Source organism: Sphaerospermopsis sp. LEGE 00249, assembly GCF_014299995.1.
Classification (GTDB): domain Bacteria; phylum Cyanobacteriota; class Cyanobacteriia; order Cyanobacteriales; family Nostocaceae; genus Sphaerospermopsis; species Sphaerospermopsis kisseleviana.
The window spans coordinates 1-93,394 of record NZ_JACJUZ010000010.1 but is presented as its reverse complement, the minus strand read 5'-3'; the positions used below and the strand labels follow the sequence as shown (position 1 = coordinate 93,394).

Here is a 93,394-nt window from a genome sequence, read left to right as displayed (position 1 = left end):
GGTGACTGGTGACTGGTGACTGGTGACTGGTGACTGGGGACTGGTGACTGGTGACTGGGGACTGGTGACTGGGGACTGGTGACTGGGGACTGGTGACTGGTGACTGGGGACTGGGGACTGGTGACTGGGGACTGGGGACTGGTGACTGGGTAATCAATTTTATTTTTACCAATTACCTATTACCTATTACCAATTACCTATTACCAATTACCTATTACCCATTACCCATTACCAATTACCCATTACCATTGATCATGATTCCTATTAGTGATAACTTTTATAGTTGGAAAAAACCAATTATTACTTATTGGTTGATTGGCATTAATTTGGGGATATTTTGTTGGGAATTACAACTAGATGTAAGTGGGAAATTAGGTAACTTTGTCAGCAATTGGGGGATTGTTCCTGAACAAACTAACACTGCTTTAACTAATGCTATTTTTTATAATTCGGCGGCTTGGATAGTTGTAATTTGGCGGTTAATTGCCTTACCACTTTCGTTGTTTGTGCATGGTAGTTTTAGTCAAATTTTGGGTAATATTTTATTTCTGTGGGTTTTTGGTAAGACTGTAGAAAGAAATTTAGGACATCAAAGATATTTATTGCTGTATTTAGCTGCTGGTGTGTTTGGGGGGATGATGCAAATTTTTATGCTTCCTAAGTTAAGTGTACCTGTGATTGGTGCAAATGGGGCGATCGCTGCTATTTTAGGTGCTTATGTTATCAAGTTTCCGAAGGTGAAAATAGATTCGATTTTACCTTTAATTATTATCTTTATTCCTGTGGAAATTCCTGCTTTTTGGTATTTATTTTGGTGGTTTATTCAACAGTCATTTTATGGAATTGGTAGTTTAAATATTGCCGATGGTTTTACTAATCCTGGTTATTGGGGACAGTTTGCCGGATTAGTTACAGGTGCGGCTTTTATCAAAATGATAAAAAGGTGATTGGTGATTGGTGATTGGGGGTTGGCGGGCAAGATACCCACCCCACAATATTTAAGCATTTTAGGATAAGCTGTTGTGAATTTAATTTGTATAAGTGGAACAGGCATCTTGCCTGTTCTGCAAGAGTTCAGAATATTAGGATTATACAATTTAGCTGTGTAACAGCTTAGTGAGAAAATTAATAATTTCATCTAAGAGTAATTGCGGTTCATCAACACGAATTAAATGACCGCTATTTTCAAATATTTTTAAATGGGCGTTAGGAATAGCTTCGGCAATTTCTTCCGAAAATTCTGGGGGACAGATCCAGTCATGTCGTCCGGCAATTATCAGTGTTGGTGAGGTAATTTTATATAATTCGTTGAGGATATTATAGTTTCTTAAAAAGCCACTAAAGGCAATATTAATAGCATCAACTGAGAGGATAGTTTGCTTTGAGTCTGGGGAATTTGTTTTGCGGTTATTGCTTTGGCAATACATTGGATTCATGATTTTAAAAAATTCCCGTAGCTGTTCTTCGTTTTCAAAATCACCTGCCCAAAGTTTAGAGGCGATCGCTTTTTGTTCTGGGTTTCCTCTTTGTGCTAAAATTTCTTGAGCGCGTTGTAAAAAACGAGAACTGGCAGTTGTGGCAATTACTATTAAATGAGAAACATTTTGCGGATATTTGATAGCATAGGAAAGGGCAACCATACCCCCATAGGAAGAACCAATTAAAATGATTTTTTCTAACCCCAAATATTGGCGTAATGCTTCCATATCCTCAACATTATTTTCTAGGGTATAGGTTTCTTTTGATCCACGTGCTGACCTTCCCTGACCCCGATGATCAAAATAGACCATTTGTAGGTGATGACTGAGGGGAGAAAAACAAGGTTTATAACTCGTGTGGTCTACTCCAGGTCCGCCATGAATGATGAAAGCAACTGGTTTTTTACGTATTCCCTGTTCTTCAACTGCTAACCCACAACCGTCAATATCAAAATAGATTTCTGTATCTCTGATTTTTGCTTTCACTATTAATTTACTCCTCAAAATAAACAAGATTAAATTTAATATTTAATATTTAATATTTAATATTTAATATTTAATATTTAATCTTTTTTGGCGATCGCTAATTTAATATAATTCACATATTGGAAAAAGCGATCGCTAATTTCACCAAATACATAATCATGTTTAAATATTGCTCTGGTTATCTTTCAGCGCCCGTGGTGCTAATTTAACATAAGTTTTAACTGTGGTGTATGGTATTTCTAAATCTTGAGCTATGATTTGTAATGATTCTCTCATTTCGCTTCTTGCTAATATTGTTGCCCAAGTTGTAGCTATTTTTTCCGTGCGATCGCCTCCTGTGTTTTATATGTTTCAGTCCCCTTGCGGGGATTAGGTAATTAGAAACTATTTAAAGAATATTAAGGCTATCCATGAAGAATTTGTTTCAGTCCCCTTGCGGGGATTAGGTAATTAGAAACAAACAAATAAGGATCACTGTTATCCTCTTGATAATTGTTTCAGTCCCCTTGCGGGGATTAGGTAATTAGAAACCCATACCTAACAACGATTCTAGGTAACGGTGTTTGTTTCAGTCCCCTTGCGGGGATTAGGTAATTAGAAACTTTGGCGTGCTAAATAAGTCGGACTCAAGACGGTTTTCTATGTTTCAGTCCCCTTGCGGGGATTAGGTAATTAGAAACAGGGATTTAGTAAACATGAAATTACCAATGTTTACAGGTACTGTTTCAGTCCCCTTGCGGGGATTAGGTAATTAGAAACTTTTGAAGGGCGCACCCTCTCCGAGATGCTTGGCTTGTTTCAGTCCCCTTGCGGGGATTAGGTAATTAGAAACCTTTCAGAATTAATGCGGAATGAAGCGAGCTTGTCCAATTTGTTTCAGTCCCCTTGCGGGGATTAGGTAATTAGAAACACAAATCACAAATACTAATATAAAAATCTATAATTCTGTTTCAGTCCCCTTGCGGGGATTAGGTAATTAGAAACAAGAGTTTTTTTTCAACTACCCTATCGGAGTAAGTGTTTCAGTCCCCTTGCGGGGATTAGGTAATTAGAAACTTATTAATTCAGGGTTGGACGACGACCTAAAAAACGTTTCAGTCCCCTTGCGGGGATTAGGTAATTAGAAACAGTCTTGACTAACCACGGTAACCCTGCTGTAACTCAGTTTCAGTCCCCTTGCGGGGATTAGGTAATTAGAAACTACAGGGTTCTTTTGCGTCTTTAAATTATGATAAATGTTTCAGTCCCCTTGCGGGGATTAGGTAATTAGAAACATAAATTACAATTAGTTACTAAACAATGGGAACTGATGTTTCAGTCCCCTTGCGGGGATTAGGTAATTAGAAACTTTGGTAAACATGAAATACCAATGTTTACAAACACTGTTTCAGTCCCCTTGCGGGGATTAGGTAATTAGAAACATAATATTTCTGAAAAGTGTAGTAATGTTTCCCAGTGTTTCAGTCCCCTTGCGGGGATTAGGTAATTAGAAACTAGGTTGGGGATTGATCGTATCAGGTGCAACAGGATTATGTTTCAGTCCCCTTGCGGGGATTAGGTAATTAGAAACTGAGATGAACTACCGTATACCCATACAGATGGAAGTTTCAGTCCCCTTGCGGGGATTAGGTAATTAGAAACTTTCCCTTTTTGTGGCTATTCAGTATCCTCTCATTTGTTTCAGTCCCCTTGCGGGGATTAGGTAATTAGAAACTACTACGCCTCCACACAGAACTATTGACAAAGAAGCTTGGTTTCAGTCCCCTTGCGGGGATTAGGTAATTAGAAACTTAGGTTTTAAGTCATTTAAATCAATTCCTGATTAACGTTTCAGTCCCCTTGCGGGGATTAGGTAATTAGAAACCTAACAAATGTGCCTTTTTTACCAGAATTTTTGTTTCAGTCCCCTTGCGGGGATTAGGTAATTAGAAACCTTTTTATGGGTGGGTGGCTGACAAACTAATTATTGTTTCAGTCCCCTTGCGGGGATTAGGTAATTAGAAACCTCTGTAAGCTATCCCTGCTTTAATACTGTTTACGTTTCGTTTCAGTCCCCTTGCGGGGATTAGGTAATTAGAAACAAAAAGAGTTCTATCTGCGTGAAATTCTTCTTTGGTGTTTCAGTCCCCTTGCGGGGATTAGGTAATTAGAAACCTAAAGATAAAGATGTAGCGTTAGCTAAAAGAGTTCTAGGTTTCAGTCCCCTTGCGGGGATTAGGTAATTAGAAACACTCCATTGTCTTTGTTTTTGAACCATCGCCAAAAGTTTCAGTCCCCTTGCGGGGATTAGGTAATTAGAAACTTGGGTTTTTTATTAAAAGGGGAGGCAGCCTGATTGACGTTTCAGTCCCCTTGCGGGGATTAGGTAATTAGAAACGAGCTTGTTAATCTTGTGGTAGATGATTTTGGTGTGTTTCAGTCCCCTTGCGGGGATTAGGTAATTAGAAACCCTGTATTGACAACTGACTCAATATAACCTACTAACAAAGGTTTCAGTCCCCTTGCGGGGATTAGGTAATTAGAAACCTTTGAGGATTGGTTAAATGGAAAAACGGATAGCCAAGTTTCAGTCCCCTTGCGGGGATTAGGTAATTAGAAACAAAGATTTCTATGTCGATTGATGAACAGCCATATATGTTTCAGTCCCCTTGCGGGGATTAGGTAATTAGAAACGCATCTCTGCGACTAAATGGTAGCAGTGGCGGTGTAGTTTCAGTCCCCTTGCGGGGATTAGGTAATTAGAAACAGCACGGCTATAAATTTGGCAGTGGTGAAGGTAGTGGAGTTTCAGTCCCCTTGCGGGGATTAGGTAATTAGAAACCTACGGGGAATTGCATTGTTAAGCAGCTTCATTAACGTTTCAGTCCCCTTGCGGGGATTAGGTAATTAGAAACCAAGATGCCCATAAAACTATGACCGATATCCAATATTGGAAGTTTCAGTCCCCTTGCGGGGATTAGGTAATTAGAAACCAGTTTTGTTTTCTGAATCTCTTGAATTTCTAAAATGTTTCAGTCCCCTTGCGGGGATTAGGTAATTAGAAACTTGACATGAAATATTCCTAGCTAAACTCCTAGTATTGTTTCAGTCCCCTTGCGGGGATTAGGTAATTAGAAACCATGGTATTCATGTTGATGAGTTGCAGTTTGGGTTAGTTTCAGTCCCCTTGCGGGGATTAGGTAATTAGAAACCATTGCGTATCCGGCATTGATAATGTCCAGTTGCTGTTTCAGTCCCCTTGCGGGGATTAGGTAATTAGAAACCCCGCCCTCTGAAACATAGTCTGGGAGCAGACTGTAGGGGGGAATTTGGCGGACCTCTGAAAAAACCTCATTTCAGGCTTCGGGTTAACCGCCAACTGAAACTGATGAAACGCTGGAACTATTCAATTATCAAGGTTCTGGCGATTTGGCGGACCCCCCAGGGTTTTTGCCCCCGCTCTAGGTCTGCCAAAAATTCAAGCTGATATATCAATTATATGATTATCGCTTGCTCTTGTCTAGGGGTTTCCGAACCATAAGTGATAGTTTTTTTCACACTCCCAGCATCTAGTACATAAATTCTAATCGAATCCTCTTCAGATTTAATCAATCGTTCTATCTTGGTTTGCAGTGTCGCAAACTGCACCGCAGTCAAAAAACATTCAAACACACTATATTGAGTCCATTTTCCGTAACCACCCAACATTTTATGTAATCTTGTCCTGCGTTTGTTAGCAGCTTTGCTATCTGGTAAGTCGTAAATTATGAGATAAAAATGTGTTGTCATCTTAATGATAATGGTTTGTAGGGTACACCTTCTTGTAAATGACGACTCAATAACCGTGCTTGTAATTCTATTCCTCGTCTGTAGGTACAACGATAATCAAACACCGGATGTTTAAATTCATCATTCATCTTTTTATCAAAGGCTTGCAGGAATGTTTTTTTAGCATTATCCTTTAAACGATAAGCACCTAAACTTTCATTAAAATCATTAGGTTTAATTTCTTGCTTGTTTAAAATAGACAACACCAAATTATCAGCTATCAATGCTCTAAATTCCTCCATTAAATCCAACACCATCGCTGGTTGTCCATGATGGACTTCATGTAAATAACCGATATAAGGATCTAAACCTGCCACATTTACTGCTGCCATTACTTGACTTTGTAATAAAGCATAAGCAAAACTCAACAATGAATTTACCGGATCAGTTGGTGGACGACGATTTCTACCATTAAATGTCCATTGTTTACCTACCATATTCTGCCAACAGGCGAAATATTCCCTAGCTGCTAAACCTTCCACACCCCGAACTTGGTCTAAAGTTTGTTGATTTTTAACTAAACTTTTGCGTTCTTTGAGGGGATTATCTTTTTCATTATGTCGGTACAATACATGATATTGATTATGAATTTTTGCAGTGACAATGGTTTTCACTAATTCCAATCTTTTCACAGGATCGGAATAAACTTGATATTGTGCTAATCGCAGTTGACCATTACGAGAAGATTTAGGTAAAGCTGAACCCAAGTATTTACCAAAACAGGAAAGATAATGTATGGGCATTCCTAATTCTAAAGCATAGGTAAAGGCATCACCAGTTACTTGAGGATTACCCATTAAGACAATTTCATTCACAGTTTGAGCAGCGACTTTATGTTTTTTCCAAGTACCATCTTCTTGTTTTAAAGTTACTACAAAAGCCTCATAATCTTTGCTAAGAATAGCATCAGGTTGAATTACATACAGAGTAGTCATAATTTTAGAACTCCTGAGATTTTAATTGTTTGACTTCAAAAGGTAAACAAATCCGTTGTAAACTACAGGATTGACATTTTTTGGTATGATCAATAGGTGCTGGCATTTGGTTTTGACTAGCAACTTGAGCTAATGCTATAGCCTGTTCAGTCATTTGTCGTAATTGGGGAGTAAAAACCACAGTTTGTCTACGACGATTGGCATGATAAAATATTTCACCATAGGTAATCTTTCTACCAGTCCGTTCTTCCAAACATAAAGCCGCAGCACATAATTGAAAATGGTCATTTAGATGTTGTGCCATCTTACCTTTTTTGTATTCCACCGGCACAAGTTGACCATCACATTCTTCCACCGCATCAATAACACCGGAAACCTTGAGACGTTCAGACCATACCCATTGTTGTTGATGAATTAAAGTTTCACCATCTTGAAAAGTCCCATCTTCATTAATATTGCGGTGGATATGACGACCTAAAATAATGTGTTCGTTGTCTTCCATTTCACCTAACACATATTCCAAGTAAAAACGCCGGGGGCAATATTCCCAAGCATTGAGATAAGCTAGGGGTAAATAATCTTCATTCATTGTATTAGGTAATTGGTAATTGGTAATTGGTAATTGGTAATTGGTAATTGGTAATTGGTAATTGTTTAATACTTACATCAAATATCTCTGAAATTTCCAAGTTACGTGACCTCTGTGCCTCTGTATTTTGTTATTGACAATTGCTTTATTTAAGTTTTAAAACCTCCGCTTGAAAAAAAAATTAATTATCAATTATCAATTGTCAATTGTCAATTGTCAATTATCAATTGTTACCACCTGTCCCATGCCCATAGTTGTTTTTCTCCCCACACCAGAAAAGACAGCAAAGTGAGATAAAATAGTAGCAATTCTCGCTTGTTCAGAATCTAAAAAACGATATTTCACCCAGCCTATAGCACCAATTTCTGCACCCGCTTCCATTTTTAAAGCATGGGTTTTGAGGTTAAAAGCAGAAACCAAACCTTGCCATTTAATTTCAGGAAAGTGTAAATCTGAAGGTGCAAAATGATTCCAACGACGTAACAAACTATTAAATACTAACTCCGTTAAAGGGAAAGGTTGGATATTTTGATGTTGCTTGAAACTCGTGGGTGATACAAAATTTAGCACAATTTCAGAATTGAAATCATTGGTATTTGCTAAAATACAATAATCAGAAACATTCACTAAAGAATGAGAACCAGGAAAAGTAGAAATACCACGAATTACAAAAGGAAAATTACCAAGATAAAGAGACTGATTTTGAGAGAGTTCTATACCCTGTAGAAGTGGATCAATTAAATTATCATCTAACAGAGAAATACGAATGATAAAATTATCACCTAATCTTGTACCATGTAGACGACGATAACCAATTAATCCTGATAAACTAAAAGGAGATTCCTGACTATCATGAACTGATTTAGCTATGTGTGGATTTCCTAAACTTAACCATGCCATAAATTGAGAATGAATCGCCCTATTTAATGTAGCTGGAATAGGCTTTTCACTAGCAGCACCTAATTCAATAACTAAACTGTGTAAATTCATTTGATATTAGCCCCATAAGCAACTCCTAAAGGCAAACAAGTTTGATCAGAAAGTTCATAATATTCTCCTGATAATTGAGCTTGACTAACTAAACTCGAAGGAGGCATAACAATACGATTGTAAAGTGATAATCTAGTTGTTGTAGATAGGTCTAGGGGATTTAAAGGATGTCTGGTTATATATTCTCCAGATTTTTGTTTAACATCTGTTATTATTTTGGTATCAACCTTAATTTTTGCTGACCATTTACCTAATCGAATCCAATGGGGAATGATGATATTTTTATTAGCCAAGATATAGGTTTGGAAATGACTACCTATAGCTAATTCTTTAGCACGACCATAGTTAACAGGGTAATTTTTTCTTGCACCTTCACCACCGAATTGTGCTGATTTTCCATAATAAGGAACTTGGGCAGCCTTGAAGGTATTGACTTGATATGACCAAGTAATAGGTAAAGCTGGAAAAACATAAATTCCTGCTTTATTTAGATGTAAAAGACTTTGTTCTTGATTAACTTCTAAATAAGTAGGTTTTTGGGCTGCTTCACCTTGAAGTCTATAAGGTCTAGGAATATAAGCAGTTTCAAAAAACGCAAAACTCAAAGCCCAATTATGTAGATATTTCTCAGTTTCATAGAGAATACCCATTTCACGACTGGCAAAGAATACATTATCATGTAGGGTTAAATCACATTGGTAAATAATCATATCATTCCTAAATTTGAAGATAGATAATACTGGAGGAAAGACCCCCAGTGATGTTTTTACAGTGGACTATTTTTTACTCTTTTTAGCAGCAGCACCATAGGTTTCAGCATAGGTTTTTGTTTGCTGATATAGTGTTGTTATGGTACTTTGTAACAAAGTTTCATCTTGATAAATAGCGGAAACCTCAGTTAATAAATCCGTTAATTGAGAACCCATAATTACCTGATTTTTACGCACTGGTTCTTGATTCAATAAATTAGTAGTCACCTCTGTTGCTTTGGTAATGATATCTGCAATTGGGGCATTAATATCTGGTTTGAGAGCATCATATAATGCTTGGGTGAGGTGAAGATTACTAAAAATTTCCCCATCACAAAGGACAATACCAATAATATGATTAGTCATTGTGCCTGTACGTGATTCCTGTGCGCCATAACGCCGGGTTCTGAGGAGATTTCCTAAGACATATAAAAAGCCTTCAAATGTTGGATCTCTGAGAGTTTCTACAGTGGGAAATGTGACTTCTGGGAGAACATGATCTAATTCATTAATTGCACTTCTCATCACTCCTTTTTCGCTCATTGTTCCACCTTCAAATGGTGCATTAAAGGTAAAACTCCGGTGAGATTGTTCATAAGAACTAAGTGAAAATGCAGAATCAGAATAAACCTTAGAACGCTCTGAACCACTATCACCAATGGCAAAACCATAAATAATACAATCAGGACATTTTTTACAAGAACCCTCACCATTATATTCACAGAATTTTTCTCTATCTGTGGAGTCAGCACTGGTTAAATTTAAAGAACGTAATAACTCCCTTCCTGCTAATCTTTCTGGGGTGATTTGTTTACGTTTAAACATTACTAACCGACTGATAGAATCGGGGGTTTTTAACCCTGCTTGAGTACGTGCAGTATTGAGAACACTATCAGTTTGAAACACGGGAAAAGACTGACTGTGACGTAACATTAAAAAGTGGACATATTTACCAGATGCTAACCGGGGGAAAGCAGTATGAAATTCAGGTTTCAGGGTTTTTAAGTTCATGTTTTTAATTCCTTATGATTCAGATTTTTAAGTGTTTTGTTCAGTGTTTTTTGATGGCAAAGATAACCAACGATAGGCAAATTCAGCACCGGATTTGATGCGATTGCGGTTTTCTTGGAGTAGTGCGCGATCGCCTTTATAAAGTCCCAGAAATAAATCATTAACACAGGTAGTCATAAACTGACGAATTGCCATTAATTCTTGATTTTTACGTTCAGAATACTCCACAGTTTTATTCATCAACAATGGGCGTTTAAATGCTTCCTGTCTTTCCAAAGCATCGTATAATTGACCGGCACCTTGTAAGATGATATCATCGGTTTCCAGGTGATTAGGAACAGTCAAAATTACCTCTAGAGCTTTAGAAATTGGCAACAGAATTGAGTGACTAGATTCACCAACATTCACTTGATAAAATTGACGATATTCTTGAACAATACGCTCAATTAATTTCAGTTTTTCTTGCATTTGTTTGTCTCCTTTTACCCAGGTTTGGGCATAATTCCAAATTCTTTTAACATCATTGTTTCCTGGTTCTTTTTTACTATTACGAAATCCTTGATCAGAAATAGCAAAGATATTTAAAACATCTGTGACTAAATCTCTCACAGTTCCGGTTAATGCTTGCCATCTAGCATCGGGTTTTTTACTCCTATTATCTAAATGTAAACTGTAGGTAATTAATAACCTATTTAAAGCAGGTGATAACTCCTGGATTCTGACATTTGATGATGTATTGAGTAACTGCCAAAAACCCGCCGCACCATCTACAACTGCTGATTGTAAAAACTCTTGATCACTTGCATAAAGCGGATCGGGACTAGCAGTAGCCACAACTTTTACACCTAATAAAAGCGGTAAAGATAATGCTAAAAAAATCGGTTCTACCCACGCATCTGTAACTGTTTTACCTCTAGTTGTGGTATAAGTCATCGCCATAAAAGGTAAGTCTGTAACTGAATAATTTTTAGATTTGGCAAATCTTCCCTCTTCTACATCATCATTTTCTCTCCAAGGTAAATTTTGTAATCCTTGATATTGCATTTCTGCATCTAACCAATGTTTACGCACCTCCCACAAATTAACTCTTTTAAATTCCTTCACTAATAACCTCACAGCTTTAGCTACTTGGGGAGAATAAACATAAGCTGGAAAAATATAAAGAAATACTGGTTGTTGTTCCTCTAACTTTCCTGCGGGTGCGCCTAAAAATGCTTGACGCAATAACATTTCTAAAGACCAAATTTTTGATATTCCTCGTTTAATTCTCCCTCCTCCCAAGGCGTTTTTATTACTATATTGTTGAGGTTTAAACAAAACTACAGTATCTAACTGTTCCTCAGCTAATGCTTCTCCACTACTGAAAGAACACAGTGGTTTATTAGTGATTTTAGCTTGGGTATAAGCTGTTAATTCTTGAGTAAAATCACTATTTTTATCTCCAGTGGTAAATATTTCCAAATATTCAGACAAATAATCAATAAATGCTTGATATGTAGGACTGCTATTTTCTGCCAACAATTTATTTTCTTCAGCCCAATTTGCTAATTTATTCGCCAAATCTTGCAAATATTTTCTAACTTGATTTTCGTCTAAAGTGGGATTTTTAGCAATATAATTAGCCGCCACTTGATACCAACCATAATTAACTCCTCCTGACTGTTTTTGTGTAGCTTCTGGGGATATTTCCGCAGCTAATTCTAAAGTATTAAGTATCCAATTGATATAATCTGAAGAATTAGCAAAAAATTCTTTTTGAGCTAATATGATAAACTCCGCTAACCTATCAGCGCGAATATCAGCACCAGTATTTAAAAACTGTATTTCTGTTGGGTTTAAATCTAACTTTTCTAACCTTTTTGGTGTTGCAGGTGATTTAGTATTAGCAACTTTCACCTGTACAACTTCAGGAAGTTGGCAAATTAAATCTTGAGGTGTGAATAATTCTGAGGTTTGGGGAGCAATTTTTAAACCTTTACCATCACGAACATAACCCACATCACCACTTTGAAAATACTCTGCTAGTCCTTTTTGATTTCTTTCTTCATTACCATTAATTAAATTATCCCAAACAGCAGTTTGTACATCTGTAAATTGTGGTTTTGTGACATCATTAGGAGCTAAATAAACTACACCCTGAGCAAAACAGAGCATTTCTTCCCATCCTAATTCATGGGCAAAATTAACTACTGCATTATGAATTTGATTGGTAATTAATCCCCGACAATCTCGTAAACGATGGTAAACTAATTTCTTGGAAATATTTAACCAATATAAGTGATCTCGTAATCTATCACCTTTTGTAGTTGTGATAATTTCCGCAGGATCAGATATATGTACTGCAATATCTCCAAAGGCTAATAAATGCCGTAAAATATCAGTTAATCTTTTATCCTTAATAGTGAATTGTCGCTGCTCATTTTCCCACAGAGAAATAATAGAACTACTATCTACATTAAACTGGGTATTTTGTGCTAAAAATGCTATTTCTAACAAATAATCTGGCCACTCTGTCCAAAATTCTGTAAAGTTTAATTTTGTCCCCAATTCCCTACATAAATTAATAATTTCCTCAATTTCATGGGCTTTTGGTGGTGCTTGTTCTTCCCCTTGTGCTTTCACATATTTATTATAGTCATGTAAGGCAATTCCTAAACATAATAATCTCTTTTCCTCATCTTTTAATTGCTGACGTGGTGATAAATGCAGACTCAAATTCCACGCAATTAATAACCCATTTAAAACATGAACTAATAAACTTTGATCAGGTTTATTTGCCCAACGTTGAGCGTTTTCCTGGGCGTGTTGATCACCCAATTTCACCAAATTATGATAATGTACTATTTCTGAACCTCCCATAGCAGGAATAAGGGCAAATTCCCTTTCCATTGCCGGCAAAATAGTGTTAACAAATAAAGTTAAAATCGGATCTGTGTCTGCTGGTAAAGTTTCAATCAGTAAGGCTTGTAATAATGTAGGCATAGTTGTAAAATCACTTTATTTGTGGTTTTTATTTGTGTTTTTTATTTGTGGTTTTTATTTGTGGTTGTTAAAAAATGTAAGATTTACTTCTTTCACATCGTCTAATTTTCCATTTTACAGCTTCTAATAACAAAGCATCTTGATGAAAAGCACAACCATAAAATTGTCCATCACTATCTTTAAGTCTATAAAGTCCAAAGGTAGGACTTAAATACAAAGTCTGACTAATTTGCCAATGACTATTATTAGGAGTACGGTTAACCGGAACTAAAAAACCTAATAATTTCTGTCTTTTTAAACAACGATTAACTTCTGTTTGTGGATGTCCAACAATACTTAATTTATCCACAAAAGTAAGGATACATTGTTGAATTTCATCACTAGAGCGATCGCATTCTAACTCAATATTATATCTTTGATCTGACCACTTTTGAACTTTCAGATAAACTTGAATATATTTCTCTGGAAATTCTGTATGGGAATGATCAGCATTTACCGCAGCTTTTAAAAACTCCTCCCTCTCAATTATTTCTACTTCTGCATAAGCTAATAACCTCAATAAATCATAAGTGTAAAAACGTCCTTCATCCCACACCGCAGCTTGTAAATCAGAACCACCTCTAAACCTTAATAACTCCTGTTGTACTGCTTTTCCTACTCCTTTTTCATCCTTACCTAAAGCAAACCAATGTCCACGTTTTTTATCTAGTTGTTCACCGTAAACTAAGCGTAAATCTTCCGATATTTTATCTTTTAATTGTTCAATAACTCCTGCTTTTTTACTACCCATACTAAATAACATTCCTTGCGCTTGTAAAGCACCCCAATATTTAGGATATTCTGTAAAAACTGTAGGTGCGTTAAACACTTCTGTAATAATTTCTTGAAACTGATCACGATCATATTCTGAGTTAGTTAGTTTCTCTTCTAATCTTGATTTTATCCAAGGAGTACGACCAGATAAAAGTACAAAACTCTGATAATGATTAAATCCAGAATGACGACCCAAACGCCCCAAACGCTGAATAAATGTAGCAGAATCACTCGCTTCAAAAATTAATAAATGTATCCTAAAATCAACACCCACATCAACCGCAGAAGTTCCCACAATTAACACAGGTTGCTCAGAGTTTTCTAAATCATTATGTATTTTTTCTCTCTCTTGTTTATCAATTCTACCACTAATTTCTAGGACTTTCACATCAGGAGACATTAGTTTGTTTAATTCTCTCACAGTTCTACTCACTAAAGCCACAGAATTAAGAATAATTCCCCCTCTACCTTTACCTTCTTGGTGGAGAATATTTCTAATTTGTTCATGTTCTTGAATTAACCAGTTGAAAGCGTCGCTTTCTCTGTCTAATTGTACAAATTCTAAATCAATAGGTTGACAAATTTGCCGATATCCAGCAGTAGGTTTACTTTCATATTCTCCCTTAATTGATGTTACCTTAAAATCAGCAGTTTTAAGGAGTTTAACAAAATTGTCCTTGGGAGTTGCGGAAGTAAATAAAACTCGCAGCGGTCGTTTTTTAGGACGATTATGGCGAATTAGTAATAAACTATTGAGAATGGCAGCTTCTTGATGTGAACCAAAAATATGAAATTCATCTGCTATATATAAATCAGGATTTCTACCTAAAGTAATCGCTAATTCTGCGCGACTATAAGCAGGATTTTGATAACGAGAATGGGTAGCTAAATGGAAAATATCAGGGTTAGTCAAAATCACAGATTTATGTTTGATTATTCTCAATAATTCTTTAAATTTATTAGTTTTTTCTCCCTGTTCTACTAATTCTGCTAACTTTGCACCATAAAGACTTTCTATCTCATCAATTTCTGCAAGATTGAATTTTTGATAATAATTGATAATCTGTCTTTTTTGATCTGCAACTAATTCAATGGTGGGATAAAGTGATATTACCTGAAAATCACTATTTAATAAACTTGCTAAATAAGCAGCTAAGGATTTACCATCACCTGTAGCAGAGGTATTAAATATAATTTCTGCATCGCTGTTAATAATGGCGTGATAAGTTTCTGCTTGGTGGGAAGATAAAGGACAATTGTTACCTTCTCCAAAGTTGGGTGCTTGTTGTTTGACTTTGCAAGTTTGTAGACACCCCAAAGCACAAGCCCCCACACCCCTATTCAATTTGGAGTATAATGGCAGTAAAGAAATTTTCACTGTAGTTCAGTATTTGTTGGATGTGACTAATTTATTACTTCTGGAAACAGAGATGTTATCAAAAAATGACTATATCTCAAAATTTTTGGGTAGATTTGAGCAATATTATTATACTCGAATTAGCGTAAATAGAGTTCTATAAGCAATTATCAGCAAATAACACCATAAAAAGATTTAGGATTATACCCATATTTTAAGGGTTTAACCTTGCTGAATCCCTAAGAGATACATAGTTTTATATTTGTATTCATATTCTCATTTCCAAACCTCAGTTAAATCCAAAATAAACCCAGGTAAAATATCTTCCCCAGACAAACTCGTAGGATGTTCTAAAATTTCCACATCTTTACCTGGACGATAAATTTCTACTCGTTGATTTTTTTGATCAATTAACCAACCTAAACTAGCACCATTTTCTATATATTCCCTCATTTTAGATTGCAATTTTTCTAAAGAATCAGTTTTAGAACGTAGTTCTAGAACAAAATCAGGACAAATAGGTGCAAAAGTTTCTTTTTGTTCTAAACTGAGAGTATCCCATTTTTCTTGTTTTACCCAAGCTGCATCAGGAGAGCGATCGCTACCATTAGGAAGATGAAAACCAGTGGAAGAATCAAACGCTTCTCCTGATTTAGTTTGACGATTCCAAAACCATAATTGTCCAGCAATATCAAAGTTTCTTTTTCCAGTATAACTTCCAGTAGGAGGCATAATAATTAATTCTCCCGTAGCATTTCTTTCTAATTGTAAATCTCTGTTAGCAAGCACCAAATCTAAAAACTGCTCATGGGAAATTTTCAATGTTATTGTAGTAGGAATATTGACCATAACTGTTGGATAAATATTATTTTTTACATTAGTTTGTGCCATCATTCCCTCCTAATTCTTTTTGTATTAGTTTCAGATTAACATTGAAGCTACTAGCAGAAGAAACCTTGAAAATACAGAATTAATCCTAATTAATCCTAATTCATCCTAATTCATCCTACGGTTAGGCGATCGCTTGCAGATTCCCAAACATAGATATATTATACCAGTTAAAATGTCATCTATAAATGATAAATCTAATCAATTAATATTTGCATTAGAAATATTAAAACTACTAGCGGAACAACCATTAAAAAAAGATATATTAATGGTAAAATTGAGCGATCGCGGTTTTGAAGCTGGTGATTTATCACAGAAAATTACTCGTGCCATTGGTAAACTCCGAGACTGTGGTTTTGAAATTAAAGCTGCACCCAACCGCCCTTATGAGTTAGTGACATCAGTGTTTCCGGTGATTTTATCTGAAGAACAAAGACAAGCACTATCAATGGCCTCTGAGTTATTGACGAGTCTGGGGTTTTCCGCAGAAGCAGGACACATTTACCAGATTGGTAACTTTAATAAAAAACTCAAGTCCCCTAATCTGATAACAGACTTTCATCCACCCACAGACTACAGTGAAGATAAAATCAATGAAATTGTACGTCATTTACAGCAACGGTTTCAGCAAAAACGCCGCTTTGTAGTTTGGTATCGCAGCAAACAAGGTAAAGAAACATTCTGGGATTTAGATAAGTCAGAACTGAGATTACATAACGGTGTACTCTATTTGTTTGCTTTAGTTCCAGACTTTCGGAGTTATCACTTAGAAACCCGACCCAATGCTGAACAAAACATTACTTTGAGAGTGGACCGCATCACCAGAGTTGGTGGAGTTTCCCAGACTCCCTGGACTTATAGTAAATTTCCTACTTTAGATATTAAATACCGTCTGACAGGAGATTTAGCGAGTTATAGACCCCGCAGACCCCATGAAACAGTTATTTCCTCACTGGAAACTACAGAATATGTTGATATTTTAACTCAAGAAGACTGTATATTTTGGTTTCGTCAAAGAATACTCCAGTACGGTGCTAATGCTAGGGTTTTAAGTCCTGATTGGGTGGCAAAGCAAGTCAAGGATGCTTTGAAAAAAGCTTATGATAATTACATTGATTAAACATGAAAATTGTATTAATTGAGCGATCGCACCACATTATATAATCCTGTAGGGGTGAAGCATTCGCATGATAAAAATAGACAACAAACAGATAACCTATATTAGCGAATGCTTCACCCTGTTCCACTATGGGGTTTAACAGAAGAGGGCAAAGCATTGGCAATTTTACATTATTGAAATCAATAAAGATGTTTGAGCCAATGCTTTGCCCCTACAAATGGGACGATGAAAATTGTATTAATTGAGCGATCGCACCACATTATATAATCCTGTAGGGGTGAAGCATTCGCATGGTAAAAATAGACAACAAACAGACAGTTTAACAGAAGAGGGCAAAGCATTGGCAATTTTACATTATCGAAATAAATAAAGATGTTTGAGCCAATGCTTTGCCCCTACAAATAGGACAATGAAAATTGTATTAATTGAGCGATCGCACCACATTATATAATCCTGTATGGGTGAATCATTCCCATGGTAAAAATAGACAACAAACAGACAGTTTCACAGAAGAGGGCAAAGCATTGGCAATTTTACATTATCGAAATAAATAAAGATGTTTGAGCCAATGCTTTGCCCCTACAAATAGGACAATGAAAATTGTATTGATTGAGCGATCGCACCACATTATATAATCCTGTATGGGTGAATCATTCCCATGGTAAAAATAGACAACAAACAGACAGTTTCACAGAAGAGGGCAAAGCATTGGCAATTTTACATTATCGAAATAAATAAAGATGTTTGAGCCAATGCTTTGCCCCTACAAATAGGACAATGAAAATTGTATTGATTGAGCGATCGCACCACATTATATAATCCTGTATGGGTGAATCATTCCCATGGTAAAAATAGACAACAAACAGACAGTTTCACAGAAGAGGGCAAAGCATTGGCAATTTTACATTATCGAAATAAATAAAGATGTTTGAGCCAATGCTTTGCCCCTACAAATAGGACAATGAAAATTGTATTGATTGAGCGATCGCACCACATTATATAATCCTGTATGGGTGAATCATTCCCATGGTAAAAATAGACAATAAACAGACAGTTTAACAGAAGAGGGCAAAGCATTGGCAATTTTACATTATCGAAATCAATAAAGATGTTTGAGCCAATGCTTTGCCCCTACAAATAGGACAATGAAAATTGTATTGATTGAGCGATCGCACCACATTATATAATCCTGTATGGGTGAATCATTCCCGTGGTAAAAATAGACAACAAACAGACAGTTTAACAGAAGAGGGCAAAGCATTGGCAATTTTACATTATCGAAATCAATAAAGATGTTTGAGCCAATGCTTTGCCCCTACAAATAGGACAATGAAAATTGTATTGATTGAGCGATCGCACCACATTATATAATCCTGTAGGGGTGAAGCATTCCCATGGTAAAAATAGACAACAAACAGACAGTTTCACAGAAGAGGGCAAAGCATTGGCAATTTTACATTATCGAAATCAATAAAGATGTTTGAGCCAATGCTTTGCCCCTACAAATGGGACGATGAAAATTGTATTAATTGAGCGATCGCACCACATTATATAATCCTGTATGGGTGAAGCATTCCCATGGTAAAAATAGACAACAAACAGACAGTTTAACAGAAGAGGGCAAAGCATTGGCAATTTTACATTATCGAAATCAATAAAGATGTTTGAGCCAATGCTTTGCCCCTACAAATGGGACAATGAAAATTGTATTGATTGAGCGATCGCACCACATTATATAATCCTGTAGGGGTGAAGCATTCGCATGGTAAAAATAGACAACAAACAGACAACCTATATTAGCGAATGCTTCACCCTTCCCCATAACCATGACGCTATTAACAGGAATTTAATTTATGCCTTATAATCCCGAAATTCACCACCGTCGTTCCATCCGATTAAAAGGATATGACTATTCTCAAATAGGAGCATATTTTGTCACTATTTGCACCCATCACCGTAATTGTTTATTTGGTGAAATTGTCGATGGTGAAATGAAATTAAATACAAATGGTGAGGTAGCAAGGGGTTGTTGGTTATCTATTCCTCGGCATTTTCAAAGTGTAGAGTTAGATGAATTTCTGATCATGCCCAATCATGTACATGGAATTATTATCATAGTTAACAGTGAAGCAAAGCAAGATTTTTCACAATCGTTTTCTGATGGGAAGGGCGAAGCATTGGCAAAGCAAGATTTTTCACAATCGTTTTCTGATGGGAAGGGCGAAGCATTGGCAAATTTCAATTATCAACAACAACAAAATTTATCGAGCCAATGCTTCGCCCCTACAGTCCCTGGAATTAAACAGGTGAAAATTAATGGCACAAAACCACAATCTTTGGCAGCAATAATTCAAAATTATAAATCTGTTTCTACAAGGCGGGTGAATCGCATCAATAAAGCTCAAGGAAATGTGATTTGGCAACGTAATTTTCATGAACATATTATTCGTAATGAGGAAGAATTAAAAAATATTCGTCAGTACATTGTCAACAATCCAATAAATTGGGCAGAAGATGAGGAAAATCCTGTAAATGTTAATTAGCGATCGCCTTCATTATTGAATTATTAATCAAAAAAACCCCGCTGTTGGGAGGCTAAAGACAACTTATCAATTGATAATTGATAGTTGATAATTGATAATTGTTTTATTCAAGGCTTCCGCCGTGAGCGTCAGTGGTCAGTGAGTCTGTCGAACTGCCGAACGGTTTCAAACCTCCCCTTTCAAGTAAAAAAAGCAGAAAATTTAGCTTTTTTAATCCTCGGATTTTCAGGTACAGGTAATTGTCCATTATTGAAAAACCTAAACCAGCACAACAGCAATTGATCCGCCTAAAGCCGCAGAAATACCAGAAACAACTGCCGTCGCAAACAACCACCAAGCAGCATTAGCAGCAGCTTTGCGGGTTTCTTCTGCTTGACGTTGTGCTTGATGTTTTAACTGTTCTAGCCGATGTTGTGCTTCATGTTGTAGCTGTTCTGCTCGTTGTAAAACCATATTCCGAGCGTGTTCTATTCTGTCAATAATACGGTTAACATCTGCCTCAGAAATATCTTCACGGGAACTGAAAATAGCTACTAAAGTTTCACGATTGAAATGAGACAAGCGATCGCGCAATGCTTCAAACCCAGCTTGAGGATCTTCAAACAATTGACGGATATCATGCTGTATTCCTTCATAATTCAATTCCGGTCGTTCTAGAGAATTAAGATAATTACGAATCCTGGCAAAAATGCCTTCAATTGCATCTTGAATCCTTCTTTGAATACCCCGCACCTGTTCTACAAATTGGTCACGCACTGAGATCATATTATCAGCAATTCTCGCTGCTTCTTCATCTGTAATATCTTCCCGAATTTTCAACAAAGCGATAATTGTTTCTCTATCGAAATGGGAAAGGCGATCGCTGAAACTTTCCATCCCCACTCTGGGATCATGCAACAATAAATGCAAATCTCTCTTAATTCCTTCCGGGTGCAATTCTGCTTTACCAGTATGTCGTAAATACTCCTGTAAATAAGTTTGAAAATTTTGGATTATTTGTTGTGTTCTTGTTGCTAACCGACGGGGCGCACGGACTATATTTCTAATGGATGTTTGTACATTATCAATGATTTGATTAACTTGTTCCTCACTCAAGTCTTGACGTTGACTTAACAATTTCACCAAAGTATCTCTATCAATCCGTGATAACCGGCGACGCAATACCATAACACCCTCTCTAGGGTTTTCAAACAACCTTGTGAAATCTCGTTGAATACCTTCAGGATTCAATTCTTCCTTACCGGTATTTCGCAGATAATCTGCAATAGTCGCGGTGACAGAATCATATTGTTCCCGTGCTTTTTCCCCCACAAATTGCGGTATGTGGCGGATGTTATGCCATGATTCTTCTACTACATCAATCATTTGATGAACTTGTGCTTCTGTTAAATCTTGACGTTGACTTAATAATTGCACCAAAGTATCTCTATCAAAGCGAGATAACCGCGTCCGAATGGCTAAAATTCCCGCTTGGGGGTCTTCTAAAAGTCGTTTTAAATCAGCGCGAATAGCATCAGGGTTTAATTGTTCTTTGCCTGTATTTCGCAGATATGATTCCACATTTAACCAGAGAGTTTCCGCTTGATGTTGTGCCTGTTGTGCCAGTCCTAAAGATTCTACCAACACGCGATCGCGCTGCATTTCCAATTCATCTAAAATCGGATCTAAATCTCGTTCTTGAATATCATTGCGTGCTAACAGAATCTCAGCCATTTCTTCCCGTTCAACTTGTGCTAGTCGTCGGGATAAAGTTTGATAATCTGCTTCTGGATCTGCCAACAGCGGTTTAAAATTATTCTCAATTCCTGCTGATGTTAAATCTGCTTTCGGAGTCACCAGTAAATAACTTTCCACTCGTCTTTGCAAATCTTGGACAATTTCTCTTTCTTCCTGCGCTGTTACTATTACCAAAACCTCATCCCGCACCATTACCAATTGATCAGCAATTTGGTAAATTTGTGCTTGAGCTAATAATCCCTTAGCTTGCAAAATCTTGATAAAATCTTGACGGTTAATTTGCTCTAATTCCCTACGTATTACCCCAGGATCAGCCGCAGGATCATAAATCACATCTCGAAATTCTTGGGCAATTCTTTCTTGACTGAGTTGCCAAGGATAAGAGTTAAGTAAGTAGTTGTCAATATCTGCACGAATGGGATTATAAGGTTGTTCTGTAACTTGTTCTATGACTTTTTCTCTAGCAGTATTTAAGGAACGCCAAATTTTTTCTACATCCAAATCAGACAAATCTGCCCTACCTAACACTACCCCAGTCAGTGCTGATATTGCTTGTTGCATCATTCCTGGTTTTTGTTCTGTTTCTTTGGTAGAGTGAATTTCAGCAATTAATTGGTCAAGTTTGGCGTTAAGTTCATCGGTTTTGGTTTGTCCCGGAGGAAGGGATTTCAGATAGTTTACCAACTCACCTAAACTTTCTTTCGTAGGTTTTTGTTGACTCACTACTTGTTCCCAAACATTTTGTAAAGCGTCAGCAATGCGGTTAACTTCTCGTTGGGATAAATCGGTGCGACTGTTAACTAAATCAACAAACTGTTGACGGTCGATTTTTCCCAAGTCTGGACTGGTGGCGATCGCTTTAAATTGTGGTTCATTAAGTAAGCTTTTAAACTCATCCCGAATCTGCGATATATCAAGTTCTGGGGGACGTAGTTTTTCTATGTAATATTCTACGTTTTGGCGAATACTTGCGGGGGGAATGGCGCTTCCTAATTCCCGACGCACCGCCGAGGCAGCCGCTTCCGCAGTAGCTACCACTTGCTGATTTACAGACCTAGCGCCTAATGCAGCTGTAGCTGTACCCATAATCGCCTGAAAACTGGCAGTAGCCGTATTCACAACTGAACCTATTAAAGAACCAACTGTAGTTGAACTTACCCACATTAGTAATAGAAAATACGCTCCCCAAATGACTAAACCTAAAATTGCTCCTAATCCCGGATCTAAAATTAATAAACTCAATTTTACAGCTAAGAAACAAGCGATGAATAAAGCAATTGTGACTGTAACTAATGTCCAAATTCCCAACCTCGTGCCAATTTTGCGAATTGTGCCACCAAAACTTTCAATTTCCTGAGATTCTGAAGGATGTCCTAAATAGGAAATACCCGCAGCAATTGAGAGATTAGTTAACACTAATTGAAAGGCAAAGGCGAGAATTACTCCAGAAATTAAAGCCACAAAAAAGCGCGGACCAGATGTGAGAATCGAAGCCTGTGCTGGTGTGACGTTGGGAGTAGTTACAGGTACTTGTGCTATCCACAATAAGTGTTTGTATAGTTCCTGCATCATTTCTATTTCCTACCTCTAAGTTTAATTTTAAGTTTAATTTAAATTTGCACTGCCAAGTTAGTGTTTTACTCCTGACTCCTGTACGGGCGAAGTAGGGGCGAAGCATTCGAGCGATTAATGATCGGTATTTCCCAAAGGATATTTTCCGAATGCTTCGCCCCTACGACTCCTGACTCCTGCTATAATTACAAAGCTATGCAACATAAGGGTTTGACTGCCTCACTAATGACCACTGCTGGATGTAAATATTCAACTTGTCCAACCTTCAGAATCCAAGAAATTAGGGGATCTTAGCATCCATCTCAAGTGGGAAAGCCTTATATAACGTTAGATAGAAGTTGATGATTTTATTATTGTAAATTTATATAAATTCTAGCTGATTTATTAATATCAATACTGCTATTCTTTAGGTGAACATTTTTTTGCTTGGATTGTAGTAATTCAATTTTTGATAGCTGGTTTACATTGATTTAAATTAAAATTTTTTTTCACCATCTCAGGGTAGATTTATCTGGGTAAATAGCTTTTAAATTATCGTCCCTAAGAAATGCCTATAGTTTGTACCTATAGGCATAAAACAACTGTGTGTGTAAAAGCTACATTAAAGTTAAGCATAAAAAAAGTGAACAAAAGATTCAAAACATTAAACTTGAAACTTGTGAAACTTGTGAAACTTGTGAAACTTGTGAAACTTGTGAAACTTGTGAAACTTGTTGAAATTTGGAGGTAAAAAATGGAAACTCGCTCATCTACTGATATACCACCCGTTGCTAAAGCTTATAATGGTGTAGATCGTAATGCCTTTATTTTTGGTTGGAATCCTCAAGCAGAATTGTGGAATGGACGCTTGGCAATGATTGGATTTTTAGCTTATCTACTTTGGGATTTAGCTGGTTATAGCGTTCTTCGTGACATTTTACACATCTTGAGATATTAACGTCAGAAAGGAGATCCAGGAGTCAGGAGTCAGGAGTTATTTATTTTGGATTTTGGATTGTTTTTGTCATCTCCAATCTAAAATCTAAAATTTTCCTCCCCATCTCCCCTATCTTGTAACACCTAAATCCCTGACTTCTCAAAGAAGTTAGGGATCTATCTTTTGAGCATTTTATGTTGAAAGTAAAAAATTAAAGTAAAAAACGCACCAGCACATACAAAGCTGAAGTTATCAGCTGCAATAAGGTAACAGGAATACCATAATGTAGAAAAGTCTTAAAAGAAATGCGTTTTCCATGTTGTTCAGCAATACCAGCAGCCACAATATTAGAAGATGCTCCCACCAAGGTGCCATTTCCCCCCAAAGTTGCGCCAAACATCATGGCATAAAACAGTGGTAAAACTTCTGGGGGAAACTGTCCTTGAAAATCTGGTGATAAAACTTCTGCTGGTGCTAATCCCACATTCACAAGATATTGTTTCAACAAAGGAACCATTGCCACAACTAAAGGAATATTCGGTACAACACTTGATAAGATTCCTACTACAAATAACAAAAGTACAGAACCTAGCAAAATATTTTTACCTAAAATCAGCCCTAAAACACCTGATAAACTCTTAATCACACCTGTTTTATCCAGTCCTCCGATCAGGACAAAAATGCTCATGAAAAAAATTAAGGTACTCCAATCTACATCTCGCAAAATATTATGAACTGAATCAATTCTGCTTTTGTGTGCCAGTAATAAAGCTAAAGCAGCACCTAACAAAGCCACTGCCGCAGGGGAAATCGGTATTGGTAAAGATTCACCAATTACAAAAAATGTTAACACAAAAGCTACTATCACTCCCCCTACTATTAAAACTCGTGGATGATTGATTTGGGGATGGGGTAATTCTGCTAAATCATCTAAGTTTTTATGCCAAATTTTTCTAAATAAAATTGGTAGTGTTACTACAACAGTCAAAACAGCAATTACTCCTCCTAAACTTAATTTCCCTAAATAATCTATGAAGCTAATATTTACAGCATCACCTACAATAAATGTGGCTGGATCTCCTACTAATGTTAATAATCCGGCACTATTAGCAACAAACACCATCAAAATTAATAAAGGGACAAAATTAACTCCTATTTCTTGTGCCATTGGCGGAATTAATGGAGCTAATAACATGACTGTAGTAGCATTAGGTAAAACAGCACAAATTGGCGTAACTAATGCCACAATACCTAATAGTAATTTTTTGCCACTTCCTTGAGCAAGAATGACTATTTGTGTAGCTATATAACTAAAGATATTAGTCGGTTCAAATGCTCTTACTAATACCATCACACCAAAAAATAAACCCAAAGTTCCATGACTTTTACCAATATAGCTAACGGCTTCTGGTAAAGTCATGATATTAGCAAAGACTAATATTAATGCTCCCAAAAAAGCAGCTACCATTAGATCAATCCATTCCGTCATGATTACCACAATGACGGTGATAAATGTGATAACGCTGAAAACAGCTTGCCAGTTTTCCATATCATCTTCCCTGATAATGTGATTGTTTTTTATTGTGTGAAAAAGAGCGAAAAAGCCACCTATATGTAACTATAGGCGACTTAATAGTTGATTATTGGTGCATGGGCATTAAAAATGTATTAAGTAATTATTAGGTGATTAATCAAGACACCGAGGAATACCCAAAACAGCACAGGGAAAATGAGGATCTAAACTTTCAATCACAGGATGATTGATAGATTGACAACCTAAAACTAGAGCATCAGCAGTTTCTAATTCTACAACTTTTTTCAGTTCAGTAGATAAGTTACCAAATCGTAGATGAGATTTAAAATCACTCTGCCATTCTTGGGCTAAATTTTTGGCTTGCCAAAGAATTTTATCTGCTTTTTCCGGTGCTGAAGTGGTAAGTAACTGAGGTTTTGATGGCGTTAACACCATTGTTGTTGATTGGCTTAACTCAAAATATTGATGTGTCAAACCAGCCCAATTTGGTGGATAATTGAATTTATGATAATCAGAAATACTTGCCTGTTCTTCTAACACATAAACAGCCTGAACATTGACTTGAATATTGCTTGCTAAATGGGTTTGATGTGCAATACAAAAAGCAATATCTAAGGCTGTATGACTATTAGGAGAACCATCATAACCAACAATTAACTTGATGGATTTTACCAGTGAATTTTTCTCACTCAGGCATTTTTTTGGAGCAGGTAGTAATACCATTTGCTCAATCAGGTCATGGCGACCAATAGCACCTTGTAAACGTGCTAACAATGGCTTGATTGTCACAGCTTTAACTTCTCTCCCTTGAAACGAATGATGAATGAGAAGCAGGGATGCCAATTTTAGATTTTAGATTTTAGATTTTGGATTCATAAGTAAGTATTCCGCTATCAGTAATCAGCTTTTTTAAACGCACCATGAAAAACGACCATTTTATCACCAAATGATTAAGCAAGCATTCTGATTTCTGACTCGTTAATTCTTACATTCCTAGTTCATCCAAAATCATTGACTAAAATCGCAGATTGATTAAGGAAAACCCAAGAACAACTGGTATTACAGCCAAGGTTTTGGGAGTTCCTTCCATTGCCGACGGAGTTAGCTGACGGGCTAAGACTGGAAGGTGTCTTTCAATTAAGATTCGCCCCAATTATTTGGTTCCTCCGCTTCAAATCCAGCTTTCATGAATTTGAATTAGGCTACCCACAGGTAAGCATTCAGCGATCAGTAATCAGCAGTCAGCTTTTTAATGGTTACGCCCAAAATCTGTATTTGATCATCTACCGATTTATCAAATATTCTGAAATACTGATGCCTCAATCCTGAATACTGATTGAATTGTAGCTTATATTTCTGAATTTGTATACCCAGGAAATAATAATTTATTTTACTCCTCTGAAGTAAAGTAACGGTCTAAAAAATTCAAGGCGTGGTTGCGTAATTCAAAGTATTCTTTAGAATTGCGGATCGCACTGCGATCGCGTGGACGTTTAAACGGAACTTTGAGAATTTCTCCGATAGTGGCGCATGGTCCATTGGTCATTAGAACAATGCGATCGGACATATAAATTGCCTCATCTACATCATGGGTAATCATCATGACTGCTTGACGATGATTTTCCCAGATATCTAATACCTGACGCTGCAATTTACCACGAGTTAAAGCATCTAAAGCCCCAAATGGTTCATCCATTAATAACATTTTCGGACGAATTGCTAAAGCTCTAGCAATACCCACCCTTTGTTTCATACCTCCAGAAATTTCATCGGGATATTTATCTGCGGCTGCCGTTAAGTTTACCATTGCCAAGTGTTCATTCACAATGCTAATTTTTTCGGCACGATTTGCACTTTTTAGCACTTCATCCACAGCTAAACGGATATTTTCCCGCACAGTTAACCACGGTAACAAGGAATAATTTTGAAAAACCATCATTCTATCTGCACCTGGTTTGCGGATTTCTTTACCATCTAAGCGAACTGAACCTGATGTAGCTCTTTCAAAACCGCCAATACTTTTTAGTAATGTTGATTTACCACAACCAGAATGACCAATTACAGAAATAAATTCATCTTCACCAATTGTCAAATTAACGCCATCTAAAACAACAAACTCTCCTTTATCTGCTGTGGGATAAGACTTCACTAAATTTTCAATTTCTAAAAATCCGTGACGGGGCTGAACTTGTTGAAAATTATCATTTTCTAAGGAAGTATATCTCATGATTAAATTCTCCTGAATTAGTTAATAGTTTGTCGTGAAAATTAAGACATGAAGAAACGAATGGGAGCATTTGCTTTGATAGCAAAACTATTGAGATAGCCGACGGGATCACCGGGATCAAAGCCTTTTTTATCTATGAATACTTCTGGGGGTTCAACTTTATAATCATCCTTGGGACATGGAATCCCCATTTCTGTGGCTATCTCTCGATATAAATCTGTTCTCCAACCTTTTTCGGCTACTTGTTCAGCGTTTTTAGGGATTTCTTTAATTTGTCCCCAGCGTGCTGCTTGAGTCATTAACCAAATACTCCGAGAACGCCATAAAAAGGTGGAATGTTCTCCTGGTTCTTGAGGAACGTTATCAGGCAGATCATAAAAAATTGTGGTATCTTCAGCTTTGATTGTGCGGTCTTTACCATCAAAACCACCATAGTTGTAATTACCAATAATTCCTGGAGCAGTCAATTTACTAATGGGCGCATCTTGCTTTTTTGGTTTTGCACCAGTAAAAGAACGATCTGTTAATAATTCGGCTACTTCTTGGTGGTTTTCGGGTTTACTGCAATACTGACAAGCTTCTATCATTGCCTTTACCAAAGAGCGGTAAGTTTTGGGATAATTGACTATAAAAGATTCCATTACTCCTAATAGTCTGTCTGGGTGTCCGTACCAAATTTCTTTACCTTGAGCGAATGTAAAACCAATACCTTCGTTACCTGTAATTGCTCTAGTGTTCCAAGGTTCGGCGACCATATATGCTTGCATTGCCCCAATTCTCATATTTGTCACCATTTGCGGTGGGGGAGTAATAATGATGCGAAATTCTTTAAATGGGTCAACACCAGCAGCAGCAGCAAGATAGCGAGCAAAGTATTCATAAATAGCAGAACTCAGAACTACTGCCCAAACCTTCTTTTCTGGGGGTTGTTGGTGAAAATAACCTCGAAAATCTCGCCCAAATGCTTCTAATGCCCCATCACCGTATTGTTGCTGATATTCATACCAAGGACGTATACCAAAGTCCCACATATCTTTATTCATGGTCATGGCGTTACCATGTCGGTGTATGGTCATAGCTGCACATAGGGGGGCATGACGCGCACCTTCTGCACCTATTCGAGCGTTAGTGACTGCACCAGAGACGACGGGGGAAGCGTCGAGACGACCAAATATTAACCCGTCGCGGGAGTTTGCCCAACTAGCTTCGCGGTTGAGTTTGACATTTAAGCCATATTTGCGGAAGAAACCTTTTTTCCAGGCGATCGCAAATGGCGCACAATCATTAACAGGAACATAACCAATAATAAGATCAGGTTTTTCTAATTCTTGAGGTTTAACTACTGGTTCTACAGCTAAAGCTTCTGCTGTCAGTCCTTTAGCAGACCTATCTCCAGAAACAGCACAGGATGACAACGCTATTCCCGCAGTCGTTAAACCTATTCCCTTGATAAAATCTCTGCGAGTCCAATTATTTTCACTCATAATTGTCTACAATTTTGAATTTTAGATTTTAGATGATGAAAAATTCAATGGATAAGCTTTGTCAGCTTCCATCTTTTGACATCATTTTGCAAATTGGTATCAGTTTTATCTCTCAATGTGGAACAGGCATCTTGCCTGTCATAGCTGTAACTAAATTGTTGACGTTTTCCCTGTTTACTTCACACTTCCTGGACGATGGGTAACAAATTCTTGAAGTTTACCCACCGCGTAATCTAAAACTAAACCAGTTAAACCAATTACAAACACCGCCAAAAATACAGAACTGAGATTTAAACGACTCCATTCGTCCCAAACAAAAAACCCAATTCCAATACCACCTGTTAACATTTCTACAGCCACAATTACCAGCCAAGCAATACCTAAACTAATCCTTAAACCTGTGAAAATATAAGGCAAACTGGCAGGCCAAATAATTTTAATAATCTGCCGCCAACGTGGCATTTCTAACACCTGTGCCACATCTATATAATCTTTGGGTACGCTAGAAACTCCCAAGGCAGTATTAATCATAGTCGGCCAAAGGGAAGTAATGAAAATCACAAAAATAGCTGAAGGATCTGCCAAATTGAAAATAGCTAAGGAGATAGGCAACCAAGCTAGGGGTGAAACAGGTTTAAATATCTGAATGATGGGATTAAAAGCCAGCATTGCTGGTCTAGACATCCCTATTAAAAACCCACAGGGAATTGCTACTAATGCACCTAAACCAAAACCTAATATTACCCGGCGTAAACTTGCTAATAGTAACCAACCAATTCCTAAATTACCGGGTCCTCGTTCATAAAAGGGATTTAAAATGTAGTCAAGATTGGCAATTAAAGCTTCAGGTGGTGTAGGCATTAATTCATGATTAGCAAATGCTATTACCCACCAGAGTAAAATTATTCCTGAAAAACCCACAACGGGCAATAAGAACTCATCACGAAAAATGACAGGTTTTGCTTTTTTCCACGCCAATTGTCCAGCCACAGCAAAAATTGCAGCTAAATTCAGTTGTAAAATCATATTGTAACCTCAACAGAGTTCAGTACAGATACACTGAATCTGAGCAGTACCAGCCTTGGACACTGATGAGATCAAAACATTATCAAATGCTGTCTCTTCAGTCCCCTCTCAATGCCTACGAAGTTAGCTGACGGACTAGGGTTGAGAGATACCCCTTTTTGGGCAATTTTGGCTGATTTCCTAACATTAACTTAGGAATTTATTAACCAATCGCCACAAAAATACGCCCCAAAACTTGGTTCCTCCGTTCCAACGCTGTTGACTCTGGTGCGTTGGATTAGGCTGACTTACTCATAATTAATAGTAACAGCAAAAATTTAGCATTGATATACAGTAATAACATCAGTATCTAAACTAAAAATTAGTTACTTAACTACTGAGATCAAGCGATTAAATTGATTTTGCACAGTACATTAAATATAGATTGTCAGATTAGCAAGAAAACATTATCATTCCTAAATTCTTACAATAAATCTCGTTTTTTCAATTTAGCTAACGCATCCTCAGCCGCAGCTTTTTCTGCTTCTTTTTTACTCTTACCTCTTCCTTCTCCCAACTCTTTACCATCTACAAATACTTTAGAAATAAATTCCGGTGCATGATCTGGACCTCCAGCTTTTTCTGTGACATATTTAGGAGGTTCTTGGATACCTTGAGCTTGGGTTAACTCTTGCAATCTATTTTTTGAATCTACATTTGATCTCGGTTCTACCACATCTTCTGATACAGAATCAAATAATGGTTCAAGAATGACTTTGAGTGGTTCAACATTACAATCATTATCTAAATAATATGCACCAATTACAGCTTCAAAGGTGCTACTTAAAAGGTTAGGATTTTGAAGACCTCCATCTCTAATTGTACCTTTTCCTAATCGCATTCTAAAATCTAAACCAACTTCTAAAGCAAATTTTGCTAGTTGTTTTTCTTCGACTAATGCAGAACGAAGACGGGTTAATTCATCTTCTCCTTTTTCGGGGTGACGACGGTACAAATATTCTCCACTGAGAAAGTTTAAAATTGCATCTCCGAGAAATTCTAAGCGTTCGTTGTGTTCTCCTTCTCCTGGGTTTTCGTTCACATAAGAACGATGGGTTAATGCTTGACGCAAGAGTTTTTCGTTATGAAATGTGAGAAGTTTGTGCATTTTATCTTTTATTTTTGCTGTTGTAGCGAATGTGAAAAATGAGAAAACCGCAAGGTGCGGTTATCATGAACCAGTTATTTCTATAAACTGGTATTATCAATCAAGACAAATTCAGGCTGCTATTTGGTTTAATTCCATCAAAAATAAGTGCTGATTTTGTCTTTTGACTTTACCTTCTTTGACAACCATATCAATAAATTGTCCAAAACTTTTAAATTTCTTCCCATCAGGTGTAGATATGGTAGCAACTCCTTGATAATTAGGCCAAATTTGACGCATTAATTCATTAAGATAGCTGTAATTGGTGGGTTTATTTTGGCTGAGTGCTTTATTTACAGCTTTAACTAAAGATTCTACAGCTTCATTGTAGCTAATTTGAGCATGGATGACATTTACTTGAGGTTGATTTGTTCTCTCAACTAATGCAGGTAAGTCATCTATAAAGCGGAAATTTTCAGCATCAACTAGGTTGATTAAGCTGTTGTGCAGCTAGATTGTATAATAGGGAATTAAGTAACTAAGCGATCGCTTCTGAATTATGCCAGCAAAAAACCATCTGTCTCAAGAACAGAGAGAAAAGCTATTAAAACACCTAAAAGAGCAAGATAATCCTTATGTAAGAGAGAAAATACTAATATTATTGTTGATGAATGATGGGAAAACTTACCAGGAAATAAGTGATTTTTTAAACATAGCATATACAACTGTAGCATATTGGGCAGTGCATGGAGCACCGGATAACATAGACAGTTTTTTAGATGGAAGAAGAGAAGGTAACTTCCGTAAAGTAACCAAAGAATATGAGAATTTGTTGTTAGAAGTAATTGAGAAGAACCCTGATGAATGTGGATATGAATTTGGCAGATGGACATCAGCAAGATTAGCGACATATCTAGAAATAGAGACAGGAATAAAGTTAAGTAGTTCGCAAGTAAGGAGAATTTTAGAGAGAAAAAAGTACGTTTACCTTTGGGCAAAGTATAGCCTAGAGGATAAACAAAGTCCAGAGAAGCGTAAGTTATTTAAAGAAAAATTAGCTGAATATTTAAAAATAACAAAATCATCACCAGAGCGTTTACAGGTATGGTTTTGGGACGAGAGTGGATTTAGTTTAAGAGTGATAAGAAGAAAAACATGGGGAAAGAAAGGCAAGAGAAAAGAGGTAACAGGACAAAGAAGAAGGGGAAGAGTGAATATTATGGGAGGATTGCGTTATCATGACAAGAAAAGAATAAATTTTGTGATTAAACAGGGAAATGCAGATGTGTTTTATGAACAGTTGAAATCTCTCAACTATTTTTTAAAACAGGAATGGATAGAAGCAGGAAATAAGCCTGAAGACTTTAATGATAATTCAGCTAAAATAGTGATTATTCTTGATAATGCTAGTTACCATAAAAGAAAAGATATTTTGGCTCGTATTGAAGCAGAAATGCCAAATATTATTCTGGAATTTTTACCACCTTATAGTCCAGATTATAATTTAATTGAACTGGTATGGCATTCAGCGAAAGAATATATAGCCCACAGATTATTTGAATCAGTAGAACAGTTAGAAGAATTATTAAATAAATTGCTAAACGAAGGAGGTCTTATTATTAAATGGGAGCGCAAAGTTAAAAATAAAGGTAATGCTGTTTATTCGATTTAGCTGCACAACAGCTTATTCAGCTTTGAATGTCCAGCACCAGATCCCCGAATTATTTGATAAGTAGGGGATCTGAATTTTTCAAGTTATTAAATTGTATTGATATCAATCCCTTTAGCTTGCAATTTAGCTAATAAGTCTTGATATTTTTGTTGTTCCTTTTCCGCACGTTCATATTCCTGTTCTGCACGTTGTTTTTCCTGTTCTAATTGTTGATGTAGTTCAACAGAGGTGAGAAACTTCCTACCATCAGGATAATAAATTTCTAAATTATCTGATATTAACTCAAAACGGATACCCAAACGAGGACTTACCCAATTATTAATTTCTTCAATTTCTTCTAACCATTCTTGATTTTTCAAATATCCTACTAACTCAATAGTATCAGGATCATAAACATAATATTCTTCTACACCATATCTTTGATAAAATAGCATTTTTTCCGCCATTTCTTTAGTCCGATTTCCGGGAGAAAGAATTTCAAAAACCACCTGGGGAGCAATATTATTTTCTGAGCATTGTTTATAAGAACCCCGATCCCCTTTAGGTCTACCAAATACTACCATAACATCGGGTGCTTGTCTGGTTTTGACACTTCCCTCCGCAGGATACCATAACAAATCACCTGCAATAAATACATCAGGATTTTCAGCAAAAATAATTTCTAAATTTTCTTTAATTTTAACGATCCATTGATATTGTTTAGTATTGTCAAACATGGGTTTTCCGTCACTATCTGGGTAGATGATTTCTGGTTTTGTTTCTGGTGTCAGTTGTTGTACCATATCTATAATCTCCATTTTACCAAAGGTAAATAATTGTTTTCTTTGACAGTGGTACTCTACTAAAAATATAATCTTTGAGCATACCTCTAAGAGTATGAGAAGAATCTATAATAACAACTTTTGTTCTCATAACACTTTACCTGGAAATAAACAAAATAACTGAAATACACAAAACATTATAATAAAAAAACCCTTACCTTCTTCTCTTTGCGTCTTTGCGTCTTTGCGTGAGACATAAAAATGCTATCCTAAAAAATATAATAACCAATAAAAACAAAATGCCAGCGCCTACGATAACCCCAACAACAACAGCTTTTCCATTGACTGCTGTAGTCGGTCAAGAAGCGATTAAAATAGCATTACTGTTAACAGCAGTAGATCCCGGTTTGGGGGGTGTGGTAATTGCTGGTCGTCGAGGTACGGCTAAATCTGTGATGGCGCGTGCCATTCACGCCTTGTTACCACCTATAGAAGTTGTGAAAGATTCCATTAGCAACTGTGATCCAAACCACCCGGAAGAATGGGATGATAAACTGTTAGCGGAACAAAGACAGGAAATAGAAACAGAAGTAAAACCCGTTCCTTTTGTGCAAATACCCTTGGGTGTCACCGAAGATCGACTTTTAGGTTCTGTGGATGTGGAACAGTCGGTAAAACAGGGTGATACAGTTTTTCAACCAGGGTTACTGGCCACCTGTAACAGAGGTGTGTTATATGTGGATGAAATCAATTTATTAGATGACCAAATTAGTAATCAACTGTTAGCGGTATTATCTGAGGGACGCAACCAGATAGAACGGGAAGGTATCAGTTTTCAACATCCCTGTAAACCGTTGTTTATTGCAACTTACAACCCAGAGGAAGGCGCTTTAAGGGAGCATTTACTTGATAGAATTGCGATCGCCCTTTCTGCTGATGGTGTTCTGGGTTTAGATCAAAGAGTGCAAGCAGTAGAACAGGCCATTGCTTACTCCCGTTCTCCCCAAGAATTTCTACAACAGTACAGTGAAGACATAGACTCCCTGAAAACCCAAATACTTCTCGCACGGGAATGGTTAAAAGAAGTCAGCATTTCTTTAGAACAGATCACATACCTTGTTAATGAATGTATCCGCGCTGGAGTAGAAGGACATCGAGCAGAACTATTTGCTGTCAGAGTTGCCAAAGCAGCAGCAGCTTTAGAAGGACGTAATACCGTTAATGCTGAAGACTTGCGACGTGCGGTAGAGTTGGTGATCGTTCCCCGTACCACCGTTATTCAAACTCCACCCCCAGATCAACCACCTCCACCACCCCCACCACCACAAAGTCAAGACGACTCGGAAGAACAAGAGGAAGAGGAAGAACAGGAAGACAAAGAAGAACAACAGGAAGAACAGGAACAACAAGAACCCCCAGATATTCCTGAAGAGTTTGTATTTGACCCAGAAGGGGTAATTCTGGATTCTGATGTATTATATTTTGCTCAGATGTCCCAACGGCAAGGTAAATCTGGAAGTCGTAGTTTAATCTTCTCAGAAGACCGGGGACGTTACATCAAGCCAATGTTACCCAAAGGTAAAGTAAAACGCATAGCCGTAGATGCCACATTGCGAGCCGCAGCCCCGTATCAAAAAGCACGCCGCACCAGACAGCCGAATAAAAAGGTAATAGTGGAACAGGGCGATATGCGGACAAAGCGGTTAGTTAGGAAAGCGGGCGCTTTAGTTGTATTTGTGGTTGATGCTTCTGGTTCAATGGCATTAAACCGGATGCAATCTGCCAAGGGTGCAGTAATGCAGCTTTTAACCGAATCCTATCAAAACCGTGATCAAATTGCTTTGATTCCTTTCCGGGGTGAACAAGCGGAAGTGTTGTTACCTCCTACCCGTTCTATTGCGTTAGCAAAAAACAGGTTAGAAAAATTACCTTGTGGTGGTGGTTCACCTTTAGCACATGGGTTAACTCAAGCCGTGAGAATTGGTGTTAATGCTCAAATGGGCGGAGATATCGGTCAGGTTGTGATTGTGGCAATTACGGATGGTCGTGGTAATATTCCTTTATCTCGTTCTTTAGGTGAACCCCAAGAACCAGGGGAAAAACCGGATATCAAAGCGGAATTGCTAGATATTGCAGCGAGAATTAGAGCATCTGGGATGCAATTACTGGTAATTGATACAGAAAGTAAGTTTGTTTCTACTGGTTTTGCCAAAGAGTTAGCGAAAACTGCGGGAGGTAAATACTATCAGTTACCGAAAGCGACAGATAAGGCGATCGCATCTATGGCTAGAGGAGCGATCGCTGATATAAAATCTAAATAGGTCAGAATCAGGATTTTCAGGATTTAAGGATTTACAGGATGTGAAGGTGAAAATCAATTCTGTTTATTGTCTAATCTTGTCAATCCTGATTTTGATTATGGAAATGAGAAATTTCTCACATATTCCCGAAAAACAGAAGATAATGAAAACATCACTTTATCTTCTTTCAGTTTACTTACTAAATGCCGTTGTTGTAAAGATTGTAAACCGTTATTAAAATCAACTGAGGATAAATTTAAGGTTTCTATTAACGTTTGTCTTAATTCTTCTCTAGAAATAGGGTTTTCAAATCTACTCAAATATAATACTATTTGTTTTTCTATAGGTGATAAACGGTTAAATGTCTCTTGAAAATGAGACTGCATTTGCTGGGTAATATGTAATGTATTTTCTGCTAAAAATTCAACAACTTCACCATCATAATTTTTAGCGATTAAGACGGTAATAGTTTTTAAAAACATTAAATTACCTGCATATAATTTAATTAAATCTAACCAACTATCCTGATTTTTTAATCCTGTGTTTTGGAGAATATTGGAATGATATAAACCTGAGAGTTCTAAAGATTTGATGGGATATAATTCTGGATCTAAAGATTCCATTTCTGGACATTGTTCTTGACTAATTAAGATAATATTACTTTGATGTTGGGTTTCTGTAACAAGTTTGAATAAGGGTTGATAATCTTGATATTCTGGTTGATATTTTCCCGCAAGTTCACCAGGTGTAAAGATATTTTGGATATCATCAAGGATGATTAAACATTTTTGTGTAGAGAGAATATTAAATAGTTGTTTGATTTTATCATCTAGATTTTTTTCAGGTTGTTGTTTACAGACTTGCAATAAATCATCAATGAGTGAATTTAGAGATTTGGGATATTTTAAACTTTTCCAAATTATGACTTCAAATTTATCTAAGTTGAAATCTACAAATCTTTTAACTAGAGTAGTTTTACCAATTCCTGATAAACCTAAAATGGAGATTAAAGGGGTGTTTTGATTGAGAATACAATTAGATAAATATTCTAATTCTTTTTCTCTTCCATAAAATCTAATAATTCTCGGTGATAAAGTTAAATCATGGTAAGAAGATTTTTGTATTTCTGTTTCTTGGGAATTTTTAATATTATTTGATTGATAATTTATTGAATTTTTATTATTAGAGCAAAGATTTATGTTATTATTTAAAGAATTAACAATTTTTGAATTTATAACTCTTTCCAGTGTCCAAGCAAAATTAGATTTATTAATATTTTCTCCCAACTTATCCGATAATGTTTTAAATAACTTTCTACTTTCATCACCAATATAACCTTCATCATAATTATAAAGTTCAGCAATTTGTTTATAAGTTTTACCCTTAAATAATTCTTCAATAATTCTTTTTTGCAGATCATCTAAATGTTGATCTGTTTCTGTGAAAATTAAATTATCTACAAATTGCAAAATTTCTGTAATAGTCATAAAAACTAGATGTTATAAATTGATATTATCAGTTACTTAGAAAAAGCAAAAACATCAATCTCAATTTTTTTATGAGATTTTTTATTACTATTCAGCAGTGAGCGAATATTTTCCGCAGTTTCACTACTAAAAGTGATTTCTCCACAACGAGAACAAACTTTAGCGGGAATACCCTCAACTAAAATTAGTTTACCGTTAATTTCAAAAGTTTCATTTACTAACTCTTGAGTAAAATTTTCTGAACCACAAATATGACAACTCAACATTATGACCTCCTCTGACAATAATTAATCCATTCTTTTGGATCAGGCTCATATAAAGTAATAATAGTCAATATATCAGATTCTCGCCTTGATACCTGTAAATGTAAGGGACGATTATTAATTGTTAATCCCAAAAGTAAACAACTAGGAGAATATTTATCATCTGGATAATCTTCTATGATAATTGCATTCTCTCCTGTTTCCATAATTTCTGAACGACTAATATTTCTTTCAACTAAACGTTTTAAACCATGACGGGTAAACTCAAAATTTCCTGCTTGCAGTTGTTGACGAATTTCATCTATGGATTTCATTGATTAGTTGTAGGGTGCATCAGATATCAAGAATCTGCTTATTTACAGGATTGATGCAGTCTGACGCACCTTACCAGATTTTATAAGCCGTTCAAGTATTATAACTTATATTGCTTCCAAACAATCAGGTATTTTCAGGTATTTTTTTGATATTTCTTCATTAAACATCAAGTAATATCAGCATTGTTAAACCCATATAAAAATAATGGTTTTCCTATAGCTAGACGTAAGCCAGAAAAATAATGTATAATAATCATAGAATTAATTATAAAAATATGCAACAATTAATCATTCAAGTTGCTGATAAAGAAAAAGCCGAGATGCTACTAAAAATTATTTCTGCTTTAGATTTTGTCAAATCTGTAGAAGTAGTAGAAGATAACAATAATATAGCTGATAGTGAACAAGAATTTTTTGATTTAGCCGGAATTTGGGAAAATAGAGATATTAGCACTCAATCCATTCGTCAAGAAGCATGGAGAACAGAAAATAAATGATTTTATGTGATACAAATATTATCATAGAATTTTATAAAAACAATTCTCAAGTTATCTCTGAACTGCGGTTTCAGGGAATTAATCAATTAGCTATTAGTTCTATTACTCAAGCTGAATTATATTATGGTGCTATTAATAATTTGGAGTTGAAAAAAATTAAAACCCATTTACAATTACTCCATATTTTTCCTATTGATGTCATGATATCTACTCAGTTTATTACACTAATGGAAAATTACTCTCTTAGTCATAAATTAAGTATACCTGATGCTTTAATTGCTGCAACAGCATTAGTTAATCAGATTGATTTATATACATTAAATGTTAAAGATTTTCGTTTTATTAAAGGCTTAAATTTACATCAACCTTCTATTAATTAGTTGTAAGATGTGTCAGATATCAAGAATCCGCTTATTTACAGGATTGATGCAGTCTAACGCACCCTACCAGATTTTATAAGCTGTTCAAGTATTATAACTTAGACTGATTCCAAAAAATCAGGTATTTTCAGGTATTTTTGTAATATTTCTTAATTATACATCAAGGAATATCAGGGATTTTCTGAGGTGACAAAAAAGTAACAATCTATAAAAATGATTAATCAAGGTGTATTCAATTACAATGCTTTGAGGAAGACTATGGTTAATCAACTTTATTATGGAGACAATTTAGAAGTTTTAAGAAAGTATATTAAAGATGAATCAGTAGACTTATGTTATATTGATCCTCCTTTTAATTCTAAGCGGAATTATAATCAAATTTATAATAACATTGGTTCAGAAGATAAAGCACAAGCACAAGCATTTATTGATACTTGGGAATGGGATGATCACGCTATTAAAGGATTAAGTGAAATCACCAGTAATTATCATGGTTTATTTACTCAACAATGTATTGCTTTAATTACAGGTTTAAGTAATGTTTTAGGAACAGGTAGTTTACTTGCTTATTTAGTGAGTATGACTTTAAGAATAACAGAAATTCATCGAGTTTTAAAACCTACAGGTAGTTTTTATTTACATTGCGATCCTACTGCTAGTCATTATTTAAAGTTAGTTTTAGATGCTGTTTTTTGTTCTCAAGGTGGAGATTTTTTAAATGAAATAACATGGAAAAGAAATTTTACCAAAAAAGGATCACAATATAAGATGCTTCGTTATGCAAATAATTGTGACATTATATTTTTTTATAGCAAATCAAGCAAGTATTTTTTTCAAACACCTAAAACTAAATTATCAAATCAAGATGATATTGAAAAAATATATAATAAAGTTGATGAACAAGGTCGAAGATATAAGTCAGAGCCAATTGAATTACCTGCAATGATGGCGCGAGAAAATTTACGTTACGAATATAAAGGTTATTTACCTAATTATGGTTGGATGATGAATCGAGAAAAACTTGAAGAATTAGATAAACAAGGAAAGTTATTTTTTACTAAAAATGGAAAGCCTAGAAGAAAGAATTTTATGGAAGGTTATTCAGGAGCAGAAGTAGATAATCTGTGGATAGATGTGATACCATTAGGTCAAAAACAATCAGAATCTTTAGGATATCCAACACAAAAACCAGAAGCATTATTAGAAAGAATAATAAAAGCCAGTTCCAACGAAAATGATATAGTATTAGATGCTTACTGTGGATGTGGTACAACTGTTGCAGTGTCTCAAAAATTAGACAGACAATGGATAGGAATAGACATCACTTATCAAAGTATAAGTTTAGTTTTAAAAAGATTAGAAGACAGCTTTGGTAAAGGAGTTTTAGACACCATTAAATTACATGGTATACCCAAAGATATCGAAAGCGCAATAGCATTAGCAAATAAAAAAGACGATCGCACCCGTAAAGAATTTGAAAAATGGGCAATTTTAACCTATACAAATAACCGAGGAATAATTAACACCAAAAAAGGATCAGATCAAGGAGTAGACGGAATCGTTTATTTTTACGGTGATAAAGGAGAACAAGAAAAAATCATTTTACAAGTTAAATCTGGGAAGGTAAAATCAGGAGATATCCGCGATTTATTAGGAACAATGACCTTAGAAAATGCCAGAATTGCCATATTTATCACCTTAGAAGATCCTACCAAAGATATGTTAAAAACTGCCAAATCTGCTGGTTTTTATCAAAATAAACTCATGCCTCATAGTTGTGATAAAATTCAAATTGTTACTGTGCAAGATATTATTGAAAATAAACAAAGACTAACTATGACATTAGCTTATGAAGTTTTAAAAAGTGCAGAAAAACAAAAAGAAATAAAAGCAAGTCAAATTGAGTTAGATATTTAATAATATCTGGTAGGTTGGGTTGAGGAAACGAAACCCAACACATATATTAACTTTTAATAAATTTTCATAAGTTAACCTATTTCATCAGAACATGGGTAGGGGTTTAGCATTGTTAAACCCCTACAAAGATATCGCTTTTTGTAAATAAATTGCAGATGTAAATAATTCAATATTTTTAATTTATCAATGATGGGCGATTTAGTGATACTTTGGAAATGCGTTAGCGGTAACTCCCTGAAGCGATCGCTATACTACCCATAATTTACCTTACCTCCACCAAAATAAAATAATTAAAAAATAATAAAAATAATTATTAATACATCAGTATTAAAATACAATTAACCAGCAAATAAAAAACTAAAAAACCTAAACATGAACCAAATAACAGCCAATTATGATCAAGCATGGAAAGGAGCAATAGAAAAATACTTTCCAGAATTTATCAACTTCTTTTATCCCCAAATTTACCAACAAATAGACTGGAGTAAAACACCAATTTCCCTAGATAAAGAACTAGAACAAATTACAGCTACATCTAACACAGAAAAACGCTATGCTGATAAATTATATCAAGTGTGGTTACTAGATAACACAGAAATTTGGATATTAATTCACATCGAAGTACAAAGTCAATACGATGAAGAATTTTCCCAAAGAATGTATATCTATAACTACCGTTCCTTTGATTTATACCATAAACCAGTAGTTAGTTTAGCCATATTAGGAGATGAAAGCAAAACATGGCGACCTAATAGTTATCAATACGGTTTAGGTAAGAGTGAGGTTGTGTGTAAGTTTGATACAGTCAAACTCATAGACTACAAATGGGAAGAACTAGAGCAAAGCAGCAATCTATTTGCTATATTAGTAATGGCACATTTAAAAACCAAAACTACTACCAACAAACTCGCAGATAGGGAGCAGTGGAAATGGACATTAATTAGAAGTTTATATGAGCGAGGTTTAAACAGATATGACATTGAAAACCTGTTTAGATTTATTGACAAAATGATGTCATTAAGTCAGGAATTACAACAAAAATTGCTCACGAAAATAACCGAGTATGAAAAGGAGAGAGAAATGCCTTTTTTAACACCCACTGAAGAAATTTTCCTAGAAAGAGGCGAAAAAAAAGGTCGCAAACAAGATATCATTAAACTTCTGCAAGTCAAGTTTGGTGATGTCCCCGAAATACTGAGCAAAAATATTCAGAACGTTGATGATATCACTGCTTTAGAAGAACTACTGATATCAACAATGACGATTACTTCTTTGGCAGAATTTACCAATTTAGTCAATTCTAAATTACCAAGGTCAGAAGATTAGAAAAACCCAGGGGTAGAGAAATATTGAATTAACTTTAATCATCTTGAATGATAGTAAATTTATTTCTCTACTTCCTTTGAATGATTGCCTGATAGCGATCGCCGATATAAAATCTAGGTAATAGGTGATTGGAAAAAATAAAATTTATTTCCCAGTCACCAGTCCCCAGTCACCAGTCACCAGTCACCAGTCCCCAGTCCCCAGTCCCTAGTCCCTAGTCCCTAGTCACCAGTTACCAAAACTAAGCACTCATTACATCTGTCTGCTATATAAAACCTAGACAAAACTAGACTTTACTTTCTACTTCAACGGGAGCATGGGAGCAGTTATCCCTCAGTAGACTTTCACGCCTTAGCCAGACGCGATTGTGTTCCAATTAAGTTTCTGAAAAAGACTACCACCATCATTGCTTGGTTTTCGCGTCGGCAATAGTCTCAATTCAATACTTGATATCACCGTATTATATATCAAGTAGTTGATTTTTTCCTAAAAATATATTGATTTTTGTCAATATAAGTATAGTTTTGTCTATGAAATTGTCAACTTAGGACTTGCTCACTTGATGGTGGTGCGCTGGGCAACTCTAGACAGTATCCTGCACCATAAACCGTCTTAATGTAGCAGGGATGGCGAGGATCTGGTTCGAGTTTAGTTCTCAAGTGGCGAATATGCACCCGAATAGTTTCAATGTCATCATCAGGGTCATAACCCCAAACTTCTCGGAGAATTTCACTGGGAGAAACTGTTTGTCCATGACGCTGAAGCAAGCAATGAAGCAACTCAAATTCTAAATGAGTCAGTTTTACAGTTTCACCAAACCAAATGGCCTCAAATCTTTCTGGAACGAGGGTAAGAGAACCATAGTTAAGAATTTCACTGTGTTTTGCGGCTTGGGGAATGCGGTCAGTACGTCGTAACAAAGCCCGCACTCGTGCCAGCATTTCTTCTACTTCAAAAGGTTTGGTCAAGTAGTCATCTGCGCCAGCATTGAAACCCTCAACTTTATATTGAGTTTGGTTTAATGCTGTCAGCATTAAAACCGGAATTTCAGATGTGCGATCATCCCGACGTAAACGCTGGCAAATGGTAAAACCGTCTACTTTGGGCAACATCAGATCAAGCATGATCAAGTCGGGTTGTAACTGGAGCGCCAGCGCCTGACCTTTGATGCCATCTTCAGCTTGACTAACATCGTAGCCAGCCATTTCCAAGTTGACGGCAACAAGTTCTGAAATCGCTGGGTCATCATCTATGACAAGAATCCTGGGCATTATTAAAAAATTATGACTACTTTATTTAAGGATAAATTAAGAACCTTTGAGAGATACAAAGATTACTTTTTCGATTGTAAAAAAAGATTTAAAATCCAACATAAATATTAAAATTAGAGATTGTGAAAACAATACTAATTTACACGAAAATTAATATATGGTGTGTAACTCTACCTACAGTCCGCCCTATTTCTTGCGAAATGGTGCTGCCATGACTGCTTACACTGCTTTATGGGCAGGACGTGATTGGGAAAGTACAACTCCACATCCAGAACCACTGTACCAGCAGGTCGTATTTACGGGAGGGCAGGATGTACCAATTTTCGGTTGGGTTGCCATACCCGAAAATGCCCACAGCACAATTATTGGCACTTATGGTATTACAGGAGAGTTAGAACAACAATGGTTTTTAAGATTGTTGGGACGTAAAGCATACTCTCAAGGTTATGCTGTGGTTCTCTTTGATTGGCGGGCGCATGGTAAAACGGCAGAATTATCCCCAACTTTAACTTCTGATGGGTTGTATGAAGGGGAAGATTTTGTCAGAATTGCCCAGCAAACGGTAGCAATGGGTTGTCCTCCAAAATGCTGGTTTACAGGGTATTCTCTAGGGGGACAATTGGCGCTGTGGGGAATCAAAGCAGCACAAGATTTTAAATTACAAGATATAGACATTGCTGGAGGAGCAGTGATTTGTCCTAGTTTAGATTCGTTGCGATCGCTCACTTATTTAGTCACTCACCCTTTTGGTAAGTATGTTGAATCCCGCATTGCTGGAGAATTGAAAAAACTAGCCTGGAAATTACATTATACTCATGATAATTCTTTTGATTCGGCAGCAATAGAAAGAGCAAATAGCATTTGGGGATTTGATGAAGAACTTGTCATTGGCCGCTTGGGTTTTAGTTCTGTGGAAGAATATTATCAGACCAGCAGTGGTTTACATCTGTTACCTCTGTTGCAAAAACCAACTTTAATTATTTATGCTGCTGATGATCCCTTATTTCATCCCGATCTTGTTGATGATTTAAAAGTTGCCAGTGCCAAAAATCCTGCTATAGATTTGTTACTTACATCCTACGGTGGTCATGCAGGTTATATAAGTAGTAAAAAGTGTCAAATTCAATCCCAAGATCCTGATCAATGGTGGGCTTGGAATCGTATTTTAGAATGGATAGGAATTAATGAAGGCAGGAGGTAGAAGGCAGAAGACAGGAGTCTGTTATTTATTATAAGGGGTATTTATCATAAATCTCCCAAAAATTTTCGCTTTCAAAGGCGGAGTTTTAGACCCTATTCTTTCATCAATGTAGTGCTTAGATTTATCAGGTAGTATTGATCAAACATACCTGATTTTTTGAAGAATTAATTATCTAGAACCCAAACTTTTTAGTTGTGAATTAGTTGTGAATAACTTTCTCTCAAACTGGCTACCTGCACCTAAAAAATTAGTATTGTTATCTGATGATGTGCATATCTGGAAAATAAACTTACAGCAGTCTGAATCACAGATACAATCTTTCAGAGAAACTTTATCTAGTGATGAAGTTGCTCGTGCAGAAAGGTTTTATTTTCCTGAACATCGACAGCGTTTTATTGTTGGGCGTGGTAGTCTGCGGACTATTTTAGGAAGTTATTTAGGTGTAGAACCGTCTCAAGTAGAATTTGATTATCAACAACGGGGCAAACCAATTTTAGCAGCTAAGTTTGCTGATTCAGGAATATTTTTTAATTTGTCACATTCGCAAGATTTGGGTTTGTGTGGCGTAAGTTATCAAAGATTAATTGGGGTAGATTTAGAATTTATTCGCCCAATGTCTGATTTAGAAAATCTTGCTCGACGTTTCTTTTTACCCCAAGAATATGCAGTAATTAAATTACTTACACCTGAACAAAAACAACAAGTATTTTTTCGTTACTGGACTTGTAAAGAAGCTTATTTAAAAGCCACGGGAGATGGTTTAATTCAATTAGAACAAATCGGAATTGAATTAACACCTACAAAACCTGCTCAATTAAAAGTTTCAGGAAATTGGCAATTGAAAGAATTACTACCAGCAGATAATTTTGTTGCTGCGGTTGTTGTAGATAATCATAGCAATAATTTCCAATTTTGGCAATTATAGGTAGATCAACATAATGGGGGAGCTATATTTTGTGGGGTGGGCATCTTGCCTGCCCTATTTACAGCAGTTTTCATGTCTTTAGACCATAGTAAGGGCGAAGCATTCGGATGATAGTCTTAGGTAAAAACCGATAATTAATTGTCCGAATGCTGATGCTTCCAGCACGCTTCGCGAACGCCCCTACATTGTTGATGCGAAACCTAAATCAAAATGTGGTTTATTTACCTGAAAATAGCTGTAATGAATTTGGTGTCTATAAATTCTTTAATGAATTTGGTGTCTATAAATTAAATCTATCAAAAAAAGCCGAGCTTGTTCTAACGATATATGTCTAGGTTTTCCTTGATAAACAATTTGGTATTCATTCATATTTTGCCCATCTCCATATCCTGAAATTAACTTGCGGTGAAATGCTTCCTCAGCCAATTCTCTAACTTCATTTCTGAGAGCAGAATGTGTGTTATTCATAACTAAGATATCTTCTGAATTACCTGTTTTTCTTTTATTGAAAAAGCAACTTTATTAAATCTATCCCCAGTATTATTTTTATCTTGATTCTCTTAAGCGTGATTTCAGAAACTTTAATTAAATGGAAATTATGCCCTGAGATAGCTGAATCTTATTCATAATAGGAGTAAGTTGAACTTGGCTAAATAACCTCAAAAATTGTCAATAAATCGAAAATCAATGGTTCAAGAGCAAAGTACCGATGTCATCCGCATCAATGCTAGAAGAACTGATGTATTTGATATTTTTAACTTCAAGTATTATATTGGACCCAACCCTTATTTAGATACAGGGGCGCTAGTATTTGATTTTGCCTTGACTGAATTTCAAGATCCTCTACCGATAGAGGATTATATTGATGTTATCAGTGATTTTTATCCGCACTTAGCGGAGCAAACATATCAATTATATGCTGATTTATTTGCCCATATTGTTTCCGAAGTGAGCAAATTAGATATAGGTTTATACCTGAATCTTTGGAGTATCACAGCATATCATTCCTATGTAAGAATTGCCATTCAAGCACTACATGAAGGCACAGCAAGAGCAGTAGTGTACTTGGTTTGGGATTGGTTGGAAAGTATTACTAAAGATGAGTATTTCCACTTTGAGGAACGGTTAATTAAATTGCAAAATAAGTTCCGAGAATCTGTTTATGGTGGACCAACAGTTTATGCTTTATGGCAAGCTGCATATCAACAAGGTATTCCTACTTGCTATTTATGGGAAGAAGGATTAATGCAATATGGTTATGGTAAAAAACAAGTGCGAGGAGTAGCAACAACTTTTGATATTGATAGTCATCTAGATTCTGAATTTACTACCCGCAAAGATGATTGTAAAGAATTTTTAGAAAGATTGGGTTTTCCCGTGCCAAAGGGTGATATTGTAACTTCAGAAACAGAAGCGTTAGATATAGCTAGAAAAATCGGTTATCCAGTGGCAATTAAACCTGTAGTGGGTCATAAAGGAATCGGTGTAACTCCTAATATCAATGATTCTAGAAAATTGAAATCTGCTTATAATTTTGCAGTATTAGCAATTCCCGAAGATGAATCAATTAGAATTATTGTGGAGCAAAGTATATCAGGAAGGGATTTTCGTTTATTGTGTGTCAATGGTAAATTTGTCGCTGCTACAGAACGTAGGCCACCATCGGTTGTGGGTAATGGATATTCAACAATTAGAGAATTAATTAAAAAAGAAAATCGCAAACCAGAACGGAGAGATACACCCACATCATCCATGAGTAAGATAGTCATTGATGATGCTATGGAAAGATATTTATATGAACAAAGATTAGATGTGGATAGTATAATTGAACGCGATCGCATTATTTATCTTGCCAAAGTTGCTAATATCTCATCCGGTGGTATCAGCATTAATGCTACCAATAAAATTCATCCTGATAATATTATCTTAGCAGAAGAGATTGCCCAACATTTTCGCCTTACTTGTTTAGGCATTGATGTGATTACTAAAAATATTTCCCACTCTTGGAAGAATGGTAATTTTGCCATCTTAGAAATTAACGCTGCACCAGGTATTTTTATGCACCTTAACCCCGCTATTGGTGCAAGTGTTGATATTCCTGCCCATATTTTATCAACCTTTTTTCCATCTGCCCAAGATGCCAGAATACCAATTATTACGTTTAATAAAATTACTAGCTTTGAATTACAAGCAATAATTGATCAGATTCTTTTACAACATCCACAAATGAAAATAGGTGCTGTGTGTCGTGAGGGAATATTTATCAATCGTTGCCAAAAATTTTGGAGTCAAGAATACAATCGCAATATACAAACTTTGTTGCGTCATCCTCAGCTTGATTTATTAATTGCTGAATACGCAGAAGATACTCTAGAATCAGAAGGAATGGTTTACAAAGGTAGTAATATTGTGGTGTTGGATAATCCTACAGAAACAGAAATGATATTATTAAGAGATGCCATAGATGGTTCGATTGTGATCATTAAGAAAGACAACAATGTTTCTATTCGACATAAAGGAGCAAGCGAAGATTTAATTTTAGACGTAGAAACAGATTTTTTCAATGTTTATCTACCAGCAATTGAACAAACAATTACTATAGCAGGTGATTGGTGATTGGGGATACAATTTTGGATTTTGGATTTTGGATTTTGGATTGTATTTCATTAATCCAATCTAAAATCTAAAATCTAAAATCTAAAATCTAAAATTCTCCTGCCTCCTAACTTTACGTGAGTTTGGCATGAGCAGCCAAAATAATTCTTTCTGTTTCTTCCCAACTAATACATTTGTCAGTTACTGAAACACCATATTGTAATTCTTCCCGTTTTCCTGTAATTGGTTGATTACCTTCATATAAATTTGATTCCAGCATCATTCCCAAAATTGAATTATTACCAGCAACTATTTGCTGAATTATATTTTCTAACACCGCAGATTGCAATCTATAATCTTTATTGGTGTTACCATGACTGCAATCAATGACTATTCTTGGTGGTAAACCTGCGGCTTTTAATTGTTCCTCTACCAATTTCACATTTTCCGGATCATAATTAGGCTGACTTCCACCCCGCAAAATTACATGACCATGAGAATTACCTCTTGTTTGAAATACACTCACCTGTCCCTTTTGGTTAATTCCTAAAAAATTATGTGGAGTTTGCGCTGATTTGAGAGCATTCAAAGCCACATTAATATTACCATCTGTACCATTTTTAAAACCCACCGGCATGGAAAGACCACTGGCCATTTCGCGGTGAGTTTGTGATTCAGTTGTCCTCGCTCCAATTGCTGACCAACAAACCAATTCACTGATATATTGAGGAATAATCGGATCAAGTGCTTCCGTTGCTGTTGGTAATCCTAATTCTGCCAATTTTAATAATAAACTCCGAGCAATTAAAATCCCTCTTTCTACATGAAAAGAATCATCCATATCGGGATCGTTAATTAATCCTTTCCAACCTACAGTAGTTCTAGGTTTTTCAAAATAAACCCGCATGATCAGCAACAATTTATCATGCACTTTATCAGCTAGAACTTTCAACTTCTCAGCATATTCTATCGCCGCTTTAGGATCATGTATAGAACAAGGACCAACTACAATGAATTTTCTGCTATCTTTAAAATCAAGAATATGTTCTATTTCCTGTCTGAATTGCAAAATTGTATGTTCAGCAGATTTAGTTAAAGGCAATTTTTCTTTAACTTGATTAGGAGTTAATAAAACGTGCGAACTCTTAATATTAGTGTTAATTAATTTGTTGATCATGGTGTAAAACTCTAAACTTGTGTAATCCGCTTGATTGTGTAAAGGAATACTATACACATTTTTCAGGAAAAATACAAGATACATCAGGAGTCAGGAGTCAGGAGTCAGTAGTGGCAACCCCCCGTGGTTGCCCGTACAGGAGTCAGGAGTAAAACGCTCTTTCGGGCTATGTTTTAATTGAGATGCTGTATCTATAATAGAGAAGTCAGGATATCTAGTATTCAGAATATCCAGTATTGAGAAAAATAGTAATTAGTTCTCAGAAAAATGAAAACCTGAAAAATTAGTTAGATTTGATGAGACTTGACTAATCACTAATTACCATTAAGTAATTACGTGCATTATTGTGATCTAGTTCAACAATACATAAAAATCAAAAAACATGAATCTATAAAAAAGCAGATTTTTAGGAAAAAATCTATGTTTATGTATGTCGATTCAGTAATGTCAGGTAATCTGTTTTCATCTTGTAGGGGCGAAGCATTCGGGTGATAACCTATCGTTGAAACAATTGATATTCTTTCCGAATGCTATGCATTCGGCACACTGCGCGAACGCCCTTACGATTAATGAATCGGTGTTCTAGGAAATTTTATTAAAAATCAATTATATCAAAATCAGCTTTTGGTAACTGGTTGCTTTTTCCCAATCACCAATCACCAATCACCAATCACCAAATATTATATTATTCAATTTTACCAGTAGTGATCATCATATAACTTAATAACCAACCTGCCATAGTTGCCCTGCGAGTTTGCCGAGGACCAAATTCTCCGATTTTGTAACCTTTAAAACCTAGTTTTTGTTTGAGCAGTTGTTTATTCTCTTGGGGAATAGAACGAGTTAATTTCATTGTTGCTGGGCGAGACTCAATAAAATTACCAGGTTCTGGATATTCAGCCACCCATTCTGGTGCTACTTGGCTAGTATCCCATTTTTCAGTGTTAGCATCATAACGATAACCCAAGTGATACCATACCAATTGGTTAACAGTAGTATCATCAATTTTATCGTTGATAATATCCCAAATTGTTTCTTTATTGAGTGGTGGCAAGTTAGACATAAGTAATTTTAATTTTGTCCGTGTTTTGTTGTCAGTTGTCAGTTGTCAGTTGTAAACTCAGTCAGTAACCTAGAAGATTTTAGCGTTTTAGGGGTGAAATTAAAGATTTATCAGTGACAACCGAGAAACCCAACTGTACCAACAAAGTTGCAGATTAAAAAGTAAACCTGAAATCGTAAAATACTAGAAACTGTTAATTTCTGCTTACTGTCTCCTGAAACCAGACTTTTTTATGCAATCTACAACACCACTACCAAAACTAATCCGCGCTCATGTCTTCATTACTGGCAGAGTTCAAGGTGTGGGGTATCGTTACGCCACTGTAGATACTGCTACCCAGTTGGGGTTAACTGGTTGGGTGCGAAATCTCCCAGATAGTGGAGTGGAAGCAGTTTTTGAGGGTGCTAAAGAAATTGTAGAGGAAATGGTGCGTTGGTGTCATGCAGGACCACCTGCGGCAATGGTAAAGGAAGTTACAGTTGAGTATGAACACCCAAAAGGTTTGCGGGGCTTTGAAGTCAGGCGTTAGCTGCTATTATTAACAGCACCTACATAACCCAGCTTTGCTAAATGCTCAGTTCTTTGTTTAGCATAGGACTGCAAACCATTCCATTCATGAACCACCAACACACCTGGACGCTTCTTCTTGAGCGATTCATTATAAGCCAAATAACCTTTTAAAACTGTCTTTCCTTGTTTGTATCCAATTTTTTTGGTTTTAATTGCTGCTAATGCATCCATACAAGTCAGCAATACAACCACAGGTGTAAAGAAAACAGAAAGCAGAATTTTTATGACTTTGTAAATACTAAAACACTGATTATGGTAAATTATCCCTGTAAAATCATGAAAAAACCTATTTATGCCTTATCTATATACTGGGAAAATTTTGCTTCTCCTTTCTGGCTGATTTTGAGAAATTTATAAGAATGCCATTCTAGCAAGGCTAAATTGTGTAGTTACGTTACATTATTAGTTATATAAATAAAAGTCATTGTTGTTCTGCCTATTGATCGGCTACTAACATAAAACCATGAGTGCAACTGCTATTTTTTCTCAAAACCCCCTAATCCAAGGCAGAGGTTTACCGCCATTTGCAGATATTACACCAGAGCAAGTAGAACCTGCTTTTAAACATCTGTTAACAGAATTGCAACAACAACTAGCTATATTAGAAACTAATGTAGAGCCTACATGGACTGGTTTAGTAGAACCTCTAGAAAAGTTAACAGAAAAGCTGTACTGGAGTTGGGGTATACTCAACCATTTAATGGGTGTCAAAAATAGCCCTGATTTACGTATAGCATATCAAAAGGTTCAGCCACAAGTAGTACAATTTATTAACACCCTTGGACAAAGCAAACCGATTTACAAGGCTTTTAAAGCCCTCCGTGCCAGTGATACCTGGGAAACCTTAGAATCTGCCCAGCAACGCATTGTAGAAGCAGCGATTCGAGATGCAAAATTATCTGGTGTGGGTTTGGAAGGAGAAGCACGAGAGCGTTTTAATGTGATTCAAATGCAATTAGCAGAACTGGCTACAGATTTTGCTAATAATCTTTTGGATGCTACCTCAGCCTTTAGTCTAGTTTTAACAACCAAAGCAGAAATTGACGGTTTACCCAGTAGCTTAATCAGTTTAGCTGCTCAGGCGGCTCGCATTGCCGGGGAAGAACAGGCCACTCCAGAAAATGGACCTTGGCACATCACATTAGATTTTCCCAGTTATTTTCCCTTCATGCAACACAGCACCAGTCGGGATTTACGGGAAAAATTATACAAAGCTTATATTACCCGTGCTTCCTCTGGGGAATTAAATAACAACCCTCTCATTGAAAAAATTTTACAGTTACGGCAAGAATTGGCAGAGTTACTGGGCTTTGAGAATTTTGCCGAACTGAGTTTAGCTAGTAAAATGGCGAAAAATGTCCCAGCCGTGGAAAAGCTGTTAGAAGAACTGCGTCAAGCTAGTTATGATGCTGCTGTTAAAGATTTAGAAGCACTCAAAGCTTTTGCTAAATCTCAGAAAGCAGCAGAAGTGGAAGATTTGCAACACTGGGACATCAGTTTTTGGGCAGAACGTCAAAGAGAAGCCAAATTCGCTTTTACTGAAGAGGAATTACGTCCTTATTTCCCCCTTCCCCAAGTTCTTGATGGCTTATTTGGACTAATTAAACGGCTATTTGGTGTGACTGTGACACCTGCTGATGGTCAAGCTCCAGTTTGGCATGAGGATGTCCGTTATTTCCAAATTTCTGATAAAAATGGTACTCCCATTGCTTACTTTTATCTCGATCCCTACATTCGTCCTGCCGAAAAACGTGGTGGTGCTTGGATGGACGCTTGTATTCATCGCAGCAAAATCACAGAACGGGGTATAACTAGCACCCGCTTACCAGTAGCTTATTTGATTTGTAACCAAACTCCCCCAGTGGATAATAAACCAAGTTTGATGACTTTTGATGATGTAGAAACTTTGTTCCACGAATTTGGACATGGTTTACACCATATGCTCACCAAGGTTGATTATACTGGCGCAGCAGGTATTAATAATGTGGAGTGGGATGCAATAGAATTACCTAGCCAATTTATGGAAAATTGGTGTTATGACCGTCCCACCTTATTCAGTATGGCTAAACACTACGAAACAGGTGAACCATTACCAGAGCATTATTATCAAAAGCTGTTAGCAGCCCGTAATTACATGAGTGGTTCGGCAATGTTACGGCAAATTCACCTCAGCAGTGTGGACATGGAACTACATTACCGCTATCGTCCTGGTGGTGATGAAACTCCCATAGATGTCCGTGAACGAATTGCCAAAACTACTACTGTTTTACCACCATTGCCTGAGGATGCTTTTTTATGTGCTTTCGGTCACATCTTTGAAGGAGGCTATGCGGCTGGATACTATAGCTATAAGTGGGCTGAAGTTCTAAGTGCTGATGCTTTTGCTGCTTTTGAAGAAGCGGATTTAGAAGATGAAGTGGCAATACATGATACTGGTAGGCTCTATCGAGATACGATCTTAGCTATGGGTGGTAGTATGCACCCAATGGAAATTTTTAAAGCCTTCCGGGGTCGTGAACCAAAAACAACTGCTTTACTTAAGCATAATGGTTTGTTGGCTGCTACCTAAAAGATTCTATGGTTGGGTTGACGTAAGGAAACCCAACATTCCTAATATTTTTACTTTGTGTAAAATAAATAAAATAAATTTTACAGTTAGGAGAGGGAACAGGGAACGGGGAACGGGAAACAGGACTTAAAGAATACAGACACTTTTGTTTTCACTCAATATCAATATGTTAAATTAATTTTGCTTGGGTACTTCTACAGTTTAACTGAAAAAATAAAAACACTATTTTTATTAACTCAATTGTGTAAATATTTGTCAGAATAAGTCAAAATAATTATATTTTGACAATAAGATTGTCAGCTTAGGAATAGCTCCTCAGAAAAGTTAATATAGTGAGAATTTAATTTCTGTTGTATTTCTTTACTAATTTCTCATCAACAAAAATGAATATAGATTAAAAATAATAAATAACATTATATTTCGTACACTTAATTAGGCTAAATTGAGAGTATGCTGAATCTAGGAAAAACCTGGGGGCAATTTTCAGTAACTAAGCGCAAACAAACTTAAAGTTTTATTAGTTTTCTACTCATTGGTAAGTTTTGGTTGTAATGACTCAAGACTAATAACTCAAGACTAATAACTAATAACTAAAATTTATTTGCGTTCATTTGCTAACTAGGTTTTTCAGATAAATTGAGAACATCAGTTCTGATGCTCGGTACTGGCAGCGCAACCCAAAGAAACCTTAAGAACAATTACCGACAATGATACAAAAAATTTTGCTGGCTGTCTCTGGACTAGGACACGCAGAAGAAATGATGAAGACATTGAAAGAACTGCCATCTATCCAATCTGCAAAAGTTACAGTTCTGCACGTTGTACCTTCACAAACTACTGCTGCGGCAATGACAGATAAATGGGAAGAAGGTGGTAAGATCCTAGCTAATGCAATTCAGTCTTTGGATTTAGATCCCAGTCGGGTTTCTTCTATTTTACGCCAAGGAGATCCCAAAGATGTAGTTTGTCAAGTCGCTGATGAAATAGAAGCTGACTTGATTATCATGGGTTCAAGAGGACTGAAACGACTGCAATCAATTTTAGCTAACTCTGTCAGTCAGTATGTTTTCCAATTGTCTTCTCGTCCCATGTTGCTGGTTAAAGATGACATTTATGTCAAAAGAATTAAGCGTGTAATGGTGGCAATAGATAATTCTGATGCTTCCCAAAATTGCTTGAACTTAGCTTTATTTTTGCTCAGAGATGTTAGTGGTGGTCAGTTAATGTTGGCTAATATCAATACAGACTTGGGCAGTAAATTATCAGGTATTGCTGATATTAAACCAGAAAAAGATACAGTGTTGGGAAATGCTGTAACAGCAGCGGAAAGACAAGGTGTTTCTGTGCGTTGTGTAACAAGTAGTGGCAAACCAGGTGAAGAAATTTGTCGTTTAGCTGAAGAACTCAATGTAGACTTATTGTTGTTAGGTTCTCCAGATCGTCGGCCATCTATTGCTAAGAGTTTTGTAGATTTGGATCGACTTGTTGGCGCTTCTTTATCTGACTATGTGCGTGTTAATGCCACTTGTCCAGTATTGTTGGCTAGGACTGTTGCATAAATAGGGGCTGGGGACTGGGGACTGGTGACTGGTGACTGGTGACTGGTGACTGGTGACTGGTGACTGGTGACTGGGGAAGCAGGGGAAGCAGGGGAAGCAGGGGAAGAAAAATTAATTCTTTATTCTTCAATTCTTTTTTCTCTTGCCTTTTGCTTTCTTTCTGCTATATAAAACCTAGACAAAGCTAGACTTTACTTTCTACTTCAACGGGGGAGCAGTTATCCCTCAGTAGACTTGCACGCCTTAGCCAGACGCGATATTTCTCAAGTTAAGATTTACAAGAAAGACTACCGCTATCATCGCTTGGTTTTCGCGTTGGCAATAGTCTTAATTCAATACTTGATATCGTAGGATTATATATCAAGTGGGTGATTTTCTTAACTCACTTATGTCAATGCTTGTCAACATAAGTACAGTTTTATCTATAAAATAGTCAGCTTAGGACTAGCTCAATTACCAATTACCAATTACCAATTACCAATTACCAATTACCAAACTGTTAGTTTTTACCACCTTCGCGGCTGGCAGTTTGGATGTAAAGAATTATTAAAAATACGGCAGGAACAAGCACAAATAAGATGCTTGCTACAAAGCCCAGGTCATTAACTTGCATGGCAAGATAGCCTCTCTCTAAATTGATTTTCAGTCAACAATTTTAGAATAGCATTATAGTTACTAAAAATATAGTCAAATATTTCTAGCTTGGTAAGGTCTTACACCTTACAGGGCTAACTACAAGCCGCACTATTCGGTTTCTAATCTGAGATAGATTTCCGAACTAATTTTACCTTTTTTCAGTTCTGATTTGATTAGCTACTCTTGAAAATGTTTTATTTCGTCTAATTTATAGGATTTCCTGCCACACAGGAGCTATGGTTAGGTTAATTCTAACTCTCCGCACTCTCAGATCAGGACTTTCACCACTTTCAAAGGATCTACGCTTCTTGAACTCAAGACTAATATATCACATTCACCCCCCGTACAATAGGCCTCTTCCTGCCTCCTGCCTCCTGCCTTCGTTAAGGTTTAGTAACTACGCTAACAGGTCCGTTAACTAGGGTTTGGCACGCAAGACGATAGTTATCTGGTTTATTCTTAAATTTCCGCTTTTCTACATCAGTACGGGGTGAGAGGTTTTCCAGCCCTTCTACTACTTCCACAATACAGGTGGCACATTGTCCATAACCACCGCAATTGGTCATTTTTCCCCAAAATTTATAAATATCAATCCCATTTTCCATTGCTTTGAGCCGCAGGTTTGCACCATCAGCCGCAATTACTTCTTTATTCTCGTTGACAAACTTAATATTTCCCATAGTTGTTTCCTGTGTGAGTGGTAAATTTTTGTTAATTTTTAGTTAGTGGTTGTTACAGTATTTTACTTAATTGGGTGAATTTATTGCAAAACATTAAAAAATACAAATTTTATTAAAAATAAATCTTGAGAAAATAGGACAGGTGTATAATCCCTGTCCAAAAAATTGAAACCAGATTAATTTACCTGAAACCAACAGCAGCTTGCCAAACAAAAGCAAGCAACAGGAAGAATACAGGAATAACTGGGAGTACATCTACCAAAGGATCAAAAATTTGGTACGCTTCGGGCAGTTTTGCTAATAAAAGTGCTGCTTCCATGTTTTTTTCTATCCACCTAATAATCCAACACAGCTTTCATATTTGAGGAGTATATTAACATGGTTTGGGAATTGGGAATTGGTGATTGGGTTATTAATCTTCCCCTGCTTCCCCTGCCTCCTGTCACCTGTCACCTGTCACCTCTTCCTCTTTTAGCCAGTGTCCGAAGTCTTCAACAAAGCGATCGCTTAAAATTGATTCTCTAATTTTTTGGGTGAAGCGGATCAGTTCGGTGATGTTGTGAATACTTAATAATGTATAAGCTAAGATTTCTTGCGATCGCACTAAATGGGAAATATAAGCACGGGTGAAATTTGTGCAAGCATAACAAGGGCAATTTTCATCTAATGGTGTAAAATCTTCCCGAAACTTGGCATTTTTCAGATTCCATCTTTCACCGTTAACTATCGCTGTTCCATGTCGCGCCCATCGGGTAGGAATCACACAATCAAATAAATCTATACCAGAAGCGATCGCAATAGCCATTTCTTTATAAGTTCCCACACCCATCAAATACCGGGGTTTATTTGCTGGTAACAAAGGTGTTGTCGCTTTAACTATCTGTGCCATTAACTCCGGTGGTTCACCCACACTCACCCCACCAATAGCAAAACCAGGCATATCTAATTTAGCCAACTCTGAGGCAGCACGGGCGCGTAAATCTAAATATACACCACCTTGAACAATGGGAAACAAAGCTTGATCAGTTCTTTGATGTGCTGCTATACACCGTTCTAACCAGCGATAGGTCCGATCCGTCGCTGCTTCCACCTCTTGACGGGTAGCGGGATAGGGTGGACATTCATCAAACGCCATAATCACATCAGCACCCAGAGTATTCTGTATTTCTATGGAACGTTCTGGGGTTAGTTTAATAATTTGTCCATCATGGGGCGAACGAAACGTTACACCTTCTTCTGTAATTTTTCGCATTTCGCTGAGACTGAAAACCTGAAAACCGCCAGAGTCTGTGAGCATCGGACCATTCCAGCCCATGAACTTATGCAGTCCACCACCACCGGCAACAATATTTTCTCCTGGTTGCAGGTGCAAATGATAGGTATTAGAAAGTACCATTTGCGCCCCTGTATCCTTGAGTTGAGCCGGGGTAATAGTTTTTACAGTTGCCAATGTTCCCACAGGCATAAATCTGGGAGTTTCCACAATACCATGAGGGGTAGAAAACACACCGACTCTGGCTTTGGTTTGACTACAGGTAGCTAGGAGTTGAAAAGAGAATTTGGACATTGGTAATTGGTAATGGGTAATGGGTAATTGGTAATTGGTAATTGGTGATTGGGTTATTAACCTCCCTATCTCCCCATCTCCCCATCTTCCAAAAATTGGGGGTGAGACCCTGCTATATAGTATCGTTGCTGTGGGTATATTATTTTGGAGTTAGAAACAATCAGAGCAATCGTCATCAATTTCCGCATCCCATCGAGCGGATAACACCTGATCCATCATTGCTTCTATTGCACCGGCGTTAAATTGGCGATCGCATCTTTCTTGTAAAGGTGTAGAGAGTGGAATCAGACGCAAACAAAACTCTTCTTGGAATAAATCAAAGTATGTTTCTTGTTCAGGTGATTGTTGTAGTTCTAGATAATCAAAACTATCTATATTCAGATACAGAGCGTTGTTAGCAACTATTGTAGACCTTTGCGGATGGGCAAATACTTCCATCACATCCCCATCACCTTCGCTCAGTAGCTTGTTCTCTTGGCTGTAGATGTAGTGAACTCGACCTAAATCTGTTAAGAGTCTGCGGATGTCGAGTTTATTTACAATCACGCCGGTGTTGACAATACACGGGGCTGGTATTTTGATATTGGGTAGATGATAACTCATAGAGTATTAGCGATTGAGGGAAGGTGAGTGACAACACAGATGAAAAGTCAATGCCTAGCTTTTTCACTGGACAAAACCCTACATTTCCAAAATATCAACTTTATATAGCGATCGTCTATGGAAAATCCTCAATTTCCTATAACTTTTTACAGTAAGTTTTTATTCCCCATCTGAAGTTGAGTTTTCCCTATGGGATATATTTTGCAACTATGGCAATTTTGCCAAGTTAAATTATTACAGGTAATAGCCTCTATTATATTTTACACATCTATTCCTTTACCCTACATCTCAGGCTTGGATTTTGGCAATGTTGCTGTTTTTTCTCCGGTTGTGGGTTTGATGATCGGGGGAATGTTAGGTTTATTAGATTTCATTTTTAATTACTTACATATCCCCGTATTAACTCGGACTGCTTTGGTGGTTGTTACCTGGATCGCAATTACGGGTGGTTTACATTTAGATGGTGCAATGGATACTGCTGATGGTTTAGCAGTAGGTGATCCTGAAAAGAGGTTACAGGTAATGGCTGATAGTGCTACTGGTGCTTTTGGGGCAATGGTAGCGATCGCTATTTTGTTGTTGAAAACCGCAGCTTTAATGGATATTTCGGAAAACCGTTATTTAATCTTAATGGCGGCCTGTGGTTGGGGACGTTGGGGACAACAAGTAGCGATTTTGCGATATCCCTATCTGAAACCTACTGGTAAAGGTGCATTTCATAAACAGGCAATTCGTTCTTATGCAGATATTTTACCGAGTTGGTTTTTATTGTTGGGTTTGAGTATTTTAGTTTGGGTTGTTAATTCCCAAAATCTATTGTTATCTGTATTTATGGTGTTGGGGGGTAGTGCGATCGCTCTTTTAGTCCCTTGTTGGTTTAACTATAAGCTGGGTGGACACACTGGAGATACTTACGGTGCTGTGGTTGAATGGACTGAGGCTTTGTTTTTATGTGTAATGACTTTGGGTAATGGGTAATTGGTAATTGACTATGTTTGACTATATTTTTGTGATTGAAACTAAATAGGGTTTGCTGAAAAAGTCTCTTCGTTAAGGCAGGGAATAGGGAATAGGGAATAGGCAAGAGTTTGGGTGATCTGTTAGTAACCAATTCTTTGAAATTTCACCCGGAAAATGCACGCTTTTAGGAGTATACCCCTGAAAAATCCTGCACTGATTTCCTGATTTTCCACCTGAAACCCTTGATTTATCAAGGTTTTGAGTTTATTCAGCAAGCCCTAAATACCAAATTTAATCACCAGGGCGATAACTATGCCTTCGGCACGCTGCGCGAATGGTAAGCTACCGCTAAGGCAATACTCACCACCAAAATCAAAGTCATACTCAAAGCTGAACCAAAACCCCAATTTTGAGTAGCACCGAGAAACTGATTATAAACCAACCTTGCAGCAGTCATACTGGAAGCACCACCCAATAATTCTGGATCAATAAAATCTCCCAATGCTGTAATAAATACCAACAAAGAACCAGCAGCAATACCGGGAAAAACTTGGGGTACTGTCACTTTCAAAAAAGTTTGTACTGGGTTTGCACCCAAATCAGCAGCAGCTTCTAATAAACGTCGATCTAATTTTTCTAAAGAAGCATACAATACTAAAACCATATAGGGTAATAAACTGTAACTCATGCCAATTAAAACTGCTGGAGTTCGGTTCAACAATTCCAAAGCTGGTAAACCTATACTGGTAAGTAAACTATTTAATAATCCAGTAGGACGAAGAATAGTAATCCAAGCATAAGAACGCAGTAAAGAAGAAGTCCATAAAGGCAAAACAAAGCCTAATAATAATAAAGTTCGCCACCGTTTTGGTGACATTTGGGCAATCCAATAAGCTACTGGAAAACCCACAATTAAACAAATAATTGTCGTATTAATTGCCAAAAACAGGGAATTGAAGATAACTCGTAAATACAGCGGTTCTAAAATACGAAGATAGTTATCCAATCCATTAGGATTGACAAGATCACCTGGTCTGATATCCTTAACTAAACTCAATTGCAAAATTATCAGTGTTGGCAGCAATAACAACAGTAATAACCAAATCCCTGATGGTGCAAGTAAGGATAAAGGAGGCAACCATTGGACAAAATGACGATATAATTGTGGTGGTTTTTTAGCAATATTGCTAGGGGATGCTACGGGAAATTTAGGAAGTTGAATAGACACAGCCTGATACCAATTTTTAGATTTTAGATTTTAGATTTTAGATTTTAGATTTTGGATTTTGGATTTTCAGTAAGGATTCAGTATACAGAATACAAGATTTAGAATGAATTAGATTTTTCGAGTCATTGGTTGTTGATGAAAAAACTTGCTTCTGGATGATTGTTGCTACAAACAAATATTCTGACTCCTGACTACTGACTCCTGACTCCTGACTCCTGACTCCTGAATATGCTGTATTTAAGCTAGTAATTGAGTCCAATATCGCTCATAAACTGCTTCAAAATCACCTACAGGTGTGAGGCGTTCACATTTATTTAAAATTGATTCTGGAGGAAATAAGCTAGTATTATTTTGAATTTCTTTTGGTAATTGTTCAAATCCTGCACGATTAGGAGTAGCAATTTTCAATCTTTTGCTGATTTCGGCAGCTACATCAGGTTGCAGAAGGAAGTTAATCCAACTATAAGCACCAGGAATATTAGGCGCTGTTTTAGGAATGACAATAGTATCTGTCCAGAGAGAAGAACCACTGCGAGGAATTACATATTTAAGTTTAGGATTTTCCTTGGATATCTTCACGCCATCGGCAGAATAACACATAGCTAATAATAAATCTCCTGCCAATATTTGGTTTTGCCAAGCATCAGTATCAAAAGCGGCGATCGCTGGTTTTAATGACCGCAATTTTTCATAAGCTGCTTTAATTTCTGTGGCATTTTGCGAATTATAAGAATAACCGAGCATTTTTAATGTTGCTCCCATCACCTCCCGCACATCATTTAGTAAAGTCATCCGTTTATAAAGTTGCTCTTGATTTTGCCAAAGATATTCCCAATCTTCAGGGGGAGTTTTCAGCTTTTCCGAGTTATAGATAAATCCCGTTGTTCCCCAATTAAAAGGTAAACTATAACGGTTGTTATGGTCATAAGTAGGATTCTGAAATTGAGGAAATAAATTTTCTAACCCTATTGAAAGTTCGTGATTAATTTCTGCTAACAAATTTTTTTCTACCATCTTCTGTACCATATAATCAGATGGATAGATAACGCTATAACTAGCACCTCCTCCAGCTTGGAGTTTAGCCAGCATCACATCGTTAGAATCAAACACATCTGCCAAAACCTTGATGCCGGTTTGGGTAGTGAAAGTAGATAGTAATTCTTGATCCGTATATTGACTCCATGTATATAAATACAATTCATCACTTTTCCCAGAAACTGAACCAGTATAATTATTGGCGCTGACATTAGCTAATCTCCAGCCACAACTACTTAAAGACAAGCTAGAAAGCAACGCCATTGTTTTAATAAATTCCCTTCTCCTGGTTATTGTCATCATCATGGTTTACTCTTAATTCACCTTTGATGTTTGACTAATAGCTAAACAGTCAGTTTCTGCCCACCAAATGTAAATAGGTGTATTCCGGTCTGGTAAACTACCAAAGGTATTAGGTTGTAAAACATTAACATTGATGCCATTAGCTAATTCCACGACATAATTAACATGAGTACCCAAATACATGATATTAACTAACCGACCTTCAAAGCAATTTGTGGGTAGATTGGGATGATAAAGAGAAATCTGAATTTTTTCAGGACGCACACTTAAAACTACCGCCTGTAATAATTCCCAGGGTGTATCTTTTGTACGAGCAGCAACAATAGAAAATCCGGTTTTAGTCAAAACTTTAACATACTCGGCATCAATGGCAGTAATTTCGCCGCTAAATAAATTGGTATCACCAATAAAATCTGCAACAAAAGCTGTTTCGGGACGTTCGTAAATGGCGCGAGGAGTACCAACTTGTTCAATTTTGCCCTGATTCATCACCGCGATCCGATCAGATAAACTGAGTGCTTCCTCCTGATCGTGAGTCACCATAACAAAAGTTAATCCTAACTCTTTATGGATGTTGCATAGCTCAACCTGCATTTCCTTCCGCAGTTTTAAATCTAAAGCTCCCAAAGGTTCATCTAAGAGTAAAACAGCGGGACGGTTAACCAAAGCTCTAGCTAAAGCAACTCGTTGTTGTTGACCACCAGAAAGCTGAGAAGGAAAGCGCGATCGCAAACTTTCCATTTTCACCAGCTTTAAAGCTTCCGTGACTCTGCTATTAATTTCTGATGGAGATAATTTTTTTAACCGCAGTCCAAAAGCAATATTTTCCCACACATTCAAGTGATTAAACAGAGCATAGCTTTGAAATACAGTATTCACAGGTCTTTGGTAAGGAGGTACATGAGTCATGGACTTGCCTTGAATCAACAACTTGCCTGCGTCCACTCTTTCAAAGCCAGCAATTAACCGTAAGATGGTTGTCTTACCACAACCAGAGGGTCCTAAAATACTAAAGAACTCTCCCTGTCTCACATCCAAGTCCACACCATGTACTGCTGGTTCTTGGTTGAAAAACTTGAATACGTTCCGCAGTTCAACATCAAGCGGCTGGAAATTGGTTACACTCCTCTGAGTTTGCATCACAGTTTGAGCCATAGTCTTCAGTAGAATGCCTTGATTTTGTGAAACCTGGTTAGCTATGTAGGCTATGAAATAGACTACAAATCAGACTTTTGTTTATTGTATCTGGCAACAACACCCTTGTTAAAAATATACTTATTAAAAATATAAACCCAATGCCATTGTTTTGAACTCGATGCCGGATAGCGACTAAAAGCATTGTTTACAGATAATATAAATTTCATACTTCTTTATTAATCTTATGGCTATATTACCACCACTACTGAGTTATCAAAAAAATACCCGCACAGTTGGGCGTGGTTCCCAGTCACTATTCTTAATACTATTCACTTTGCTGATGATATCGGGAATAGGCGCTCGTTTAGCTTATTTACAAATCATTGAAGGTCCAAAACTCCGGCAAAGGGCAGAGTCTAACCGGATTCGCATGATTCCCAAACAACCGGAAAGAGGCAACATTTTTGACCGTAATGGCAAACTGTTAGCTACTACTCGTTATCCTCACTCTGTTCACCTATGGCCAATGGCACATACTAAGCCATCGTGGTCAATTGTCGGTCCGCGTCTGTCCCAAATCCTCGATATTCCGCAAGAGGAAATGGAACAGAAACTAGAAAAAGCTGGAGCTAATTCTTCTTCTCTGATTCGCATTGCTCGTGACTTAAATGAAGCTCAAGTCACAGCCTTAAAGGAATATGAAAACGAATTACCAAATGTAGAAATCAATACTGAAGCTGTACGTTATTATCCTGATGGTAGACAATTAGCCCATATACTCGGCTATACCCGCGAACTCACAGCAGAACAGCTAAAAAAGAAAAAGTCAGAAGGTTATCGTCTCGGTGATGTCATTGGCCAAATGGGTGTCGAAAAAGCCTATGAAAAAACACTCCGGGGAGAATGGGGAGGCCAGCAAGTAGAAGTAGATGGTGCTGGTAGACCGTTGCGAGTGTTGGGAGAAAAACAGGCAAAAGCTGGTAATGATTTACACTTATCTATAGATTTAAATATCCAAAAAGCAGCGGAAAAAGCTTTAGGTAAACGCAATGGGGCAATCGTAGCACTTAACCCTAACAATGGTGAAGTTTTAGCGATGGTATCCCATCCAACCTTTGACCCAAATATTTTTTCTAAACAAAAACTCTCTCAAAAAGATTGGGAAAGTGTGCAAGGTGAAGGATATCCTCTAGTTAATCGGGCTTTAAGTGCTTTTCCCCCGGCTAGTACCTTTAAAATTGTTACCAACACAGCAGGTATAGAATCAGGTAAATTTTCTCCTAATGTGATTCTACCAACCTATCCTTATTTGGTTATCGGTGGCACAAGATTTGGAGAGTGGAATCATGCGGGATTTGGTCCGTTGGGTTTTGTGGGTGCGATGCAGTGGAGTAGTGATACTTTCTTTTATCAAATTGGTAAAGGTATAGGTGGTCCGACTTTAATTGAATGGACTCGTAAATATGGTTTTGGTGAAAGAACTGGTTTTGATTTTGTTACAGAAGAATCTAGAGGTTTAGTTCCTGATGATAACTGGAAGCGCAAAGCCTGGAAAATGCCTTGGACTATAGGCGATACTATTAATATGACCATTGGCCAAGGTGCTTTATTAACTACACCTCTACAAGTGGCTGTAATGTTTGCTGTACCGGCTAATGGTGGTTATCGAGTGCAACCACATTTACTGAAAGATGATGGGGATGCTAAAAAATGGCGTTCATCTTTAAATATGAAACCAGTAACTATTAAAGTTCTTCGTGAGGGATTGCGAAAAGTGGTATCTGAGGGTACGGGTAAAGTTTTGAATCAACCAAATATTCCCCCAGTAGCTGGTAAAAGCGGTACAGCAGAAGCTTGGAATCGTCGTGGTATCAAACAAAATCATGCTTGGTTTGGTGCTTATGCACCTGCTGATCAACCAGAAATCTTGGTTGTGGCTTTTGGTGAACATTCTGGTGGTGGTGGTGGTAGTGTGGCCGCACCCATGATTCTGGAAATCATGGAGGATTATTTTGCCCGCAAGTCTCCAGGAAAGTATAAAAAAGGTGATAGATAATTGGTAATTGGTAATTGGTAAAAATAAAATTGATTACCCAGTCACCAGTCACCTACTAATATATCCCCATTTACCACCAACATTGACTAATGCTAAACCTTGAGAAAAAGGTTTGGCAAAATCGAATTCTGGGTAAATTCTAAACTCAGCCAATTTATTAATATATCCCCATTTGCCGTTAATTTTTGCAGGTGCTAATCCTTCTACAAAAATACCCACTTCTTCAAATTGTGGCTGGATCACAAAGTAACCAGTTTGATTAATATATCCCCATTGATTACCAACTTTCACTGCGGCTACACCATTTGCAAAACTATCGGCATCATCAAAATTAAAGGGAATGATAGTTCTATTACTATTATCAATATATCCCCATTTATTCGTTTCTGGTATTTTGACTGCTGCTAGATTGTGAGAAAATGATTTGGCTTCTACAAATTTTGCAGGAATTGTAAATTGTCCTTTTTGATCAATTGTTTTGGCTACATATCCCCAACCATTACCTATTTTTACGGCTGCCATGTTTTCAGCAAAAGATACCGCATCATCAAATTTGATATCTGTAATACGGTTGCCATTCATATCAATAAAACCGTATTTATCTTTAAGTTTCACTACTGCTGATCCTTCGGAAAATGGTGCAGCACTATCATATTCAATGCGCCCTATTAGCTTACCTTGTTTATCAATATAACCCCATTTTTCACCAATTCTAACTGCGGCTATACCTTGAGAAAAAGCCTCAATTCTATCAAATAAATTTAATGAAAACTGGGGATCTGGTTCAATTTCTTTATTAGTAGATAGATTGACATAGTTATAGGGATTTAGTCTTTCTTGGGTAAAAACGCTATTTTTATTTTTAATTTCTTTGATGTCAAATTTTCCTGGTGCTTGAGAATAAACAGTAGATTGCAGTGTTTTGGCTAAAAGCTCATCATTTTGCGTTAAACCTTCATAGAAAAATAAAATTTCCCCTTGAATACCGAGTTTTCGGTTAGTTTCTATGGCGGTAATTAATTCTTCTGGTTTAATCATATAATATGGTTTTTTTCTATAAATAGTAATACCTGGAATTAGTTGTGATAGTTGTTCTTGGGTAAATTGTGATTGAGCAATTCGGGTAATTTCCGATTGATAAGCTTTAATATCTTCTCTATAAACTTGGGGATGAATTAAATCTAATAGTCTCCAGTTAACCCAGGTTAGTGAATCTTGCAAATAGTTTTCATAACCCCAACGAAAAACACTAGGAGACATGGAAATGATTAAATTGGGATTGACTTTAATTATTTCTCTGTGAAAACGATTGAAAAAATGTGATAAAATATCTGCTCTCCATTTTAACCAATCAGGATCTTTAGATGTATTTGGGGGTTGACCCTGACCCTGAAATTCTTGCTGATAACGTGCAAGAGTTTTAGCATCATAACCTCCTTCACTGGGTAAAGCAATAAAGTGATCATCTCCTTGAATCCCAGCAATATCATATTTTTTGATAACTTCTAAAAATAAACTTAATATAAATTCTTGAACTTGAATATCTAGGGAATTTAACCAGCAAAATTCATTTTTAATTAGCTCGTTGTTAAATATATCACGAGCAACCCAATCTTTTTCGTTTGCAATAATGTTAAATTTGGATCTCTTGGCTACATGAGAACTCATAAAACCGTATTCAAACCAAGGAATAACCGCGATGTCAACTTTTTTGGCTTCTTCAATTATTTCTTGTAAAGGATCTCGCTTTTTATCTTCACGGTTTTTATCTTCACCGTCAAAGCGAGGGTTGATTTCTATGTTTATTAGTTTTTTCATTACTTGACTACGATAGATGGTTAAACCGTTATTCCAAACAACAGGAAAAACAACGTTAAATCCTGTTTTGGCGAGAAATTCCATTGCTTTTTGGATATTTTCTCTTTTGTCTAACACATTACTGTCTGTAACCGTGATCCAAATACCGCGAATTTCCATAGTTCAATTTTAGGTTGTAAATAAGGAGTCAGGAGTTAGGAGAGGAAAATTTGAGATTTTGGATTTTCCAAGATATATTTACTAAGTTGATAAACCTTTAATTTGCATAAACAGGGCGGGCAGGATGCCCACCCCACAAGAGTTTTAATTTGAGATAGTATGCAAGTTAAATGTTCAACATCTAACAATAATTTTCAACATGAAAGCTGATAGCTGAAAGCTAATTACTGATTCCTAAATAATGCTAATCCTTCGGAAAAAGTGTTTGCTTCTTTTAAGGTTGGAGGAATGATAAATTTTCCGCTTTTGTCAATATAACCCCATTGATTATCTTTCTGTACTCTTACCAATTCTGCCACAAAAGGATCAGCATTATCAAATTGTGGAGGAATCACAAATAATTCTAAACCGGGAATATATTTGTAAGGTACAGTAGAAATTTCTAAGACTTGACAAATAAAGGCTGCTATTTCGCCTCTGGTGGCGTTGATGTTGGGTTGTAAACGTTGGATGTCTGGGTAGTTAACAACGATGCGTTTTTGTGTGGCAGCAGCGATCGCATTCATGGCATAACTGGGAATTTGCCCAAAGTCATTGTAATATTTTTTTAAGGTGGCGATCGCATCTCCTGTGACTTGATAACCTAACCCAGAAACTAAAGCTGTTAATGCTTGTACACGGGGAATTGCTTGATTAGGTTTAAAGGTACGATTGGGATATCCTGAGAGATAACCTGTTTGATATGCTGAGGCGATCGCATTTACTGCCCAATGATTAGCAGGTACATCTGTAAATTGAATTGCTGGGCGAGAAGAGGAATTTTTGGGTAAACCTGTATACACAATGGCTGCAAATTCCGCACGGGTAACAGGTGCATCGGGGCGAAATGTTCCATCTGGATAACCTTTGAGAATATTTTTTGCCGCCGCAGTGACAATAGATGCTTTTGCCCAGTGGTTTTCTATATCTGTGAACATGAGGGAATAGGTGACAGGTGACAGGTGACAGGATAAGATCCCCGACTTCTTTTATTATCGTGTTAATAATTTAGGATTAATAATTTAGGAATTGATCTCAGATGTCAGGGATCTGGGTATTAGTTTATTTTATTTTTCCCAAAAGGAATCAGTTAATAAACTATCCATATCTTCGGGAAAAGGACAGTTTTCAGGAAAGGCAATACTGGGATAGATATCTTGAACATCTGATAAAGCATCTTCCCATGTTTCTGGGAAAATTTCTGTAAAATAGTTTTTTAAACTGGGTGAGACTTTTACTAAACGTCGAATTTGCTTTCTCTGTTCCTTAATGGTTAATTCCCAACCACGATTATCATAAATACTGTTTACATAACACCGTTTTAATAAATGTTCTAGTAAAACTTCTAAGCGATTTTGTAATGCTTGTTTTTCACTACGCCCCAAGGCCGATATCTCCTCTTGAATATGCACCCAGTCAATGGCATCTAAGGCTTTATTTTCAATAGTTTTTGCTTGTTGTTCTGTCCAGAGAACAAAATCCTGTTCATAAAGTGGATTATTCATAAATAAAAACCTAGCAATAACCATCACATCAGTCAGGAGTCAGGAGTCAGGAGGCAAAAGAAAAATGTTTTTTCCCTGTTCCCTGTTCCCTGAATCCTTACTCACATATTATTTATAGCAATAGATTGGTGATTGGTGATTGGTGATTGGTAAAGAAAGTTATTAATTTTGAATTTTGAATTTTGAATTTTGAATTTTGACTTGATACATCTTCTGCCTTCTGCCTACTGTACTGGTTTGACATTTCTGGCTTTGTAGAAAGTTTCTAAACTATGGCGATCGCCTACAAAACGCCAGTGCCAAGGTTCGTAACTCACACCTTGAGAGTTGCCTTGAGGAAAGGACAATTCAAAACCAAAACGAGCAGCGTTAGCTTGTAGCCATTGATAAGCTTTGGTATTCTCAAAATTAGTTTGTAAATTTGTTGCTGGTACTGCTCCATCTCCTATATCTACTGCATAGCCTGTATGATGTTCACTATGACCAGGAGGGGCGCTCAATGCTGCTCTTTCCGCAGGGGTTTGATTACGTTGAGCGCCAATAGTAAAAAATAACTGTTCCTGTTCTTTCACGGAACGAAAACCAGAAATAGGTACTAAAATTACACCTGCGCTACGTGCTGCTTGTGCCATAGCTTGAAATCTTTGGGCGGCTGCTTGTCGCAATCTAATCCGTCCATCGGCTGTAATTGGTAACAATTCTGACTCTGGTGCTTCAGGATAAGCCAAATGTCCCAACACTACATCATTGTTAACTGCTGGAGTTTTGATTGGTGTAGGTGTAGAAACAACAGGTGTTGATTGAGAATCAGCATTATTTTTAGGTGCTGTAATAAAAAATAAAAAACCACTACCTACAGCCATCACCATAAATCCGACTATTCCCCCAATCATTAAAACCAGCGGTTGTACGCGCATCTGAGATTCACTATCAGGAGTATCGCGCAAAGCTGCTGGAATATCGTCACCTGGTGATGGTGATGAGTTTTGGGGTTTTCCTGCAAATCCAGCGTTTTTCAAGAGTCCACTCCTGTTTAATATAAGATTTTGGATTTTAGATTTTGGATTTTAGATTTTGGATTTTAGATTTTAGATTTTATATTTTAGATTGGTAAATAAGGTATAACATTTAAACGTAACAATTCAGGAGTCATGAGTCAGGAAGTACAGATGGGAATGTTTGATCAATCAGTAGATTATCAAATGTGAGTTTGGAAGTACCCTGGAAAAAGCTGACTGCTGACTACTGTTAGCTGAATGCTGACATTTAATCACAAAGTCTCACTAAAAAAATCAACGTAATAGGTATTATTTTACATATCTGTTTTTCAGCAAAATCTTGATAAATCTTTTAGAACTATACGTCAAATTGGTAGGATTAGTCCTGGTAGGAGTTATGCTGGGACGCAAATTACCTGCCATATTTCCTACTCGTTTGGGTGAATTTTTGTTTTGGGTAGGAGTACCGATCAGCATTGTTGCTTTTTTAAGACAAACCGATCTATCAGGACAGATTTGGATTGCTCCGGCGATCGCCTATTTAGCTATTTTACTAGGAGCATTTTTAGCGTGGTTGGTGATCAAAGGTCAAGCCTATTTGACAAATTCTCACCCCCAACCCTCAACCCAAGGTAGTTTAATTTTAGCTTCAATGGTAGGTAACACTGGTTATCTGGGCTTTCCTATCACTTTAGCAATGGTCGGCAAAGAATACTTCGCCTGGGCTTTATTTTACGATTTATTAGGGACTTTATTCGGTGCTTATGGTTTAGGTGTATTACTAGCAGCCCGTTTTAGCAACACTGCCCAAAATCATCAACAAATGGCTAAAGCCATATTAATCAATCCTGCCCTGTGGAGTTTTGGTTTTGGGTTATTATTTCGCCAAGTTAGTATTCCGCCACTGATAGAATTTAGCTTGAATACATTAGCTTGGGTTGCTTTAGCATCATCCTTGATTTTAATTGGTATGAGGTTGGCGCATCTGGGTTCTTTGTACAAACTCAAACCAGCAGCAATCAGTATTTTTATCAAAATGTTATTAGTGCCTTTGGTTTTAGGTAGTAGTTTACGGTTTTTTGGTGTGACTGGAGAAGCAGCACAGGTAGTAGTTTTGCAAATGGCCATGCCTCCGGCTTTTGCTACTGTGGTATTAGCGGAAACCTTTGATTTAGATCGTGATTTGGCTGTGACTGCTTTAGCAATGGGAGTTATGGTATTGTTGGTTACTTTGCCGGTTTGGTTGTGGTTGTTTTGAAGGTAGGTAATGGGTAATTGGTAATGGGTAATTGGTAATGGGTAATTGGTAAACTACATCTTGTAAATCCTGTTAGCGTAGCTCCTCCGTAGGAGGCAATCCTGGACATCCTGACACTTGCGCCACGCTATGCTATCAGACAAAATTTAAACGTAGATGAACGCAGATGAACACAGATAATTTTGTACCTCATTCTAGAGCGTCGATTCAGTGTAGGGGCGAAGCATTCGGACAGAATATGAACTGGTTTCAGCGATAGGTTATGACCCGAATGCTTCGCCCTTACGATTGGTGAATCGGTGTTCTAGTAAAGCTGTATAGTGCCAAAAACAGAAAAACTTAAATAAGTAGCTGAAGTAGCTGCAAATTAATGTAAACAATTCATGAATTTCGGTAAAATAAACATAATTATGTAAAACCGAAGCAAAAATAATAGTTAAAAATGATAGTTACTAATTCGGGGTTGCTGAGAAAGTCTTTCCGTGAGGGCATAGGAGTCAGGAGTCAGGAGTCAGGAGTCAGGAGTCAGGAGTCAGGAGTCAGGAGGAGATTTGAAAATTTCTTTGCCATCTCTTGAAATCCCAAAAAATGCACACTTTTTCCGGTATACCCTTCAAAACCCTTGCACTAATTTCTGTGTTTATCAGCCTCTAACCTTTGATATATCAAGGTTTTAGGTTTATTCAGCAAACCCTAATTCATCCCAAAAGAGGTAAATTATGAACATCAACACAAATTTACAATCTCTATATGAAATAGATGAAAATTTATGGTTAGAAGAAACAATTGCTTTACTCAAAGAAAAACGCTTTCAAGATTTAGACTTAAATAATTTGATTGAGGAGTTAGAAGCTTTGGGTAGAAGAGATAAAAACGCTGTTGCTAGTTTATTAGAACAAATCATTAGACATCTTTTATTATTACACTATTGGACAGAGGAATATGAAATGAATGGGAATCATTGGCAAACAGAAATTATTAGTTTTCGTAACCAAATAGAAAGATTATTAACCAATAATTTACAAAATTATCTTAATAGTGAATTAGAAAAAATTTATAGAAGTGCTTTAAAATATGTTAGGCAAAAAACTAGATTTAAAATTGATTTCCCCGAATCTTGTCCTTATACTTTAGAACAACTTTTAGATGAAAATTATTTGTAATTGGGGTTTGCTGAATAGTGGACGACCCCAGGGTTTAATGCTATTGTCTATGCGGTCTAAGTTATCCACTATCACAACTAAACCATTTTTACCTTGTTGTTTAAGTTTAGAAATGGCAGGTTCTAAAAGTTCTTGATTTATTGCTTGTAGTAAATTGCTTTTTTGTGGTCCCAAATATTGATTTATTTTGCTTCTTAATGTAGAGTCCTGTTTAATTTTAGTAGTGATTTCACCAATACCCAAAGACAGAGAAAACTTTTGTCCGTCAACATTAAACCCTAAATCCTGACCAGCAATTTTAGCCTTCACACCTGTAACTTCAGAGTTTAATATATTCCATGCACCTTGAAGTAATTGTTTAAATTTTTTCGGTTCTTCTAGTTGCAGTTGTTCTAGATTTTGGCTGATGCGACTAGCAATAGCCAGCAGCACATCAGCAATATCTACATCTGTGATTTCTAAATCTTCGCTAGATTCAAAATAAACAACATGGAAATCTGCTTTTTCTAATTCTACCTGTAAGCGTAATAATTCTGTAGATTTACCACAACCAATATGTCCAGTAAATAGATTACAGGTAGGTTCATCGGGCTGAAAAAATGTAATTTGATCCAGAAGTGTGGTAATAATATTCTCACCACGCAATTCTGAAAAGTCAATATAAACTTTTTGATCTTCTGGATTCTTGGCTACAAGTGTGCGAGCAGGGTTAGTTGCTTTATAAAAAGCCCGTATATCTATTGTCATGGTGTCAGTAGTATGATTGTCCTGATAGTTGCAGTGTACCTCTACTGTTAATGATAGATGTTTTTGGCGATTTAAGGAATTTTTTAGGGCTTTTTCTCGCATAATCAGGATTTAAAGTATGTGACATAGATACAGCAAAGCTGTTAATCCCCCATGATGCGATCGCCCAAAATATGACACTCAAAGGTTTAGGCGATCGCTTTACGATTAAGTCATAGTATCAACAAAGCTGACTTACTTTTTCCGCCAACTCCTCCGGGGTTATATGTTCATAGATTTCAAAAGGTTGATGAATCCAAGGGTTATCCGGTAAATAATCAGCGTAGTAATCTGGGACAATTACAGAACAATCTTTATACCAAATTACCGCAGTACGGATTTCTTCAATCGCAACCTGGCTATATTCTTTTAACCAAGAAATAGTTTCTTTTAGAGTGATACCCGAATCTACTAAATCATCAACTAACAGAACCCGCGAACCTAAACTTTCAGTAGTCATCGTTAAATGAGGGGAAACGATTAAACCACCTCTTTCCTGTTTACCTGCACCACTATAAGATGATGTAGCTAAAATTGCTAAGGGTAGATTGTATATCCGAGAAAGAATATCTCCTACACGCAGTCCACCCCTAGCAAGACAGACTATTTGGTTAAATTGCCAACCTGATTTATAAATCTTAACTGCTAATTGTTCAATTTTATGGTGATAATCTGACCAGGAAACGTAAAGGTCTGACATAGGACTTAGAGAAGTAGTTTTTAGTTAGCACAGCAAGCAAATCCCAACTATCTTAATATGAGTGTAAGTAATTATGAACAATGAAAAATTAGATTTGAAGACTAAACTAGCTTATGGCGCTGGAGATTTAGGTCCGGCGATTACTTCTAATATTGCGATCTTTTATTTACTGTTGTTTTTTACTAATGTAGCTGGTATTCCCCCTGGTTTGGCGGGCAGCATTTTGATGATTGGTAAGATTTGGGATGCTGTCAATGATCCGATTGTGGGGGTATTAACAGATAAGACTCAATCTCGGCGTTGGGGTCGTCGTTTACCTTGGATGTTTTATGGTGCAATTCCTTTTGGTTTATTCTTTTTCTTACAATGGATTGTACCACAATTTACTGCCAATCAAAGTAGTAATATTTGGCCTTTGTTTTGGTATTACGTAGCAATTGGGATTATGTCTCAGGCTTTTTTTACGATTGTTAATTTGCCATATACGGCAATGACACCGGAATTAAGTCAAGATTATGATGAAAGAACGAGTTTAAATAGTTTTCGGTTTACGTTTTCTATTGGTGGCAGTATTTTATCATTGATTTTCGCGCAAATTATTTTTGCAATGTTTCCTGATCCTCAACAAAAATATTTAAAATATTTAGTTTTAGCAGCAATATGTACTGTGATTTCGGTGTTATCCTTATATTGGTGCGTCTATGGAACAAGGAAGCGGATTCTTGCTTTTGAATCTAAACGTATTCAACTAGAACAACCAGCAGAAATTCCTTTTATAGAACAAATCAAGATTGCTTTCAGTAACAAACCTTTTTTATTCGTTATCGCCATTTATCTTTTTTCTTGGTTAGGTGTACAAATCACCGCTACAGTCATTCCCTATTTTGTCATCTACTGTATGAAACTCAAAGATTCTCAAGTTCCTACAGTATTAATTGCTGTTCAAGGAACTGCTTTATTAATGTTATTTGTTTGGAGTTATTTAAGTAAAAGATTTGGTAAAAAAATCGTTTATTTTTTGGGTATGACTTTATGGATTATTGCTGCTGCGGGATTATTTTTTCTGCAAGCAAATCAAATAGGTTTAATGTATTTTATGGCTGTTATGGCTGGTTGTGGAGTTTCCACAGCTTATTTAATTCCTTGGTCTATGATTCCCGATGTTATAGAATTAGATGAACTGCAAACCGGACAAAGAAGGGAAGGAGTATTTTATGGTTTTATGGTGTTATTACAGAAGTTTGGTTTAGCATTTGGTTTATTTATAGTTGGTAATGCTTTACAAGCTTCTGGATTTCGGGAAACTATAGCCGGACAAAGTACACCAATACAACCCGATTCCGCATTGTCTGCTATTAGAATTATAGTCGGTCCAGTACCAACAATCTGTTTAATTTTGGGTTTGATTTTGACTTTTTTCTATCCTATTACCCGTGAAATGCACGCAGAAATTATGTTTAAGTTACAGGAGAGAAGGGAGAAGAATTTTTAGGTTTTCTCTCCCAATTTCTGTTTGATGTGTGGATATAAATTGAAACTGACAATTTTTGTCCCTCTTTTTGAAGTTTTCACTCCTTTTGGTTTTGGTTTGGGCGTTATTTCACGCTCACGCAAATAGGTATTAGCAATATCTTCTATTAAATCATCAACATTATCTAATGAACCTCGTGGTTCTGTAATTTGAATACTATTTATCCATTCTTGTGCTATTTTCGAGATGATTTCTTGATAGCTCACTTCATTTAATTTATCTTCGGAAAATAAATATCCTTCTTCAACATTCTTCTCCATGCGACGAGCAAAATCTTTGAGAAATTTAATATCTTCCATGCCAAAAATTTGCACTCTTTTCCAACTTAGCCAATTCTTGAAAAAGCGTACACGAATATTTTGATTATCAAAAGCAATAACACCAATATTGATACGTTCATCTGCGATTGGATCAGGAACATACTGAATTACACTATATTTGCTTGCCATAACACCTAGTTTAAAAAAGAGTTTTGCTAGTTCCAATAAACGATTTAATGGTAAGTGATTCATATTTCACACCAATGTGTTTATTTTTTAGGGAGATATCTAATGTGTCAGAAGTGCTGAATGTTAAAAAATCTGCGATAAAAATTGCCCAAAATATATTAGAATTTGGGCAAGTTATCTCAAAATATTGATTTAATGATTTTTATGGAGGTTGAGGATTGATTATCACAAAATCCTTACGGGGCAATGATTATAAACTATAATGCCCATATTTTGAATGAAATGCCCGCACAATAAGGATTTTAATGATTTTGAACTGGGTTCTCCATAAAAAGTACCGAAGAACCGTTTTTTGTAACTATTGATCTATGAATCTGTAATGTTTTTCAGATAATACACGATCGCCTCTGCTGTTTTTAAATTAGTTGCTACCAACACCTGATTCATATTACATATTTTCAACAAAGTTTCTTCATTAGTTGGACTAGGTGCAGGTGTGAGAAAATCTCTGAGGAAAATCATAGCTAAAATACCTCCAGAACCTAGCAGGACATTAATTTTTTGATATCCCCCAGCAGTGGGAGAAGGAATTTCTTCACTCACAGTCAGACCAGCTTCTTGCTTTAAAACTTCACTCACAGAAGGCCAGCTAATGGTCAAGCTTTGAGAGAAAAACTCTTTATTTTTAGCAACCAACTCAGCTAATTCATATTTCTTGCTTTCGTGAGCAATGAGGACTATATTTTTTTGAATGCTCATCTGACTATCTTTTCTCTCCGTATTTGCTTCTATATCGTCAACAGCTTGTAATTCTTCAGATTCAGTAACTGTTGCTAATTTTTCACCAACAACTACTAAATTCTCACCAACTTCAGTTGTGGAAATAGATGTTTCTGTTTCTAAGTTTTCTGCTGTTTCTAAGTTTTCTGCTGTACAAACCACCTCTGTTACTGATATTTTTTCAATGATTTCTGCTGTAGAAATAGATGTTTCTGTTTCTGGTGTTTCTAAGTTGTCTGTGGTAGAAAAAACCTCTAGTTCGGTCACTTCTCGATTAACTTCTTGTAAGGTTGTACTACTCACCTCAATATCTTCATCACTATCTTCACTACCAATTATTTCCGTAACTTCTGCTTGAGGAAGAATATTATCATGTGGTGCAAATATCACATCAATCTGGGATTCCTTCAACGTCTCTGATACAGTTTCAGTTGCCTCTACATCAACATCACTTACCACTTCTGGCACATCATTATCTGTAGTCGCTGCTGGTTGAACTTCACTCTCAACTGCTAAATTTTCTTCCCCAACACCATCATCTGTATCTAAATCTCCAATTTCAATATCACCCTCAGTTATTGCGGGTTGAATGTTGATATCTCGTGGTTGTACAATTGTGAATTCCTGTGTGAATTCCTGTATAAGTGGCGTACTTAAGTCAACATCTTCATCACTCTCAGATGACACTGGTTGAATGTTAATATCTCGCGGTTGTACAATTGTGGATTCCGGTAAAATTGGTGTACTTAAATCAACCTCTTCTTCACTCTCAGTTGTCGTTACATCAGGTACTGTTTCCGATGCTGAAGCAGCAATATCTTCATCACTTTCATTTGCCGTCACATCAGTTACTGTTTCCGATGCTGGAGTAACAACATCCTGTGGTTGGATAAAGGGTCTTGCTTCTGCTATTGGTGTACTTAAATCAATATCTTCATCATCTTCATCACTTTTATTTGTAGTCACATCAGGTACTGTTTCCGATGCTGGAGTAACAATATCCTGTGGTTGGATAAAGGTTTTTTCTTCTACTATTAGACTTTCAGGTAATATTTGACTTTCAGGTGTAGTTATTACCTCTTGCTCTTGTGCAGCCGCAACATCATCAACTTCAGGTGTTGTCTTCTCTTCCTGAATTGGACTAATTACTTCTTCAGTTAAGTTGCTAACTACTTCTGGTGCTGGCTCATTAATGTTAGCAACATTAACTTCTGGTGATATTGGTCTGGAAAACAGCGCCGGGTCTATAACCCTAAACACGGTTTCTGGTAATTGTTCCGCCGCAGGTGTCATATCTTCCATCTTCAGAAAATAATCTCCGATCTGGATAGAATCACCGTGCTTTAAAATATATGGCTGATTTTTTACAGCTAATTGATTATTAACTATAGAACCATTCCTACTGCCAGTGTCGCAATAATAATACTTTCCACTTTGAACCAAGAATTTACCATGTATACGACTGACATCAGGACTTTCTAAGGGTAAGTCACAATCAGGAGAACGACCAATGATAAACTCTCCTTTTGGTGTAGTTGCTACCACTAAATCGAGTTCATTTACTTCATTGTCTGTGGTTAAATAGGCTATTTTGACTTTCATATTAATTTTTGGTTAATTTTATTAATCTCTGTCACCCAACGCTGACGGTAATTGTGTTCTAAATTTAGAATATCATCCTGTGACCAGTGAAAGTGATAAGCAATAAAAGCTACCTCCTCATACAAAGTATCAGAGGGGTAGCTTATGACTCCCCCGCTAGTGCTAACTCTACCGAAAATTGAGTATTACAGTGTGGACACTGGGTAGGGATATGGGTATTACCTTGCTGATTAATTCGATTGTAAAATTCTCTAAGATAGGCAATGTCATGTAAGAGCAGTCCTTCCAGTAAATCAGAGCTAACAGAGTTTAAACTTCCTAATCTTGTAATCACGCGGGATAACATCACCAAAACGCTGTAACCTGGATTTTCTTGGACTTTGCGCTCTTTCTGCACCAAAATTTCATCTTTAGCAGTGGCTAAACGCATGGTTCCATGGCGATGCACACGGTTTTGGCTATCCATTAACCCCCGTGGCAGAGTGAAGTCAAATTCAGTATAGAGGGTGTCTTGTTTCCGGGGCATAATTCCTGATGGTTTTTCCTGATGATTGAGTAGATTTAATTACATAGATTTAATTATACAGCAGTGGTTATGGGGAAGTTCCTTTCTCCTGTGGTAAGGAAGTTTCACCGTTCAAACCATTGATATGACGATAAAAGTCTTGCAGGTAATTTAAATCTTGGGCAAAAAAGTTTTCTACCATAGCAGGACTAACTTCAGATATAGCACCCAATTGAGTTATCACACGAGACAAGATCATAATTGTGGCATAGGCTGGGTTAGCTTTGACACGGGGGTCACGTAAAGGCGCTATCTCATCTATAGCCGTTGATAATCGCATTATACCCTTACGGTGCAGATTGCCTTCCGAGTCTAGATACCCTTTAGGCAGTGTAAATTCAAACTCTGTTGCAAACATATTTTGCCTATTATTTTACGCGCTTAAATTCTTCATAGGCAACTTCAATTTCTTCAATTTCTATCTCACCACTGCGGGCATTAACATCGGCTATTTTATAACTGGCAGGCCAAGCACCAGCTAATTCAAATCTTGCTTGTTCTTTGCCAGATTGGTTATAGATAGTCAAAGAAGCATTTTTACGTTGATCAGCCCATTTGCCTTCTTGAACGGCTTCAAACCACTTCCAGATAGCTAGAGAATTGGTCATTCCTCTTTTGAGAGTGATATTCCCACTTTTGACATTACCAGGAATTTTGGTTCTGACAACTTGACCTTTATCTGATGCACCCCATTTATTGGGGGTAACTTCAGCAATTTCAACGGCATCTTGAGTTCTTTTAAAGCCTTGACACTCTAAAAAGAAACCATCAACATTATCTTGTTGACCGTCTAATGTTAGACCTAAGTAGAACCGATGGGCTGTCAGAATTTCTGGAACTTGACCTGCTGTTTGTGACACTTTTGATTGTTGCTAAATTTATTATTTGACCATTATTTGACCCGTTTAACGCCTTCGTGAACTAACTCAATAGTTTCATTGGCCATATCTCCACCAGATGCAGTTAAGGTGGGACCTGTGTATTTACAGGGATAACAGTTAACTATGTTCCAACGAGCTTTTTCACTGCCTTGCTGATCATAGGCAACTACTGAGCCAGTTTTCCGGTTTTGCGCCCACTGTCTGGGATCTCCCATATCTTCGTTACATTTCTGATACCATTGATACAAGTCTATATCATCAGTGGCAATTACCTTCAATGTAATATTAGTAAATTTTACTACTGTGGGTGTTGCCTGCCGCATGATCTTACCAGACTTAGATGAGCCGTGGATATCTTGCGCTGGTGTACTTTCAACACCTAGTCCACTAATTTCTTTGATGAATTTATCAGTAATTCCGTCAGCCTCGAAGTAAAACTTGCAAGCCGTTAAAAATTCCCCTGGCATAATGATTTAACCTCCTGTGCAATAAGTGATATAAAAACCTTCAAGATGGATTTTCTGCTACTCTTCATCTGCGATTCCATTCCACTGACTGACGCGGAAAATGACAAATTCAGCAGGTCTGACAGGACAAACACCGACCTCAATATATAGACGACCTAACATTCTGGTTTCTGGTGGGTTGAGTTCCTCGTCACACTTGACATAAAATGCTTGTTGTGGTGAAGCTCCAAACAAAGCACCTTCCCGCCAAATCCGTTCTAAAAAGTTACTTACAGTACGTCTAACACGCGCCCACAAATCTTCATCGTTGGGTTCAAAGACTACCCACTGAGTACCTAATTCAATGGATTTTTCGATATAACTAATCAATCGTCGTACACTGATATAACGCCATTCGGTTTTATCCGGCTCAACCAAGGTTCTCGCACCCCAGACGCGGATACCACGATTGGGGAAGGTGCGAATACAGTTAATACCCAAGGGGTTTAATAATTCCTGTTCGCGGAAGTTGGTCTCATAACCTAAACCGATTACGCCTCTAGGTACTTCATTGGCAGGAGCTTTATAAACACCTCTGGTTTCATCAGTCCGCGCCCAAACTCCCATGATATGTCCACAGGGAGGTACAAGAATCGGATTACCGCGATCGCGTGGGTTGGCAACTTTGATCCAAGGATAATAAAGTGCAGCAAACATGGAACGGCGGTTAAATCTATTCAACCATTCCACTACCTGTTGCGGTTTGACTGCATCTGAAGGCGGATCAATCAAAACCATGCGGTTGGGTGGGTTAGGAATATCACCACTGGCTGAACCTTCGCACATACTAATCATCAATTCCATGATGCCGTGTACTTGATCCAAATTTAGCACTTGCGCTTGATATGCCCGCATTAAATCAGGACAGGCCAACATAGTGATTTCATCTATTTCAAAAATCCCCCTTACTCCTGTACGATCATCACGTATACCTTCTAAATCGCTGGAAAATCTATCGACGGGAACAGCTACAATCGGTGGTGCTAGTTCATATTGTCCATTGGCCGGACGGCGCGATAAAGGCTGTCCAGCTTGAGACACATCTTGCACCTGAATATACATAGAATTTCTTAAAGCCGCCACTGCATAGGTGGCTACCTGAGCTGCGGCCTCCCGGTTCATGGTTAAGTTCTCGTATTGTTCCAGAACTTCATCACCCCGGCGAATCTGCACAGAAAAATACTCGCCAGTATTGGGTGGGGCTTCCCCTTCTGTCCCTTCTGGTAAAGGACGAGGACCACCATCGGTAATTAAAATATTGACTGCTCCGCTGGCTGCTTGTTCAGGGCGCAAAGCAAAGCGGAGTGTTGGACGATTACCTCTACCAGTAATTGTGAGAATGGCTGGTTCTGGGCTTGAGGGTTTAGGTGCGCCTGGTAACTGAGTACCAATGCTTGTTACCCAGCAACGACCACCACCATTCATAAAGTAGCCATAAACAGCAAAAGGTAAGTAGGCGTTAAAATCAGTGAAACCATCAGAATTAGGACGAGCAAAATAGTTAAGATATTGCGTCCAATTAGTAATTAACATGGGCTTAAATAATTCAGCCCCATCACGCACATCTTCTGTAAACCCGACAAAACCAGCGATCGCCGTACTCACACCTTCAATTGGTCTGCTCCCACGGTCAATTTCTTCAATATAGACACCGGGAGCAAAGTAATCAAGTCTGGCCATAAAAGCATCTCCTAATCGGTAAACACCCAAATTTATTCAGGAGTTAGTAAGATTTCTTTGAAGGTATAATTTTGGCTATCGACCAAGACATTAACATTCTGCGGTAAATAGCCAGGACAATTGACTGTCAAAACATAATTACCTATACGTAAATCTTCAAAAAAGAAAATTCCTTCTTGATTTGTCAATACAGATTTTTCAGTTTTGACGACAGCAACTTTGGCATCCACCAAAGGCTGATTAGCTACCGCACTTTTCACCATGCCAGCGATCGCTACCCGTTTAGTAGCAACAGAGCCGTTACCATTGCCATTGCCATAAAATTGGTTTTGTAAATTGAAAATTCTTTCCGAAACCAATGGTACAGGCATCGACTGTGGCTCCCAGGGTACTGTCACCGTCACATACAAACCAGCACGCAAGGGTACATTGAGTGCGCTCCATAAAGAGCCAACCTCAATCGGTGGATCAAGCGCAACTGTCATGGTCAAATTGCCATAACCCCGCAATTCTGGAACTAAAAAATCCTCTTGCAGAGGGCGATGACGCAACAGTACATTCAAAGCTTCACTTAACAAGTGATGTTCACCTAAAGCAGTTCTATCCCAAGCTGTTAATAATATAGAGACATCAAACCAAATAGGAGACCAGTTGATCGTGGCAGGTTGCAGAGCGTTGGTGAGTTTGCGTTCCACTTGTCTACCAGAATGCTGTATTTGTTTACTCTCACGTAAGTCGTAAACATACAAATTGAGAGTCGAACCTGCACCCTCTTCCCGACGATGGCTAGGATGACTAAAGTCAATTTGCTCCGTACTGGTAAGTGATGTTCCTCCAGCTAGAATTTCTGCTAATGTTTGTACAACAAAGATAAGCATTAAAGTGTTTGCCTGGTAGCTAATCCAGATGTTTCTAGAATATCTGGATGAGTCTTGGAAAGGTAATTAGACTTTTGTCGATAATTTTTTGATGAGTTCCACGGATCACATCTGTTGAGGCTGGTAATGGGTAATGGGTAATTGGAAAAAATCAACTCTTGTCTCTTGCCTTCTTAGTGTTCCCTGACTCCTGACCCCTATTCCTAACTAGTAATTTAGGTTATATTAATTACTTTGAGTTGAGTTAGGTTCACCAGGTAAATCTTGAGAACCAGAATTTGAGAACAAGAAAAATATCAGTATTCCTGTCAAACAAGCTAATACAATTCCTAATCCAATCCAAATATTTTGCCCAAAACTGTGGGAACTTCTGGGGCTAACTAACTGTTCTGGCTTTGGTTGAAAGATTGTGTTATCTGGTATATTGTTACGACTTGGAGAAACTACAGGTCGTGGCTGATACAAGGTATTATCTAAGTTGCTGGCTTGTTCATTGTTGATTGGCCTATTTGCTGGATTTTGATGATTCTTTGGTTCTGATGACGGTTGGGGTTGGACAATAGTCCCTTCTGGTGGTTGTGGTTGATTTGGTTGTAGGGGACGGGGTACTGTTTCGTTATTGTTGTTTGCATAGGGTGAAGGACGATCTTGGAACATACCCCCTTCTGGTGGTTGTGGTTGATTTGGTTGTAGGGGACGGGGTACTGTTTCGTTATTGTTGTTTGCATAGGGTGAAGGACGATCTTGGAACATACCCCCTTCTGGTGGTTGTGGTTGATTTGGTTGTAGGGGACGGGGTACTGTTTCGTTATTTGACTGTTGATTTGGCAATTGTGGGATCAGTAGAATAGTCTCATCTTCAGATGCGCTTGTATAAAATGTTTGCAAGGGTTTAGAGACAGTTTCCTGATGAAAATCAGGTTGAGGCTGAACAATAGTTTCATTTATGGTACTAGCGGTACCAAGGGTGGGTTTAATAACCTCTTGCAACGCCTGATTTAGTTCACCTACTGATGCAAAGCGATTATTCGGATCTTTTTGCAGACATTTAATGACTGCAGTTTCCATTTCGGCAGATATGTTTTCACATCCAAGTTGTTCACGCAAAGGTTTTGGTAGTTCATAAGTATGAGCAACAACCCAGGAAGCTTCACTGATATTATTACCTTTAGTGCTGAAACCAAAGGGATCTGCTGCACTTAACATTTCATACAAGATAATGCCCAAACTGTAAATATCAGCCCTGGCATCTAAATTTTGCTTGTTTTGAATCTGTTCAGGTGCGGCATAACGAAATGTGCCGATAAAAGTAGTAGTTAAATTGCTCTGTTCAGAAGAATCATTACGGATTTTCGCTACACCAAAATCTAATATCTTCACCCACTCTCCCAAATCTGTAGGGATGAGAAAGATATTATCCGGCTTCAGGTCACGATGGATCACCTGAATATGTTCATTGCTACCATCTTTTTGTAGAGTTACTCCTTGATGTGCCATCTGTAAAGCCTGACACACTTGCGAAATAATACTGACGGTTCTTTCTTCAGACAATCGCTTTTCCCGCAGTAGCAATTGTCGTAATGTTTGACCGCGCAAATACTCCATTATATAAAAGGGATATCCTTCTGGAGTTACCCCACAATCACTAATCTTAACAATGTGGTCACTTTGCAAAGCTGCACACACGGCTATTTCCCGTTCAAAACGCTTTTTCATCTCTTGGGATGCTACTAGCGTATCTTTGAGTAACTTCAATACTACCTGTTGACCTACACGGGTATCCGTGGCCAATAATACCTCTCCCATACCACCGACAGCTAGAGGTTTATCGATCCGGTATCGCTGGTTATCACCTATAAAGCGCCCATTCCAATAATTTGAAAAAGATGGGGAATTCATCTGATGGCAGCCATCCTAAATTTAATTTCAGGTTTTAACTTTCTGCAAAAACAATAATTATTATTAACCCAAGTTGATAGTTAGGAATAGGATTCAGGATAACAATCAATTTCGATAGTATCATCTAGGATTTTTCTTCCTATATCTGCTGACAGTTCCCATTTTTCAGCCTTTAAAGGCATAACTAGCAACTTGGGTTATTACAATTTTACAAACATACTGTCTGACGTGATAACGATTATATCACAAGTTACTGAAGCGTAAACGCTTCAAATGGCTTTCGTGAGGCAGTGCGTTGGTGAGGCAGTCCGGTCTTGGGGGTTTCCCCCAGAAGGAACTGCCGAAAGGGTTTCCCTGAGTGAAGCAACTGTCGTCCCTTGCCTGAAGGAAGGTCAAGTTTTGCCACCCAGATCCAAAACTTAACTATATGGCTAATGCCACGCTACGCTATCGGCTGATGCTCACAGCGAAGCCTTAAGGGTTTTTAGCCTATTTTCTTATAATTAAGTTTCACTTATTTTAATTTCAGCTTATATCATTACTGAAATTTAGACTAAAAGAGAGCGATCGTTAGTGAAAGGGACCGCAAAAAAATCAAGGGATGCCTGTAAGAACTTTGCTTTTTTTCAACTCAGCTTCCCTGAGTCATTTTGTGTTTTTAGTCTAAAGTTCAGTTTCAACCAGAACACGGTATACAGACAATTTGTGAATTAATTACAGATTTGATTCCCCGGTTAGGGTTTAACCCAGCTACAGATGTACCAGTGCTTTGTCCCATGACACGGGAGTTAGTGGGTACTCGCAACCTCAATAATGTCTTGCAGGAATTAATTAACCCTAAAAGTCCCGACAAGGTAGAGATTACCAGAGGTGGGATGACATTGCAGGTAGGTGACAGGGTGATTCAGCAGACTAATGATTATCAACGGGAAGTATTTAATGGTGATTTGGGCATTATCACTGCGATCGACACAGTTGAACAAGGGATAAATGTGCAGTATGGCGTTCTTCTTGGGATATTTCCACAAGATATATTGTCATGTCCTTTTATTGATTAAATGTATTTAATTTATTCATTAATTAGCTGCAAAGATATAATTACTTGTTAAAGCTTTATTAATCGAAAAGTATTGGTATGAGACATTAACTTAACAGATGGAAGTTCGCTAAACGACCCGGCAATGAACGCGGTACTGAAGAAAAGCAAGGTATGGACAAGTGTTAGATTGTTGGGCATTTTGGCTCTACATTTTGAGAAAAATGTTTGCTAAAAGACTTGTTTTTTAGTAAAAACTATGAAATACTCTTAGAATACTACTAAAAATTGACCAACAAACCGTAGTTAATGTTGACCTCTGGTATTTTGCCAGTCAAAAGAATATAACTCGTAGAAGTGAAGCAATTTCACTTCTATCTTTGACTGTCATTCAAATTGCAATTTTTGTAATTAGGGGATGTGGAATAAATGTAAAACGATAAATCAAAGGATTGAGGCGAAAAATAGAACAATGAGGTGCAAGGTTGTTCAAGATAGGAGTAGCAAAATTGAAAATAGTGAGCGTGAAATAGGGAAAAATTTGTTGCCAACAGATAGCCCAAACTCTTGTCTTTTACCTGTCTATACGAGAATACTTTTATGGCTTACGCCACGCTCTGCTATGAGCAAGCCCTAATTAACTAAAAAATCAAACAAATCCCAATCAAGGAAAGGACTAAATGAGTACATTACAACTGTATTTTGCTAAAGCCTCTACTTTTTCCCAAAGAACCCGTGTAGTGTTGCTGGAAAAAGGAATTGATTTTACACCGATTGAAATTGACTTACAGAATAAACCAGAAGCTTTTACCCAAGTTTCTCGCTATGGAAAAGTTCCAGCCATCAAACATGGTGATGTCGAAATATATGAATCCGCAATTATCAATGAATATTTAGAAGAAGTATTTCCCGAACCAGCTTTGTTACCTCATGATCCTGCTCAAAAAGCAGTTGCAAGAATTTGGATAGATTACGCTAATACCCGTTTAGTTCCAGCTTTTAATAAATTCCTGCGTGGTAAAGATACCCAAGAACAAGAACAGGGAAAGAGAGAGTTTTTAGAGTCTCTTTTGTATATTGAAGAAGAAGGATTAGGTAAACTTTCTGGTAATGGTTCCTACTTCTTAGGCGAACATTTGAGTTTAGTTGATATCAGCTTCTATCCTTGGTTTGAAAGATTACCAGTTTTAGAAAAATTCCGTAATTTTACATTGCCCACAGAAACATATAAATTACAGGAATGGTGGGAGAATTTACGTCAACGGGAATCTATTCAACAAGTTGCTAATCCTACAGAATTTTATGTAGAAAGATTCGCTAAAATTCTTGGTTTAACGGTAACAACTGCGTAGAATGCGGTTTTTGAGATTACTTTAACATTCCTGTTAATTAAAGTAATTTCACTAAGTAATGAAGATTTTGATGAAATAGAAATAAAGGTGAAAATGATGGTTAAAAGTTTTTCTTTAAAGAATTTGAAAAAACCTAAGTTATTTGCTCTGGTGACAGTGTTTTTTGCATTTTTAGTAAGTATTCCCTTATTACCTTTGCCAGTATTATCAGCTAATTCTCGCGCCAATATTCAGTTTGTTTCGCCAAATTGGGTAGCTGAAAACGCCAAAGATCCTAACCTTAGAATTTTAGATGTACGTAATTTTCCTCTCGACTATATAGAAGGACATCTTCCTAATGCTGTCAACATTGCTGATACAGCTTTTAGGGGTCCAAAAGAAGGATTACCGGTACAATATTGGGAAAATCAAAAATTAGGAGAAATATTTGCTAATTCTGGTGTAACAAATAATAGTCGTGTTCTTGTATATTCAGATGGTAGAGATGTTTTAGGTGCAACAATGGTTGCTTATTTACTAGAACGTTCTGGATTGAAAGATATTGCTGTATTAGATGGTGGTTATGCTGGTTATAAAACCGATCAAGCTGTCACAAAAGAATTTCCTAAATACTCAGTCGGTAAATTCACAGTTAAAGATAACCCTTCAGTGCGTGTGAATTTAAGTGATGTGAAAAAACTGATTGGTAAATCAGGAGTTGTTTTTATTGATCCTAGACCAGAAAAATTGTTCCGGGGTGAGGAAAATATTTGGATACGCAATGGACATATTCCTGGTGCGCGGAATATTCCTTGGGTAACATTTACAGATGCTAAAAATCCTCACAAATTAAAGTCATTAGATGAAATTAAAAAAATTCTGGCAGATAAAAAGATTACTCCTGAAAATGACATTATTGTTTCTTGTAGTACAGGACGAGAAGCTACATTACAATATGTGGTTTTAAAGCATCTACTTAATTATCCCAAAGTTAGAATTTATGAAGGTTCTTGGACAGAATATAGCACTCACAAAGATTTACCAGTGGCTACTGGAGAGGAGAAACTAACTTAGAAAAGAGAAGAGGTGAAAAATAAATCCATGAGATATGCAATTTTGTTAATTACTGCTGCAATTTTCATCTTGATTCCAGTATATGTATTGACTGCCAATAATCTCAATCAAGATAACTTGGTCAGTTGCAGAAGTGGTAAAGAAGAACCTCCCAGTGATTCTACAAGCGATCGCTCAGGAGCTTAATAAAACGTAAAATGCGGTTTTTAATATTGCTACTCATTCAAGTAGTTGCACTGATATCGCTATTTACTAATTCACCAGCATTTGCCGTTAACCCCTGTCCTCCAGGAATGGTAATGATTTCTGGAGGTACATTCAAAATGGGAGCAGATGATTCTGGTTTTGTGGAAGAGCAAACAGCAGAAAATGTCACAGTTACATCATTTTGCATAGATAAATACGAAGTGACAAATGCTCAGTTCGCTGAATTTGTCAAAGCCACCAACTATGTAACAGTTGCAGAACGACCTTTATCAAAAGAACAGTTTCCCGACTTACTAGATGAGCAGAGATTACCAGGATCAATGGTCTTTCAAATGCCAAAACAAGGTGTGAAGGAAGTTCAAATTCTCAGTTGGTGGCATTGGACACCCAGTGCTAATTGGCAGCATCCCTTTGGTAGTGATAGCACTATTGTAGGCAAAGAAAACTACCCAGTTGTTCATATTGCATATCAAGACGCTGTAGCCTACGCCCAATGGTCAGGAAAATCATTACCAACAGAAGCACAGTGGGAATATGCTGCTCGCGGTGGGTTGGATGGAGCAACTTATACCTGGGGGAATCAATATTCAGTGAAAAAAGCCAACACCTGGCAGGGAATCTTCCCCTTTTTCAATACTAAAACTGATGGTTATGTAGGAACAGCAAAAGTAGGTTCTTTCCCAGCCAATGGTTATGGACTGTACGACATGACCGGCAATGTGTGGGAATGGACTTCCGACTTATTCAACGATAGATCCCCCACTTCTCAAAGAAGTCGGGGATCTGTTAACCAAAGTTTTGACCCTAAAAAACCTACAGAAACTGACCTTCATGTCATCAAAGGTGGTTCTTACCTATGTGCGCCAAACTATTGTAGCCGTTATCGTCCAGCCGCACGGGAATCAGAATCTACTGATACGGGAACAACCCATATCGGGTTTCGTTTGGTGAAGAATTTACAAGACTAACGCAAAATCTCTCTCTAACATTCTTAATCTTCGTGTCCTTTGTGTCCTTCGTGGTTCGTTAAAAGATTAAGCCTCACGCAAAGACGCAAAGACGCAAAGTTGCAGATTTATTATACAAGGATATTGTATGTTACATTCAATTTTGCGGGTGCTGTCTCTATCTTTTCTCATCACATTGTTGATGGTAACAAGCCCCGCCTTAGCTGCGACATCAAAGGTTTTACCAGTACGTCCACCGTCTTTTGATGGTGAAATTGGCTTAACTTACAAAGATTCAAAACCAGATTTTCCCGCACCCATTAAAGCCCCGGAAAAAGCCCCGAATGTATTATTAGTATTATTGGATGATGTGGGTTTTGGGCAAGCGAGTACATTTGGTGGACTCGTAGATACCCCGAATTTAACTCGTTTAGCTGAAAAAGGATTACGTTACAACCAATTCCACACTACAGCCCTTTGTTCACCCACCAGAGCAGCTTTATTAACTGGACGCAACCATCATTCAGTCGGTACAGGTGTAGTTGCAGAGTTAGCATCTGGTTTTCCCGGTTACACAACAATTTTACCCAAGAGTGCGGCTACTGTAGCGGAAGTATTACGGCAGAACGGTTATAATACTGCTGCTTTCGGTAAATGGCACAACACACCAGATTATGAAACCAGTGCGGCTGGACCCTTTGACCGCTGGCCGACGGGATTAGGATTTGAGTATTTTTATGGTTTTTTGGGTGGTGATACTAACCAATGGAGTCCGGCTTTGGTAGAAAATACTAAGCGAGTTGCACCACCAACCAATAACCCTGATTATCATTTGACTCCAGATTTAGTAGATCATGCCATTAACTGGATTCATTCTCAACAGTCTATAGCCCCTGACAAGCCCTTTTTTACCTATTTGGCTACCGGTGCTACCCATGCACCTCATCACGCTCCCAAAGCCTGGATAGACAAGTACAAGGGAAAATTTGACCAAGGCTGGGATAAATTACGAGAAGAAACCTTTGCTCGTCAAAAACAACTGGGTGTAATTCCTGCTAATGCCGAACTTACCCCCCGTCCGGTAGAATTGCCAGCATGGGATTCCTTATCTCCAGAGGATCAAAAAATCTATGCCCATGAAATGGAAGTATTTGCCGGATTTTTGGCACATACGGACTATGAAGTGGGAAGATTAATTGATGCCATTGACCAAATTGGTGAATTAGACAACACCTTAGTTTTCTACATCGTTGGTGATAATGGTGCTAGTGCCGAAGGTGGTTTAGCAGGTAGCGTCAATGAATTAAAAGTTTTCAATAAAGTACCTGAAAGTCGAGAACAATTATTAGCTTCTTTGGATGATTTAGGTAGTCCTAAAACATTCAATCATTATCATGCAGCTTGGGCTTGGGCTGGTACAACACCATTTCAATGGACAAAACAAATAGCGTCTCATTTTGGTGGCACTCGTAACCCCTTGATTATTGCATGGGGCGATCGCATCAAAGATCAAGGCGGACTTCGTAGCCAATTTCATCATGTTATTGATATTACGCCAACTATTTTTGAAGCTGCGGGAATTACTGCACCTACTCAAGTTAACGGGGTAAAACAACAGAAAATCGAAGGTACTAGCTTAGTTTACACTTTTGATGATCCTGAAGCTGATTCTAAACATGAAACCCAGTATTTTGAGATGTTTGGCAACCGGGCGATTTATGATGATGGATGGATAGCTGCGGCGCGTCATCCCCGATTACCTTGGCAGGGTACAATTAATGCAGACTTCGAGAAAGATCCTTGGGAACTATACAACATTGAGAAAGATTTTAGCGAAGCTAATAACCTAGCATCTGAAAATCCAGAGAAATTAGAAAAACTGCAAAAGTTGTTTTTATCAGAAGCTCGTAAACACAAAGTTTTACCATTAGATGATCGCGTTTCTGAAAGATTTGATGTCAAAAGTCGTCCTTCCCCTGCCGCAGGACGCACAACTTTTACTTACTATTCTGGTGGAGTTAGCATTCCTGAAGGTAGCGCCCCAAGTTTAAAAAATAGATCCTTTAGTATTACTGTTGATGTAGACATTCCTGAAAATGGTGCAGAAGGTGTGTTATTAACTCAAGGTGGACGTTTTGCGGGTTGGGGATTTTTCCTAGAAGATAGTAAACCAACCTACGTTTACAACTTTGCTAATTCCGAACGGTACACTATTCAATCTCCTGCAAAATTAGCACCTGGTAAATCAACAATTAAATTTAATTTTGATTATGACGGTGGTGGAGTTGGTGCAGGTGGAATTGGCAAGTTATTCATTAATGATCAACAGGTAGCTGAGGGTAGAATTGAAAAAACTTTACCCTACCGTTTGGCATTAAATGAAACTTTTGATGTCGGTCAAGATACAGGTACTCCTATTGTGGAAACCTATCAAGTACCATTTGCATTCACAGGTAATTTACAGAAACTTACTTTGAATTTGAAGTAATTGTTGTCTCACGCAGAGGCGCAGAGGCGCGGAGAGCAAGATTGAGAGTATATTTTAAAAATCATGCTCACTTCTTGTTTTCTTCTTTGCGTCTTTGCTTCTCTGCGACTTGGCGCGAAATAAGAAATCTATGCACCAAATTATCCCCATCCTTGACAAAATCGCATTCCTCGCATTTGTTGTTGCTACTATGTTTGGTACAGGTTTAAAGTTAACTGTACAACAGATTTGGCAACCTCTTCTTAATATCAGATTGGTTGTTTTATCGCTACTAACAAATTTTGTTTTAGTGCCAGTTTTTGTCTATTTACTGCTGCTAGTAATACCTGTTAATGAACCTGTGAAAGATGGTTTGATCATTATGGCATTGGCTTCAGGTCCGCCAGCTTTACCTAAACTTGCCCAAATAGTGAAGGGGAATTTAGCTTTTTCTACAGGGTTGATGATGATGTTAATGTTAGGTACTGTTTTTTATATGCCGATTGTATTACCTTTGGTTTTGCAAGGTGTACAAGTCAACTCTTGGGATATTGCTAAACCTTTAATATTGATGATGATAATACCGTTAGGAATTGGGTTATTAATTAAGTCCAAATCTGAAAATATATCCCTTAGCTTACAAGCAATTACCGCCAAATTATCTAGTTTTGGATTGCTTTTAGGTTTAGGAGTGAGGTTGATAGTTCACTTTGGGGAAATTATTGTTTTATTGACAAATGGTGTAATCTTTGTTTGTGCTATTTTTATTGTATTTTCTTTTACTGTAGGTTATTTATTGGGAGGACCTGGTATTGATACTCAAAGAGTTTTAGGAGTAGGAACTGCACAACGCAATTTTGCTGCTGCTTTGTTAATAGGTACAAGCAATTTTGATGATCCAAATGTGATCAGTGTGATTATGGTAACGAGTTTATTAATGATGGTTTCAGTTGTAATTTTGGGTAAAAATTTACCAGAATTAGATCAAGGACAGAGTGCGGAAATAGAGCAGTTGGAAGTTTCGTGATGACATGAAAATAATTGTAATAGCAATAGTATTTGTAATAACCAAACTATAGGACTAATATTTGATTTATGAAAAGATATGTAGGGTGTGTTAGCGACAGCATAACGCACCAAACCCTTGATAGAAGAATCTGTACCGGGTGTACAAGCAGGATGTGCAGCAGGAATGACCGTTTTTGGTTATGCTCAACTTGGCGATCGCACTGCTTTTACTGCTGCTGGATCGAAGATAGTTTTTAATGATATGCGGTAGCTTTTTCAACTACTTTAGCTATTGGAAAGCAAAAATTATGGGAAAGCATTTCACCAATTCCATTTTCACCTGCCGCTATATATACATAGCAAAGTAATCATTGTATATTTCTGTATTTGCCATAACGGTTAGTTCTATTTGTTCTTGTTCTGCTTTTGCTAAAGTTGTGGACTGATTTAAGCTATCTTGGAGAATGAAATCACCACAGTATTCATTTGCCGGTACTGCTGCATTCATCTTTTGGGGATAACTCAATTTGAGATTATTCATAATGGTGATGAATTGACTACGGGTACGGCCACTAAATCTGGGGTTGGGACTGTAGGCTATATACCTAAACATTTCTGGTAAAACCTCCACAAATCTCCTCGTGGTATGCTATGATTATAGTATTGAGGTCGAGATCATGTTAAGGAAGAAAGTTATTCGTGTTA

General features: G+C 37.1%; 82 protein-coding genes, 4 pseudogenes, 1 CRISPR repeat array and 2 riboswitches. Of the genes and pseudogenes, 32 read left to right on the top strand and 54 right to left on the bottom strand.

Going from position 1 to position 93,394, the window contains the following annotated elements:
* The first annotated feature begins 254 nt into the window (after positions 1-254).
* Positions 255-947, top strand: coding sequence for a rhomboid family intramembrane serine protease (locus H5968_RS05810; protein WP_187039157.1), 693 nt, complete (start codon positions 255-257; stop codon positions 945-947).
* Positions 948-1,097: 150 nt separating this feature from the next.
* On the opposite strand, the gene H5968_RS05805 is transcribed toward H5968_RS05810, so the two are convergent.
* The 11 genes and pseudogenes from H5968_RS05805 to H5968_RS05755 all read right to left on the bottom strand — a co-directional run bounded on the left by H5968_RS05805 (position 1,098) and on the right by H5968_RS05755 (position 16,091).
* A complete protein-coding gene (locus tag H5968_RS05805; RefSeq protein WP_187039156.1) occupies positions 1,098-1,964 on the bottom strand; it encodes an alpha/beta fold hydrolase in 867 nt (288 codons plus the stop codon).
* A gap of 162 nt (positions 1,965-2,126) precedes the next feature.
* Positions 2,127-2,303: pseudogene (locus tag H5968_RS05800) on the bottom strand (CRISPR-associated endoribonuclease Cas6); the annotation flags it as partial.
* Between the two features lie 9 nt (positions 2,304-2,312).
* Positions 2,313-5,227: a CRISPR direct-repeat array (repeat unit 37 nt; unit sequence GTTTCAGTCCCCTTGCGGGGATTAGGTAATTAGAAAC).
* Positions 5,228-5,438: 211 nt separating this feature from the next.
* On the bottom strand, positions 5,439-5,732 hold the full coding sequence (cas2, locus tag H5968_RS05795) for a CRISPR-associated endonuclease Cas2 (protein WP_096568703.1): 294 nt from the start codon (positions 5,730-5,732) through the stop codon (positions 5,439-5,441).
* A complete protein-coding gene (gene cas1d, locus H5968_RS05790; protein WP_187039155.1) occupies positions 5,729-6,706 on the bottom strand; it encodes a type I-D CRISPR-associated endonuclease Cas1d in 978 nt (325 codons plus the stop codon). Before cas1d ends, cas2 begins: the two co-directional genes overlap by 4 nt.
* Before the next feature lie 4 nt (positions 6,707-6,710).
* Complete coding sequence (cas4, locus tag H5968_RS05785; protein WP_187039154.1) at positions 6,711-7,295, bottom strand: CRISPR-associated protein Cas4; 585 nt, start codon at positions 7,293-7,295, stop codon at positions 6,711-6,713.
* A 216-nt stretch (positions 7,296-7,511) separates the two neighbouring features.
* A complete protein-coding gene (gene cas6 / locus H5968_RS05780; RefSeq protein WP_187039153.1) occupies positions 7,512-8,285 on the bottom strand; it encodes a CRISPR-associated endoribonuclease Cas6 in 774 nt (257 codons plus the stop codon).
* Positions 8,282-8,995, bottom strand: coding sequence for a type I-D CRISPR-associated protein Cas5/Csc1 (gene cas5d, locus H5968_RS05775; protein ID WP_187039152.1), 714 nt, complete (start codon positions 8,993-8,995; stop codon positions 8,282-8,284). Before cas5d ends, cas6 begins: the two co-directional genes overlap by 4 nt.
* A gap of 66 nt (positions 8,996-9,061) precedes the next feature.
* Positions 9,062-10,045 (bottom strand): type I-D CRISPR-associated protein Cas7/Csc2, encoded by a 984-nt coding sequence (gene cas7d / locus H5968_RS05770; RefSeq protein ID WP_187039151.1) that lies wholly within the window; start codon positions 10,043-10,045, stop codon positions 9,062-9,064.
* A 27-nt stretch (positions 10,046-10,072) separates the two neighbouring features.
* Positions 10,073-13,027: a type I-D CRISPR-associated protein Cas10d/Csc3 gene (gene cas10d, locus H5968_RS05765; protein ID WP_187039150.1), complete on the bottom strand. Its 2,955-nt coding sequence runs from the start codon at positions 13,025-13,027 to the stop codon at positions 10,073-10,075.
* 67 nt (positions 13,028-13,094) lie between these two features.
* Positions 13,095-15,218 (bottom strand): type I-D CRISPR-associated helicase Cas3', encoded by a 2,124-nt coding sequence (gene cas3 / locus H5968_RS05760; protein WP_187039149.1) that lies wholly within the window; start codon positions 15,216-15,218, stop codon positions 13,095-13,097.
* A gap of 255 nt (positions 15,219-15,473) precedes the next feature.
* The gene (locus tag H5968_RS05755; protein WP_370569748.1) at positions 15,474-16,091 is read right to left on the bottom strand and encodes a Uma2 family endonuclease; all 618 of its coding nucleotides are present in this window, start codon (positions 16,089-16,091) and stop codon (positions 15,474-15,476) included.
* A 169-nt stretch (positions 16,092-16,260) separates the two neighbouring features.
* Between H5968_RS05755 and H5968_RS05750 the strand changes: the two genes are divergently transcribed.
* From H5968_RS05750 to H5968_RS05745, 5 genes are all read left to right on the top strand, one after another.
* Complete coding sequence (locus H5968_RS05750) at positions 16,261-17,205, top strand: YafY family protein (protein ID WP_187039148.1); 945 nt, start codon at positions 16,261-16,263, stop codon at positions 17,203-17,205.
* 241 nt (positions 17,206-17,446) lie between these two features.
* Positions 17,447-17,575, top strand: a complete 129-nt coding sequence (locus H5968_RS25515) for a hypothetical protein (protein ID WP_255427059.1) — start codon at positions 17,447-17,449, stop codon at positions 17,573-17,575.
* Between the two features lie 791 nt (positions 17,576-18,366).
* Positions 18,367-18,495: a hypothetical protein gene (locus H5968_RS25510; protein ID WP_255427058.1), complete on the top strand. Its 129-nt coding sequence runs from the start codon at positions 18,367-18,369 to the stop codon at positions 18,493-18,495.
* A 239-nt stretch (positions 18,496-18,734) separates the two neighbouring features.
* Positions 18,735-18,863 (top strand): hypothetical protein, encoded by a 129-nt coding sequence (locus H5968_RS25505; protein WP_255427057.1) that lies wholly within the window; start codon positions 18,735-18,737, stop codon positions 18,861-18,863.
* 195 nt (positions 18,864-19,058) lie between these two features.
* Positions 19,059-19,748: a transposase gene (locus tag H5968_RS05745; protein ID WP_187039147.1), complete on the top strand. Its 690-nt coding sequence runs from the start codon at positions 19,059-19,061 to the stop codon at positions 19,746-19,748.
* Between the two features lie 258 nt (positions 19,749-20,006).
* Here H5968_RS05745 and H5968_RS05740 read toward each other — a convergent pair whose 3' ends face one another.
* On the bottom strand, positions 20,007-23,054 hold the full coding sequence (locus tag H5968_RS05740; protein WP_187039162.1) for a YrzE family protein: 3,048 nt from the start codon (positions 23,052-23,054) through the stop codon (positions 20,007-20,009).
* A gap of 736 nt (positions 23,055-23,790) precedes the next feature.
* Here H5968_RS05740 and H5968_RS05735 point away from each other — a divergent pair.
* Positions 23,791-23,994: a chlorophyll a/b-binding protein gene (locus tag H5968_RS05735; protein WP_096568732.1), complete on the top strand. Its 204-nt coding sequence runs from the start codon at positions 23,791-23,793 to the stop codon at positions 23,992-23,994.
* 190 nt (positions 23,995-24,184) lie between these two features.
* Here the strand turns inward: H5968_RS05735 and H5968_RS05730 are convergent, their stop codons facing one another.
* The 7 genes from H5968_RS05730 to H5968_RS05700 form a co-directional block, all read right to left on the bottom strand.
* The gene (locus H5968_RS05730) at positions 24,185-25,522 is read right to left on the bottom strand and encodes an SLC13 family permease (RefSeq protein ID WP_187039146.1); all 1,338 of its coding nucleotides are present in this window, start codon (positions 25,520-25,522) and stop codon (positions 24,185-24,187) included.
* 138 nt (positions 25,523-25,660) lie between these two features.
* Positions 25,661-26,350 carry a universal stress protein gene (locus H5968_RS05725; protein ID WP_242027481.1) on the bottom strand — a complete coding sequence of 230 codons (690 nt, stop codon included), beginning with the start codon at positions 26,348-26,350 and terminating at the stop codon, positions 25,661-25,663.
* A 235-nt stretch (positions 26,351-26,585) separates the two neighbouring features.
* A riboswitch (cyclic di-AMP (ydaO/yuaA leader) is annotated at positions 26,586-26,721 on the bottom strand.
* A 176-nt stretch (positions 26,722-26,897) separates the two neighbouring features.
* The gene (locus tag H5968_RS05720; RefSeq protein WP_187039145.1) at positions 26,898-27,734 is read right to left on the bottom strand and encodes an ABC transporter ATP-binding protein; all 837 of its coding nucleotides are present in this window, start codon (positions 27,732-27,734) and stop codon (positions 26,898-26,900) included.
* Positions 27,735-27,775: 41 nt separating this feature from the next.
* Positions 27,776-29,218 carry an ABC transporter substrate-binding protein gene (locus H5968_RS05715; protein WP_187039144.1) on the bottom strand — a complete coding sequence of 481 codons (1,443 nt, stop codon included), beginning with the start codon at positions 29,216-29,218 and terminating at the stop codon, positions 27,776-27,778.
* 174 nt (positions 29,219-29,392) lie between these two features.
* On the bottom strand, positions 29,393-30,244 hold the full coding sequence (gene ntrB / locus H5968_RS05710; RefSeq protein ID WP_096568748.1) for a nitrate ABC transporter permease: 852 nt from the start codon (positions 30,242-30,244) through the stop codon (positions 29,393-29,395).
* A gap of 98 nt (positions 30,245-30,342) precedes the next feature.
* A riboswitch (cyclic di-AMP (ydaO/yuaA leader) is annotated at positions 30,343-30,538 on the bottom strand.
* Between the two features lie 169 nt (positions 30,539-30,707).
* Positions 30,708-31,391 (bottom strand): ribonuclease III, encoded by a 684-nt coding sequence (gene rnc, locus H5968_RS05705; protein WP_187039143.1) that lies wholly within the window; start codon positions 31,389-31,391, stop codon positions 30,708-30,710.
* Positions 31,392-31,502: 111 nt separating this feature from the next.
* Positions 31,503-31,670 carry a hypothetical protein gene (locus H5968_RS05700; RefSeq protein WP_187039142.1) on the bottom strand — a complete coding sequence of 56 codons (168 nt, stop codon included), beginning with the start codon at positions 31,668-31,670 and terminating at the stop codon, positions 31,503-31,505.
* Positions 31,671-31,929: 259 nt separating this feature from the next.
* On the opposite strand from H5968_RS05700, the gene H5968_RS05695 reads away from it, so the two are divergent.
* On the top strand, positions 31,930-33,042 hold the full coding sequence (locus tag H5968_RS05695) for an IS630 family transposase (protein ID WP_187039141.1): 1,113 nt from the start codon (positions 31,930-31,932) through the stop codon (positions 33,040-33,042).
* Between the two features lie 86 nt (positions 33,043-33,128).
* Here H5968_RS05695 and H5968_RS05690 read toward each other — a convergent pair whose 3' ends face one another.
* Positions 33,129-33,824 carry a Uma2 family endonuclease gene (locus H5968_RS05690; RefSeq protein ID WP_187039140.1) on the bottom strand — a complete coding sequence of 232 codons (696 nt, stop codon included), beginning with the start codon at positions 33,822-33,824 and terminating at the stop codon, positions 33,129-33,131.
* A 278-nt stretch (positions 33,825-34,102) separates the two neighbouring features.
* On the opposite strand from H5968_RS05690, the gene bchD reads away from it, so the two are divergent.
* Entirely contained in the window at positions 34,103-36,124 is a 2,022-nt protein-coding gene (bchD, locus tag H5968_RS05685; protein WP_187039139.1) for a magnesium chelatase ATPase subunit D, read from the top strand.
* A gap of 95 nt (positions 36,125-36,219) precedes the next feature.
* Here bchD and H5968_RS05680 read toward each other — a convergent pair whose 3' ends face one another.
* The 3 genes from H5968_RS05680 to H5968_RS05670 are packed head-to-tail and all read right to left on the bottom strand — an operon-like array spanning position 36,220 to position 38,167.
* A complete protein-coding gene (locus H5968_RS05680; RefSeq protein ID WP_187039138.1) occupies positions 36,220-37,590 on the bottom strand; it encodes an NB-ARC domain-containing protein in 1,371 nt (456 codons plus the stop codon).
* A 32-nt stretch (positions 37,591-37,622) separates the two neighbouring features.
* A complete protein-coding gene (locus H5968_RS05675; RefSeq protein ID WP_187039137.1) occupies positions 37,623-37,856 on the bottom strand; it encodes a YgiT-type zinc finger protein in 234 nt (77 codons plus the stop codon).
* Entirely contained in the window at positions 37,856-38,167 is a 312-nt protein-coding gene (locus H5968_RS05670; protein WP_187039136.1) for a DUF4258 domain-containing protein, read from the bottom strand. The genes H5968_RS05675 and H5968_RS05670 overlap by 1 nt, the downstream gene beginning before the upstream one ends.
* A gap of 242 nt (positions 38,168-38,409) precedes the next feature.
* Here H5968_RS05670 and H5968_RS05665 point away from each other — a divergent pair, with 242 nt between their 5' ends.
* The 4 genes from H5968_RS05665 (at position 38,410) to H5968_RS05650 (ending at position 42,287) form a co-directional block, all read left to right on the top strand.
* Positions 38,410-38,664, top strand: coding sequence for a hypothetical protein (locus H5968_RS05665; RefSeq protein ID WP_228051855.1), 255 nt, complete (start codon positions 38,410-38,412; stop codon positions 38,662-38,664).
* Positions 38,661-39,044: a type II toxin-antitoxin system VapC family toxin gene (locus tag H5968_RS05660; protein WP_137668517.1), complete on the top strand. Its 384-nt coding sequence runs from the start codon at positions 38,661-38,663 to the stop codon at positions 39,042-39,044. Before H5968_RS05665 ends, H5968_RS05660 begins: the two co-directional genes overlap by 4 nt.
* A 258-nt stretch (positions 39,045-39,302) precedes the next feature.
* A complete protein-coding gene (locus H5968_RS05655) occupies positions 39,303-40,961 on the top strand; it encodes a site-specific DNA-methyltransferase (RefSeq protein ID WP_187039135.1) in 1,659 nt (552 codons plus the stop codon).
* Positions 40,962-41,333: 372 nt separating this feature from the next.
* Positions 41,334-42,287, top strand: coding sequence for a hypothetical protein (locus H5968_RS05650; protein WP_187039134.1), 954 nt, complete (start codon positions 41,334-41,336; stop codon positions 42,285-42,287).
* Positions 42,288-42,826: 539 nt separating this feature from the next.
* On the opposite strand, the gene H5968_RS05645 is transcribed toward H5968_RS05650, so the two are convergent.
* A complete protein-coding gene (locus H5968_RS05645; protein WP_187039133.1) occupies positions 42,827-43,558 on the bottom strand; it encodes a response regulator transcription factor in 732 nt (243 codons plus the stop codon).
* A 157-nt stretch (positions 43,559-43,715) separates the two neighbouring features.
* Here H5968_RS05645 and H5968_RS05640 point away from each other — a divergent pair, with 157 nt between their 5' ends.
* Entirely contained in the window at positions 43,716-44,759 is a 1,044-nt protein-coding gene (locus tag H5968_RS05640; protein ID WP_187039132.1) for a YheT family hydrolase, read from the top strand.
* 205 nt (positions 44,760-44,964) lie between these two features.
* Complete coding sequence (hetI, locus tag H5968_RS05635; protein ID WP_187039131.1) at positions 44,965-45,684, top strand: 4'-phosphopantetheinyl transferase HetI; 720 nt, start codon at positions 44,965-44,967, stop codon at positions 45,682-45,684.
* Between the two features lie 264 nt (positions 45,685-45,948).
* Here hetI and H5968_RS05630 read toward each other — a convergent pair whose 3' ends face one another.
* Entirely contained in the window at positions 45,949-46,152 is a 204-nt protein-coding gene (locus H5968_RS05630; RefSeq protein WP_187039130.1) for a hypothetical protein, read from the bottom strand.
* A gap of 219 nt (positions 46,153-46,371) precedes the next feature.
* Between H5968_RS05630 and H5968_RS05625 the strand changes: the two genes are divergently transcribed.
* Positions 46,372-48,300, top strand: a complete 1,929-nt coding sequence (locus H5968_RS05625; protein WP_187039129.1) for an acetate--CoA ligase family protein — start codon at positions 46,372-46,374, stop codon at positions 48,298-48,300.
* 112 nt (positions 48,301-48,412) lie between these two features.
* Here H5968_RS05625 and H5968_RS05620 read toward each other — a convergent pair whose 3' ends face one another.
* On the bottom strand, positions 48,413-49,456 hold the full coding sequence (locus H5968_RS05620; RefSeq protein ID WP_187039128.1) for a 3-deoxy-7-phosphoheptulonate synthase: 1,044 nt from the start codon (positions 49,454-49,456) through the stop codon (positions 48,413-48,415).
* A gap of 685 nt (positions 49,457-50,141) precedes the next feature.
* Complete coding sequence (locus tag H5968_RS05615) at positions 50,142-50,519, bottom strand: DUF1823 family protein (protein WP_187039127.1); 378 nt, start codon at positions 50,517-50,519, stop codon at positions 50,142-50,144.
* A 232-nt stretch (positions 50,520-50,751) separates the two neighbouring features.
* On the opposite strand from H5968_RS05615, the gene H5968_RS05610 reads away from it, so the two are divergent.
* Entirely contained in the window at positions 50,752-51,048 is a 297-nt protein-coding gene (locus H5968_RS05610; RefSeq protein ID WP_187039126.1) for an acylphosphatase, read from the top strand.
* Positions 51,049-51,068: 20 nt separating this feature from the next.
* Here H5968_RS05610 and H5968_RS05605 read toward each other — a convergent pair.
* Positions 51,069-51,314: pseudogene (locus tag H5968_RS05605) on the bottom strand (dienelactone hydrolase family protein); the annotation flags it as partial.
* A gap of 238 nt (positions 51,315-51,552) precedes the next feature.
* Here H5968_RS05605 and H5968_RS05600 point away from each other — a divergent pair.
* A complete protein-coding gene (locus H5968_RS05600; RefSeq protein WP_187039125.1) occupies positions 51,553-53,658 on the top strand; it encodes a M3 family metallopeptidase in 2,106 nt (701 codons plus the stop codon).
* 707 nt (positions 53,659-54,365) lie between these two features.
* Positions 54,366-55,217 carry a universal stress protein gene (locus H5968_RS05595; RefSeq protein WP_187039124.1) on the top strand — a complete coding sequence of 284 codons (852 nt, stop codon included), beginning with the start codon at positions 54,366-54,368 and terminating at the stop codon, positions 55,215-55,217.
* On the opposite strand, the gene H5968_RS05590 is transcribed toward H5968_RS05595, so the two are convergent.
* From H5968_RS05590 to H5968_RS05565, 6 genes are all read right to left on the bottom strand, one after another.
* The gene (locus tag H5968_RS05590) at positions 55,201-55,347 is read right to left on the bottom strand and encodes a hypothetical protein (protein ID WP_187039123.1); all 147 of its coding nucleotides are present in this window, start codon (positions 55,345-55,347) and stop codon (positions 55,201-55,203) included. The two genes, H5968_RS05595 and H5968_RS05590, sit on opposite strands and share 17 nt — an antisense overlap.
* A 369-nt stretch (positions 55,348-55,716) precedes the next feature.
* Complete coding sequence (gene psbM / locus H5968_RS05585) at positions 55,717-55,830, bottom strand: photosystem II reaction center protein PsbM (RefSeq protein WP_071985120.1); 114 nt, start codon at positions 55,828-55,830, stop codon at positions 55,717-55,719.
* Between the two features lie 406 nt (positions 55,831-56,236).
* Positions 56,237-56,533: a 2Fe-2S iron-sulfur cluster-binding protein gene (locus tag H5968_RS05580; protein WP_096564917.1), complete on the bottom strand. Its 297-nt coding sequence runs from the start codon at positions 56,531-56,533 to the stop codon at positions 56,237-56,239.
* Between the two features lie 181 nt (positions 56,534-56,714).
* Positions 56,715-56,852, bottom strand: a complete 138-nt coding sequence (locus tag H5968_RS05575; RefSeq protein ID WP_006195022.1) for a photosystem II reaction center protein K — start codon at positions 56,850-56,852, stop codon at positions 56,715-56,717.
* Between the two features lie 123 nt (positions 56,853-56,975).
* Complete coding sequence (gene tgt, locus H5968_RS05570; protein ID WP_187039122.1) at positions 56,976-58,100, bottom strand: tRNA guanosine(34) transglycosylase Tgt; 1,125 nt, start codon at positions 58,098-58,100, stop codon at positions 56,976-56,978.
* Positions 58,101-58,250: 150 nt separating this feature from the next.
* Entirely contained in the window at positions 58,251-58,703 is a 453-nt protein-coding gene (locus H5968_RS05565) for a hypothetical protein (RefSeq protein WP_096564911.1), read from the bottom strand.
* Between the two features lie 189 nt (positions 58,704-58,892).
* Between H5968_RS05565 and cobS the strand changes: the two genes are divergently transcribed.
* Positions 58,893-59,681, top strand: coding sequence for an adenosylcobinamide-GDP ribazoletransferase (gene cobS / locus H5968_RS05560; protein WP_187039121.1), 789 nt, complete (start codon positions 58,893-58,895; stop codon positions 59,679-59,681).
* A 292-nt stretch (positions 59,682-59,973) separates the two neighbouring features.
* Here cobS and H5968_RS05555 read toward each other — a convergent pair whose 3' ends face one another.
* From H5968_RS05555 to H5968_RS05545, 3 genes are all read right to left on the bottom strand, one after another.
* Positions 59,974-60,846, bottom strand: a complete 873-nt coding sequence (locus H5968_RS05555; protein ID WP_370569750.1) for an ABC transporter permease — start codon at positions 60,844-60,846, stop codon at positions 59,974-59,976.
* Between the two features lie 282 nt (positions 60,847-61,128).
* On the bottom strand, positions 61,129-62,220 hold the full coding sequence (locus H5968_RS05550) for a spermidine/putrescine ABC transporter substrate-binding protein (protein WP_187039159.1): 1,092 nt from the start codon (positions 62,218-62,220) through the stop codon (positions 61,129-61,131).
* A gap of 21 nt (positions 62,221-62,241) precedes the next feature.
* A complete protein-coding gene (locus H5968_RS05545; RefSeq protein WP_187039119.1) occupies positions 62,242-63,384 on the bottom strand; it encodes an ABC transporter ATP-binding protein in 1,143 nt (380 codons plus the stop codon).
* A 226-nt stretch (positions 63,385-63,610) separates the two neighbouring features.
* Here H5968_RS05545 and mrdA point away from each other — a divergent pair, with 226 nt between their 5' ends.
* A complete protein-coding gene (mrdA, locus tag H5968_RS05540; protein WP_187039118.1) occupies positions 63,611-65,422 on the top strand; it encodes a penicillin-binding protein 2 in 1,812 nt (603 codons plus the stop codon).
* Positions 65,423-65,470: 48 nt separating this feature from the next.
* On the opposite strand, the gene H5968_RS05535 is transcribed toward mrdA, so the two are convergent.
* From H5968_RS05535 to H5968_RS05520, 4 genes are all read right to left on the bottom strand, one after another.
* On the bottom strand, positions 65,471-67,399 hold the full coding sequence (locus H5968_RS05535; protein WP_187039117.1) for a WG repeat-containing protein: 1,929 nt from the start codon (positions 67,397-67,399) through the stop codon (positions 65,471-65,473).
* Positions 67,400-67,623: 224 nt separating this feature from the next.
* Positions 67,624-68,376, bottom strand: a complete 753-nt coding sequence (locus H5968_RS05530; RefSeq protein WP_187039116.1) for an S-layer homology domain-containing protein — start codon at positions 68,374-68,376, stop codon at positions 67,624-67,626.
* Positions 68,377-68,505: 129 nt separating this feature from the next.
* Complete coding sequence (locus H5968_RS05525) at positions 68,506-68,943, bottom strand: DUF29 domain-containing protein (RefSeq protein WP_187039115.1); 438 nt, start codon at positions 68,941-68,943, stop codon at positions 68,506-68,508.
* A gap of 224 nt (positions 68,944-69,167) precedes the next feature.
* A complete protein-coding gene (locus tag H5968_RS05520) occupies positions 69,168-69,962 on the bottom strand; it encodes a D-alanyl-D-alanine carboxypeptidase family protein (RefSeq protein ID WP_096564896.1) in 795 nt (264 codons plus the stop codon).
* 319 nt (positions 69,963-70,281) lie between these two features.
* Between H5968_RS05520 and H5968_RS05515 the strand changes: the two genes are divergently transcribed.
* A complete protein-coding gene (locus H5968_RS05515) occupies positions 70,282-71,199 on the top strand; it encodes an AEC family transporter (protein ID WP_187039114.1) in 918 nt (305 codons plus the stop codon).
* 719 nt (positions 71,200-71,918) lie between these two features.
* Positions 71,919-72,362 (top strand): DUF29 domain-containing protein, encoded by a 444-nt coding sequence (locus H5968_RS05510; RefSeq protein ID WP_187039113.1) that lies wholly within the window; start codon positions 71,919-71,921, stop codon positions 72,360-72,362.
* Positions 72,363-72,380: 18 nt separating this feature from the next.
* Here H5968_RS05510 and H5968_RS05505 read toward each other — a convergent pair.
* A pseudogene (locus H5968_RS05505) lies at positions 72,381-73,109 on the bottom strand (P-loop NTPase fold protein); the annotation flags it as partial.
* Positions 73,110-73,329: 220 nt separating this feature from the next.
* Positions 73,330-73,848 (bottom strand): phosphoribosyltransferase, encoded by a 519-nt coding sequence (locus H5968_RS05500; RefSeq protein ID WP_187039112.1) that lies wholly within the window; start codon positions 73,846-73,848, stop codon positions 73,330-73,332.
* A 73-nt stretch (positions 73,849-73,921) separates the two neighbouring features.
* Here H5968_RS05500 and H5968_RS05495 point away from each other — a divergent pair, with 73 nt between their 5' ends.
* On the top strand, positions 73,922-75,340 hold the full coding sequence (locus H5968_RS05495) for an MFS transporter (RefSeq protein ID WP_187039111.1): 1,419 nt from the start codon (positions 73,922-73,924) through the stop codon (positions 75,338-75,340).
* On the opposite strand, the gene H5968_RS05490 is transcribed toward H5968_RS05495, so the two are convergent.
* From H5968_RS05490 to H5968_RS05450, 10 genes are all read right to left on the bottom strand, one after another.
* The gene (locus tag H5968_RS05490) at positions 75,337-75,891 is read right to left on the bottom strand and encodes a DUF3037 domain-containing protein (protein ID WP_222620569.1); all 555 of its coding nucleotides are present in this window, start codon (positions 75,889-75,891) and stop codon (positions 75,337-75,339) included. The two genes, H5968_RS05495 and H5968_RS05490, sit on opposite strands and share 4 nt — an antisense overlap.
* A gap of 303 nt (positions 75,892-76,194) precedes the next feature.
* Positions 76,195-78,210 (bottom strand): FHA domain-containing protein, encoded by a 2,016-nt coding sequence (locus H5968_RS05485; protein ID WP_187039110.1) that lies wholly within the window; start codon positions 78,208-78,210, stop codon positions 76,195-76,197.
* A complete protein-coding gene (locus H5968_RS26055) occupies positions 78,207-78,356 on the bottom strand; it encodes a DUF6760 family protein (protein WP_370569749.1) in 150 nt (49 codons plus the stop codon). Before H5968_RS26055 ends, H5968_RS05485 begins: the two co-directional genes overlap by 4 nt.
* Positions 78,353-78,736, bottom strand: coding sequence for a phage tail assembly protein (locus H5968_RS05480; protein WP_187039109.1), 384 nt, complete (start codon positions 78,734-78,736; stop codon positions 78,353-78,355). The genes H5968_RS26055 and H5968_RS05480 overlap by 4 nt, the downstream gene beginning before the upstream one ends.
* Positions 78,737-78,803: 67 nt before the next feature.
* Complete coding sequence (locus H5968_RS05475) at positions 78,804-79,133, bottom strand: hypothetical protein (protein ID WP_137667031.1); 330 nt, start codon at positions 79,131-79,133, stop codon at positions 78,804-78,806.
* A 10-nt stretch (positions 79,134-79,143) separates the two neighbouring features.
* Positions 79,144-79,635 (bottom strand): phage tail protein, encoded by a 492-nt coding sequence (locus H5968_RS05470; protein ID WP_187039108.1) that lies wholly within the window; start codon positions 79,633-79,635, stop codon positions 79,144-79,146.
* A gap of 32 nt (positions 79,636-79,667) precedes the next feature.
* Positions 79,668-80,123, bottom strand: a complete 456-nt coding sequence (locus H5968_RS05465) for a phage tail protein (protein WP_096564874.1) — start codon at positions 80,121-80,123, stop codon at positions 79,668-79,670.
* 57 nt (positions 80,124-80,180) lie between these two features.
* Positions 80,181-81,842, bottom strand: coding sequence for a phage tail sheath C-terminal domain-containing protein (locus H5968_RS05460; protein ID WP_187039107.1), 1,662 nt, complete (start codon positions 81,840-81,842; stop codon positions 80,181-80,183).
* A gap of 32 nt (positions 81,843-81,874) precedes the next feature.
* The gene (locus tag H5968_RS05455; RefSeq protein WP_187039106.1) at positions 81,875-82,720 is read right to left on the bottom strand and encodes a Pvc16 family protein; all 846 of its coding nucleotides are present in this window, start codon (positions 82,718-82,720) and stop codon (positions 81,875-81,877) included.
* A gap of 225 nt (positions 82,721-82,945) precedes the next feature.
* Positions 82,946-84,619, bottom strand: coding sequence for a serine/threonine-protein kinase (locus H5968_RS05450; RefSeq protein ID WP_187039105.1), 1,674 nt, complete (start codon positions 84,617-84,619; stop codon positions 82,946-82,948).
* Between the two features lie 677 nt (positions 84,620-85,296).
* On the opposite strand from H5968_RS05450, the pseudogene H5968_RS05445 reads away from it, so the two are divergent.
* From H5968_RS05445 to H5968_RS05410, 8 genes and pseudogenes are all read left to right on the top strand, one after another.
* Positions 85,297-85,623: pseudogene (locus H5968_RS05445) on the top strand (ATP-dependent RecD-like DNA helicase); the annotation flags it as partial.
* A gap of 712 nt (positions 85,624-86,335) precedes the next feature.
* Positions 86,336-87,007, top strand: coding sequence for a glutathione S-transferase family protein (locus H5968_RS05440; protein ID WP_187039104.1), 672 nt, complete (start codon positions 86,336-86,338; stop codon positions 87,005-87,007).
* 93 nt (positions 87,008-87,100) lie between these two features.
* Positions 87,101-88,060: a sulfurtransferase gene (locus H5968_RS05435; RefSeq protein ID WP_187039103.1), complete on the top strand. Its 960-nt coding sequence runs from the start codon at positions 87,101-87,103 to the stop codon at positions 88,058-88,060.
* Positions 88,061-88,087: 27 nt separating this feature from the next.
* Positions 88,088-88,246 (top strand): hypothetical protein, encoded by a 159-nt coding sequence (locus tag H5968_RS05430; protein WP_187039102.1) that lies wholly within the window; start codon positions 88,088-88,090, stop codon positions 88,244-88,246.
* An 11-nt stretch (positions 88,247-88,257) separates the two neighbouring features.
* The gene (locus H5968_RS05425; protein WP_187039101.1) at positions 88,258-89,235 is read left to right on the top strand and encodes a formylglycine-generating enzyme family protein; all 978 of its coding nucleotides are present in this window, start codon (positions 88,258-88,260) and stop codon (positions 89,233-89,235) included.
* Between the two features lie 127 nt (positions 89,236-89,362).
* A complete protein-coding gene (locus H5968_RS05420) occupies positions 89,363-91,702 on the top strand; it encodes an arylsulfatase (protein WP_187039100.1) in 2,340 nt (779 codons plus the stop codon).
* Positions 91,703-91,811: 109 nt separating this feature from the next.
* Positions 91,812-92,708: a bile acid:sodium symporter family protein gene (locus H5968_RS05415; RefSeq protein ID WP_370569747.1), complete on the top strand. Its 897-nt coding sequence runs from the start codon at positions 91,812-91,814 to the stop codon at positions 92,706-92,708.
* A 117-nt stretch (positions 92,709-92,825) separates the two neighbouring features.
* Positions 92,826-92,960, top strand: a complete 135-nt coding sequence (locus tag H5968_RS05410; protein ID WP_255427055.1) for a hypothetical protein — start codon at positions 92,826-92,828, stop codon at positions 92,958-92,960.
* Positions 92,961-93,035: 75 nt separating this feature from the next.
* Here the strand turns inward: H5968_RS05410 and H5968_RS05405 are convergent, their stop codons facing one another.
* Positions 93,036-93,302 (bottom strand): hypothetical protein, encoded by a 267-nt coding sequence (locus tag H5968_RS05405; protein ID WP_255427054.1) that lies wholly within the window; start codon positions 93,300-93,302, stop codon positions 93,036-93,038.
* Between the last annotated feature and the right edge of the window lie 92 nt (positions 93,303-93,394).

Bases quoted from the DNA above. Each gene is read 5' to 3' on its own strand.
- H5968_RS05810 (WP_187039157.1), top strand. From the start codon at position 255: ATGATTCCTATTAGTGATAACTTTTATAGTTGGAAAAAACCAATTATT.
- cas2 (WP_096568703.1), bottom strand. From the start codon at position 5,732: ATGACAACACATTTTTATCTCATAATTTACGACTTACCAGATAGCAAA.
- cas1d (WP_187039155.1), bottom strand. From the start codon at position 6,706: ATGACTACTCTGTATGTAATTCAACCTGATGCTATTCTTAGCAAAGAT.
- cas4 (WP_187039154.1), bottom strand. From the start codon at position 7,295: ATGAATGAAGATTATTTACCCCTAGCTTATCTCAATGCTTGGGAATAT.
- cas6 (WP_187039153.1), bottom strand. From the start codon at position 8,285: ATGAATTTACACAGTTTAGTTATTGAATTAGGTGCTGCTAGTGAAAAG.
- cas5d (WP_187039152.1), bottom strand. From the start codon at position 8,995: ATGATTATTTACCAATGTGATTTAACCCTACATGATAATGTATTCTTT.
- cas7d (WP_187039151.1), bottom strand. From the start codon at position 10,045: ATGAACTTAAAAACCCTGAAACCTGAATTTCATACTGCTTTCCCCCGG.
- cas10d (WP_187039150.1), bottom strand. From the start codon at position 13,027: ATGCCTACATTATTACAAGCCTTACTGATTGAAACTTTACCAGCAGAC.
- H5968_RS05755 (WP_370569748.1), bottom strand. From the start codon at position 16,091: ATGATGGCACAAACTAATGTAAAAAATAATATTTATCCAACAGTTATG.
- H5968_RS05750 (WP_187039148.1), top strand. From the start codon at position 16,261: ATGTCATCTATAAATGATAAATCTAATCAATTAATATTTGCATTAGAA.
- H5968_RS05745 (WP_187039147.1), top strand. From the start codon at position 19,059: ATGCCTTATAATCCCGAAATTCACCACCGTCGTTCCATCCGATTAAAA.
- H5968_RS05740 (WP_187039162.1), bottom strand. From the start codon at position 23,054: ATGCAGGAACTATACAAACACTTATTGTGGATAGCACAAGTACCTGTA.
- H5968_RS05735 (WP_096568732.1), top strand. From the start codon at position 23,791: ATGGAAACTCGCTCATCTACTGATATACCACCCGTTGCTAAAGCTTAT.
- H5968_RS05730 (WP_187039146.1), bottom strand. From the start codon at position 25,522: ATGGAAAACTGGCAAGCTGTTTTCAGCGTTATCACATTTATCACCGTC.
- H5968_RS05720 (WP_187039145.1), bottom strand. From the start codon at position 27,734: ATGAGATATACTTCCTTAGAAAATGATAATTTTCAACAAGTTCAGCCC.
- H5968_RS05715 (WP_187039144.1), bottom strand. From the start codon at position 29,218: ATGAGTGAAAATAATTGGACTCGCAGAGATTTTATCAAGGGAATAGGT.
- ntrB (WP_096568748.1), bottom strand. From the start codon at position 30,244: ATGATTTTACAACTGAATTTAGCTGCAATTTTTGCTGTGGCTGGACAA.
- rnc (WP_187039143.1), bottom strand. From the start codon at position 31,391: ATGCACAAACTTCTCACATTTCATAACGAAAAACTCTTGCGTCAAGCA.
- H5968_RS05700 (WP_187039142.1), bottom strand. From the start codon at position 31,670: ATGCGTCAAATTTGGCCTAATTATCAAGGAGTTGCTACCATATCTACA.
- H5968_RS05695 (WP_187039141.1), top strand. From the start codon at position 31,930: ATGCCAGCAAAAAACCATCTGTCTCAAGAACAGAGAGAAAAGCTATTA.
- H5968_RS05690 (WP_187039140.1), bottom strand. From the start codon at position 33,824: ATGGTACAACAACTGACACCAGAAACAAAACCAGAAATCATCTACCCA.
- bchD (WP_187039139.1), top strand. From the start codon at position 34,103: ATGCCAGCGCCTACGATAACCCCAACAACAACAGCTTTTCCATTGACT.
- H5968_RS05680 (WP_187039138.1), bottom strand. From the start codon at position 37,590: ATGACTATTACAGAAATTTTGCAATTTGTAGATAATTTAATTTTCACA.
- H5968_RS05675 (WP_187039137.1), bottom strand. From the start codon at position 37,856: ATGTTGAGTTGTCATATTTGTGGTTCAGAAAATTTTACTCAAGAGTTA.
- H5968_RS05670 (WP_187039136.1), bottom strand. From the start codon at position 38,167: ATGAAATCCATAGATGAAATTCGTCAACAACTGCAAGCAGGAAATTTT.
- H5968_RS05665 (WP_228051855.1), top strand. From the start codon at position 38,410: ATGTATAATAATCATAGAATTAATTATAAAAATATGCAACAATTAATC.
- H5968_RS05660 (WP_137668517.1), top strand. From the start codon at position 38,661: ATGATTTTATGTGATACAAATATTATCATAGAATTTTATAAAAACAAT.
- H5968_RS05655 (WP_187039135.1), top strand. From the start codon at position 39,303: ATGGTTAATCAACTTTATTATGGAGACAATTTAGAAGTTTTAAGAAAG.
- H5968_RS05650 (WP_187039134.1), top strand. From the start codon at position 41,334: ATGAACCAAATAACAGCCAATTATGATCAAGCATGGAAAGGAGCAATA.
- H5968_RS05645 (WP_187039133.1), bottom strand. From the start codon at position 43,558: ATGCCCAGGATTCTTGTCATAGATGATGACCCAGCGATTTCAGAACTT.
- H5968_RS05640 (WP_187039132.1), top strand. From the start codon at position 43,716: ATGGTGTGTAACTCTACCTACAGTCCGCCCTATTTCTTGCGAAATGGT.
- H5968_RS05630 (WP_187039130.1), bottom strand. From the start codon at position 46,152: ATGAATAACACACATTCTGCTCTCAGAAATGAAGTTAGAGAATTGGCT.
- H5968_RS05625 (WP_187039129.1), top strand. From the start codon at position 46,372: ATGGTTCAAGAGCAAAGTACCGATGTCATCCGCATCAATGCTAGAAGA.
- H5968_RS05620 (WP_187039128.1), bottom strand. From the start codon at position 49,456: ATGATCAACAAATTAATTAACACTAATATTAAGAGTTCGCACGTTTTA.
- H5968_RS05615 (WP_187039127.1), bottom strand. From the start codon at position 50,519: ATGTCTAACTTGCCACCACTCAATAAAGAAACAATTTGGGATATTATC.
- H5968_RS05610 (WP_187039126.1), top strand. From the start codon at position 50,752: ATGCAATCTACAACACCACTACCAAAACTAATCCGCGCTCATGTCTTC.
- H5968_RS05600 (WP_187039125.1), top strand. From the start codon at position 51,553: ATGAGTGCAACTGCTATTTTTTCTCAAAACCCCCTAATCCAAGGCAGA.
- H5968_RS05595 (WP_187039124.1), top strand. From the start codon at position 54,366: ATGATACAAAAAATTTTGCTGGCTGTCTCTGGACTAGGACACGCAGAA.
- psbM (WP_071985120.1), bottom strand. From the start codon at position 55,830: ATGCAAGTTAATGACCTGGGCTTTGTAGCAAGCATCTTATTTGTGCTT.
- H5968_RS05580 (WP_096564917.1), bottom strand. From the start codon at position 56,533: ATGGGAAATATTAAGTTTGTCAACGAGAATAAAGAAGTAATTGCGGCT.
- H5968_RS05575 (WP_006195022.1), bottom strand. From the start codon at position 56,852: ATGGAAGCAGCACTTTTATTAGCAAAACTGCCCGAAGCGTACCAAATT.
- tgt (WP_187039122.1), bottom strand. From the start codon at position 58,100: ATGTCCAAATTCTCTTTTCAACTCCTAGCTACCTGTAGTCAAACCAAA.
- H5968_RS05565 (WP_096564911.1), bottom strand. From the start codon at position 58,703: ATGAGTTATCATCTACCCAATATCAAAATACCAGCCCCGTGTATTGTC.
- cobS (WP_187039121.1), top strand. From the start codon at position 58,893: ATGGGATATATTTTGCAACTATGGCAATTTTGCCAAGTTAAATTATTA.
- H5968_RS05545 (WP_187039119.1), bottom strand. From the start codon at position 63,384: ATGGCTCAAACTGTGATGCAAACTCAGAGGAGTGTAACCAATTTCCAG.
- mrdA (WP_187039118.1), top strand. From the start codon at position 63,611: ATGGCTATATTACCACCACTACTGAGTTATCAAAAAAATACCCGCACA.
- H5968_RS05535 (WP_187039117.1), bottom strand. From the start codon at position 67,399: ATGGAAATTCGCGGTATTTGGATCACGGTTACAGACAGTAATGTGTTA.
- H5968_RS05530 (WP_187039116.1), bottom strand. From the start codon at position 68,376: ATGTTCACAGATATAGAAAACCACTGGGCAAAAGCATCTATTGTCACT.
- H5968_RS05525 (WP_187039115.1), bottom strand. From the start codon at position 68,943: ATGAATAATCCACTTTATGAACAGGATTTTGTTCTCTGGACAGAACAA.
- H5968_RS05510 (WP_187039113.1), top strand. From the start codon at position 71,919: ATGAACATCAACACAAATTTACAATCTCTATATGAAATAGATGAAAAT.
- H5968_RS05500 (WP_187039112.1), bottom strand. From the start codon at position 73,848: ATGTCAGACCTTTACGTTTCCTGGTCAGATTATCACCATAAAATTGAA.
- H5968_RS05495 (WP_187039111.1), top strand. From the start codon at position 73,922: ATGAACAATGAAAAATTAGATTTGAAGACTAAACTAGCTTATGGCGCT.
- H5968_RS05490 (WP_222620569.1), bottom strand. From the start codon at position 75,891: ATGAATCACTTACCATTAAATCGTTTATTGGAACTAGCAAAACTCTTT.
- H5968_RS05485 (WP_187039110.1), bottom strand. From the start codon at position 78,210: ATGAAAGTCAAAATAGCCTATTTAACCACAGACAATGAAGTAAATGAA.
- H5968_RS05480 (WP_187039109.1), bottom strand. From the start codon at position 78,736: ATGCCCCGGAAACAAGACACCCTCTATACTGAATTTGACTTCACTCTG.
- H5968_RS05475 (WP_137667031.1), bottom strand. From the start codon at position 79,133: ATGTTTGCAACAGAGTTTGAATTTACACTGCCTAAAGGGTATCTAGAC.
- H5968_RS05465 (WP_096564874.1), bottom strand. From the start codon at position 80,123: ATGCCAGGGGAATTTTTAACGGCTTGCAAGTTTTACTTCGAGGCTGAC.
- H5968_RS05460 (WP_187039107.1), bottom strand. From the start codon at position 81,842: ATGGCCAGACTTGATTACTTTGCTCCCGGTGTCTATATTGAAGAAATT.
- H5968_RS05455 (WP_187039106.1), bottom strand. From the start codon at position 82,720: ATGCTTATCTTTGTTGTACAAACATTAGCAGAAATTCTAGCTGGAGGA.
- H5968_RS05450 (WP_187039105.1), bottom strand. From the start codon at position 84,619: ATGAATTCCCCATCTTTTTCAAATTATTGGAATGGGCGCTTTATAGGT.
- H5968_RS05440 (WP_187039104.1), top strand. From the start codon at position 86,336: ATGAGTACATTACAACTGTATTTTGCTAAAGCCTCTACTTTTTCCCAA.
- H5968_RS05435 (WP_187039103.1), top strand. From the start codon at position 87,101: ATGATGGTTAAAAGTTTTTCTTTAAAGAATTTGAAAAAACCTAAGTTA.
- H5968_RS05430 (WP_187039102.1), top strand. From the start codon at position 88,088: ATGAGATATGCAATTTTGTTAATTACTGCTGCAATTTTCATCTTGATT.
- H5968_RS05425 (WP_187039101.1), top strand. From the start codon at position 88,258: ATGCGGTTTTTAATATTGCTACTCATTCAAGTAGTTGCACTGATATCG.
- H5968_RS05420 (WP_187039100.1), top strand. From the start codon at position 89,363: ATGTTACATTCAATTTTGCGGGTGCTGTCTCTATCTTTTCTCATCACA.
- H5968_RS05405 (WP_255427054.1), bottom strand. From the start codon at position 93,302: ATGTTTAGGTATATAGCCTACAGTCCCAACCCCAGATTTAGTGGCCGT.